100 protein-coding genes and 4 pseudogenes are annotated in these 95157 nt (G+C 42.9%); 32 read left to right on the forward strand and 72 right to left on the reverse strand.

Features of this window, described 5'->3' with window-relative positions:
* The first annotated feature begins 212 nt into the window (after positions 1-212).
* Positions 213-1187, forward strand: a pseudogene (locus Phpb_RS03195) (fimbria/pilus outer membrane usher protein).
* A gap of 100 nt (positions 1188-1287) precedes the next feature.
* Entirely contained in the window at positions 1288-1512 is a 225-nt protein-coding gene (locus tag Phpb_RS26505; RefSeq protein WP_046396715.1) for a hypothetical protein, read from the forward strand.
* 126 nt (positions 1513-1638) lie between these two features.
* On the opposite strand, the gene ampE is transcribed toward Phpb_RS26505, so the two are convergent.
* Together ampE and Phpb_RS27205 are read right to left on the reverse strand one after the other, a co-directional pair.
* Positions 1639-2493, reverse strand: a complete 855-nt coding sequence (ampE, locus tag Phpb_RS03205; protein WP_065389144.1) for a beta-lactamase regulator AmpE — start codon at positions 2491-2493, stop codon at positions 1639-1641.
* Positions 2490-2612, reverse strand: coding sequence for a hypothetical protein (locus tag Phpb_RS27205; RefSeq protein WP_276204236.1), 123 nt, complete (start codon positions 2610-2612; stop codon positions 2490-2492). The genes ampE and Phpb_RS27205 overlap by 4 nt, the downstream gene beginning before the upstream one ends.
* A 372-nt stretch (positions 2613-2984) precedes the next feature.
* Here Phpb_RS27205 and nadC point away from each other — a divergent pair, with 372 nt between their 5' ends.
* The 7 genes from nadC (at position 2985) to yacG (ending at position 8876) form a co-directional block, all read left to right on the forward strand.
* The gene (nadC, locus tag Phpb_RS03210; protein ID WP_065389145.1) at positions 2985-3875 is read left to right on the forward strand and encodes a carboxylating nicotinate-nucleotide diphosphorylase; all 891 of its coding nucleotides are present in this window, start codon (positions 2985-2987) and stop codon (positions 3873-3875) included.
* Between the two features lie 201 nt (positions 3876-4076).
* Entirely contained in the window at positions 4077-4502 is a 426-nt protein-coding gene (gene ppdD, locus Phpb_RS03215; protein ID WP_065389146.1) for a prepilin peptidase-dependent pilin, read from the forward strand.
* A 41-nt stretch (positions 4503-4543) separates the two neighbouring features.
* On the forward strand, positions 4544-5986 hold the full coding sequence (gene gspE, locus Phpb_RS03220) for a type II secretion system protein GspE (RefSeq protein ID WP_082302520.1): 1443 nt from the start codon (positions 4544-4546) through the stop codon (positions 5984-5986).
* Positions 5987-5988: 2 nt separating this feature from the next.
* On the forward strand, positions 5989-7188 hold the full coding sequence (gene hofC, locus Phpb_RS03225) for a protein transport protein HofC (protein WP_065389147.1): 1200 nt from the start codon (positions 5989-5991) through the stop codon (positions 7186-7188).
* Between the two features lie 91 nt (positions 7189-7279).
* On the forward strand, positions 7280-7903 hold the full coding sequence (gene coaE / locus Phpb_RS03230; RefSeq protein ID WP_065389148.1) for a dephospho-CoA kinase: 624 nt from the start codon (positions 7280-7282) through the stop codon (positions 7901-7903).
* Positions 7896-8648 (forward strand): cell division protein ZapD, encoded by a 753-nt coding sequence (gene zapD / locus Phpb_RS03235; protein ID WP_065389149.1) that lies wholly within the window; start codon positions 7896-7898, stop codon positions 8646-8648. Before coaE ends, zapD begins: the two co-directional genes overlap by 8 nt.
* 30 nt (positions 8649-8678) lie before the next feature.
* The gene (gene yacG, locus Phpb_RS03240) at positions 8679-8876 is read left to right on the forward strand and encodes a DNA gyrase inhibitor YacG (protein ID WP_036777504.1); all 198 of its coding nucleotides are present in this window, start codon (positions 8679-8681) and stop codon (positions 8874-8876) included.
* Positions 8877-8913: 37 nt separating this feature from the next.
* Here yacG and mutT read toward each other — a convergent pair whose 3' ends face one another.
* From mutT to secM, 3 genes are all read right to left on the reverse strand, one after another.
* Positions 8914-9306, reverse strand: coding sequence for an 8-oxo-dGTP diphosphatase MutT (mutT, locus tag Phpb_RS03245; RefSeq protein ID WP_065389150.1), 393 nt, complete (start codon positions 9304-9306; stop codon positions 8914-8916).
* A gap of 122 nt (positions 9307-9428) precedes the next feature.
* The gene (gene secA / locus Phpb_RS03250) at positions 9429-12140 is read right to left on the reverse strand and encodes a preprotein translocase subunit SecA (protein ID WP_065389151.1); all 2712 of its coding nucleotides are present in this window, start codon (positions 12138-12140) and stop codon (positions 9429-9431) included.
* A gap of 85 nt (positions 12141-12225) precedes the next feature.
* Positions 12226-12750: a secA translation cis-regulator SecM gene (secM, locus tag Phpb_RS03255; protein WP_065389152.1), complete on the reverse strand. Its 525-nt coding sequence runs from the start codon at positions 12748-12750 to the stop codon at positions 12226-12228.
* Positions 12751-12782: 32 nt separating this feature from the next.
* Here secM and Phpb_RS03260 point away from each other — a divergent pair, with 32 nt between their 5' ends.
* The gene (locus Phpb_RS03260) at positions 12783-13301 is read left to right on the forward strand and encodes a DUF721 domain-containing protein (RefSeq protein ID WP_065389153.1); all 519 of its coding nucleotides are present in this window, start codon (positions 12783-12785) and stop codon (positions 13299-13301) included.
* 95 nt (positions 13302-13396) lie between these two features.
* Here the strand turns inward: Phpb_RS03260 and lpxC are convergent, their stop codons facing one another.
* The 21 genes from lpxC to Phpb_RS03365 form a co-directional block, all read right to left on the reverse strand.
* On the reverse strand, positions 13397-14314 hold the full coding sequence (gene lpxC / locus Phpb_RS03265) for a UDP-3-O-acyl-N-acetylglucosamine deacetylase (RefSeq protein WP_046395695.1): 918 nt from the start codon (positions 14312-14314) through the stop codon (positions 13397-13399).
* Positions 14315-14412: 98 nt separating this feature from the next.
* Positions 14413-15573, reverse strand: coding sequence for a cell division protein FtsZ (ftsZ, locus tag Phpb_RS03270; protein WP_036777497.1), 1161 nt, complete (start codon positions 15571-15573; stop codon positions 14413-14415).
* 63 nt (positions 15574-15636) lie between these two features.
* On the reverse strand, positions 15637-16893 hold the full coding sequence (gene ftsA, locus Phpb_RS03275; RefSeq protein WP_036777496.1) for a cell division protein FtsA: 1257 nt from the start codon (positions 16891-16893) through the stop codon (positions 15637-15639).
* A 41-nt stretch (positions 16894-16934) separates the two neighbouring features.
* On the reverse strand, positions 16935-17741 hold the full coding sequence (gene ftsQ, locus Phpb_RS03280) for a cell division protein FtsQ (RefSeq protein WP_065389154.1): 807 nt from the start codon (positions 17739-17741) through the stop codon (positions 16935-16937).
* A 1-nt stretch (position 17742) separates the two neighbouring features.
* Positions 17743-18663, reverse strand: a complete 921-nt coding sequence (locus Phpb_RS03285) for a D-alanine--D-alanine ligase (protein WP_065389155.1) — start codon at positions 18661-18663, stop codon at positions 17743-17745.
* A complete protein-coding gene (gene murC / locus Phpb_RS03290; RefSeq protein WP_065389357.1) occupies positions 18656-20131 on the reverse strand; it encodes a UDP-N-acetylmuramate--L-alanine ligase in 1476 nt (491 codons plus the stop codon). Before murC ends, Phpb_RS03285 begins: the two co-directional genes overlap by 8 nt.
* Positions 20132-20186: 55 nt before the next feature.
* Positions 20187-21254 (reverse strand): undecaprenyldiphospho-muramoylpentapeptide beta-N-acetylglucosaminyltransferase, encoded by a 1068-nt coding sequence (gene murG / locus Phpb_RS03295; RefSeq protein ID WP_065389156.1) that lies wholly within the window; start codon positions 21252-21254, stop codon positions 20187-20189.
* On the reverse strand, positions 21251-22444 hold the full coding sequence (ftsW, locus tag Phpb_RS03300) for a cell division protein FtsW (protein ID WP_046395699.1): 1194 nt from the start codon (positions 22442-22444) through the stop codon (positions 21251-21253). Before ftsW ends, murG begins: the two co-directional genes overlap by 4 nt.
* A complete protein-coding gene (gene murD / locus Phpb_RS03305; protein WP_065389157.1) occupies positions 22444-23754 on the reverse strand; it encodes a UDP-N-acetylmuramoyl-L-alanine--D-glutamate ligase in 1311 nt (436 codons plus the stop codon). Before murD ends, ftsW begins: the two co-directional genes overlap by 1 nt.
* Before the next feature lie 2 nt (positions 23755-23756).
* Entirely contained in the window at positions 23757-24839 is a 1083-nt protein-coding gene (gene mraY, locus Phpb_RS03310; protein ID WP_046395701.1) for a phospho-N-acetylmuramoyl-pentapeptide-transferase, read from the reverse strand.
* On the reverse strand, positions 24833-26212 hold the full coding sequence (gene murF / locus Phpb_RS03315; protein ID WP_065389158.1) for a UDP-N-acetylmuramoyl-tripeptide--D-alanyl-D-alanine ligase: 1380 nt from the start codon (positions 26210-26212) through the stop codon (positions 24833-24835). Before murF ends, mraY begins: the two co-directional genes overlap by 7 nt.
* Positions 26209-27696, reverse strand: coding sequence for a UDP-N-acetylmuramoyl-L-alanyl-D-glutamate--2,6-diaminopimelate ligase (murE, locus tag Phpb_RS03320; RefSeq protein ID WP_065389159.1), 1488 nt, complete (start codon positions 27694-27696; stop codon positions 26209-26211). Before murE ends, murF begins: the two co-directional genes overlap by 4 nt.
* Positions 27683-29449 carry a peptidoglycan glycosyltransferase FtsI gene (locus Phpb_RS03325; protein WP_065389160.1) on the reverse strand — a complete coding sequence of 589 codons (1767 nt, stop codon included), beginning with the start codon at positions 29447-29449 and terminating at the stop codon, positions 27683-27685. The genes murE and Phpb_RS03325 overlap by 14 nt, the downstream gene beginning before the upstream one ends.
* A 27-nt stretch (positions 29450-29476) precedes the next feature.
* Positions 29477-29797: a cell division protein FtsL gene (gene ftsL / locus Phpb_RS03330; RefSeq protein WP_075489376.1), complete on the reverse strand. Its 321-nt coding sequence runs from the start codon at positions 29795-29797 to the stop codon at positions 29477-29479.
* The gene (gene rsmH / locus Phpb_RS03335) at positions 29794-30738 is read right to left on the reverse strand and encodes a 16S rRNA (cytosine(1402)-N(4))-methyltransferase RsmH (RefSeq protein WP_065389162.1); all 945 of its coding nucleotides are present in this window, start codon (positions 30736-30738) and stop codon (positions 29794-29796) included. The genes ftsL and rsmH overlap by 4 nt, the downstream gene beginning before the upstream one ends.
* A gap of 2 nt (positions 30739-30740) precedes the next feature.
* Complete coding sequence (mraZ, locus tag Phpb_RS03340) at positions 30741-31199, reverse strand: division/cell wall cluster transcriptional repressor MraZ (protein ID WP_065389163.1); 459 nt, start codon at positions 31197-31199, stop codon at positions 30741-30743.
* 633 nt (positions 31200-31832) lie between these two features.
* The gene (gene cra, locus Phpb_RS03345; protein WP_065389164.1) at positions 31833-32840 is read right to left on the reverse strand and encodes a catabolite repressor/activator; all 1008 of its coding nucleotides are present in this window, start codon (positions 32838-32840) and stop codon (positions 31833-31835) included.
* 87 nt (positions 32841-32927) lie between these two features.
* A complete protein-coding gene (ilvN, locus tag Phpb_RS03350) occupies positions 32928-33419 on the reverse strand; it encodes an acetolactate synthase small subunit (protein WP_065389165.1) in 492 nt (163 codons plus the stop codon).
* Between the two features lie 2 nt (positions 33420-33421).
* On the reverse strand, positions 33422-35149 hold the full coding sequence (gene ilvI, locus Phpb_RS03355) for an acetolactate synthase 3 large subunit (RefSeq protein WP_065389166.1): 1728 nt from the start codon (positions 35147-35149) through the stop codon (positions 33422-33424).
* Between the two features lie 1040 nt (positions 35150-36189).
* Positions 36190-36861, reverse strand: a complete 672-nt coding sequence (locus Phpb_RS03360) for a dTMP kinase (RefSeq protein WP_065389167.1) — start codon at positions 36859-36861, stop codon at positions 36190-36192.
* A 300-nt stretch (positions 36862-37161) separates the two neighbouring features.
* Positions 37162-38205 (reverse strand): hypothetical protein, encoded by a 1044-nt coding sequence (locus Phpb_RS03365; RefSeq protein WP_065389168.1) that lies wholly within the window; start codon positions 38203-38205, stop codon positions 37162-37164.
* Positions 38206-38811: 606 nt separating this feature from the next.
* On the opposite strand from Phpb_RS03365, the gene Phpb_RS25840 reads away from it, so the two are divergent.
* Positions 38812-38955 carry a hypothetical protein gene (locus tag Phpb_RS25840; protein ID WP_165603265.1) on the forward strand — a complete coding sequence of 48 codons (144 nt, stop codon included), beginning with the start codon at positions 38812-38814 and terminating at the stop codon, positions 38953-38955.
* A 235-nt stretch (positions 38956-39190) separates the two neighbouring features.
* Here Phpb_RS25840 and Phpb_RS03370 read toward each other — a convergent pair whose 3' ends face one another.
* On the reverse strand, positions 39191-39439 hold the full coding sequence (locus tag Phpb_RS03370; protein WP_011147600.1) for a helix-turn-helix domain-containing protein: 249 nt from the start codon (positions 39437-39439) through the stop codon (positions 39191-39193).
* A gap of 82 nt (positions 39440-39521) precedes the next feature.
* Complete coding sequence (locus Phpb_RS03375; protein ID WP_065389169.1) at positions 39522-39782, reverse strand: helix-turn-helix domain-containing protein; 261 nt, start codon at positions 39780-39782, stop codon at positions 39522-39524.
* Between the two features lie 73 nt (positions 39783-39855).
* On the opposite strand from Phpb_RS03375, the gene Phpb_RS03380 reads away from it, so the two are divergent.
* Positions 39856-40143, forward strand: coding sequence for a helix-turn-helix domain-containing protein (locus tag Phpb_RS03380; protein WP_420848320.1), 288 nt, complete (start codon positions 39856-39858; stop codon positions 40141-40143).
* A 100-nt stretch (positions 40144-40243) separates the two neighbouring features.
* On the opposite strand, the gene Phpb_RS03385 is transcribed toward Phpb_RS03380, so the two are convergent.
* From Phpb_RS03385 to Phpb_RS03525, 30 genes are all read right to left on the reverse strand, one after another.
* Entirely contained in the window at positions 40244-40696 is a 453-nt protein-coding gene (locus Phpb_RS03385; RefSeq protein WP_065389170.1) for a tail fiber assembly protein, read from the reverse strand.
* Positions 40697-41674 (reverse strand): gp53-like domain-containing protein, encoded by a 978-nt coding sequence (locus Phpb_RS26510; RefSeq protein ID WP_240492391.1) that lies wholly within the window; start codon positions 41672-41674, stop codon positions 40697-40699.
* A gap of 1 nt (position 41675) precedes the next feature.
* On the reverse strand, positions 41676-42251 hold the full coding sequence (locus tag Phpb_RS03395) for a phage tail protein I (RefSeq protein WP_065389171.1): 576 nt from the start codon (positions 42249-42251) through the stop codon (positions 41676-41678).
* Positions 42244-43347, reverse strand: a complete 1104-nt coding sequence (locus Phpb_RS03400) for a baseplate assembly protein (RefSeq protein WP_065389172.1) — start codon at positions 43345-43347, stop codon at positions 42244-42246. The genes Phpb_RS03395 and Phpb_RS03400 overlap by 8 nt, the downstream gene beginning before the upstream one ends.
* Complete coding sequence (locus Phpb_RS03405; protein WP_023043985.1) at positions 43338-43691, reverse strand: GPW/gp25 family protein; 354 nt, start codon at positions 43689-43691, stop codon at positions 43338-43340. Before Phpb_RS03405 ends, Phpb_RS03400 begins: the two co-directional genes overlap by 10 nt.
* A gap of 45 nt (positions 43692-43736) precedes the next feature.
* On the reverse strand, positions 43737-44342 hold the full coding sequence (locus Phpb_RS03410; RefSeq protein WP_065389173.1) for a phage baseplate assembly protein V: 606 nt from the start codon (positions 44340-44342) through the stop codon (positions 43737-43739).
* On the reverse strand, positions 44339-45517 hold the full coding sequence (locus Phpb_RS03415) for a phage late control D family protein (RefSeq protein WP_065389174.1): 1179 nt from the start codon (positions 45515-45517) through the stop codon (positions 44339-44341). The genes Phpb_RS03410 and Phpb_RS03415 overlap by 4 nt, the downstream gene beginning before the upstream one ends.
* Positions 45505-45717 (reverse strand): tail protein X, encoded by a 213-nt coding sequence (locus tag Phpb_RS03420; protein WP_088776127.1) that lies wholly within the window; start codon positions 45715-45717, stop codon positions 45505-45507. The genes Phpb_RS03415 and Phpb_RS03420 overlap by 13 nt, the downstream gene beginning before the upstream one ends.
* A 2-nt stretch (positions 45718-45719) precedes the next feature.
* The gene (locus Phpb_RS03425; RefSeq protein WP_065389175.1) at positions 45720-46604 is read right to left on the reverse strand and encodes a phage tail protein; all 885 of its coding nucleotides are present in this window, start codon (positions 46602-46604) and stop codon (positions 45720-45722) included.
* A complete protein-coding gene (locus Phpb_RS03430; RefSeq protein WP_065389176.1) occupies positions 46604-49156 on the reverse strand; it encodes a phage tail tape measure protein in 2553 nt (850 codons plus the stop codon). The genes Phpb_RS03425 and Phpb_RS03430 overlap by 1 nt, the downstream gene beginning before the upstream one ends.
* A 3-nt stretch (positions 49157-49159) precedes the next feature.
* Positions 49160-49279 (reverse strand): GpE family phage tail protein, encoded by a 120-nt coding sequence (locus Phpb_RS27345; protein ID WP_088776128.1) that lies wholly within the window; start codon positions 49277-49279, stop codon positions 49160-49162.
* Positions 49239-49565, reverse strand: a complete 327-nt coding sequence (locus Phpb_RS03435) for a phage tail assembly protein (protein ID WP_011147612.1) — start codon at positions 49563-49565, stop codon at positions 49239-49241. The genes Phpb_RS27345 and Phpb_RS03435 overlap by 41 nt, the downstream gene beginning before the upstream one ends.
* A 257-nt stretch (positions 49566-49822) precedes the next feature.
* On the reverse strand, positions 49823-50347 hold the full coding sequence (locus Phpb_RS03440) for a phage major tail tube protein (RefSeq protein WP_011147613.1): 525 nt from the start codon (positions 50345-50347) through the stop codon (positions 49823-49825).
* A complete protein-coding gene (locus Phpb_RS03445; RefSeq protein ID WP_065389177.1) occupies positions 50347-51774 on the reverse strand; it encodes a phage tail sheath subtilisin-like domain-containing protein in 1428 nt (475 codons plus the stop codon). Before Phpb_RS03445 ends, Phpb_RS03440 begins: the two co-directional genes overlap by 1 nt.
* Positions 51764-51976 carry a hypothetical protein gene (locus tag Phpb_RS03450; RefSeq protein ID WP_065389178.1) on the reverse strand — a complete coding sequence of 71 codons (213 nt, stop codon included), beginning with the start codon at positions 51974-51976 and terminating at the stop codon, positions 51764-51766. The genes Phpb_RS03445 and Phpb_RS03450 overlap by 11 nt, the downstream gene beginning before the upstream one ends.
* Entirely contained in the window at positions 51973-52440 is a 468-nt protein-coding gene (locus Phpb_RS03455) for a Gp37 family protein (protein ID WP_065389179.1), read from the reverse strand. The genes Phpb_RS03450 and Phpb_RS03455 overlap by 4 nt, the downstream gene beginning before the upstream one ends.
* Entirely contained in the window at positions 52440-52877 is a 438-nt protein-coding gene (locus Phpb_RS03460) for a gp436 family protein (protein WP_040152993.1), read from the reverse strand. Before Phpb_RS03460 ends, Phpb_RS03455 begins: the two co-directional genes overlap by 1 nt.
* A gap of 1 nt (position 52878) precedes the next feature.
* Positions 52879-53229, reverse strand: a complete 351-nt coding sequence (locus Phpb_RS03465) for a DUF2190 family protein (RefSeq protein WP_040152995.1) — start codon at positions 53227-53229, stop codon at positions 52879-52881.
* 13 nt (positions 53230-53242) lie between these two features.
* Positions 53243-54178 carry a hypothetical protein gene (locus Phpb_RS03470; RefSeq protein ID WP_065389180.1) on the reverse strand — a complete coding sequence of 312 codons (936 nt, stop codon included), beginning with the start codon at positions 54176-54178 and terminating at the stop codon, positions 53243-53245.
* A 31-nt stretch (positions 54179-54209) separates the two neighbouring features.
* Positions 54210-55304: a peptidase gene (locus Phpb_RS03475; protein WP_065389181.1), complete on the reverse strand. Its 1095-nt coding sequence runs from the start codon at positions 55302-55304 to the stop codon at positions 54210-54212.
* A 204-nt stretch (positions 55305-55508) separates the two neighbouring features.
* Entirely contained in the window at positions 55509-55958 is a 450-nt protein-coding gene (locus tag Phpb_RS03480) for a phage virion morphogenesis protein (protein WP_065389182.1), read from the reverse strand.
* Positions 55951-56781 carry a phage head morphogenesis protein gene (locus tag Phpb_RS03485; protein WP_065389183.1) on the reverse strand — a complete coding sequence of 277 codons (831 nt, stop codon included), beginning with the start codon at positions 56779-56781 and terminating at the stop codon, positions 55951-55953. Before Phpb_RS03485 ends, Phpb_RS03480 begins: the two co-directional genes overlap by 8 nt.
* The gene (locus Phpb_RS03490; protein WP_065389184.1) at positions 56762-58255 is read right to left on the reverse strand and encodes a DUF935 domain-containing protein; all 1494 of its coding nucleotides are present in this window, start codon (positions 58253-58255) and stop codon (positions 56762-56764) included. Before Phpb_RS03490 ends, Phpb_RS03485 begins: the two co-directional genes overlap by 20 nt.
* On the reverse strand, positions 58255-59778 hold the full coding sequence (locus Phpb_RS03495) for a hypothetical protein (RefSeq protein ID WP_065389185.1): 1524 nt from the start codon (positions 59776-59778) through the stop codon (positions 58255-58257). The genes Phpb_RS03490 and Phpb_RS03495 overlap by 1 nt, the downstream gene beginning before the upstream one ends.
* Positions 59775-60320 (reverse strand): DUF3486 family protein, encoded by a 546-nt coding sequence (locus Phpb_RS03500; protein ID WP_040153010.1) that lies wholly within the window; start codon positions 60318-60320, stop codon positions 59775-59777. The genes Phpb_RS03495 and Phpb_RS03500 overlap by 4 nt, the downstream gene beginning before the upstream one ends.
* Complete coding sequence (locus Phpb_RS03505) at positions 60320-60631, reverse strand: hypothetical protein (protein WP_040153013.1); 312 nt, start codon at positions 60629-60631, stop codon at positions 60320-60322. The genes Phpb_RS03500 and Phpb_RS03505 overlap by 1 nt, the downstream gene beginning before the upstream one ends.
* A complete protein-coding gene (locus Phpb_RS03510; RefSeq protein WP_065389186.1) occupies positions 60624-60956 on the reverse strand; it encodes a hypothetical protein in 333 nt (110 codons plus the stop codon). The genes Phpb_RS03505 and Phpb_RS03510 overlap by 8 nt, the downstream gene beginning before the upstream one ends.
* Positions 60953-61576 (reverse strand): hypothetical protein, encoded by a 624-nt coding sequence (locus Phpb_RS03515; RefSeq protein ID WP_082302521.1) that lies wholly within the window; start codon positions 61574-61576, stop codon positions 60953-60955. The genes Phpb_RS03510 and Phpb_RS03515 overlap by 4 nt, the downstream gene beginning before the upstream one ends.
* Positions 61566-62183: a transglycosylase SLT domain-containing protein gene (locus tag Phpb_RS03520; RefSeq protein WP_065389187.1), complete on the reverse strand. Its 618-nt coding sequence runs from the start codon at positions 62181-62183 to the stop codon at positions 61566-61568. The genes Phpb_RS03515 and Phpb_RS03520 overlap by 11 nt, the downstream gene beginning before the upstream one ends.
* A 2-nt stretch (positions 62184-62185) precedes the next feature.
* Entirely contained in the window at positions 62186-62536 is a 351-nt protein-coding gene (locus Phpb_RS03525; RefSeq protein WP_065389188.1) for a putative holin, read from the reverse strand.
* A gap of 250 nt (positions 62537-62786) precedes the next feature.
* Here Phpb_RS03525 and Phpb_RS03530 point away from each other — a divergent pair, with 250 nt between their 5' ends.
* Positions 62787-63557 carry a DNA adenine methylase gene (locus tag Phpb_RS03530; protein WP_065389189.1) on the forward strand — a complete coding sequence of 257 codons (771 nt, stop codon included), beginning with the start codon at positions 62787-62789 and terminating at the stop codon, positions 63555-63557.
* Between the two features lie 47 nt (positions 63558-63604).
* On the opposite strand, the gene Phpb_RS03535 is transcribed toward Phpb_RS03530, so the two are convergent.
* The 4 genes from Phpb_RS03535 to Phpb_RS24335 are packed head-to-tail and all read right to left on the reverse strand — an operon-like array spanning position 63605 to position 65488.
* Complete coding sequence (locus Phpb_RS03535; RefSeq protein ID WP_065389190.1) at positions 63605-64042, reverse strand: hypothetical protein; 438 nt, start codon at positions 64040-64042, stop codon at positions 63605-63607.
* A gap of 17 nt (positions 64043-64059) precedes the next feature.
* Positions 64060-64479: a hypothetical protein gene (locus Phpb_RS03540; protein ID WP_065389191.1), complete on the reverse strand. Its 420-nt coding sequence runs from the start codon at positions 64477-64479 to the stop codon at positions 64060-64062.
* Between the two features lie 39 nt (positions 64480-64518).
* Entirely contained in the window at positions 64519-65055 is a 537-nt protein-coding gene (locus Phpb_RS03545; protein ID WP_065389192.1) for a hypothetical protein, read from the reverse strand.
* Positions 65056-65071: 16 nt separating this feature from the next.
* Complete coding sequence (locus Phpb_RS24335) at positions 65072-65488, reverse strand: helix-turn-helix domain-containing protein (RefSeq protein WP_082111258.1); 417 nt, start codon at positions 65486-65488, stop codon at positions 65072-65074.
* A gap of 90 nt (positions 65489-65578) precedes the next feature.
* Here Phpb_RS24335 and Phpb_RS03555 point away from each other — a divergent pair, with 90 nt between their 5' ends.
* The 8 genes from Phpb_RS03555 to Phpb_RS03590 all read left to right on the forward strand — a co-directional run bounded on the left by Phpb_RS03555 (position 65579) and on the right by Phpb_RS03590 (position 71870).
* Positions 65579-65767 carry a DNA-binding protein gene (locus Phpb_RS03555; protein ID WP_036777229.1) on the forward strand — a complete coding sequence of 63 codons (189 nt, stop codon included), beginning with the start codon at positions 65579-65581 and terminating at the stop codon, positions 65765-65767.
* A gap of 66 nt (positions 65768-65833) precedes the next feature.
* Positions 65834-66142 carry a helix-turn-helix domain-containing protein gene (locus tag Phpb_RS03560; protein ID WP_040153029.1) on the forward strand — a complete coding sequence of 103 codons (309 nt, stop codon included), beginning with the start codon at positions 65834-65836 and terminating at the stop codon, positions 66140-66142.
* Between the two features lie 19 nt (positions 66143-66161).
* Positions 66162-67118, forward strand: a complete 957-nt coding sequence (locus Phpb_RS25850; RefSeq protein WP_036777233.1) for a hypothetical protein — start codon at positions 66162-66164, stop codon at positions 67116-67118.
* A 53-nt stretch (positions 67119-67171) separates the two neighbouring features.
* Positions 67172-68956, forward strand: a complete 1785-nt coding sequence (locus Phpb_RS03570) for a DDE-type integrase/transposase/recombinase (protein ID WP_065389193.1) — start codon at positions 67172-67174, stop codon at positions 68954-68956.
* Between the two features lie 238 nt (positions 68957-69194).
* The gene (locus tag Phpb_RS03575; RefSeq protein ID WP_065389194.1) at positions 69195-70367 is read left to right on the forward strand and encodes an ExeA family protein; all 1173 of its coding nucleotides are present in this window, start codon (positions 69195-69197) and stop codon (positions 70365-70367) included.
* A gap of 424 nt (positions 70368-70791) precedes the next feature.
* Entirely contained in the window at positions 70792-70983 is a 192-nt protein-coding gene (locus Phpb_RS03580; protein WP_040153038.1) for a hypothetical protein, read from the forward strand.
* 97 nt (positions 70984-71080) lie between these two features.
* Positions 71081-71509, forward strand: a complete 429-nt coding sequence (locus Phpb_RS03585) for a gp16 family protein (protein ID WP_065389195.1) — start codon at positions 71081-71083, stop codon at positions 71507-71509.
* Positions 71502-71870: a Mor transcription activator family protein gene (locus tag Phpb_RS03590; RefSeq protein ID WP_065389196.1), complete on the forward strand. Its 369-nt coding sequence runs from the start codon at positions 71502-71504 to the stop codon at positions 71868-71870. The genes Phpb_RS03585 and Phpb_RS03590 overlap by 8 nt, the downstream gene beginning before the upstream one ends.
* Before the next feature lie 774 nt (positions 71871-72644).
* Here Phpb_RS03590 and Phpb_RS03595 read toward each other — a convergent pair.
* From Phpb_RS03595 to leuO, 3 genes are all read right to left on the reverse strand, one after another.
* On the reverse strand, positions 72645-73211 hold the full coding sequence (locus tag Phpb_RS03595; RefSeq protein WP_065389197.1) for an RBBP9/YdeN family alpha/beta hydrolase: 567 nt from the start codon (positions 73209-73211) through the stop codon (positions 72645-72647).
* A gap of 155 nt (positions 73212-73366) precedes the next feature.
* Positions 73367-75166: an AMP-dependent synthetase/ligase gene (locus Phpb_RS03600; RefSeq protein WP_205634732.1), complete on the reverse strand. Its 1800-nt coding sequence runs from the start codon at positions 75164-75166 to the stop codon at positions 73367-73369.
* Between the two features lie 236 nt (positions 75167-75402).
* Positions 75403-76347 (reverse strand): transcriptional regulator LeuO, encoded by a 945-nt coding sequence (gene leuO / locus Phpb_RS03605; RefSeq protein ID WP_065389199.1) that lies wholly within the window; start codon positions 76345-76347, stop codon positions 75403-75405.
* Between the two features lie 957 nt (positions 76348-77304).
* Between leuO and leuA the strand changes: the two genes are divergently transcribed.
* From leuA to Phpb_RS03650, 9 genes are all read left to right on the forward strand, one after another.
* Positions 77305-78867: a 2-isopropylmalate synthase gene (gene leuA / locus Phpb_RS03610; protein ID WP_065389200.1), complete on the forward strand. Its 1563-nt coding sequence runs from the start codon at positions 77305-77307 to the stop codon at positions 78865-78867.
* A gap of 2 nt (positions 78868-78869) precedes the next feature.
* Positions 78870-79961, forward strand: a complete 1092-nt coding sequence (leuB, locus tag Phpb_RS03615) for a 3-isopropylmalate dehydrogenase (protein WP_036810871.1) — start codon at positions 78870-78872, stop codon at positions 79959-79961.
* A gap of 1 nt (position 79962) precedes the next feature.
* Positions 79963-81372, forward strand: a complete 1410-nt coding sequence (gene leuC, locus Phpb_RS03620) for a 3-isopropylmalate dehydratase large subunit (RefSeq protein WP_065389201.1) — start codon at positions 79963-79965, stop codon at positions 81370-81372.
* 8 nt (positions 81373-81380) lie between these two features.
* Positions 81381-81986 carry a 3-isopropylmalate dehydratase small subunit gene (gene leuD / locus Phpb_RS03625; protein ID WP_109396537.1) on the forward strand — a complete coding sequence of 202 codons (606 nt, stop codon included), beginning with the start codon at positions 81381-81383 and terminating at the stop codon, positions 81984-81986.
* Between the two features lie 448 nt (positions 81987-82434).
* A complete protein-coding gene (sgrR, locus tag Phpb_RS03630) occupies positions 82435-84096 on the forward strand; it encodes an HTH-type transcriptional regulator SgrR (protein WP_065389203.1) in 1662 nt (553 codons plus the stop codon).
* 585 nt (positions 84097-84681) lie between these two features.
* Positions 84682-85368, forward strand: a complete 687-nt coding sequence (gene mutH, locus Phpb_RS03635) for a DNA mismatch repair endonuclease MutH (protein WP_065389204.1) — start codon at positions 84682-84684, stop codon at positions 85366-85368.
* 92 nt (positions 85369-85460) lie between these two features.
* Positions 85461-86174 (forward strand): TerC family protein, encoded by a 714-nt coding sequence (locus Phpb_RS03640; RefSeq protein ID WP_065389205.1) that lies wholly within the window; start codon positions 85461-85463, stop codon positions 86172-86174.
* Positions 86175-86347: 173 nt separating this feature from the next.
* Positions 86348-86581: a type II toxin-antitoxin system Phd/YefM family antitoxin gene (locus Phpb_RS03645; protein WP_205634728.1), complete on the forward strand. Its 234-nt coding sequence runs from the start codon at positions 86348-86350 to the stop codon at positions 86579-86581.
* Positions 86578-86964: a type II toxin-antitoxin system VapC family toxin gene (locus Phpb_RS03650; RefSeq protein ID WP_065389206.1), complete on the forward strand. Its 387-nt coding sequence runs from the start codon at positions 86578-86580 to the stop codon at positions 86962-86964. The genes Phpb_RS03645 and Phpb_RS03650 overlap by 4 nt, the downstream gene beginning before the upstream one ends.
* 133 nt (positions 86965-87097) lie before the next feature.
* Here the strand turns inward: Phpb_RS03650 and speB are convergent, their stop codons facing one another.
* On the reverse strand, positions 87098-88021 hold the full coding sequence (gene speB, locus Phpb_RS03655) for an agmatinase (protein WP_065389207.1): 924 nt from the start codon (positions 88019-88021) through the stop codon (positions 87098-87100).
* Between the two features lie 169 nt (positions 88022-88190).
* Complete coding sequence (gene speA / locus Phpb_RS03660) at positions 88191-90095, reverse strand: biosynthetic arginine decarboxylase (protein ID WP_065389208.1); 1905 nt, start codon at positions 90093-90095, stop codon at positions 88191-88193.
* Between the two features lie 631 nt (positions 90096-90726).
* On the opposite strand from speA, the gene metK reads away from it, so the two are divergent.
* The gene (gene metK / locus Phpb_RS03665) at positions 90727-91899 is read left to right on the forward strand and encodes a methionine adenosyltransferase (RefSeq protein WP_036810890.1); all 1173 of its coding nucleotides are present in this window, start codon (positions 90727-90729) and stop codon (positions 91897-91899) included.
* A gap of 142 nt (positions 91900-92041) precedes the next feature.
* Positions 92042-92566, forward strand: coding sequence for a SprT family zinc-dependent metalloprotease (locus tag Phpb_RS03670; RefSeq protein ID WP_065389209.1), 525 nt, complete (start codon positions 92042-92044; stop codon positions 92564-92566).
* Between the two features lie 372 nt (positions 92567-92938).
* Here Phpb_RS03670 and Phpb_RS25855 read toward each other — a convergent pair whose 3' ends face one another.
* The 5 genes and pseudogenes from Phpb_RS25855 to Phpb_RS26515 all read right to left on the reverse strand — a co-directional run.
* Positions 92939-93091, reverse strand: a complete 153-nt coding sequence (locus tag Phpb_RS25855) for a hypothetical protein (RefSeq protein ID WP_165603266.1) — start codon at positions 93089-93091, stop codon at positions 92939-92941.
* Positions 93092-93181: 90 nt separating this feature from the next.
* Positions 93182-93319: pseudogene (locus Phpb_RS27485) on the reverse strand (aminotransferase); the annotation flags it as partial.
* Positions 93306-94760, reverse strand: a complete 1455-nt coding sequence (nhaC, locus tag Phpb_RS03675; protein ID WP_065389210.1) for a Na+/H+ antiporter NhaC — start codon at positions 94758-94760, stop codon at positions 93306-93308. The gene nhaC and the pseudogene Phpb_RS27485, both read right to left, overlap by 14 nt.
* An 18-nt stretch (positions 94761-94778) precedes the next feature.
* Positions 94779-95004: pseudogene (locus tag Phpb_RS27490) on the reverse strand (aminotransferase); the annotation flags it as partial.
* Positions 94991-95157 (reverse strand): annotated as a pseudogene (locus Phpb_RS26515) (Na+/H+ antiporter NhaC); the annotation flags it as partial. The pseudogenes Phpb_RS27490 and Phpb_RS26515, both read right to left, overlap by 14 nt.

The raw sequence follows: 95157 nt of genomic DNA on the forward strand, positions 1-95157 counted from the left end.
CAGAGTGACCTTAATATCAACAACATAGGCTTAATTATAAGCAGAGATGAGCTATGGCAACAAAAACTTCATTTCCGCCTGCACTACGGGCGGATAACCAACACTCACCCGGTCAACCGGGCAGTTTCTGGCCCCGTCCGGTATACCTATGTCTGCTGTGTTCACTGACGGCAACGACCCTGCCCGCCTCGGAGCGGGAATACTTTAATCCCATGTTCCTAATGGGCGCTGATGGTGAACACAGTCATGTCGATCTCTCGGCGTATGAAAACGCGAGATATGTCGCACCCGGGCGCTATCTGGTGGATGTCTACATGAACCAGAATAAGGTGGACAGCCGCGAGATTGAATTCAGGCTGGTTAACGGCCATCTCCAGCCGGTATTAACCGTCGCACAACTGGAAGGGTATGGGGTCAATACTCGCGAGTTACCGGCTTTTCAGGGTAAAGTGGATGACAGTCCCATCACCGAGCTGACGAAACAGATCCCGCACGCCCGCGCGACATTGGATTTTGTCCGTTTACGTCTTTATCTCTGCGTCCCTCAGAGCGCCATGCAGCCCCGTTATTCTGGAACGATTGACCCGTCACTGTGGGGTCCTGAGATCCCGGCTTTTTTGATGAACTACACCGTCAATGGCTCGGAAAGGCATTATGACAATCAGGGAAATTGGGAAGGATCACGTTCCCGTAATCTGTTTGCTTCTTTTCGTAATGGGCTGAATCTGGAACTGTGGCGTCTGCGCAGCCCGCAAACCTACAGTTACAATCGTCAGCGCAACGAAGATGCCTCCAGTTTTTCCACGCCGGCACAGACTCAATGGCAGGTCAACAATACCTACCTGCAACGTGACATCCCAGCACTGCGCAGTGAGTTCACCGCCGGTGAAACCTATACCGGTGGCGATATTTTTTACAGTATCCCATTTCGGGGCATGAAACTGGCTTCGGAGGAGACCATGTTACCTGACAGTCAGCGCGGTTTTACCCCGGGGATCACCGGTGCGGCGAACTCCAATGCGCAGGTGACGGTATTCTAGAATGGCAATATCGTGTATCAAACCACCGTAGCACCGGGGCTGTTTCGGTTCACCGACCTCTATACCACCACCACCGGGAGTGCGGGCAACCTGACAGTGATAATCAAAGAAGCAAATAGGGATAAGCTGCACCTGCTCCGGCGATGATGATGTATTTCAAAATTCACGCTTACTCTACCGGATCGATGGAGCATTTGTTCCGGGGAAACCGAATGCCTTAGCCTCTTCAATAGAGGATATCGCCTTCATGTTTACTGATGCAGCCCACAAACCCTTATCACTCAGTACCGGGCACCGAGGTGAAGGGGAGAACGCAAGATACGTCAAACAAGGGAACGATAACTACGCGGCATCGACTCAATTGTCTGTTGTACCAGTTCTGTTGAAAACTGACGGCGCCGGAGGGCTAGCTCGAGCTGTTGCGGTTATTTCAGTATGGTCGGATATTGACTTCATCGAACCCTCTGCTTAGTTGTCGCAATTGTTGCAGCGCCAGTCGGCGCTGCATAAATCGGCTCTAATAGCTACAGGTAAGCCAAACAACTCCATACACGGGATGAATAAAACCCGAACCAATCAGAATCATTAAGCCAACGCATCAAACCAATGCCCCATAAATTGTCAGTAAGGCAACGACAACGATGATAGAGAAAGTCACTTTTTTCGCCAGGATCACCGCAGCAATAGGCGTTTGAATTGAATCAAGATGAGGTTCGCGACTTAATGAAAATTGAGCAAGCTGACAAAGCACCTTATATTGTGAAGTTCTTAAATCACTAAGAGAAGCAAACCACGCCGGTAAAGCCCGCTCGCCATGCCCTAATAAAGCATAAGCAACGCCAGCCAGACGAACAGGAATCCAATCCAACCAATGCAACAAACCATCAACGCCAGATTGCGCTCGCTGAACCGGTGTACCATATTGTGCCAACCATCCCTGATAAGCCCTTAAGAAGCAATATCCCATTAAAGCAACCGGCCCTAATTCACCCGCCACAATCAGCCAAAAAATCGGCGCCAGATAATAGCGAAAATTTATCCATAGCAACGCATTTTGTATCTCTCGCAACATATTCTCTTTGCTGGCATCAGAAGGTAAACCATGAATAATTGCAAAATGCGTAAAATATTCTCTTTGTTGTTCCCTGTTATCTTGATGAACAGTACGAAAATATTCACGATAATCATGCCGTAAGCGCCCCGCTCCGATGCACAGCAAACAGATAAACACCCATAAAACCAGTTCAAAAATGCCGAACATAAAATCATTTAATATTTCAATCAATACCCATGTAATCATCATGACTACTAACGTCATTAAAAGGCTTTTCCATAACGAAAAAGACTTCAAATCGGTAAACAATGGCTCAAGACGGTGCTCTAATTGCCAATGGTCACCCATTTTAAAAACCCGTTCCCACGCCAACACTAACAACAGTATAAAGAGAGTCATTCTTTCCGCTCCTGTAACAATTGCTGGTAATGTGTCCAATCGAAATAAAGTCCCAGATCAATTTTTCTTCCCAGAACAACATCATTATAGTCAGTGATATGCTCTTTTATACCCGTCATCTTTCAAGTTGCCTCTTTGTTGGCCGCACTCACTCACCCCGGTCACATAGTTCTCTATGCTCCCGGGGATTCGCTCCCTTGCCGCCGCGATGCATCTTGAAATCCATAAGGTATATATTCGGGTCTACCCATAAGTCATTGTGTCAGTACAACAAAACTTTTCTAGAGACAATATGATGAATAACCAATAAAACGGTTGCTCACCCTGTGGGCACGAATCGTGTGAAAGAATTTTTCTCACTCAATTCATCATGCAACCACATTTTTTTCCTTCTTAAACCCAGATGATAAAACCAAGATAGTAGTTGTTCACTACACAACAGGGTAGCATGTTAAGATCATTAATATTGTTATCACCTCTGGAGCTTTTTAATGACAAAACAAAATTGCAATACAGATCAGCGTCGTGCTGTTCTTATGGAACAGTTGCAGAACGACATTCCCACCAGTGTAACCCTCGCACTAAAAGAAGATCTGGGCGGAAATACAAATTTCACTTCTGATATTACCGGCCAATTAATTCCCGAAGATAAACAAGCCACCGCAGTCATTATCACTCGGGAAGATGGTATTTTCTGTGGACAACAATGGCTGAATGAAGTCTTTACTCAATTAGGCGACCAAATCTCCATTGAATGGTTAGTTAAAGATAGTGATACAATTACAGCCAACCAAAAACTTTGCATATTACGAGGCCCAGCACAGATATTACTGACCGGTGAACGCACCGCTCTTAACTTTATTCAGACTCTCTCTGGCGTTGCAACAGAAACTAGTCATTACGTTCACTGTCTTACTGGTTTAAAAACCCAATTACTTGATACACGCAAAACGCTACCGGGATTACGCACAGCCCTAAAATATGCCGTACTTTGCGGAGGTGGTAATAATCACCGCCTTGGATTATTCGATGCTTTCCTTATCAAAGAAAACCATATTATTGCCAATGGATCTATTAAACAGGCAGTAGATAAAGCTCGTTATTCTCATCCTGATGTCCCTGTTGAAGTCGAAGTAGAAACGCTAGATGAACTCATTCTGGCACTAAAAGCTAATGTTGATATTATTATGCTAGATAATTTTACTATTCCAATGATGAAAGAAGCCGTCGCAATCACATCAGGTAAAGTCGCTTTAGAAGTATCCGGCAATATCACCCTAGATACTCTGCGCAGCTATGCTGAAACAGGCATCGACTTTATTTCTGTTGGAGCACTTACCAAACATATTAGAGCATTAGATCTCTCCATGCGCTTTCAGTAATTAGCAATAATAATATTGATGGTGGTGTAAATCAGCAATTGGTAGATCGAAAATTTGCGAACACCACCGTAAATATTTTTGCAAACCTTGCAATTCATAAATTCTTTTTCGAGTCAATTCCATAACCTTCATCTATCCTATTTCATTTTTTTCTCTTTCCTTCATTCTCTATATCATAACACCACAACACGGAGAAGAAATATGAAACAACAACAAGGATTTACTTTAATGGAGATCATGGTTGCTATCGCTATCATTTCCATCTTAAGTGCTATTGGCATTCCTAGTTATCAAGGATATATCCAGAAAGCCGCCTTAACAGATATACTACAAAATATTGTACCCTATAAATCAGGTATAGAACTTTGCAGTTTTGAAGCTGAAGATTTCATAGGTTGCAATGCAGGAACAACATCAATTCCAAAAGAGCATAACAGTAGATATATCGAGAGCATTTCAGTTAAAAATGGGGAAGTTACCATTAACGGGGAAAAAAGTCTTAAAAACCTCAGCATTACATTAAAGCCAACACAAAATACACAAATAGGTACAATTAAATGGAATATTAAATGTGAATCGACAAACAATTCATTAAAAAGTCGTTGTCAGGAAATATTTGAATTTTAATTCATTACTCTTATTAATACATATTTACACAGGAAGCAACAATGAACTCACTTTCAATGGCAGAAAACACATTGATGGAAAGAGAAATCCATGATATTTGTCAACGCCACCAATCTGTTGTAATAAAAAAAGATGATAATGCGATAACAATTGCCAGTAACGAATTACCTAATGATGATTTATTATCAGCATTACGATTTATTTCCGGACGTATCGTTAATGTAGAAATTTGGCCACTGGCAAGAATTGAGTCAATATTACATCAAAATATTTCACTCATTCGTGTACCAGAGGAAGAGTCCTCGTTATTACCACTTATCGCTGATACCAATACAGATGAAAATGATGCGCCCGTTATTCAACTTATTAATCAAACTTTATTAACTGCAATTCAACGGCGTGCATCCGATATTCATTTTGAACCATTCCAACAAGGTTACCGTATTCGTATCCGGGTTGATGGCGCATTACACCTTTTGTCTTCGCCATCTCCTCAAATGAATGCAAGCATTGCCGCACGCCTTAAGATAATGGCTAAATTAAACATCGCTGAAAAACGGCTGCCTCAGGATGGACAATTTGATTGGTCTGACACTCGACACAACTATGCTATTCGTATGGCGACCTTGCCAACAATACACGGAGAAAAAGTTGTACTTAGGATATTAAATACAATGCAACAACTATCACTAGATCAATTAGGTATTCCTGAGCAACTATTAAATCAACTTCGACAAAAACTCGCATTACCACAGGGGATGATTTTAGTCACTGGACCGACAGGTAGCGGAAAAACTGTGACTTTATATAGCTGTTTACAATATCTGAATCAGAATAAAAAGAATATTTGCAGTGTAGAAGACCCAGTAGAGATCCCATTGAACGGTATTAACCAGACACAAACTAACAGCAAAATTGATCTCAATTTTGCCAAAGTATTACGGGCACTATTACGCCAAGATCCTGATGTCATTATGGTGGGAGAAATACGTGATAGCGAAACAGCCGAAATTTCAGTAAAAGCGGCGCAAACAGGTCATCTGGTTCTTTCTACATTGCATACTAATTCAACCATAGATACATTATCTCGCCTACAAAATCTGGGTATTTCAGGTTATATGTCTGCTTCTTGTATCAAATTAATTATCGCCCAACGGCTTGTCAGAAAATTATGTCTTCATTGCCGCAAACAACAAACAGAAGAAACTATTATTAATACTGAAAATAATTCTCTATTTATTAAGCAATGGCTGGCCGTTGGTTGTGAGCATTGTTTTTCCGGTTATTACGGTCGAACAGCTATTTATGAGTTTTTAGAAATAACAGATGATATTAAACAGATATTATCAGAACAGAACTCCCAAAATGGGCAAAAAACCATTATAGCTCAAAGAAAAGATACTTTACTTTCATCCGGTATTTTATTAGTAGAACAAGGCATCACTACATTAGAAGAAATTTATCAAGTCACAGGTCAGGAATAATAATGAAAATTAATTATCTTTATAACTGGCAAGCAGTGAACAACAAAGGCGAAATATCAAAAGGAAAATCACTATGTGATAACCGAAAATCTTTATATCAGCAACTTATTCATTCTGGATTACAACCTTATAATATAAAATGTGAAAAAGTGATATTTTATCATCAACAACAAGTTGCTTACCGTCTGAATTTTATTCGTCAATTGGCAACACTATTATCATCAGGAATGCCATTACTAAATTGCCTCAATATTCTTATTCGTGAATGCGATCATCCACTATGGCACTGTGTATTATTAGATATTAGCAAGAAAATTACCCGTGGAGAATCATTTTCCTCCTCATTAAAAGATTATCCATTTCTATTTCCTCCTTTATTTTGTCAACTTATTACCGTTGGCGAATTGACCGGGCAATTAGAAGTCTGCTGTCAATTATTAGTTAAACAACAGGAGCAACAAGATAAATTACAAAAGAAAATAGCAAAGGCATTGCGTTACCCTTTGATTATTATCATTGTTGCCAGCATCATTATTTTATTGATGCTTATTTTTGTCCTACCCGAATTTGAACATATTTACCATTCATTTGACGCACAACTTCCCCTGCTCACTCGTAGTTTATTAATAACTTCCAACTGGCTAATTCAATATAGTGGCTATGGTGTTATTGGAATAATTATACTGATTCTATTTTACCTACAATTACGTCAACGTCATACAATATGGATCACTCGTGAAAAAAATCTGATGTTACGTTTACCCGTTATTGCAAAATTAATTAATTGCCAGCAATTAGGGCAACTTTTCCATATCCTGTTTATGACACAAAAAGCGGGTCTGACACTCACCGCAGGGTTAGACAGTGCTATTGCATCAATAAATCATCCAGTATTTCTGCAAGCAACTAAATTCTTACGAGCTCAAATTAATCAAGGAATACCAATGAGCGAAACACTGAAACAACAATCTTGTTTTCCTGCTCTGTGTCAACAGTTTGTCAGTGTTGGCGAAGAATCTGGCAATCTGGAACTGTTATTAGGAAATCTCGCTAACTGGTACCAACAACAAGCATTGGAAATTTCTGATAATATGACCCAGTTATTAGAACCAATACTTATAGTCATAATAGCAATTATTGTCGGTACACTATTGCTCGCAATGTATTTACCCATTTTTCAGCTAGGTACGATACTCACCTAAAGTAAAAACGATTCCATAGCTTTGTCTCTAGGTCATCTGCCTCCTTTCGGTTACAATCCCGAAATAGTATCAAGTAATATTAAGGGATAGGATGACTTATATTATTGCACTCACAGGTGGGATTGGTAGCGGTAAAACCACTATCGCCAATGCCTTTGCAGCTCTTGGCGTTCCTCTTGTTGATGCAGATATTATTGCCAGAGAAGTCGTTGCCCCTGGAACACCTGCTCTACAAGCCATCACAGAACACTTTGGTCATGACATATTGATACCCGATGGCAGCCTTAACCGAGCACTGTTACGCCAAAGAATATTCACAAATAAACAAGAAAAACAGTGGGTTAATCAACTTCTTCACCCTCTAATCCATCAAGAAACCCAACAGCAATTGAAACAGATAACTGCACCTTATGTTATTTGGGTTGTTCCATTATTAGTCGAAAATAATTTGGAGCATCTGGCAGATCGGATTCTAATCGTTGACGTTTCACCTGAATTACAAATCAGCCGGGTAACCACTCGCGATGGTATTAGCAACCAACAGGTTGAAAATATTTTGGCTGCCCAGGCATCCCGTAGCGAGAGGCTGGCTTATGCCGATGACATTATCTCAAATCATGATAACGTACAGGCAATTACTCCTCGTGTTGCCGAACTACATCAACAATATTTAAGATTAGCTGGATCAGCCAGGCAGGATAATCATGATGAGTGACACAACTTCTACAATCATTTTTGAACACCCACTGAATGAAAAAATGCGGGCATGGTTGAGAATTGAATCTTCTCTGCAACAACTCACCAGTCAACGCCATTTAGACTCACTAGCAAGCAGCCTCGCCTTCTTCCGCACAGTGACTGAGCTACTTGAAGTGCTAGAACGAGGGGAAGTACGTTCTGAATTGCTAAAAGAGTTAGAGCGCCAACAAGCAAAATTAAAACAATGGGCTGAAATACCCGATGTTGATATTAATATCGTCAATAGTTTTAGATTGAAATTGAAAGAGCGAGCTATCGCATTAAGTAAAGCACCACGGCTGGGACAATCCCTGAAAGAAGATAAAATTATCAGTATGGTGCGCCAACGCCTCAGTATTCCAAGTGGTTGTTGTGGTTTTGATCTACCTACTCTGCATCTATGGCTTCATTTACCGCAATCAGAAAGGGATAAAATGGTCGCATTCTGGATTGATAGTTTGCTACCTCTCCAACAAGCCCTAGAAAGTATTTTAGAACTCATCCGCCAATCTGCTATTTTTCGTTCAGAAATCAGTAAAAACGGTTTTCACCAGAATACGGCAGAAGGCGCAGATTTACTGAGATTACGTTTGCCATTAAAACCTTTACTGTTTCCTCAAATTTCCGGTCATAAGACCCGGTTTGCTATCCGTTTTTTACCATTGGATAGTGAAAAAGGCTTCGTACCTGCCCATTTACCATTTGAATTAGCCTGTTGCTAATATTACAAACTAATTATTAGGAAAGTTATTATGTCTGAGTTATTAACGATTGAATGTCCAACATGTGGTAAAACCGTAGTTTGGGGAGAAATAAGCCCATATCGCCCATTTTGCAGTAAGCGCTGTCAATTAATTGACTTAGGCGGGTGGGCAAATGAAGAGAAACGGATACCAAGCCAAAGTGAAAACTCCGATAGCGATGATTGGAGTGAACAACCTGAGCAATAACAAATAGCCGCGTTATTATAATGCGGCTATTAACAACTCAAGCGATCAGTAATGCAACAATACTGCGATTAGCTGGCGGGAATTCATCAGCAATTAAATCTTTCTGTAATACCCACCGAGAAAGTTGCCCTTCTTTACCGAAAGGTTCATTTTCCCATCCATCCACCAAGAAGAAATACAGGGTAATCAACCTATCAGGAAAATCATGTTCAACCGTTTTTACCAGCTCATAATGAGTAACAATAATACCAATCTCTTCCTGTAACTCACGCACTAAAGCCTGTTCAGGTGTTTCCTGGTTCTCAACTTTCCCGCCTGGGAATTCCCAGAAACCACCCATATGGGCATCAGCATGACGCTGAGTAATAAAAATTTCATGTTGCGTATTTCTAATGATCCCAGCGGCTATATGCAGGTGTTTCTTTTCCATATTACTCTTACTTCTTCATCTATTATTCTTTTTGATTGATCAACGACCAATAACCAAATGCTACATCCAACGTTATTCGCTTAAACCTAACAGCAAAAAGGCGGTTTCCCGCCTTTTTATCATTACTGCAAGCGCCCGTGGCAATGTTTATATTTTTTACCCGATCCACAAGGACAAGGATCATTACGGCCTACTTTACGAGCGCCGCTGGCAATCTGTGCTTCTGTTGTAGACATCAATGCGCCTTTTTCAACTTCATGGCTTAATTGCTGTTGCCTTGCCAAACGTTCAGCTTCTGCCCGGCGCTGTTGCTCCAATGCCTCTACTTCTTCCGGCAATCTCACTTGAACTTTGCTCAACGTACTAATCACTTCATATTTCAGCGATTCCAGCATGTTTGCAAACATAGCGAAAGATTCACGTTTATATTCCTGTTTTGGATCTTTCTGAGCATAACCACGTAAATGGATACCCTGACGTAGGTAATCCATTGCTGCCAGATGCTCTTTCCACAACATATCCAGAGTCTGCAACATGATACCCTTTTCGAAGTTACGCATCATTTCAATGCCAACAATCTCTTCTTTACGTTTATAGACTTCAACAGCTTGTTCAAGGATACGCTCACGCAACGTCTCTTCATGTAGTTCAGGCTCTTTATCCAACCACTCTTTGATCGGCAGCTCCAAATCGAAATCAGTCATTAAACGTTGCTGCAAACCTTCCACATCCCACATCTCTTCCAGAGATTGAGGGGGAATATAAGCATCAATGGTTGCTTTAAATACATCTTCACGAATGCTGCTAATGGTTTCACTAACATCGCTCACATCCAGCAAATCGTTACGTTGAGCATAAATAGCACGACGCTGATCGTTAGCAACATCATCGTACTCCAGCAATTGTTTACGTATATCGAAGTTACGGCTCTCCACTTTACGTTGAGCATTGGCAATGGCTTTGGTTACCCACGGATGTTCAATTGCCTCACCGGGTTTCATACCCAGTTTACGCATCATGCCGGTGACACGATCAGAGGCAAAAATACGCATCAGTGAATCTTCCATTGATAAATAGAAACGGGACGATCCCGCATCCCCTTGACGACCGGAACGCCCACGTAACTGATTATCAATACGACGAGATTCATGACGTTCCGTACCAATAATATGCAAACCACCCGCGGCCAGAACAATATCATGACGTTCCTGCCATGCGACTTTAATCTCTTCAATCTGAGCTTCTGTTGCCTCGGTCAATTTAGCAATTTCCGCTTGCCAACTACCACCCAGCACAATATCTGTACCACGCCCAGCCATGTTAGTCGCAATGGTTACCGCACTCGCCTGACCCGCTTGAGCAATAATATCCGCTTCCATTGCGTGAAATTTGGCGTTAAGTACGTTATGCTCAATACCTGCTTTAGTCAGTTCACGAGAAACCAGTTCAGATTTTTCAATAGAAATAGTCCCCACCAATACAGGCTGCCCTTTACCAGTACGTTCGCGGATATCTTCAATGATAGCTTCAATTTTTTCAGCTTCGGTCATATAAACCAGATCCGGCAAATCATTACGGATCATTGGGCGGTTTGTCGGCACCACAATGGTATCGAGCTTATAAATAGAGCTAAACTCAAATGCTTCTGTATCGGCTGTACCGGTCATACCCGCCAGTTTTTCATACAACCGGAAGTAGTTTTGGAAAGTGATAGAAGCTAGGGTTTGGTTCTCATTCTGAATTTCCACACCTTCTTTAGCTTCAACAGCTTGATGCAATCCATCAGACCAGCGACGTCCCTGCATGGTACGGCCAGTATGTTCATCAACAATAATGACTTCACCCTCTTTCACGATATAGTCAACATCGCGGGTAAACAGCGCGTGGGCACGTAACGCAGCCGTAACATGGTGCATTAGCATGATATTGGTTGGTGAATATAGGGATTCACCTTCTTCCATCAATTTGGCTTCCGACAGTAATTGTTCAATCAAAACCAAACCACGTTCCGTCAAGTTAACCTGACGGGACTTTTCGTCGACAGAAAAGTGACCTTCTCCCTGGAAAGTCTCTGAATCATCTTTTTCCTGACGAATCAATTTAGGGATCAACTTATTGACTTTGATATAAAGTTCAGAGCTATCTTCCGCGGGGCCAGAGATAATCAATGGCGTCCGCGCTTCGTCAATCAGAATGGAGTCAACTTCATCCACTAGCGCATAATGTAATTTACGCTGCACACGCTCTTCCGGACTAAACGCCATGTTGTCACGAAGATAATCAAAGCCATATTCGTTGTTAGTACCATAGGTAATATCCGCCGCATATGCCTGGCGTTTAACAGGTGCCGGCATACCTGGCAGGTTAATACCAACGCTCAACCCCAAAAATTCAAACAGTGGGCGGTTATTTTCAGCGTCGCGCTGTGCCAGATAATCATTCACTGTAACTACGTGAACACCACGCCCTGTTAATGCATTCAAATAAGCAGGTAAAGTCGCTGTCAGTGTTTTACCTTCACCAGTACGCATCTCAGCAATACAACGTTCATTCAGAACCATCCCCCCCAATAACTGAACATCGAAATGACGCATAGCAAACACGCGCTTACTCGCTTCACGTACTATTGCAAATGCTTCAGGCAACAAATTTTCCAGCGATTCCCCCTTTTCTAAACGGGTACGAAATTCGGCAGTTTTACCCTTCAATTCATCATCAGACAATTTTTCAAACTCTGGCTCCATGCGGTTGATCACATCAACAACTTTACGCATACGACGCAGTGTACGGTCATTACGACTACCAAAAACCTTTGTTAATAATTTAATCAGCATAGTTAATTACATCTCAGATAAGGCCGTTATCTCGCAGCCAACAAATAGTTATTTATTATTTCGGAATTTGTAAAAAAACGAAGATTCAGAGATAAGCAGTAGGACCTGCACGGATACCTTGGGCTTTAGCAATCCAAAACGTCGGAGTATAAGAAGATTGTGATGCAATATTCAGGAATGGTATATCTGGAACTGGTTCAGGTGGCTTAGGTTTCTGAGTTAATAGTGCATTCAAAGTTTCTAGTACAAGCTGCTGAATACTGGAAGAACTTAACCGGATACTTTGTTTTGTTGTTTCATCGTTCATAGGTTGAGAAACAGAAAAAACAAAAGAAAGCTGCCTGATCACATTGCGTACCGCATGTTGTTGCCAGTAATTAACGCCATTGACAGGCTGATGTTGAACATTCTGCAATGAGAATAGGTTATCAAAAGCTGATAAAGCCTGATTTTGCCAACTCTGGCTAGGGGAGGTATTAGCTTGTGAAATATTATCGGCAACACCCGCTAAAATGGTAGGAACGCCAATACTTGCCGCAACCACCCCTAATAACAGATGTGACCAGAAATAACGTCTGCCAAATTGTCGCCAAAGATTTAGAATACCCATTAATCCTTCATCATACCGGAGCTACTGTTATTATGCGCGATAGCCGCCCACAATCATTAGATGTTCTTTTTGAAGACGTCGCTGCCGTTGAGAAAAACCCGCTTCATGTTATCCAGCAACGTGCCGTCGCTTTGTTAAAACTCAACCGTGCCGTTATCAGCTTGCTTCCCGCACAATTACATCCGTGGTGTCGGGTCGCTAATTATCGCAAACAAATTCTGGTACTGGAAGCAGGAAACGCCAGTTGGATGACCAGATTACGTTACGAACTGCCAACGCTGCTTTCTACACTAAGAAGCGAAATTCTACCATCATTGTCATCTATCGACATCAGGATTAACCCATCACTTATGATTAAGCATGGCAATAGTGCGCAGAGCTTCGCAAAAACGATGAGCGATGGTCACAAAACGTTACCGATGCGTCAGTTAAGTCAAGAGAGTGCGAAAGAATTAATAGTGCTAGCAAACCGCAGCCCAAAAAAGTTGAAGGAAAGATTAGAGCGATTAGCTGCACTGGCCGGAGAGAGTGCCAGCACAGCTAAAAAATAAGCGCTAACGCTGAGTAAAAAACAACAGCGAGAACAAAATCACTGATAACATAACCCACTGATATATCATTGAATTATTCTCAGCACACTAGAGAGTTACGCCATTACAGTTGATGGAGCACGAAAAGCCAATGGCATTTCAGCTTCATCTTCGAAAGTGATCAGTTCCCATGCGCTTTCTTGCGCCAGAACTGCCTGCAATAGTTTATTGTTCAACGCATGACCCGATTTGAACGCAGTAAACGCGCCAATGATGTTATAGCCACACATAAACAGATCACCAATTGCATCCAGCATTTTATGACGGACAAATTCGTCTTCAAAACGCAAGCCATCTTCATTCAGTACACGATAGTCATCAACAACAATCGCACAATCAAAGCTGCCGCCTAAACATAAGCCTTTAGATTGTAAGTATTCAATATCACGCATAAAGCCAAATGTACGTGCACGACTGATTTGACGAACAAACGCTTCTGCCGAGAAATCCAGACAGTAACGTTGAGAGCTTGAATCAATCGCAGGATGATTGAAGTCAATAGTGAAATCCAGACTGAAACCATTATAAGGTGTCATCTCCGCCCACTTATCACCCTCCTCCACACGTACAGTTTCCTTAATACGCAGGAATTTTTTCGCTACGTTCAGCTCTTCAATGCCCGCATCCAGCAGCAGGAAAACAAACGGGCTGGCACTACCATCCATAATAGGAATTTCTGGCGCGTCAACGTCGATAATAATATTATCGATACCTAACCCCGCAAGCGCTGCATTCAGGTGCTCAACCGTTGAGATTCGCACGTCATGCTCATTTACCAGGCAAGTACAGAGCATAGTATCACGCACGGATTTTGCATCTGCCGGGAAATCAACCGGTGGATTCAAGTCAGTGCGGCGATAGATGACCCCGGTATTAGCCGGTGCTGGGCGCATTGTTAGTGTGACTTTTTTACCGGTGTGTAAACCGACGCCAGTCGCCTGAACAATACGTTTAAGTGTCCTTTGTTTGATCATCGTTTTATCTCGCAATGTTATCCATCCTGCCAACCACTATACACTATGGTTGGCGGGGAAGTTTAGCACAAAAAGCGGAGAATCCAATTTTTTAGCTATTAATCGGCCTGTTTACGCAAAAATGCAGGAATATCCAAATAATCGGGCTCCTTGCTAGTTTGTACGCTTTGGTCATTCACCACTTTTGCCGCTGGTTTATTTTCTTCCGACAATGAAGACATACCGCCAGACATGTGCTGATGACGGTGTTCCATTACACTTGACTGAGAAGACTTATTGGTAACCAACGTAATTTCAGGACGTTTATCCATACCAATACCGGTGGCAACCACAGTCACACGCAATTCATCATTCATGTCTGGGTCCAGAGAAGTACCGATCACGACGGTTGCATTATCAGATGCAAATGCACGGATCGTGTTACCCACTGTTTCGAACTCATCCAAACGCAGATCAAAGCCAGCAGTAATGTTAACCAGAACACCACGAGCGCCCGATAAGTCGATATCTTCCAGCAATGGACTGGAAATCGCCATCTCAGCGGCCTCTTCTGCGCGATCTTCACCCTGTGCAATACCGGAACCCATCATGGCGTAGCCCATTTCGGACATCACGGTACGCACGTCAGCAAAGTCAACATTCATCAGCCCTGGACGCGTGATCAATTCAGCGATGCCCTGAACCGCGCCTTTCAAAACGTCATTAGCTGCGCCGAAAGCATCCAGTAGTGAAATGCCACGACCAAGCACTTTCAACAGTTTGTCGTTAGGGATAGTAATCAATGAATCTACATGCTTGGATAATTCAGTGATCCCTTGTTCGGCAAACGCCATGCGTTTCTTACCTTCGAAATTGAAAGGCTTAGTCACCACAGCAACGGTCAGAATTCCAAGCTCTTTTGCAATTTCAGCTACCACAGGCGCTGCGCCAGTACCGGTACCACCACCCATACCGGCAGCGATAAATACCATATCCGCGCCATCAAGCGCGGTGCGCAATGCATCCCGATCTTCCTGAGCAGCAGTGCGACCAACTTCCGGGTTTGCCCCAGCTCCCAAACCTTTAGTAATACCATTACCAATCTGGATAGTCTGGCCGACAGCCGTTTTACGCAATGCCTGAGCATCCGTATTTACTGCAAAGAATTCAACACCTTCGATGCGCTCACGCACCATGTGCTCAACAGCGTTACCGCCGCCACCGCCGACGCCGATGACCTTAATCACCGCGTCATTGGTTAATTCTATTGGTTCAAACATATAGTTTCTCTCCGCTTTGTGCCTTTATATCGAGGCTAAAGAAAATGCAGCCTCTGTATAAAATTAAAACTCTTTTTTCAGCCAGCTACTGACTCTCTTAAACCAGCGACTCACTGAAGCATGTTTTTCAATATCCGCATCACCATTAAGATGAGAGGCTTTCCCGTAATGCAGCAACCCCACCGCTGTTGAATAATAGGGTTGCTGCGCATAGTCCGTCAGACCAGTAATATTAAGAGGTTGACCAATACGCACCTGAGCGTGGAACACACGCTGAGCACATTCAGCCAAGCCATCAATCTGAGCACCACCACCAGTCAAGACAATACCCGCAGCCAAGTGGTGTTTAACCCCCTGCTGGCGTAACTGTTCCTGCAATCGCAAGATTTCATCATTCACTAAGTTCAATAATTCGATGTAACGCGGCTCAATCACCTCAGCCAACGTCTGGCGCTGTAAGCTACGTGGTGGACGTCCCCCGACACTTGGCACTTCCACACTTTCATCTTTGCTGACTAACGAACCTAGCGCACAACCGTGGCGTACCTTTATCGTTTCCGCATCGCTTGGCGGCGTACCAAAGGCATAAGCAATATCACTGGTGACAACGTTGCCGGCATAAGGAATAACTTTGGTATGGCGCAGCGCTCCGCCGGTATACACCGCAATATCCATCGTCCCGCCGCCGATATCTACCACGCAAACGCCCAATTCACGCTCGTCTTCGGTCAAAACAGCATAGCTGGCGGCCAACCCGGAAAAAATAAGCTGGTCGACTTTCAAGCCACAGCGCTCAACGGCTTTTGCAATATTTTTCGCCATGTCATTATGACAGGTAATCAAGTGAACTTTCGCCTGCATACGCACACCGGAAAGTCCCACCGGATTTTTAATGCCTTCCTGATAATCGATGGCATATTCTTGCGGAATAACGTGCAGTATTCGGTATTCATCACGCACACGAACTGATTTGGCAGTATGAACAACATTGTCTACATCTTCCTGAGTGACTTCCTCTTCGGAAATAGGAACCATCCCGATTTCATTCTGACAACTAATATGTTTTCCAGATAACGCCAGATAAACAGAGGAAATTTGACAATCTGCCATCAATTCAGCCTGATCAATAGCCCGCTGTACACATTTAACAACCGACTCCAGATCGTTTACACCGCCTTTATCCATACCGCGGGATGGACAGCTTCCCACCCCGATAATATTAACCATACCATCGGGCAGAATTTCACCAACAAGGGCAGATACCTTTGCTGTGCCAATCTCTAGGCCAACTACTAATTTTCTGTCCGTCGATTTGATCATCGTTGTTCTGCCTGCCTCATATAATTATTGCCAGTAATTGTTTATTGCCCTTTGGCCGGAGCATTAGGATCACCAATAGGTAAAGGCGCCCAACCTACCGCGGCGCCACTGTCATAACGCAAATCCACGTAATCTACCCTTTTCTCTGTGTTCTGCTGTAACAGCGGATAAAGCTCGATAAAACGTTTAATACGGCCTATTGTATCCATTCTTCCCAGCTTTAACTGGACACCATTATCCAGCGTCACTTGCCAGGAACGACGCGCAGTCATTGCCGCCGCTTTTAATTTCAGTTTATTGGCGGCGAGAAGTTTAGCCATAGCCCGGTAACCATCAAGTACTTCTTTTTCATTACCTTGTGGGCCATAAAGCATCGGGAAATACCCTTTAACTTCCCATTCAGCCGGAATACTGAATGCCTGACCTTCGGCATCCAACATCTGTGTTTCATTCCAGCGTGCATAAGGGACATATTCTACCAGATGAATTCTCAGTTCATCAGGCCACTGTTTACGGACAGTGACTTGCCTTATCCACGGCATCCGTTCAATTTGTTGCTGAATGATATTCACATCCTGCGTCATGAAAGTTCCCGGTTGCCCTAATGACAAAATTGCCTGCCGGATATCATCGTTGGTAGTGTAGTGACGCTCACCCGTTACCACCAGTTTTGAAATAGGCAATCTGTTCGCATCTTTCATCCAATTAAGGACAGCCCAACCTCCCCAAATAATGGTCCCAATTACCATCAGGAAGAAGATAAGCCCTGCCAGGTAAGAGCCGTTACTAGGACGAGAACTGCTATTTTCATTATCCCGTCCCCTTACTTTCAGGGCCGCTTGAGACATATCAATCAGCCAACTCCAAAATTTTTGCTACCAATTGTGAAAAACTTAATCCAGCCTGACGCGCAGCCATCGGCACCAAGCTGTGACTGGTCATCCCTGGCGATGTATTCACCTCCAGCAGAAAGAAACCACCATCACTATCCATCATGATATCTACCCGTCCCCAACCACTACATCCTACTGATTGATAAGCTTTAAGCGCCATTTCTACCAATTGCTGCTCTTTTTCATCACTTAAGCCGCTTGGACAAAAATACTGTGTTTCTTCAGACAGATATTTTGCATCATAATCATAAAAAACAGCAGCGGGTTGAATACGAATAGAAGGTAAAGCTGTATCGCCAAGGATAGCTACCGTGTATTCAGGGCCGTACAACCATTTTTCTATCAGTAAATCAACGTCATAACAAAACGCCGCCTCTAATGCGCCACGCAACTCCGAAATCTCATTAACCTTAGTCATACCAACACTGGAACCTTCCAGACTTGGCTTAACAATTAATGGCAGACCTAAATCTGCTACATATTCTTGGAGTTGAAAATCCGTCAATCGTTCAAATTGCTGAGAATTCATTGAAACATATGGCGAAACAGTCAATCCAATCCCTTGCCATAACTGTTTTGTGCGCAATTTGTCCATTGACAATGCAGAGGCCATCACGCCACTACCGGTATAAGGCAATTGCAAAAATTCTAATACACCTTGCAAAGTACCATCTTCCCCACCACGCCCATGAAGCGCGATAAAAACTTTCTCAAATCCGGCCTCTTTAAGTTGAGTCACAGGAAAATCTTTTGTATCAACTGGATGAGCATCAATACCCGCTTCTCTCAAGCCAGCCAACACGGCTTGTCCCGATAACAGCGAAACTTCACGTTCAGCGGAAGTTCCCCCCAACAGTACCGCGACTTTCTCAGCCATTGTGTTTTTCCTCATTCAAAGATGGCTGTAATTTTGTTTCAGCCAAATTACGCGCTATTTTGCCTATATTGCCGGCCCCTTGAACCAGAATTAAATCATTACCATCCAGCACCTGAGCCAACGCAGCGGTCGCCTTTGCCGGATCAGACACCAAAATCGGATCTAACTTACCGCGGCTACGGATAGTACGGCACAACGAACGACTATCCGCCCCCGGAATAACCGCTTCACCAGCGGAGTAAACGTCCAACATCAACAATACATCTACCTGATTCAATACATTGGCAAAGTCATCGTATAAATCACGGGTTCGGGTATAACGATGAGGTTGAAATATCATCACAATACGTTTATCCGGCCAGCCAGCACGGGCTGCTCTAATGGTCGCGTCCACTTCTGTTGGATGATGACCATAATCATCAACCAACATTGCACTGCCATCTTTGCCGTTAACATGTTCCAGAGAAAAATTCCCCAAAAAATCAAAACGGCGTCCGGTTCCCTGAAAACCGACCAACGCAGCCAAAATATCACTGCCAGAAATCCCTTCCTCAGTCGCAACAGCCACTGCCGCCGCGGCATTCAGCGCGTTATGACGACCTGGCGCATTCAATACGACTTTCAGATCCGCCATATCTTGACGACTGACAGTAAAATATCCCTGAGCACCTTTTTGCTCATAATGGGTAATACGAACATCTGCTTCTTCACTAAAACCATACGTCGTGATATAGCGCCCCACACGAGGAATTAACTCTTTGACAACCGGATCATCAACACACATAATCGCACGCCCATAGAACGGTAAGTTGTGCAAAAAGTTAATAAACGTCTGTTTCAGGTTTTCGAAGTCACCATGATAGGTATCCATATGGTCTGCTTCGATATTCGTAATGACCGCCACCATCGGCTGCAAATGCAAGAAAGAGGCATCACTTTCGTCAGCTTCTGCAATTAAATAACGGCTACTGCCAAGACGAGCATGTGTTCCCGCCGCTTTAACTAAACCACCATTAACAAAAGTAGGATCTAAGCCAGCCTGCGCATAGATGCTAGAAATCATCGCTGTTGTGGTTGTTTTACCATGAGTCCCGGCAATCGCAATACCATGACGGTAGCGCATGAGTTCCGCCAACATCTCCGCTCTGCGAATCACCGGAATTCGGGCCTCACGAGCAGCAACAATTTCCGGGTTACCCGCCTGAATTGCGCTTGAAGCCACAACAACACTGGCATCCAGTATATTTTCAGGCCGATGGTTAAAATAAATCTGAACGCCCAACTTAGTCAGTTGTCGAGTTACCGGGTTTGGCGCCAAATCAGATCCACTAATCTGATAACCTTCATTAGCCAACACTTCGGCGATCCCTCCCATGCCAGCACCACCAATGCCAACAAAGTGGATGTGCCTGACTTTTCTCATCTCAGGCACGAAAGCTCTTAATTTCGCCAGTTGTTGTGTATTCACGTTTTCTTCTTCACTATGTATGTTTGCTTCACCGCCCATTTTAAAGCGGTCTAAATCATTTTTTCGCCGCATCGATTAATGCCGCCGATACTCGCTCAGTTGCATCAACAATTGCCGCTGAACGGGCTTTTTCCGCCATTTCCAACAATTGCGGCCGTTGCCACTGAGTTAATAATTCGATTACTGCATCAACCGTAAATTGGGGTTGTTCCAGTATTTTTGCCGCGCCAACCTTTTCTAGAGGTAACGCATTCCAGTATTGCTGACGATCTTTATGCTGAAATGGCACAAAAATCCCAGGTAATCCCGCCGCAGACACTTCACTAACCGTCAATGCGCCAGAGCGACAAATCACCACATCAGCCCAAGCATAAGCTTGTGCCATATCGTCAATAAATTCAGTAACCTTATGTTCGCATTTAACTAAATTGTTGTAGGCATTCTGAACACTTTCTTTAGCCCCTTTGCCTGTCTGATGCCAAAGCGTGATTTTATCACCCATACGGGTAGCAATTTCAGGCATTGTCTGGTTAAGAATTCTCGCCCCTTGACTGCCACCAACAACCAAAATCCGAATCGGACCTTCACGCCCTGTCAAACGTTGTTCAGGTATAGGCAATGCCAACACATCTTCGCGGACAGGGTTGCCAACAACGGGCGCTTTTGGAAATGCGCCGGGAAAGGCTTGTAAAACAGTCGTAGCAATTTTAGCCAGCCACCGGTTTGTCAGCCCGGCAATACCATTCTGTTCATGCAACACAACCGGAACACCGCACATCCACGCAGCAATACCGCCGGGACCAGAAACATATCCCCCCATGCCAAGCACGACATCTGGCTGATAGCAACGTATAATCGCCTTTGCCTGACGGATTGCTTTGAAAATTCGGACCGGGGCAGCTAATAATGCTTTGATCCCTTTACCTCGCAGACCCGAAATTTGGATAAATTCAATGTTAATGCCATGTTTCGGTACTAAATCGGCTTCCATACGATCCGCTGTTCCCAACCAGAGAACGTCCCAGCCCTGGTCTTTTAAATGATGAGCCACAGCCAACCCTGGGAAGACATGTCCTCCGGTTCCACCTGCCATCACCATTAAACGCCGGGTTTTGCCACTCATCGGGGGCTCCTTACAAACGCCTGAGCTTTTGCCAAGCGTGTTTCAAAATCAATTCTTAATAGCAATACGATAGCTGTCGACATAATCAGCAAACTTGAACCACCGTAACTAATCAAAGGCAAAGTCAAACCTTTAGTCGGTAACATACCTGCGGCGGCCCCAACGTTAACCAGAGCCTGAAAACTAAACCAAATACCCACCGAACAAGCCAGAAAACCCGAAAAACGCTGATCCATCTGTAATGCGCGACGGCCTATCGTCATTGCGCGAAAAGCGACGAAGAATATCATTAACAACACCAAAACCACACCTACGTAACCTAATTCTTCTGCCAAAACAGAGAAAATAAAGTCAGTATGCGCTTCCGGCAGGTATTCCAATTTCTGTACTGAATTTCCTAGTCCTTGCCCTAAAAATTCCCCACGACCAAAAGCCATCAAAGATTGCGTTAATTGATAACCTTTGCCGTATGGATCTTCCCAAGGGTCCAGAAAGGAAGTTACACGGCGTATACGATAAGGTTCAGCAATGATTAACAGAACCACCGCGAATACCCCTGAACCAATAATCGCGAGAAACTGCCATAACTTTGCTCCGGCCAGAAATAGCATTGCCAACGTTGTTACAAACAGTACAACCACGGTTCCCAAGTCAGGTTGAGCCAGAAGCAACACCGCTAACACAACCATCACGCCCATTGGCTTACAGAACCCCCAAAAGTTATTCCGCACTTCCTCGACTTTGCGCACCAAATAACTGGCGAGATAGCAAAATAGAGAAAGTTTCGATAACTCAGCAGGTTGAATTCTCAAAGGCCCAATGGCAATCCAACGCGATGCCCCATTTACTGAATTTCCCACTACCAAGACAACCAGCAACAAAATAACGGAAATAAGCAGCATCAGATTGCTATAGCGTTGCCAGAAATCCATCGGGATACGCAGTGTGATCAATGACAACCCGAAAGCCAGCAAGAGATAAATCGCATCACGCTTAGCAAACAGAAACGGATCTTCCGCAAGACGCTGCCCAACCGGCATCGATGCTGATGTCACCATAACAAAGCCGATAATTCCCAATCCGAGTGTCAGCCAAACCAGTGTGCGATCATACAACACCATATTGGCGGCATCAGTTTCACGGCCACCAATAACCCAGTCTTTTAATCTACTGAATCCCGGAATAGACATCAGCCCAACTCCTCTGCCAAACGAGTAAACTCATGACCACGCTGTTCAAAATTACGGAACTGATCAAGGCTTGCACAAGCAGGAGATAACAGCACCATGTCACCCGCCACTAGCCGCGGAACAATATCGCGTATCGCCTGTTCCATAGTTTCAGTTAATGTCGCTATTTCCGGGCGTAGTTGCGCCAGTCGTTTCCCATCCCGACCAAAGCAGTAAAGCCGAATGTTATCTCCACCAAGGAGAGGCTTGAGCGGAGAAAAGTCTGCCGACTTACCATCACCACCTAACAGCAAATAGAGCGAACCCTCAAGGTTCAGACCATCGAGCGCCGCCACCGTACTGCCAACATTGGTCGCCTTAGAATCATTAATCCAACGCACCCCGTTGTTCAAATGAACAAGTTGGAAACGATGGTCTAGTCCCGGATAAACCGTCAATGTCGCCAAACTGGCTTCACGGGGAATACCAACCGCATCAGCTAAAGCCAATGCAACCAATCCATTGACGTAGTTATGTCGTCCAGTCAGCTTAATTTCATTTGTCGCCAACAGTGATTGGTTGTGAACTTTCAAACAGGCATTTTCACTATCAAGCTGGTAGTCGCCACAATCGACACCAAAGCTGACACAACAGCTGTCCATACCCGTTTCAGGCAGTGTCAGAGGATCTTGAGCATTCACAATGCATCTTTTCGCCTGATGATAAATCCTCAATTTAGCCGCTCGGTACTGAGATATCCCCTGAGGATAACGATCCATATGGTCCTCAGTCACATTAAGCACAGCGGCGGCTGTTGCGTTCAGGCTATATGTGGTTTCCAACTGGAAACTGGAGAGCTCTAAGGCATAAAGCTGACAAGATTTCTTCAACAATTCTAATGCAGGCAGGCCAATATTACCGCCAACCCCCACCTGCCAATTAGCCGCTTTCGCCATTTCACCGACAAGACTGGTAACGGTACTTTTACCATTAGAGCCAGTAATGGCGACTATCGGAGCTGTTGCTTCACGGCAAAACAACTCGATATCACCAACAATTTCAATACCTGCATTAGCCGCAGCCTGCAATTCCGCCGTTGCCAAGGCAATGCCCGGGCTTACGACAATCAAATCAGCATCCATCAACCAGTCAGCATTCAGGCTTCCACTGTGACACTCAACACCATCGGGCAGTTTATCCTTGCCGGGTGGCGCCGCACGCGTATCCATCACTCGCGGGATCACACCTCGTGCCATAAAAAAGTCAACACAAGAGAGACCTGTCAGCCCCAACCCGATAATGACGACTTTTTTACCCAAATAATCCGCCATGATTAACGTACCTTCAATGTTGCCAGGCCAATCAGCACTAGCATCAGAGAAATAATCCAAAAACGTACAATAACACGCGGTTCTGGCCAGCCTTTCAACTCATAATGATGGTGAATAGGCGCCATACGGAAAATACGCTGCCCACGCAGTTTAAAAGAACCCACCTGTAAAATAACTGACAAGGTTTCCATCACAAACACACCGCCCATAATCACCAGTAGAAACTCTTGACGTAGCAACACAGCAATCGTCCCCAATGCGCCACCTAATGCCAAAGAACCCACATCACCCATGAAAACTTGCGCCGGATAAGTGTTAAACCACAAGAAACCTAACCCCGCGCCAACAATCGCAGTACAGACGATAACCAACTCGCCAGCATGACTCAGATAAGGGATATGCAGATAGTTAGCAAAATTGACGTTACCTGTCGCCCATGCCACCAAAGCAAAACCCGCCGCGACAAAAACGGTTGGCATAATTGCCAAACCATCTAATCCGTCCGTCAGATTCACTGCGTTACTGGTTCCGACAATCACAAAGTAGGTCAACAGAATGTAAAGCACACCCAGTTGCGGCATCACATCTTTAAAGAATGGCACGACCAATTGCGTTGCAGGAGTATCTTTACCGACGCTGTACATGGCAAACGCCACCCCTAATGCCAGGACGGACTGCCAGAAATACTTCCAGCGGGCAATTAACCCTTTAGTATCTTTGCGCACGACTTTGCGGTAATCATCCACAAAACCAACAATACCGTAACCAATCAACACAATCAGCACGCACCAAACATAGGGGTTATTCAAACGCACCCACAACAGTGTAGAAATCGTAATTGAAAGTAAGATCAGCAAACCGCCCATCGTCGGCGTACCACGTTTGCTAAAGTGAGACTCCGGCCCATCGTTGCGAACAACCTGCCCAATTTGTAATTTTTGCAGGAAGGCGATCATTCGCGGCCCCATCCACAATGCGATAGCTAAAGCAGTCAGCAGGCTGACGATAGCCCTAAACGTCAAGTAAGAAAAGACGTTAAAGCCGGTGTGATATTTGACCAAATATTCGGCCAGCCAAACTAACATGTGAAACTCTCCTGTAATGCGTGGACAACATCTTCCATTGTGGTATTACGCGAACCTTTAACTAACACTGAAATGACTTTGTGTTGCTGTAATAATGGAACCAATGTTGCGATCAATGCGGCTTTATCCGCAAAATGCCGACCACAACCGCTTGCCTCACTAACATGAATACTTAATTTACCCACACTGAACACACTATCGATACCGCAAGAAGCCGCGGTTTCACCAATCTGACGATGGTAATCTTCTGACTGTTCACCCAATGCCCCTATATCGCCGACTACCAGCACTCGGTAACCCGGCATCTGTGATAACACCTGGACCGCAACGGTCATTGAACCAACATTGGCGTTATACGTGTCATCAAGCAGCAATTTTCCTTCTGTCAGATTGATTGGAAACAACCTCCCCGGTACTGCTTTCAGCTCCGACAAACCCAGACGAATATCTCGTAAGGTTGCGCCAACAGAGATTGCCAACGCACTGGCCGCTAACGCATTGGCGACATTGTGTTTCCCAGGCAACGGCAAGTTGATTTCTGTGCTACCAATAGGCGTGTGCAGACAAAAATCCGTAGTCAGTTGTTTAACCTGAATATCCGTAGCGTAAAAATCAGCACCTGATGCTTGTTGCATGGAAAAACGCTGTACGGTTTTGTCGCCAATAACCTGTTGCCAGTGAACCCAATCATTGCTTTCCAGATTGATAATCGCCGTACCTTTTTCTGGCAGGCCGGTAAAAATCTCGCCCTTAGCTTTTGCGATACTCGCGAGAGAACCAAAATCCGCTAAGTGCGCAGCAAACAGGTTATTGACTAATGCCGTTTCTGGCCGAACCATTTCTACGGTATAGGCAATTTCACCGACATGGCTCGCACCTAATTCAACCACAGCAAACTCATGTTGTTCTGTCAATTTGAACAATGTCAGCGGTACGCCGATATCATTATTCAGGTTACCCGCGGTATAGAGCGTGTTGCCACACTGGCGCAAAATCGCCGCGGTCATCTCTTTCACCGATGTTTTACCGGACGAACCGGTCAACGCAACAACACGCGCATTACTCTGTCGGCGAACCCAACCCGCTAATTTACCCATTGCTAAACGAGTATCTTTAACCACGACTTGTGGAAAGTTAACATCCAACACACGGCTGACAAGCAAAGCACCGGCACCGGCTTTTACTGCGTCAGCAAAAAAATCATGAGCATCAAAGCGCTCACCTTTCAAGGCAATAAACAGGCTGCCATTGCCAACCCGACGGCTGTCAGTAGTCACATCACTGATACAAATATTTGCTGCCTGCTGTTCAGTCACCTGATTCAATACGCCATTCGTTACTTGTGCCAGTTGTTGCAAAGTAAGGGAAATCATGCAATCACCCCCAATAACCGAGCGACAGTTAACCGGTCTGAGTAATCCAGACGACGATGGCCGACCAATTGATAATCTTCATGGCCTTTACCCGCTATCAATACAACCTCATCTGCTTTTGCCTGCATAATAGCGTTGGTTACCGCTTCAACACGTCCATGAATCACTATCGCTCTCCCCGGATCAAGAAAACCCGTCAGAATATCAGCAACAATCGCCTGTGGTTCTTCATTGCGCGGATTATCATCAGTCACAATCACACAATCGGCCCACTGTTCCGCAACGCCTCCCATCAATGGGCGTTTACCTTTATCACGATCACCACCACAACCAAAAACACACCAAAGCTTACCTTGACAATGCAAACGTGCCGCCATCAAAGCTTTTTCCAGCGCATCAGGTGTGTGAGCATAATCAACAACGACAACGGGTTTGCCCGGCGCAGTGAATACTTCCATTCGCCCACAGACAGGTTTCAGGCAAGAAGCTGTTTCAAGCAGTTTTTCCAACGGATAATCCAGAGCTAATAGGGTGGAAAGCGCCAACAGCAAGTTGCTGACATTAAATGCCCCCATTAGGGAACTATCAATTGTACCGCCCCCCCAACTAGACTCGAAGGTGATAGAGACCCCTTTATCGTGATACTTTATTTCACGCGCCGCCAACCAACGGCCCTGCCAATTCTCCGGCAGACGGTTTTCCATCGTTACAGCAACCGCTTGTGGTAAACGAGATAACCATTTCAATCCAATCTCATCATCAGCATTAATGATTTGTCGCTTCACATTATGAGTGGAAAAGAGCAGCCATTTAGCCGCTTCGTAGTGTTCCATATCACCGTGATAATCAAGATGGTCACGGCTCAAATTGGTAAACACTGCCGCCTCAAACGGCAACGCAGCCACACGCCCCTGAACCAGTCCATGAGAAGAGACTTCCATTGCCGCAAAAGTCGCCCCTTGCCGAACAAGTTGTTGCAAATCCAGTTGGATATCAACAGCAGAGCCTGTGGTATTTTCACTTGGCGCCACACGCCCCAGTAAACCATTGCCAACAGTTCCCATCACCGCACTGGTTTCACCTAATGCGTGGCTCCACTGCGCAAGTAATTGAGTAGTGGTTGTTTTACCATTGGTTCCGGTTACACCAATCAAGTGCAATTTATCACCAGGGTGACAATAAAACTCACCAGCTAACTGTGACAACTTATTATTCAAATCGTTCACATAAACAACCGGAACACCATGCATAATTTGTACGGTTCCGTTATCAGCCTCGCTCTGGGCTTCTGCAATAACCGCCGCAACCCCTTGTGCGATGGCTTGAGGAATGTAGTGTCGGCCATCTGTCTGGTGCCCTTTAATAGCGACAAACAGATCTCCGGCAGACGATTTACGGCTGTCCAATGTCATTTCGCGTAACTCACGCACTGGGGCGTCAATACCTAACGGCGCGAGTAAATCGCGTAGATTACGATCTGCCACCTGTATCCTCTTTCTTATTAATCACAAATTCGTTTTTATCACCTGCCGCCAAAGCATCTGGCTCCACATTCATGATGCGTAGAGCGCCCCCCATAATGGCGCCAAATACCGGCGCAGAAACCACACCACCGTAATACTTACCTGTCAGTGGATCATTAATGACCACAACCAGTGCGAATCTTGGGTTACTTGCAGGGGCGACACCTGCGGCGTAAGAGATATATCGATTAGCGTATTTGCCATCCGGCCCGACTTTCTTGGCTGTCCCCGTCTTGATTGCGATCCGATAACCTTTTATCGCTGCCCGCACTCCACCACCGCCAGGCAAAGCCACACTTTCCATCATATGAACGACTGTCCGCATGATAGGCTCAGGAAATACTCTTGTGCCTGGCACAGGTGGATCAACTTTGGTAATTGACAGAGGACGATAAATACCCATGCTGCCAATCGTTGCATAGACCCGCGCTAACTGTAATGGTGTTACCATTAGCCCATAACCGTAAGAAAAGGTCGCTCTCTCAAGGTCTGACCACCGTTGTTTTCCTGTTGGATATAAGCCGCTGCTTTCTCCAACCAACCCCAGATTGGTCGCCTTTCCTAACCCAAAACGTGAATAAACATCCACCAACTCTGTCGCAGGCATAGCTAACGCCAGCTTAGAAACACCGACATTACTCGATTTTTGTAAAATACCAGTGATAGATAATTCCGAATGACGGGATACATCTCTAATTTCTTTGCCACTTATTCTAAAAGGTATTGTATTAATAACCGTATTTTCTTTGATGATACCATCATTCAGCGCAGCCATTACCACCATCGGCTTAACCGTGGAACCTGGCTCGAAAATATCGGTAATGGCCCGGTTACGCATCGCTTCTTTTGGTGTATTGACGAGATTATTTGGGTTATAAGACGGACTGTTCGCCATTGCCAGCACTTCTCCGGTATTAACATCTACCAATACCGCTGTGCCGGATTCCGCTTTATTAAAGGCCACCGCATTGGTTAATTCGCGGTAAACCAGCGCCTGTAAGCGTTCATCAATACTCAATACCAGATTGTGTGCCGCCAGACTATCAACAGATGAAATATCTTCGATGACACGACCAAAGCGGTCTTTGCGTACAGTTCGTTCACCCGGTTGACCAGTCAGCCAACGATCAAAACTTTTTTCTATACCTTCAATACCCTGACCATCAACGTTGGTTACGCCAATAATATGTGCTGTCACCTGACCTGACGGGTAATAACGCCGGGATTCCTGACGCAAATAAATCCCCGGCAATTTCAGTTTATGAATGTAATCGCCAACCGATGGATTAACCTGACGCGCTAAATAAACAAACCGGCCTTTCGGATTAGCACTAACTTTGTCGGTAAGTTGCTCAAGAGGTAAATTAATGGCATCAGATAAAGCTTTCCAGCGGGTATCATCCGTAATCCCCCCTTTTTCAAATACCTCTTTCGGATCTGCCCAAACTGCATTGACTGGAACGCTGACAGCCAGAGGCCGCCCCATACGGTCACTGATCATACCGCGAGCGGTAGGGATTGACTGCACGCGCAGGGAACGTAAATCACCTTCTTTAACCAGTTGATCCGGGTTGATGACCTGCAAATAAGTCACCCTCAGCAATAAACCAATTAAAGCCACGGCAATCCCCCCGCACAACAAAGCAAAACGCCAGCTAACAAAACTAGCTTTATCTTCTTGCCGTTTTAATTTCACGGAGCGTGCTGCTTTCATCGCTTACCTTTTAATAATTAAATTAACTCACTGTGAAACAACAATGTTTTCCTGAGCAGGATTAACATGCTGCATATGCATTTTTTCAACAGCTATCCGCTCAACTCGACTATGATCACCTAAGGCATTTTCTTCGAGGATCAGATTGCGCCACTCGATATCTAATGCATCTCGTTCCACGACCAGATGTTCTCTTTCAGCCGTCAATAAGCGGGTTTCATGTGCAATGGTTACAACGACTATGGCCGAAACCAGTACAGCGATTAGAAGAATTAGCGGTATTTTGGCATTCTTGAGTAAATCGTTGCCGATAATACCGGTTAATCCGTGACGTTCACCTGCCATTATTCACTAACTTTTTCAGCAAAACGCAAAACAGAACTGCGAGCCCGTGGATTATCCGCCACTTCTTCCTCTGAAGGTTTCATCTTGCCAATCGATTTCAAGCTACGCCCACCTTGCGCTTTCAGTTGCTCTTCTGTTAATGGCAATCCCGCTGGCACCTGTGGCCCTCGACTATTCTGACGAATAAATCGTTTAACAATACGATCTTCCAGCGAATGGAAACTGATAACTGAAAGTCTCCCCTGTGGCGCAAGCACTTGTAATGCCCCTTCCAGCGCTTGCTCAATTTCTTCCAGCTCACTGTTGATATAAATCCTAATCGCCTGGAAGCTCCTGGTTGCTGGATGCTTATGTTTCTCTTTTACTGGGCTAGCCTGAGCAATCAAATCAGCTAGCGCTTTTGTTCGGGTAATGGGATCTTCCTGATTGCGTGCCACAATTGCCCTAGCAATACGTTTGGCGAAACGCTCTTCACCAAATGTTTTCAATACCCAAGCAATATCATCTGCTGTCGCATGCATCAGCCATTCTGCTGCTGATTGCCCGCGAGTCGGGTCCATCCGCATATCTAGCGGCCCATCACGCATAAAAGAAAAACCGCGTTCTGGATCATCCAACTGAGGCGAAGAAACACCTAAATCCAGTAATACACCATCAATTTTGCCAGTCAGCCCGGCATTTTCTATATAGTGAGCCAATTTAGAAAATGGCCCATGTACAATTGAAAAACGGGGATCTGTGATCGCTTTTGCCACTTCAATCGCTTGCGGATCTCGATCAATTGCAATTAAACGACCTGCCGTTCCCAATTGCGACAAAATCAGACGTGAATGCCCGCCACGGCCAAATGTGCCGTCAATATAGATTCCATTTTCACGAATATTCAGTCCGTTGACTGCTTCATCCAGCAATACGCTGGTATGTTTAAAATGACTATTTGCCATATTTATAGTGATAATTCCTGTAGCCGTACTGATAAAGGTTCCTGTGTGGATTGCTCAGCCGCAATGTCATCCTTAACCTGTTGATACCAAGCCTGCTCATCCCACAGTTCAAATTTGTTGAACTGACCAACCAGCATAACCTCTTTGACTAGCCCTGCATGCTGGCGCAATGTACCGGCTAGCAAAAGACGTCCTGCACTATCCATCTGACATTCACTGGCATGACCTAAAAGCAAACGTTGCACCCGGCGCTCCACCGGATTCATGCTGGATAAGCGAGAAAGTTTTTCTTCAATAATTTCCCATTCAGATAATGTATAGAGCAACAGGCACGGCTGATGAAGGTCGATGGTAAAAACCATTTGCCCTTGCGATTCCTCATTTAGCATAGCCCGGTATCGGGTAGGTACGGTGAGCCGCCCCTTGCTATCAAGATTAATCTGCGTTGCTCCACGAAACATACTCAGGTCGCCCCTGGTGATCAAGAATTACCACTTTATCCCACTAATCCCCACAATAAGGAGTTTACGGATGGGACGAAAACCTTGTCAAGCCAGAGCGGATGCGCTTTAGCTACATTGATGGCAAGATTTTGGCTGTTGGGAGACATAATTATTAAATTTAGCAATATCAATAATAATTAACACCATGATAATTCTGAATAATTTTACCAGCATAAAGAGAGTAAATGTTTACGATAAAATAATAAAAAAATAGTTGTGTGATTAATTTATTTACATAATTTACATTTCATTACTATTTAACCACCGTGCAGCAATGTTTATCATTCTATTTGACGCATTCAACACTCAAACTAACTAGAAACAAAAAGCTATAAGATAAATATTATTAAAATCAATTTAATATATAAAAGACGGTAAAAAAACGGGGGGTAAACAGACAAATCCCAAACTCAAATAAGCTTTATTCCATGCGTTTCTTCCTACTGAATAATTTATGTATGAACGAAATTGATATTTGCTCACGCTGAAACACCCAACGTAAGGATTGCTTGAAAGTTACCTTTACACACCTCTTTTAAGACAAATCCGACAACCAAAACCCCTCATCAGAAAATTAATGAGGGGTTTTTGTCATATTTTTCGGCTCAGGCTTCCTCGACGACATAAGTCGCGATGTATCCGTGTAATACCTGGCCCTGGCTTCTGCTTTTCATCCAGACTTGCTAACACCAGTTCCAATACCCGTTCAGCAATTTCACGATGACGCTGCGCTACTGAGAGCACAGGGCATTCAAGGAAATCCAATAATTCATGATCACCAAAAGTCGCGATAACCAATTGATTTGGTAAACGGCCGCTGTGTTTAAGGGTAACATCCATGACCCCTTGCAACAGGGCAAAAGAGGTAGTGAACAACGCTTGTGGCATTGGATGAGTTTCTAACCATTTGGAGAACGCTTCAGCAGCGGCATCACGCTCATAGCTGTTTGAGTAAAGATACATCACTTTACGAGGATCATCTTTCCATGCCTCACGGAACCCCTGTTCACGCAGAAAACTGACTGATAATTCAGGTAATGCGCCGAGATAAAGCACAGATTCAGCCGGAAATTGACGAAATTCTTGCGCCAACATCTTTGCATCTTCAAAATCATCACCCACTACGCTGATAAAGTGTTCATTTTCAAGTGCCCGATCGAGAGCGATAATAGGCAAAGAACGATTTGCCCAACGTTGATAAAAAGGATGCTCCGGCGGTAATGCGGTAGAAACAATAATTGCATCTACCTGACGTTGCAACAGGTGTTCAACACAGCGCATTTCATTATCAGGTTGGTCTTCCGAGCATGCTATTAATAACTGATAGCCACGTTGACGAGCCTGACGTTCCAAATAATTAGCAATACGGGTATAGCTGGTATTTTCTAAATCTGGAATAACCAAACCAATAGAACGGGTACGCCCTGCACGGAGACCGGCTGCCACAGCATTAGGATGGTAATTATGCTCTCTAACCACTGCCATCACTTTTTCTACCGTTTTATCACTGACACGGTATTGCTTGGCTTTACCATTAATTACATAACTGGCCGTTGTGCGTGAAACACCTGCAAGGCGGGCAATTTCATCCAGTTTCACATTAACTCCTTAATAACCCCCAAAAAGGCCCTACTTTATCGCAGAGCCTGATAAATGTATGCATATTGCCCCGCAGTTTGCGATTTTTCATCGCATAATTTTATCCCCGCGAGATACGCCGACAATACCTGAACGAGCAACTTCAACGATTTCTGCAACATCTCGAACAGCATCAAGAAATGCATCCAACTTATCGCTGGTTCCTACCAATTGCACAGTATATAAGGTCGAAGTCACATCAACGATCTGACCACGGAAGATATCCGTACTGCGTTTGATCTCTTCACGTCCATATCCGCTGGCCTGTAATTTGACTAACATGATCTCACGCTCTACGTGAGAACCCGATGCCAACTCACTGACTCTTAACACATCCACCAACTTGTGCAACTGTTTTTCAATCTGTTCAAGTACCCTTGCATCGCCCTTAGTCTGAATTGTCATCCGCGATAATGTCGGATCATCAGTTGGGGCGACAGTTAAACTTTCAATGTTGTAGCCACGTTGGGAAAACAGACCAATAACCCGGGACAAAGCCCCTGATTCGTTTTCAAGTAATACAGATAAAATCCGGCGCATAATCAGGTTCTCTCCGTTTTGCTTAACCACATCTCATCCATTGCTCCTCCACGGATCTGCATAGGATATACATGTTCAGTTTCATCCACTGTTACATCAACAAATACCAGTCGCTGATTTTCAGTCACCTCTCTAAGAGCCTCCGCTAATTTACTTTCCAATTCATCATAACGTTGAATAGAAATGCCAACATGACCATAAGCCTCAGCCAATTTGACAAAATCAGGTAAGGATTCCATATAGGACTGAGAATGACGACCAGCATAAATCATGTCTTGCCACTGTCTTATCATGCCCAAGAAACGGTTATTCAAATTTAGAACCAGTATCGGCAACCCATATTGCAACGCGGTAGACAGCTCCTGAATATTCATCTGAATACTACCATCCCCCGTAACACAGACTACCGTCGCTTCCGGTTTCACCAGTTTAACGCCCAAAGCCGCCGGTAAACCAAATCCCATCGTTCCCAAACCACCGGAACTGATCCAACGCCTTGGTTTATCAAATGGGTAATGCAATGCAACAAACATCTGATGCTGTCCAACATCGGAAGTGACATAAGCTTCCCCCTTCGTCAGACGATAGAGAACTTCAATAGCAGCTTGTGGTTTAATTTTTTCACCACTGCGATCAAAATTGAGACATTTACGGCTACGCCATTGCTGAATAGATAACCACCAATCTTTTAGCGCATCGGGATCTTGCGTGTCTTCTACTGTCTCCAGCAACGCCAGCATTTGCCCAAGCACCTGTTTAGCATCACCAACAATAGGTACATCTGCGGAAACCGTTTTCGAAATTGATGTCGGATCAATATCAATATGTAATACCGTTGCTTCTGGGCAATATTTTTCCAGATTATTGGTAGTGCGATCATCAAAACGCACACCGACAGCAAAAATGACATCTGAACTATGGATTGCTTTGTTAGCTTCGAACGTACCATGCATACCGAGCATACCCAGGCTTTGCGGATGAGTTGCAGGGAAACTGCCCAATCCCATCATGGAGCTAATAACAGGGATATTGAATTTTTCTGCCAATACTAGTAATTCTGCTGAACAATCTGCGTTAATCGCCCCGCCGCCCACATAAATGACAGGTCTTTTCGCATTCAATAGTTTTCTCAATGCCCGCTTAATCTGCCCTTTATGTCCTTGAATCGTCGGATTATAAGAGCGCATACTGATCTGCTCAGGATAAATATAGGGTAATTTTACTGCCGGATTTACCGTGTCTTTCGGTAAATCAATTACTACAGGTCCCGGACGACCACTGGAGGCTAGATAGAAGGCTTTTTTCAGTACTTTTGGAATATCCTCTGCTTTTTTCACTAAAAAACTATGTTTTACGATCGGGCGGGATATCCCTACCATGTCACATTCCTGAAATGCATCATTACCAATCAGGGAACTAGCGACTTGACCGGATAATACAACCATCGGAATTGAATCCATATAAGCTGTGGCAATACCGGTAATGGCATTGGTTGCTCCAGGACCGGAGGTAATCAATACCACACCCACCTTCCCGGTAGAACGAGCATAACCATCAGCCATATGAACCGCGCCCTGCTCATGACGTACCAGAATATGCTCAATGCCCCCAACCGTATGCAGGGCATCATAAATATCCAGTACGGCCCCTCCCGGATAACCGAATATATGCTCAACGCCCTGATCAATTAATGATCGGACGACCATTTCAGCTCCTGATAACATCTCCATAGGTTCTCCTCCAGGCTCTGTTTGCAAGTTAATAAATCGGAAGTGACTTCCACTTTTATTTTAGTAAGACGAATAGCTTCTCAGCGGGATATTCATGCTGAGTTAATTAACATAACGCTAGAAACGGGTGTTAGCAATGTAAGTACAAGGAAGAATAGCCACTTTCTGACAATTCAATATCTCTCTTGCAAGCGTTATCTTACTATCAATAAGCCAAAAGTAAGTAGAATATGAGTAGCTATACCTGAAAAGAACGACAACATATAGGTATTATCCGGTATATATACGATAAAAAACTAAAAAGCAGCTTTCAAAATCGTTTAAGTCGCCGAAGTATGAAGCTGATAAAGGGAATGCCGACAAACGCCTCAGATAATTTGACCGTCATTTCCTCGTTTTTGGATAACCATTGCAAATAATTGATTAGGGTAAAATCCACTTACCTCATTTTAATTATAAAATACGATAGAAACCATTATTTTTCCTGGAAGACTAATTCCACACATTCAATACTTACCTAGATATATAAATATTCATTTTCATCATTAAACAACCTAATATAATAATCAGCCAAATGATAATTTAAAATAGAAATAATCTTAATAACCTATAAAAAGCATATCGCAATATTAAAATAAAAATATGTTTTATTGAGCAATAGATAATAATAAAACATAAAAATAACGAGATCGACACTTTATATATTTTAAACAAAACCTGAAAATAACTAAATTTTTTCAAATTGGTTAGTTGATATATTTTTAATATTAAAAAATTATAAGGTTATAAAAATAAACCAAGGATATTTTTAATAAAAGAATAAAGAATAAAGAATAAAGAATAAAGAATAAAGAATAAAGAATAAAGAATAAAGAATAAAGAATAAAGAATAAAGAATAAAGAATAGCGTGAATGATATTATCATCTCCAAATACAAGGTAAAAGAATTTCCTGAGGAAGCTAATATTAATTTTATAAATTCTTTATCCATTATTTTCCTCCAGATAAAATAACCTTAGTAAATATAGGTATTGCAGTAATTACATTTTTTTAAGTATTTCCATTTGAATAATATCCACTATTAATTTAATTACTGCATCTTTAGTTAGTGTATCAGTATCAATAATTTTCCAAGTGTCATCATAAAACGTCTGGTATTGATTAAGAACATGTTTTTGATATTCTATAAAATCATACTTTTCATTTATCTCTAATTTTCCAGACTCACTAGGTTTTAATATTCTTTTCCTTTTTTCAGCAATATTTGGAGGAACATCAAGATATATAACCATGTCTGGTTTTGTGTTTATAGATAGAACTGATTTACTTAATTCTGCTAATTCCGTGGATTTAAGTAAGAATCTTGCTAAATATTTATAATACCAACTATCACATATAATAATTTTACCTTGCAATAAACAAGGTTGAATAATTAAACTATCTAAAACAGAAAACCATGATGCTATCAATAGAATCCAATGCCGGTCACCAAGTTCACCCAATGGAGCTGAAATGTCATAATCCCAAAGGATATCTCGTATTTTTCCCATATGATACATACTATATCCAGATGGTAGTAAAGGATAATTTTTATCTAAAAAAACAATATTATTATAATCTAGAGATAAAATATCATAAATCTCGCGTGAAATTGTTGATTTACCTGCACCATCATTTCCTTCAAAAGCTATAAATAACCCGCGTTTAATCATTTCTTTTTTCCCCGTAGTACGCTTCAGTATCAAGTGAATTTCTACCACTACCGATAATAAATAATTTGTTTTTAGCTATCGCAAAAATCTTATCCCACAAGTAATGATCTTGGTAAATGTTTTCTATGTTTAATGCGGGGCAAGTTTCCTAGAATGTTTTCTTTATTTCTTTTGACTCACGTAGTTCAGTACCATATAAGGCTAACTCTGGCTCTAAGCCATATCCATTTACTAAATTACCTATATAATAAGTAAGTTTATTTATATTTAAATAATCAACTAATTCATTCCAAATATGTATTATTTTGTTAATGCCCCTAGCCTTTCGAATTCCGATATATAAAAACTAGCATTTTTATTAGTTACTCCAAGTTTTTCCAACTCTGAAACAACTTCAAACTCTGTTTTTTCATTATCTATTACTAACCAAACCTTATATGCATCTGAATTGATTTCACATAATGCTTTTTTTGCGAAAAGTATTAATTTCCCATCTTTACACAAGACTCTATACCATAAATTTTTTATTATTGGTTTATTATTTTCATCTGATAATGAAATGTCGGATGTATTAGCTATTCTTTTTTTTGTAAAAGATACACTGTAGCTAAAAATATCTTTTCCTTGACAATAGTCTAAAGTTAATTGCCACATTTTTGCAACTGAATTTATGTAATCAATTGTTGCAATATCATTGATTACATTAAATTTTGAACAAATCATCAAGTATATAGATGTTATTGGATGGTCTTTTCCAAACACCTTCATTGCATTTTGATAGCGCCACTTTATTAAAGTGGATGTGTTTTCACTCGAAGCCAGGATATAATCCATTGCTGAATTAACTGTTCGTTCAAAGTTGAATGCTGCTGATATTAGTTCATTATTTAAAATATTTCCAATCCCATCGGAAAAACACTTTTCTCCAAAGTTTTTTGCTCTGGTCTTAAGTATTTCACATAATTTAGTTTTATTTATTCCTCCTTTTAATGTGTCAAAATTATTTGATTTTACAATCGATTCCCCTGTTAATATCCTATGAGATAAATGTAATTTATACCAATCGGAGTTTAAGCTTCCATTGTTGATTATCTTCATAATTTCTTTTATCTCTTTTAAAGAGATTATCGTCACTTCTAACATTCCGATATCGGATGGTATAAATATCTCTTCGCATTCTTTTTCTAGTTCTTCTTCCAATATAACATAGACATCATAATCAGATTTTGGCGTTGAAAACCCTTCAATGACTGAGCCTGACAAGTAGCAAGTATACAGATCAGTATCATTAAATTTTTTATTTATTATTTCTGTTATTTTCCTTTTTACGTTAATTATGTCCATGCTTTACCCTATTTACCTTTTATCTTATAAATGAAAGAACAAATAAAGGAATAAAGGTTATGATATACCTTTATTCCTTTTTCTATTAATTAGGTGACGAACTCATTAAACCATTATCATAATTTAATGTTTCATCATCAGTTAGCGGTCTAAATGCTTGTGCTGTTATCACATTCACTTTATTCCCCTCCGGGTGACGCCGCGCGCGATAAATTTCGCTTATCCGCTCGATAAATAAAGCGACAATTGCGTTTCATCTATTGAAAACTTTTTACACAACTAGCGTCGTAAATATGACTGTAATTTATTCAATTTACCCATTTTTCCTTTAAATCTGTAGCACGGTAACCAATTCCGAACAGTTAGGCGGTATATTCTGCACTCATTAAAATGGGGTTAACACCCCTATCATAATGCACAGTACAGAAACCAAATGAAAATGATTGGAATGCATTCAGCTATGATTTTAGCTGAACTTGAACCTATCTCTGATGTAAAGCTATTTTAGCCTTATAAACCTCTATCTTGAGACTAAGAAGTTATTAAGAAGCGCTCGGCAAATTCACCTAACTGAACGAGAAGCATGAACGTATAGATAGGAAAAACGTGAAGTCATTTTCGGAATTCAGCATTAACATTAAAGTTAGTAATACGCAACGCGTAAAAATCGTTGGTCAAACTAAGGGAGCCGAAGCTCCGAAAATTGGGGAAATCGCTATAGCTGAAAAGGCCGACGTCATGACCTCATAAACCAACCCCCTCTCCAACCTGGAGCGGAACCGGTTTAGTTACATCTATCTGCGCAAAAGGAGCGCAGATAGTCCCAATTGTAGTGTTAGCCAAGTGAAACGTGTATAGACACTGCACAACACGAAGTATAAAAAACAACTTCAGGGATAAACCCTAATTGTTCTACCACATAGTTAACTATGTGAATCCCTCTTTAGCTACGCTATCTGATGAAACTAGCATAGATAGAAAGTTATCAGCATATCGAGGAATATTTTCTTGGGATTCTTTTTATGAGAACACTTGGCTCTAATGATAACAAATGTGCTATATGAACAAATTCCACAACATCCAATCTTCTTTCACCATTCTCAACTTTCGCAATAAACGATTGAGGGCGATCTAGCGCTTGAGCTAAATTCTCCTGCGTGACCCCCTTTGCTATACGAGCCTCACGGAGTGCTTTGATAACTATTTGATATTCATCAGAGTAAATTGAAACCATATATTTAATCCTACTAAGCATTTAGGATTAAATATCAATCGATTGTTGATTTATACCAAAATGGGATTTTTTATTTTATAAGCTACGATCGTTTTAACTTTCTAGGTTGTTTTTTGAACAACATTTTTTCTAAAATTAGCACATGATCGACAGATAGCAAGTGTGCTATATGCACAAATTCAACCACATCCAACCTTCTTTCACCATTTTCAATTTTAGCAATAAATGATTGAGGTCGATCTAAGGCTTGAGCCAATCTTTTTTGAGTAATACCTTTTTCTATCCTAGCCTTACGAAGAGCGTTTATAACCATTTGATATTCATATGAATAAATCGATGCCATTTCTTTAACCTTGATTAATATCCCAAAATCGAATATCAATCATTTACTTAAATATCCCAAAATAGGATAATTCATGCGTTTGTTATATGGAGATATAAAGGAAATGAATAAAAAAGATTGGCATACCGCCGACATTATCGCTGCCTTACGTAAGCTCGGCACTACCTTAGCAGCAGTATCACGTAAGGAGGGACTTAGCTCATCTACATTAGCTAATGCTCTATCACGACCTTGGCCTAAAGGAGAGTGGATTATTGCGAACAATCTCGGAGTACATCCCTCAGAAATTTGGCCAAGCCGATATTTTGACGAGAATGGACAACCTATTGAACGAGTTATCCGAAATAATTCTTCCAGGTGACTAATTCTCAACTAAATGGTCTAAGCTCGGTATAATATCGAACTTAGACCATGTTAGCTGCTTAGACTGTCTAACTATTGGGGCCAGTTTATTGCAGCCCTTATTCTATTACTCTGGGTTTTTCGGGCCAATTAATATCTGGCACTAAGTTAACATCAATGCGGCTCAGTAATACCCTATATTTCTTCAAATCTGCTAACAGAGATTTTTCCTCATCACTCGCCATCCCCAAATCTACAGCATCTTGTAACGGAGCTATCTGTTTACTTACAGTGAACATAAGTTGCTGTTTCTTATGTTCTGCTTGTTGCTGCTGTTCCTGCCTAAGCTTTATCACACCGCTTTCTGATATTATCCACTTTTCACCATCGTATTTATGATAAACGGACGGAGCGCGTTCAGTAAGCACTGGATAACCCTCTTTATTACTGACAATTGACAAACCGTGTGACTGCCCTGTAAGTAATTCATTGTGTTTTTCTGCGGTTATTTCAACACATTCTTCATGAGCTTCACTATAAAAAGCGCTTTCTTTTCTGGAGAAATAAACCATTTATACCCCCCAAAATAATATATGAACAACTTTGCTTGGATTCTCATTGTTGTTGGGAGTGCCAGCTTGATATTCAAACGTCGATAATGTTGCATTACGTACTAATGTGTGACCTGTTGATGTATTGATACTCGACATGCTTGCGACATAGCCAATAAACTGACATTTAAAAGAAATTGGATAATTGACTTTTACCCATGACTGTTGGCTTGATGCAACTTTAACCCATTGAATAATTATTCCCGTATCCCCGCATTGCCACCAGCCATTTTCAGATTTTATAGCTGCGTTTTGCAATGCGAGCGTACCGCTTCGCTCAGGTATTAATATATTATAACGTCGCTGATTGCTCGGATCGTTAGAATAAATATGTAACAATTTTCCTTCCGAACCATTAATTCCTACCATATACCCATCTTTCGATTTGAAACGTAGCTCAGGAAAAGGAGTTTTACTATCAATTAATAAACTACCAACGGTTGCAGTTTTATCGCTAGAAATACGCAAGAAAGTGTTATCGCTCTCAGATTTAGCATAACTTCCCACATCCCCGGCATTCAATGAAATATCAGATGACAACGCTTTCCCATTCACTTTACGAATGGATGGTACTCGGCTATTAGCGTTGTTATTTGCTGCTATAGCACTTTGATTCGCCGTATCCGTCAGTGATTGCACAAATGCTGTTGTTGCAATCTGAGTATTATTAGCGTTTTTAGCAGGTGTGGGGGCGATTGGCGTTCCTGTGAAAATGGGACTGGCTTTCGGTGCATACTGAGTATGCGGATTTTGCACCTCAGAATGTTCCCTCAACTCATTCCCATTTTGTTCTAGTTTTTGTTTAAGATAACTTGTGCGGTTGACCAACTGTTTAGCCTGCCGATTAGAAATACCATCAGGCCCGCCTAACACGGGATCTGAGGTTTCTATTTGATACACTCCCTCTGACCACTGTGGGGTTTCCGGCAAATTAGCCATTTTAACTGCTCCCATAATTGTAACTACCGTCATAACTGACAGTATTGTTGTAACGAATTGATACAGACTGATATTCCAAGCTGGTAAGGTGGCAGCGTGCAGGCGCAAACGCTGCCAGTGTAGTGCGCAATAGCGAGGCTTGATCATTGGTAATAGGTTGCTGAAGTATGATGCGATAATCTGCCCAAGATGTTGAATCTCCGTGAACATAATTACCGTTATGGCTGGCATGACCGTCATAATTGATTTGACCAGTGCCTTCAATTAAATCAATCTCACCAAACCCAAAACGACGGATAATTTCACGAATTGACCACGGTGTGCCTTTATACCGATGCAATTCTATAGCCGACTTGATTAACGTGCGGCGAGCATTGTCTGATTCGACAAGCTCCCAGCCATCGTTAAATAGGGAGAATTGATTTGCCAGCCAATGCAGCGCGCTGCTATCGACAGTATCAATGAGATAAACCATTAATTGGGTTAAATCGATATCATCAAAACGGGAGGCCAACTGACCTAATGCACGCATACTGATATCAGCTTCTAGTGGAGGTGGTAGATGTAACTTAACCATCAGCGACTCCAGTGACTACAACAGTGATACCGATACAATTCGCCCATTCATTTTCACCTACAACCTGAAACGTAGGAGACTCCAGTACGACTTGATAGACGCCAGAAACAGACAGTGTTGAGATGATTTGGCTGGGAACAATATCTTTTCCTAACGTTGTTGCTCGTTCAGCTACCCATGTTTGTATGGCTTGTTCTGCTGCCGGTTGAATACCAAGCGTATTAACGCCACTGTACAAGGTCAGTTTCGCCTTGATGGTATAATCAACCTTCACAGGAGGTTTTGCATGTACAATGTCAGTCAACGGGCGGATTTTTTCATCAGAACAAAAACTTTTCACCAGCGTTAAAATGCTTTCATCTGGCAACCCTGTTGCCAATAGTGGAAACAGTTCAACAACACCCGGAATGGGAGACCTGACTGCAACATCAACAATATTGGGGTGAGCACGCATGGCATGAAATCGATAAGCCTGACGACTGCCCGCATTAGTAAACGATTCAGGGGCCATCTTGATTCGTACACGTAGCCTCTCGTCACTTTCTTCTGCCGAACCACCACTACTCACTATTGTGTTGATCACTTGCAGGTCAATGTCGTCGATTTCATCCAACAATGTACTGATTTGTGCTGGTTGCCAGCTATTCCCTGATAATCCAGCATCTGTACAAGTAGCTGTGACATTAACGAAACGTGTGCCTGCTTTCAGAACAGCATCTGTATTAGTAGCAAAAATAATACTGTCCGATGCATTAACACGAGTTCCAACTGGAATGAGTACATCTTGCTCTAATGCTTCATCAACCCTAAATTGCAGTGTTGTATGTGCAGGCTGGGCGGGTAGCCGATATACTCCGACCAATTCCCCTAAGTAGTCCAAAATGGGCGCACGGGCAAACTCGACCAGATTTTGCTTGGCGGCTTCCTGAACTTGCATTCGGGTCAGTGCTTCACGATATGCAAATAAATTGATCAGCAGGCGTTCTGCCTGTGCTGGGTACAAAGTCTTACCTACATCAGCCTCATACTTTGCGATCATTTCGGTTGTGATTTTCTCTACATCACGCTCGATAAAATCAGGTTCTGTCAGCGCCATAGCAACTCCGTAGATTGTGTAATGCCATCAACTGCTGTCCAATTCACACGCAGAGTCAGGTGCTCTGCCTCAACATTCGGTTTCACCGATAACAACTGGCAACGAGGTTCCCAACGTGTAATAGCATCAACAGATTCCCTGACAACGTGGGGAATAGCGCGGTCTATTGGGTAATCCATATAAAGGTGCAAGTTACTGCCGAATTCTGGTCGATGTGGATCACTGCCACGTGGTGTACGTAGAATAATGAATATTGCTTGGGCGATATCATCCAGCCCACAGGCAATTTTGCCTGAGTTCTGGAGAGCGGGTTGCCAAAAAACAGAGTGTGAGTTCGTATTCATGGGGACAGTATCGCCCTCGGCAGGAATATCTAATATTAAAGACGTTTAAAGAACCCCATGAGAATGATGATTCGAGCTACCACCTTCATCCATGATGCTGCCCGTTGCATGGATGTTGCCATTCACGCTGACATTGCCCTGAATGGTCGCAGCAACTCCATTACCACCAGAACCCGACAGTCCATTTTGGTAAGTTAATTGGCCTTTCACTAACATATTTCCGGTTACGATTGTTTCCGGCGCATCAATGGTTGCCTGCTGTGTCTGAATAACAACATTGGCTCCCACCGCGATCTTAATGTGCTGAATGCCGCCATTAATAGTCAGGGTGTGTGAGGTTCGATCATAGTAAAAAGCTGCATCATCTGCATAAGTCATACCACGGACGTCTTTATTGTTAGCTGACGGTTTATCAACACTGGAATAGATAGCACCTAAAATAACACCATCTTCACCATTGGCATCCAATAATACTTCGACTTGTTCCCCAACATCGGGCAACCAATAGTCTTTGTTATTCTGGGTATTGCGCTGCAACACATTCAGCCAATTAGTACGCATATTATCGCATTCAGGCAATCGCACGCGGGCACGAACAGTAGCAGGATCTATGGCGCTAATCGTACCAACTTGACGAGTTACACTGCTCATTTGGATTCCTCCTCGATGATCGTGTCGGAAGAACCATCGGGCTTATATACAACCAATTTCTGAGTCTTATCTTTTTTATCTTTCTTGGATTTGCTTGATGTAACAGGGCCTCGAGCAACTTCAAGTTCAGTTATATATCCGCTGTTGCGATCAAAAGAGTGGTGAGCTGAAGTAATTAACCATTGTCCAGATAACTTGCCAAATTCAATCAACTCAATTTTATTTCCGGCGGTTAACTGAGGGGCTCCCATCAATGAAAGTGAGCCATTCTGCTGATACTCATTATGTGAATCCAGTGCTGACGTGGCCTTTATTTCAGCGCTATCCTTGTTAGCAGCCCGGCTGTTTACTTTTAAGGTATCTGCGCTGGTTTCTTTACCGCTACTTTTGCCTCTTGAATTAGACTGACTACTTGTACTGGTCGTGCCATCAGCTTCATAGACAATCAACTTTTTATCATCAGCCTTTTGGTGCTTCACTTTGGCTTTTTTATAGACTTTATTAATCGTGTCCCGCAGTGAAAATCGGGCAACATCGCGAGGGTGTAATTTTTTTATCGGTTCTTGGCTGCGCAAAGTAGCTAAGCGAGAGAAAATTAGCTGTTCACTGACAACCTTAACGGCATAACCATATTCACTAGCCAGCCGCTTCAGGAACGCCACATCGGTTTCAGAATATTGTGTCACCCTGTCAATCTTGATGATTTCGATACTGCCGATCAGCTTTAACCGATGTTTCTTGGCGATACGACTAGCAATAGCGGCCAGTGTTGTATTCTCAAATCCACGGTTAGACTTGGTACGCAATGCCGTATTGATAGACGTTGCTACACCTCGAACAGATACAATAGAAGGAGGGATGCTGACTTCAATTTCATCAATGTAGAATGAGCCACAATTCAGTAGCCGTTCGCTGAAATAGCCCAACTTCAATGTCAACGTATCACCTTTGCCCGGATACCATTTATCTAGCCAGCGACCATCAGTATCATCCAATTCTACCTCTATTTCATCAGATTCGCTTTTGATGTTGTCGGTATAGCTGACACGAGTGACATAAGGAGTGATGTCACTTGTGATATCTTTTTGCAAATATCGTAACGTGAATGTCGGTCTTAAAACCTCTGAGACACCCGTTATAGATGGTGTTTGCTTAGGATAAATTATCTCAGCCACGGTGGTGTATCCTCTTCAGTTACTACATTGTCAGCGTCAATGATAGGTATCAACAATACGATCCCAGATGGCAATACAGGTGTAACTGCAACGTGCGGATTGGCAGCAATTATGCGAGCATAACCTAAAGAGTCACCATAATAATGGTGAGCCAATAAATCCCATCTATCTCCCTCTTTCGTTATGTGTTCAAGAAACATGATCAAAGTGTCCTTGTGGTAATTTGCGCGGCCATCTTACTGAGCGCGGGTGATATTGATGTAAATGTTGAACTTGCCGATTCAAGTTGAGCTGATACAGAATCTAATGCAGCAGAGATATTACTGTTATCTGCACGGCTTAATGACGATTGAGCATTGTTAACAAATGTTACTGCTTGCCCCGTTGCTCTGGTCAATTGAATTGCATCTGGCAATGAGTCACCGAGTGATTGAAAAGCCGGATAGCTTTTCCCTAATGGACCAGCAGTATTGTTGAGTCCGGTAAGAAGACCTGGTACGCGGGTTAACGCTACGGCCGGGTTGTCTTTCATCTTCTGTGCAATACGTACCGCACTGATAGTCGTTTGCAGTGCTGATTGTGCTTGTTTGGCATAATTCACTCCATCCCTGACTTTTTTAGCCATACCTGATGGTTTCGGTATTGCATTAGACAACGCCTTTGTATTCGGGACATGAGATTTAATGGCAGGCGGTTTCAGTGGTTTTTTAGGATCACCGATATATTCACGTAATGTCACTGAGGCATTGAGGGCAAATATATTACCTACTGAATCCGTTTGCTCACTGGAGGCTGTCACATCAGTAATAACAAACCAGCCACGGTAATCACCATTTCCGAATATTAGCGCGAGTGCTTGATGTTTCCGCATTGCTTCACGCAGCCGATTCAATTCAATATCCGGCGCACAATAATGTTGATGAAAGACCAAGCTAATTTGAATTTCATCCAGTTTCTCACCTACGAATTGCAAGCCGGGCTTACCCTGAATTCGGGCATGTTCAGCATAATCAACACCAAACGTTACATCAAAACCATCCCAATATGTGATTAGCTCAAATTCAATATCACCTAATACAGCAAACATTATCCGTACCTCCGACGTTCTCTCTGAATAACAATACGCTCCAGCAGTTTTTCTAATTCACGCATACTCAGGTTTAAGGCTTGACTAATATCGGGTATAGCCGTTTGTTGTTTATCACCAATGTATATTTGCGGGGCGAAAGAGATAGAAAAACCATTATTGCTGTTGCCAGCATCTTTATAACCTGTTCGTTTAATTGGATTGCCCGACATCACCTCAGGAGGTGAGATTTGTGGGACATCAGGGGTCATTCCCTCAGTCAGACGCTGAGAGGCACGAGCAGCCAACGGCGTAGTACGATCAATACCAACAACCGTACCTTGCACAATATTATCGCCAAATCCCATAAATACCCGACTGGGAGATTGAATACCTAATGCTTCTTTAAACCAGCTAGAAACTTTGCCACCAAAGTTTTTAATGGTGTCCTTAGCCGTGGTCAGCATATTAGAAATACCATTAACCAACCCATTAACGATATTTTTACCAAAGTCAGTAAAATTATCGGGCATATCCATGCCAAACCATTTCATAACGTCAGCGAATGTTTTATAGAACAATCCCAATGGCGACCAATTTAAAATTAATTTACTGACCTCAAATATTCCGCCATCAAACGCATTAGTAATGTCATTCCATCGAGCTGTAAACCAACCTTTGACGTTAGACCAAATATTTTTGATTCCCTGCCATCCCATTTGGAAAGCGAATTTTACTAAGACCCAAAGCCGTTTAAAGAAATTACTGATGGGCTTCCAATAGCGATAGATAAGATAAGCGGCCACTGCAATACTAGTGATGATCAATCCGATAGGATTCATTAATAGTGTGCGTCCAATCCACAAAATAGCTCTGCCAGCTAACATCAAGCCCTTATAGAGAGCACTACCGAGGATTCTACCCAACCAGAGAGCTGCTCCGGCTATTTTTCCCAAGATGTTTGCAACGACACCAAATCTGCCGCCACTGCCGATAGCCATTCGAAACAGTAACCACCGTGTGCGCATTAACATTGCGCCTTTCCAGATATCAGTTATAGGGGAAAGCAAAAGATTAAGACCTAATCTGACACCGATTGAAGCTGCTTTGAATGCCAAGAACCCGCCGACCAACGTGACAACATTGCTGATGAGTTCAGGATTAGCGGCCAGCCATTTTCCGGTCTTGTCCATCAATGGAATAAAGGTTTCGGCTAACTGTATTAATGCTGGACGCAGCGACTGACCAATGCTAATAGCCGAATCATTAAACTCAATTTGAGTACGCCGCCACTGTGCTTCTAAGGTATCGTTCTGTTTATCAAAATCGGTATCAACAGATTTTTGTGCCGAATCAGTCCCCATGCCTGTTTTGATACGCTGATAATCTCCCCAACGTTGCCGCATGGCCAAGAGATGGTTGACTGTCTGTACGTCGGTGAAAATAGAGGATAGCCCGAAGGATTCCATGAGCATACGCTGTGCATCTTCATCACCTCTGGCTCCCGCTTTTTTCCACTCTTTCATGAGATCAGCGCCTTTACTCTTGATAAAGCGGTCTGCGATCATGATTGAGGCTTCATATTGTGAGTACCCCGAAGAAACATATCTGCTCATTGAGGTTTGATAATCGACGTCAGCTTCAGCGTATCTTTTGGCAATATCACCACGTCCCATTGAAGCTAGCCAGTTCCTCATATTGGTAGCTGCTTCACCTTCCGTTCCTGCGCCTTCACGGCCAACTTCCAAGCTGGCTATAATCTGTGAAACTGCCTCCTGACCATATATTCCCTTACCAGCAAATTGCTGCGCCATTTCTGGAAAGTATTGGGCGAGATCTTTTAATTCAAAACGACCCGATTTAGCACCGAAAACGGCTCGGTTAAAGGCTTCCTTGAGCGCTTGATCGCCTTCAATTTTCAGGGACTCAAAGGACAGAGCCATTTTGGCTAAGTCATTAATATTAGCTTTGGATGCCGTGGCGATGTGGCCCAATAATCTACTCATATCGGTCGATTTCATGGGAGATTTTCCGGCGGCAACCAATGTACCAATACCTTCCAGCAGAGTTTCTTGTAATTGGTTTGTTTGCTTGGCGTTCTGGCGCAAGATGATTCCGATTTTTTGCTCTTCTTTCGGAGACAAATTGCCCGTGACAGCTATATCCCTTAATCCTGATTCAAAAGAGGCATACTTTGTTACGGACTGAACAACGGGAGAGGATATCGTGCGAGTTAATGCATAGGTTTCGGCTCCCTGTGCATATAGCGCCATACGATTCGCTTTGGCTGCATCACTCATACTAGCCGCAGACTGTAAGCGCTGTTGCTGGCGGTTCAACTGTTCCAGTGTTCGACTGATGCGTTGTAGATCCGCATTCAAACGCTGGGCACTACGGGAACCAAGTTGACCGTAACGTTCAACAACACGGTTCAGTGCCTGCTGTCGGTTCTCCAGTTGGCGAGTCGTTTCTCCCAGTGTTCCTAGAGTACGGCGTGTACCAGACATGGCAGAACTGAATGCACTACTAATGGCCCCACCAATAATGACACCAATGGAAAATTCTGTTGACACGAATTAACCGCCTCCATTCTCGCGTTTGATTTGAGTGTTGGCCTCATTCAACCAACATTCAAATTCATCCAGCGCCAGATTATCAATCTCGCTCGGCTGGAACCGGAACCATCGTGCCAACATCGCCGATGCTTGCCACACTGTTTTTATTTCCCTGATCCAATCCGATAACTTGCTGAAATCGTTTCTGTAATGCCAGATAATCAGCGACATCCATCTGTTCGATATCTTCTGGTAACAATCCTGTCGAACGTGCTATCAAAATATCATCCCAGTCAGTAGGATTTTCGCTGGCTCGCCGGGCAGCCTTGATATCTTTAACTTTCAAACGTGATAACTGAAGCTCTTCAATGCGAACGCCAGCAGCCGTGGTATAGGGAAATTGAAGATGGTAAGTCGTGGTTGACATGATGATACTCCTCTGTAAGTTTCATTCAGTATCATCCATGTATGGAAACGGAAATATTAAAGGGGATTAAAGAAGAAAGGGGCTGATGCCCCTGTCATTAGTGAGTGCGAAAGCCTCTACAGTTACGGAAAAAGTCTATCAGATATTCTTTCCCTTTCGCTGCACCGATATCGGAAAACCAACCTTCCGGAGGAATCCACTTATCAATCAAGTCGGCAAGCTTTCTGGCTTTGGAGCGAGTGCAGTCATTATTTAGTTTAACCTCCAATATTGATGCGATAATCGGTCAGTTGATCAATGCCGCCAACACGGAAGATATTGGCCAGATAATCCAGTTCTAACAGTTCCTCCCCATCCAATACTTGCTTAATATAGGTACTGGTAAAGCTACTGGAAAAATCAGCATTTTCATGTTGTTTAAATGTGCCCAGCGGATTCTTCTTAAATAAAATGGTCAGATATGTCACCAATGGCACTTCATCAATGCGCCCCTGTGAACTGAATTTCTGGACGCTGGAACGGCACTGTAATGCCAGAGATTTATAGGGATTGGCTGCGGATAACATAGCGTCACGGTAGAAACTGTTCCACTTGATCTCGCCTTCCAGCTTATCGAAGCCTGCTGGTAGCTCCACCTTACCGACCATCCCCAGCGCCTTATGTTCCTGCATGGTCATGGAAACGTCTGGCAGTTTCACTTCTTCAGCACGTCCCAACAGGTTATTGCCGTCAATATAAATATTGGCGTTGGTGATGCGGTTAATCTCTATTTTTCCGGCCATTAATTATTTCCCTTTAAATTCAGCAAATATTCAGAGGTAATTTCGGTCTCAAATGTCAGCCGTTCCAGTGGTGGTGGCGGTGTGTACTTATAACTGAGTAACAGATGACCTGATGCCAGCTCCGTTTCTTCGTTATGGGTCGGATCAAACCAGCATTTGAATCCCAACAAAGCTCCATCAGCAATCAATTTACGACCATAGGCATTCACAGATTCTGTCAGGGCATCTATCAGCGCTGGCGTGATCGGCATATCGATATATTGCTGACTGAAGTAACGCAGGGATTCATTAATCACGTCGCCCGTTCTGCGCACGTTCTCGAAGTTACGCATGTGTGTCACAGTTGGCCATGCGGCGGTACGGTTGCCCCATAAGCGCAAACCAGAGCCATAATTATTGAACACTGTAGTAATCCCTTGTTCATTGAGCTGGTTCACTTCACTTTGTGGATCGTCAATTATGGCGGATAGCTGGCGCTCAATACCTGTGATCCCTATAATTTCTTGATTGGAGGATGACCACCAAAAACCTTTGTCTGCATCAATCTTGGCACGCAGCCCTGCTGCACGAGATGACAAGGGTTCCAAGCGCTCGCTATTGCTTTCCGCATCATAGACTTTGACGTGTGGGTAACACAGCCGGACACGATCAGAACTGGTATTAAAATTGATTGTGCCAGACGGGCCGCGGCCACTGATAGCCTGAACAAAAGTGGTGCCTATCGGGGCATCAATATAGGTCATGGCACCCAATTTAGTTGCAAGGGCAATCAGTTCTGTTGTCACACTTAGCTGGGTACAGTAGACAGGAGCCAGCAAAATCTTGGCAAAGAACCCATACAGGTTATAAGTATCATTCAGTAACTTCATACCTGTACGGTTACCCGCTGCACTGATGCTGCCAATAATGTCAGCAGGCGTCACTAATGTAGGATCGGCAAAGTCATAGCTGGCAATCACGGTTGCACCCGCAGCAATGTTTTTACCGATATTCTTGAGGCTGCCTGTTTGAGCATCCAGAGAATAATCTTGCCCTTCTATATAAGAAGTACTGTCAGAGGTGGCTTTTAGTAAGACATTACTGACCACGGGATTAGCCAGTTTCGCCGTTCCTGTGGTTTTATCAAAACTAATGTTTTCACTGGCAACATTAGCTTTATGCACCTCAGGATCAAGAACGTTAATGACCAGCACAGTTCCCGCACCATGATCATAAATAGCATCCAGTGCTTGTGGGATGGTAAAACCATTCATTTGAACACCAAATTGAGCGGCATCTTTTTCTGACAGGCAAAGTGTCACTGCATTTACTGGCCCTATCGGTGCAGTACCAATTAAGCCGATCACGGCGGATTTCACTGTCTTGACAGGACGTGAGCCTTTTTCGACTTCGATAGTTTCGACGCCATGCAAATAATTAGCGGCCATCAGTGACCTCCTCAGACTTTTCTTTTTTCTTCAGGATATTTTTTTGCTGTTCTGACAGTGGATGAAGATATCGCAGCGCGATCAATGTCTTCACATAATCATGCTGCTGCGGTAAATCAACAGTTTTTCCTGACCAGAGCAAGACTTCAGTGCCATCAGCTAAAGTGACGCCGCTTGCTGGGCCTGTATAGAGGTATTTCATTGTTCAGTTCCCTCATAATTGATTTGGGCTAACGGCGAACCATTCGGTAACTCACAGTCTTCGATAAATACACTTTCAGTCGCAAAATCCAGCGTGTATTGCCACAAACCAGCTATCTCACCGAGAAATGTATCCCGTACCAGCCAACATTTTCGTTGGCAGTTCGGTGGTTGGAATCCGCCGAGAACCCGGCGTACATCATCTAATGTGGCAACGGCACCGTGACGTCCATTAAGCTGACGAAAAACTATGGTGGCATTGAGCATGATAGTTTGTGTCTGCAATACCGCCCCAACATCTTCAGGCTTGTCGAAGCGAGAACCGGGATAGCTGATTAAAATGGCTCCCACCGGATGGTTCAGCCTGAATTCAGTTGGTCTTTCAGGGAAATACTCCACCTGTAAGCTAGGTAGTTTTTCTCTTAGCCTCATGATAATGGCATCAATGATCGGCGAAACATCCATCAGTATTTCTCCAACATTCCTTTACTCCCCCCAAAGGTGGGACGACGCGCCCGAACACGAAACTCCCCCGGTTCAGGGGTATCTTTTCCTGTGGAAAGCAGGCCCAGTGTCAGTTTGGCATCTCGGATGTCAGCCAGTTGGCGCAAAACAATTTTGTAATCATCTATCACGGCTTCAGGAATAGAACCCTCTGGACGGCGGGCATACAGCCGATAGCGTGTTAACGTAATGGCGGCATCACGTAATACCGTGGGAACTTCCGCCAGAGGCAGGATATAACGTCCACGTAAATGGGCATCGATAAGTTCATCGGCATAGCGAATGACATTGTTAACCACAGTCTCATTGATTGTCTGGGCATTAGGCTCTTCGTTGGACAGCCATATCAATGATTGCGTTGGTATCTGCTCTTGCAAGTCTTTCAATGAGCAATACATGTCATATGCCACGTAAGATGCGAATGATATTACCTGCCGCTGTGGCATCATCCAGCGCAAACCCGACAGATGTGCCGGCAGCATTTTCAGCCGAACTCAGTGGTACTGCACAGGCATCCTTATCCGACTGTACGACTTGCCCACGGGTTATTGGCCCACCAGCTTCAACAGCAATAATGCCCAAGACATTAACTGGAACGACATCACCAGCCTTCGCATCCACCTCTGCTATACCAAGTGCAACGGCTCCAGCCTGACACGGTGCATTATCAGTACTAACTAAACGATGCTGGATGATGTTTGCACTGGCGATAATTGTTGTCGTCAATACGGATTGTTGTGTTACTGCCATGATGATGTCTCCCTTACTTCACAATATTGGTAATCAGATAGCCGGCATCACCGCCAACAACCGCAACTTTATAAATATCGGTATAACGACAGTAATTGACCTTACCGCCCACACCTTCATATTTATCCGCTACAGGCATCCCTTTGCGGCGAAATGTATAGCCAAAGGAGGGTTCATATTCATCAGCGCTTTCTGTTCCTGCCTGCGGAGGTGATACGTAATGCAACATCAAATTATCAGCCCAGATATCAACGGGATTTTCTTTAATACTTGGGGTAGAAACAGGTTCACCAACGACAACGTTTTGGATTTGGAAAAGGTCTTTGAGTATTTCTATTGTGATACGTTTACGTTCGTTGGCTCCAATAGCTGCCTGAATTTCAGGATGAAATTTTAACAGTGACATCACGCTAGCCCCCATTGTCATGAGGTTTGGACGTACACCAATGGTAGTACGAACAGCATCAATTCCAGCCTCAATGACTTTGATTGGGTTACCTTTGCCGCCTACCCATCGAGTATCGTTTTTCAGGTTTATCACCGACTTACTGAGATAAACTTCAGGGTCTTGTGCCAATCGAGCGGCATACAGTTCACGCTTGAGATTCACGCCATTGGTGGAACGACGGATTGCCTTTGCTTCTTCATTAAATAAAGATTCCGATTTCTCACGATAATCAACAGGTGCAGCTAGATCATGTTCGTTGAGCACGATATCTAACGAAGAGCCTTTCTCACGGATCAAAACGTTACTGTTGGCACCAACGGCACGCGTGGTGTCATATTCCACAAAAGCACTTTTGCCAAATGTCGGCACACTAGCACCTTCTTTCTCCATTTCGACAATGGGAAAAATATGTTCACCAATAAACACCGCATTTTTATAGCCACGCGCCACGCTGGTTAGCACAGGGTCAATAATACGTTTGCCTTTCAAATAATCAGACACTTATCTCTCCTCAATAGTTACGGTCACAGTGTTACAGGCAGCGGGTAACAGCTACGTCGTAACTGATACCTTCTTTCTTCGCCAGAGCGATGGCTTTTTGATGCAACGCCAGACGTTCAGGATCTGCATCAGAAAACTCAGCAATATCTGATGATGTGTTTTGGTCAACCCGGTCTTTTGTTGCATGTTCACCAAAATCAATAATAGGCTGGGTAGAACTCAGCAGATCTTTAAACGCAGTAGCCAATGGTTTTTTCACATAATCTTCAGCAAACTCGACAGGGGAATCTCCTTGGGTTATAGCGTCCAGCAAGGCGACCACGACAGATTGAGCAGCTGGCGCCAATCTGCCGTCTGCGATCAGCTTTTCGGCAAATGCCATGTTTCCAGCATGTTGCTCAGTTTGTTTGCGCTTTGCGTCGGCAACATCACGGGCAACAAGCTGTTCTTTCAGGCGAGTGTTTTCATCTTTGAGCGCCTTTTTTTCTTCATTTGTCACGATGTTTTCCTCATGTTGATGTGTGTTATTGGGTTCATGAAAGGCAGGAGCAGGCTGAGTCGTGCTATAAGCTTCTTCACGTAATGAATCCACCTGCCAAGAAGGAAGCGCTTTGTCTGCTTCGTCCATACCGAATTTACTAATCAAAAATTCTCGCAAACGCCCCCAAAGTGAGGCGTTGGTGATATCACTCCAATCAGAGAACTCGACGACACCATATTCTTGTTCACTAAATTCAACCTGTTTCAATCCTTTAATGGCGGGCGGCTTCGCCCCCAAAAAACCGACATGACGCAAATAGAGCACGCCGGGTTTAGGGTTGTTTGGGGAATCAGGTAAATAGAAAGAAGCAGAAATTTTTTTATAGCGGCCTGCATCGACCAGTTCGGCGAACTGAACATCAACCTGTTGAGGCTCTGCAATCAAGTCATCACCAGAAGACGTCAGCGATTTAACCCAACCATAGGCAGGTAAATTGTCTTTTGGATGCCCAATCACAATCGGTGCTTCATGCAACGATGAGTCATAAGCCTTTGCACAAGCTTGCAAATCTGCGGGGCTGAACGGCAATTGTTTGCCATTCATATCGGTATGTGTACCGGATTTGAAAATGTGAAGTGACTTCATTTTACTGCCTCTATTACGTTAATAGAGACAGTTTCACTACAATCAGAAAAAACGACTTTTAATCTGCTTTAGAAAAGGATTGGGGAAGGAAATAGAAAAGTGGAGAACTGCATGCAATTAGATACCGAAAATTTGAGTCTGTAAACGCTTTATAAAGTTTTTTGCGGATGAGAATGATAAATCACCCGCATAGGGAAGCACAGTTTAACGATGCGCCGCTGATTCAAGATGTCGTTGAATGGTACTTAATACGGCTCTTACTGCTTCTGGTGATAATTCGCCTTGTTCTGTTACGGGCAGATAAGGCCGGGCTGGTAGCAATAAAGATTGATTGCGGCCAGCTTTACCTCCCAATTGATGAATACGCCCGTAGACTAAGTTTGTACCGACAACTGCCGTGTGGGAATCATATCGGGTACTGACTGAACGCATCAAACGAGCAGTTTTTTGCAGTGTCTGACCACCACGTTCCTTTGCAGCCACAGAGGGTATCCATGCAGGGCGTCCTTCAGCTTCAAAGTTAAAAGCGGTTTCTGCTGACAATGTTCCAGCAATTTTACGCATGGCAAGTGTCAGATCATTAGTAGCCAATTCTAATGCCCGCAGTCCACGTCTTAGGTCTCCATCATTAATAGTGACAGTGATATTACTCATTCTGTCCTCTCAGTTCGCGGCGGGCCAGTCCAGATAGCTCCCCCTGATACCTGGCCAAATCGGGACGATATGCTGCCCCCGGCGAATATGACCAACCTACATCAGTCGCCACTTTTGTTATGCCGGTGTTGAATGTAACAACGGGCTGCATCTCACCTGTTTTTTGTGAAACCAATTTCAACTCCCAGCCCATTGCTTTACCTGAATGCATAACTTTTATCCCTCTGGCACGAACATCATCATGACTGAGGGCAATTACACCGCAACGGCAACGCCAGCCATTAGGAGGGTAGAAGGCTTGCCAAAATGGGTCGTCAGAGCGAAATACCAAACCATGTAATGCGAGATGGCTCTTGCGTGTATGGTTATCGTTGATCCCTGTATACATCCAGTACGGTCTGTCATCAATATTTTCCATTTGTTCGGCCCAACGGCCCGCACTGTACAGCACCGACATGTTGGTACGAAAGATAGTATCAAGGCGCCACGGGCTACCTTGCTGAACAGTGACACGTTCCCCTGTGACGAGGTCATCGGTTTCTTTCGTTCCCCACCATCCCTTACGTCTTAATGTTGGCTCCAGCTCTTGGCGAAACCAACGATCAGTCTTGCCTTCATCCAGTGCCTGTTGTAGCGCTTGGCGAATATCTTCCAGAATGTCCAGACGCGTGACTTTCGCCACCGTGAATGCACGGGAATGAGTCTCTTGCCAAAGTTCTTCCCAATCCCACGTTATTTTGTAGCCCTTAGATTGCAGATAACCAATGGCTCGCTTGGGAGGTAATGTCATGCAATACGCCAGTTCAGGCGTGGTTATGCTCATGTAAGCGCCCCCAAATGTTAGACACAAACAAAACCCGTGCTAGCCGCTCTTGCAAACCCTCTGCGTCCATTTGTGGATAAAGCTCGGCTAACTGTCCTATAAGATCGCTGGGATTAACACCGTTTTGAACACGATGAAACAAAGGAACCAGCAGAGATTCCAACGATTCATTCAATGATCCTTCATTCATCAAAATATCCAGCGCTTCATCTAAGGTGTCCTGTGCTGCTAAATCTGCGTTAACAGCTTCAGAGAACGCCAGTGGGAGTGGTGGCATAGGCGTGGTTGACAAGGTTGTTTCATCAACATCCCCATCCTGCAATTGATATTCGCGTTTCCAGTATTGCGGAGTAAATCTGACACCAGCCTGACTCAACTTAACGTCACGATTAGCCTGTGTTTCATCAACCGATTGCTGTTCCCAAAGACGATAGACTGGACATTCAACGTTACCGAAGTTCAGTTCTACGACCCAGCGTATAGCCTGATTAATGGCGCTGGTGATAACGTCAACATCAGCATCACGAATATCATCCGTTACCTCCAATCCCGCTTGTGCAGAGGCTTTATTGCTGTTTGCTTCGGTCGTTTGGTTTTGTCCCAGTAACGCAATGGAGATCTCACTGCGAGCAACGGTAATTAAATTCTGGTAAATATCACTGCTGTCTGATTTACCTGCTGCTTCTTTAATCTCAACGGAGGAATCATCAGGAATGGCGGCAACTGCATCATCAATCATCGCTTCCATCGAATCCAATAACAGATCGATTTCACTTTGTGGCGTACCTCGTGGATGCTTTCCAATCACCCACGGTGAACCATACTTCTCAGCAAAGCGCACCCAAAACTTCATGCCGCCTTTCTTAAAGGTGACGGGCCAGAAGCACATGGATAAATCTGGAAATCCATAAGGGTTGTCATAAGTAGCATCTTGACGTGGTGTTACAAATTTATAGAGAGGAACCCGTTCTCCTTCAACGCTTGCATCACGGGCACGAAAACGCAGTTGGTTATCACGGTCATAGTGGAACCAGTCAGGCGGTTTGCTAACAATATCCGTCACTGACCATGATTGATTCTGGTTCCACATCAATTCACAAGGCTGATAGCCGTATAGAACAGCGTCATGCATTTCGCCAATGATACGTGACATATCCAAGTCCGCGAGCATGTCGCGGATAAAGTTAAAGACTTGCACAGGGGCATTGCTGCGTTCTACACCACGCTCCAGTGCTTTCACTCCGGCCTTGCGGCGGCGAATACATCCACCAACTAAAGGATCAGTACGTAATTCACGATAGATACGAATATCTCGCCTTTGGGCTTTGAGAATAGGATCAGGGTTAGGTAGATATGTCCCCAGACCGTAGAAGTCAATGGAACGGCTACGTGATGCAATTTGCTCAGTGAACAACTGCTTTGATTCGGAAAAGTTAATAAATTCTGTTGGTGAAACCCAGATACCACGTGCCATTAGTATCCCTCCAGCATACGTGCAGACTGACGGCGTCGGCGGGAACTTGCCTTCACCGGACCTTTGTTAATTTCACGGCTGGCGAAGTATGCTAGGGCAAGGGCTATTGCTGCATCACCGTGGCGCTTGCCGCCGTCCGCTTTTGCTTTTGAGCGCTGATCAGGTACACGGGGAACACCGTTAATGACCTGTACTGCTCTCAGGTCATCCAAAATGTCTTCATCCTTTGGCAGTGCCTCCAGATTGCCGTCTTCCAGCGCAGCCTTCACCGGGGGCATATTGTCACGGTACCAACCTTCTGTGGGCATGACTTGCTGCACACGGCTGGCACCATATTTTTGCATGGCATATTCGGCCAGATAAGCACCGTTACCACGGGCATCAAAGGCTGCACCCAGCAGATTAGGAAGTCCATCCATTAGATACCAAGTGATTTGTTCCTGTTGTTTAAATGGCACGTTGCGCAGCTCCAGCACGAACGGCACTCTACGTACCAGATTTTTTTGTTGCAGCAATGGATAATCCACGGACAAATCTCCACTGCGGCCAAAATCGCGTCCCAGAAACGAACGAGCATCAGAAGGCAATGCATCTAGCAACGGTTTCAGGTTGGCTTTTAGCCACTCTTCGGTATCTGTGCGGCGTATTTCATCGGATTTAAGCTCATATCCTTTCGGACAAGTCAGTCGCAGCAGTGGCGTATCGGGAGACATCCGAGATTCAATCAGAGCGCGGGACAACCATGCTCCACCACCATTAGCAGGAATACAGTCCAATTCTTCTGATGCTCCAGCTCCGTAGAACTTGTACACCGACATCATCCACTGTTGTTCAGCCTCTTGTGACCATTCACGTCCGGTACGTAAGCAGACACGGTGGAATAGTCCTTCAACCACAGCTTCCTTAAAGGTAATACGGTGGATAACGCCGTCTCTGTGTCCTGCCCGAATATCGTTCAGCAACTCATTAAACAAGTTGCTATCCCCGTTATGGGTGGAGATCACTCGCACTTTACCGCCCCAGATAAGCATGGCTAGCGCCGCTTTCAGTAATTCATCGAGCTGTTCGTGGAAAGCAGCTTCATCAATGACAATGATCCCCTGACGGCCACGCAAATTAGACGGACGGCTAGAAAGCGCCACTACACGGAATCCAGAATCTGGAAATTTGATAGTGAAAGTTTTGATGTGCTTATCATCTTCGTCTTCTTCCCAGAACCCTTCTTCAATTTCACTGGCCGCATAGTTGAAAGCACGAGCCCACATTGCACAGGCTTGAATATATTCAATGGTCATATCTTGGTTATAGGCGATGTAATACACATTCATACCACCCGCAGCGGCAGAAGATGCGGCGATGAGTACATTATCTGACGCTTCAGCCCAAGTAATTCCCGTTCGACGACTCTTCTCATTGACTTTAAGAGGAGACGAGTCGGCCACCCATCGTTGCTGGTATGGCAATAAGACAACAGGTGCTGCTATTGAGGAAGTATCTGGTAGAACAGGTGCAAGCTGACTCATGTAGCAATTCCCAATATTTCCCGACGTAATGCAGCAACTGCTTCGGCAGATAATCCACCTTTGCGTGCAATTTTCTCTGCATTACTTGCGGCAGCTTCAGTCCGTGCCCGGACTTCAGATTGGAATTTTTTCAGATTCACGCTAGCGCGAGAGAGTGTAGCTACATTTTTTGCCACCGTTGAAAGCAGTGTGACACGCTCTTTTGGCGCAATTTCTCCGTCTTCAGCTTCCTGAAGTTGAATAATACTTTCAAAAAGTTCAGTCTGAATTAAAGCAATCACTGCCTCAGAACGTGCATCTTGATCATCCACTGCACCTTCTGTGAGCATCCGTGCTGCTTCTGTTGCCGCCCGTATTGCACCGTATCGCTTTTCTATTTTTTGTCCATAGCGGTGAATAGCGGACTTACTGATTACATAACCTTGATCACGTAGCAAGGTTTCAAGTTCCTGGTATCCACTAAACCCTGATTCAGTCAACGCCCGTTCCAACCAACGCCGAACGTCTTCTGGGAGTTTATCGATTGTGCTTCGACGCGCCATTATTCACTCCAGTACTTTTCAGGACGAGCAATACCAAGGCCGCATTCGATCGTATATTCAACAACATCAACACCAATACGAGTTAAGTCAGCAAACCAACTACCCGATGGCTGTTTATTGAGGTCAATTAATTTACGGTCTGCCAGATAATCCAACTCCTTCCGTAATTCCAATGCAGTGACGTCAGGATAAATCGCGCGAGATATATCCAATAACAGAGTTTCACTGGCGGTATATGGGCGGGTTTTATTCAGTGCGACCAACAGACTCCAGCGCAATGATTCACGACGAACACGAGCAACATCAATCATTTTTACCTCCGGCAATTCGGTGCTGCTGCACCACCTCTAATTTGCTGTAAAGAGCATCCAGCTTGGCTTCAATTACTGTCTGACCACGAATGTAATCTTCACGGCGCACGTAATTCAGCGGCAAGTCAGCCTTAAACTGCATAAACTCACGTTCGAGTTGAGACCAATTGTCTACGGAATTCTTAAGCGCCTGTTCTAATGAGGTATGTCTTTCCTCCTGCCGCTCTTCGGCCTTGCTGAATAACCACTTTGCGATACCAAAAATGAAACCGAGGAAAGAGAGCAGAAAACCTACGGCAGCCCAAAATTCAATCTGTAATGTCATTGTTGTAATCCTTCGATGTAATCCAGCAAGCCATTGACCTGCGCTTTCAATGCAAGACACTGTTCTCCGTTGTCAATGATATTGGCGAGGATATCTCGTTGCGTGATACCGGATGGCTGTAGTTGGGCATCAGAGCTTTCATTTCCACGGAACGTTTCATCAGCGCCGGAGGTAACGGAGGCAGAGCGAGTTTGTTCACTGGACAGGCCGAGGGCAGCGTTGTATTGCTGCATGAAGCCACGAGTAAACACACAATTAACAGGATGAAACTGTTGTTTTTCATCCATCCAACTCTGGGTAACATGGTCAATTTTCCTCTTCAGTTGTTGGTTTTGAGTGCGGAGTTGTTCAATATCGTTGAGATAATTGGATTCTGCCTGATGCGCTGAGTTGACCTGCATTTGGTAACGTTGCTGCAAGGCATTGAGTGCTGACAGTTCCCGCTCTGTCCGTTGCTTTTCCAGCTGAAGAAATTTAGTTTTCTGCTGTGCTAATGCGGTGTTTCCTGTCTCCGTTGCTTTCTGAAAGCCTATGGTATGGCCTCTCCAGTAGGCCAAAGCGAACATGCCAATTAGCGACAAAATCAATACAACAGGTTTAGCCCATAATTTAATTGGCACAGCTGGTACCTCCCCAAGCCAAATAACGAGGCGCGAGTTCCAGTAATATGCGTTTGGAATAATGTCGATTTTCTTTCCATGCTGACGCTTTACGCCCAGCATTCTGAGATTCAACATGACCGAACCAGACCCACGGATTGAGACCAACTGCCTCGGTTTTCTTCTTATCCCGTAGTAACCAGCCTAAGCCTCCATTATAGGAAGACAGCACCATCGCCATTCTTTGGCACTTATCGGCAGCTTTAATGCGTTGCCATAGCCAATGGTCATAGTGAACCATTGCCCGTATAGACCAGACTGGGTTGAAGGGATCTTTATTGGATAATTCAGGAATGCGTTGACTAATCCAATCCACTGTTGCGGGCATAAACTGGGCCATACCCTGAGCACCAATAGGCGAAATAGCTCGTGATTTCCAGTCACTCTCCTGATGCAACTGAGCGGCAAAATCAGCTACAGGCGCATTCAATCCCCAGATCACACGAGAAGCACGTATCAGGTCATTGCGGTATTGCCGCGAACGGTGTGGCAGTTCGTCAGCCAATGCTGGGCTGACCATACCGCTATACCACAACAGCACAATTCCGATAATCTGCCGCCAATTCATAATCACAACCCTGTAGCTACGCTCAGACAGGTGGCGGCAACAATCAGTGCACGGCGTATCAGAGCGGCTGCAAACACCATATGGTAGCCAGGCTGAACGGGGTATTTTCCTTCTTTCATGAGTATTTCATCATATTTCAGATACTGACCGGGCCTTGCTTTCGGGAATAAACTGCGGTCAAGCCAGTACCCCAAGACAACAGACAGAGCAATAAGCGACAATTTGTAGATCACAACAGGGACTTGTTGAGGGGAAACTAAACCGATAGTGATCAGCAATAGAACAGCTGTTAACAACCAGCCACCGAGGCGTAATTTTTTGATAAGTGATACAAACGATTTGAAAGTTTTCACTGAACTGTCTCCGTAGTCGTTGATGGAAACAGTTTTGCCAATTTATCGGGAAAAGGATTTTAAAGGGCGTTAAGAGCGCATCAGAAAAGTAAAAGACAGGATAAGAGCGACCTGCCTAACACTCGAATACTGGGTAGGCTATCAACTCACAGGTATGTACTGTGAGTCAACCGAGGCTCTTTCAGTTATTGATTATTGATGACCGGGAAAGCCGAACTCATTTTCAACTAATGGAAAAGGCTTACGGATAATGAAAGAACAATCTTTACCTATCGTTCCGTGGATTGGTGGTAAACGCCGATTAGCAAAACATATTTTACCGTTATTTCCTGAGCATACCTGTTATGTCGAACCGTTCTGTGGTGCTGCCGCGCTGTATTTCCTAAAAGTACCGAGCAAATGTGAAGTGATTAATGATATTAATGGTGAGTTGGTGAATCTTTATCGCGTGATAAAGCATCACTTAGAAGAGTTTGTCCGGCAATTTAAATGGGCATTGGTCAGCCGCCAAATATATAAATGGTTGCAGATTACCCCCGAAGAAACGCTAACCGATATTCAGAGAGCAGCACGTTTCTACTATCTCCAAAAGCAGGCGTTTAGCGGCAAGGTTGCTGAACATACTTTCGGTACTTCCACCACCAGCCCACCGCGATTTAATTTACTCAGAATAGAAGAAGAGCTATCAATGGCCCACCTGCGACTGGCAAGAACGATCATTGAAAATATGAGCTGGGCACAATGCGTCCAACGGTACGACAGGCCACATACGCTGTTTTATTGTGATCCGCCATATTGGGGTACAGAGGGATATGGCATAGATTTCGGACTTGAGAACTATGATCTATTAGCAGAACTAGCACATACCATCCGAGGGGGCATGGTAATTTCGGTGAACGATATTCCAGAAATGCGTAAAGCATTCAAAGGATTGAAAATGCAAGTAGTCAATATCGGTTACAACTTGAAAGTTACGGGTAAAGCTAAACAGAGTAAAGAGCTGATTATTTGTAATTTCTAATAACCGAGAATGGCAAGGCAATATATTTGCTTTGCCATTTTTTACTTTTAACCTAAGCCAATAGAACGGGATACAAACTGTAAACCTATTCCGAGAGTTTGGCTAATTAAAGACCTTAATGCTTCTTTACTTTCAGTCTTCAGTGTTTCCTTAATACGATCACCTAATGGGGTTTCTAAGCTGTCAGGGATTACTTTGAGAACTTCTAAACCTTCAGCAGTTAATACGGCTCTATGACAACCTTCAGAGTTCATAGTCCCTGCCAAATAACCATTCTTTATGAGCCAATCCACTGTATCCAGAAAAAATCTATGATCTTCTACTGTAGTACAAAGTTCGTCAGAGTATGTTCCATCAGAATATTGAAGGGGTTCACCGATTATATTTATAGATAAAAGATCTATCTTTAAAGGAAATGACTCATATAGTTTCCCAAATATAATACCTACAATTTCATTAAACTTTTCTATGTTTGTAGTAGACATAAATATCCTATTTGTTTCTAAAGTTTCAATTTCAATGTTCCACCAGGTACATTCTGTTGATCTAAACAAACAGATTGGCAAGCTGATTTAGATATGGATAAAATTGTTTCGTTACCCCCTATATCAAGAAAGCAATTATTTCCATTAGCCATATAATCATTGAGAAGTTTGGCATTTTCATCAATATGAAATTTGATGGTTGTGCGTGAAGGATAACTGTTTTCGTAAACTGTGATGTCAGTAAATTGATCAGCATATTTATCCAATCCTGGGCACATTTTCCTAATAGTTGGCAATAATTGATTGATAGTGGGATCATCTGTTGCTATTGAGAACACAGGGGCTGGAGATTTTTCAGGCTCAATCTGAACGCTATTTTCTGTCTCATCACCACACCCCGCCAAAAGAAATATTGTGGGAATTAATAAGTTACGCACAGTCCATACCCTTATATGAAATAGAAAATAACTATATTTTTAAGAATTTCTACGTCGTAAGATTACATCTATGGTATCAAGAACATTCTGATTTTCATATATTATCCTATTTTCTATCTTCCTGTGCTTGTCCATTTTTTTTCCACAAAGCATTACCAGCACGGCCCAAGAAATAAAGATTATCAATGTCCTATCATTAAGTACCAATACATTAGTAAGTCCTCCACCAGAAAATATCATATAAGCGTTCCATAGGGCAAACATGAATGCTATAAGCATGAGGCTAAGTAACAGCAGGCAAGGTGTATTGATGTAATAACGCCATTTAGCATCTTTATTTTTTATAAGTAATTCTCGTTTTATAGCAAGTAATTCCCGACTATCCCTTTCATGAAGCTCACGTGGGCGAGATGGCATGGGGTTAATATTGACGACTGAACCTACATGAATAGAGCCATGATTATTGCCACCAACGCTGATGGTTATCTGTCGTTCCTGCCCATCTTGGGGAAGTTGTTTAAGGCTATTAAAAACTTGTCCTGCTAATGTTTGTAATTCTTCATCTCTTCTGTCCATGCAAATCCTTTATTTTTTAATGATTAACAACCAGTTTTAATACTCTGTCAATTCTACTGTCATCGACAACCGACTCTTTAATTAAAAAGTTATATATTTTTGATGATTGCAGGACGAGTTCATCGGGCGTCCAGCGGCGATTAGCCTGTTGTGCCATCGAATCTAGTTTATGAACAATTTTTCCCAGTAATTCTGCATCTATCTCACTGTTTTTGTAAGCGGTAGAGGCTGACTGTTGAACTTGCCCTGTTATTAGGTACAACACATCAAGACCCGCTTTTGCCCAAAGGCTTATAGCATCAGCCCCTGGTGCAGATTCGTCTTTTTCCCACCTTATCTGTGATTTTCTTGATGCGCCAACCATCTCCGCGAAATCGGACTGACTAAACCCCAATCGCTCACGCTCTTTTTTTAATCTCTCACCAAGAGACATTTTTGTCACCAAAACCCTTTACAAGTCCCATTAATGGGACAATAATGTCATGTATTGTACAAACATCATTGCATTACCGGAGGCCATAGCATGACACCCGAGAAAATTAAAAGCCGCTTTCATCAACACGGCATCACTATTACCCAATGGGCACAGGAGAACGGGTATTCCCGCGAAGCTGTATACCGAGTTCTTAATGGACAATCCAAAGCTAATTACGGAAAGGCCCATGAAATAGCTGTAAAGCTAGGTCTGAAAACGCCAAGTTTAGGCATTTAAATTTAGCCTAACTATTTTATCACTTTATGTAACAGATTATCACATATTGAAAAGGGAGAGTGTGACATGCGCAAAATTAACGTTTCCAGTTCTGGTACGCGCATATTACGGGTTCTTAAGGCTCTACGTGGTCATTCCTTGTCTGGGCTGAGTAATGGTGAATTAGCGGAATTACTGGGGGAATCTCCCGCAAATATTAATCGTGCACTAAATACATTAATAGAAGAAGGGCTGGCGCAAAAACTGAGTAGCGGCAGATATGCACCAGGTATGCAATTACTGCAAATAGCACAATCGTTTTCTAATGAAATGGCTAACACTCAAGCCAGAATTACAGAAATGAATCAGCGCGTTCTAGCGGGTAGCAGAAATTAATTAACAGGGGATTTATATAATGGCACGCTCAAAAAATACAACATCAGTAAAACTGGCCGAAGATGTTCAACTTGCCGACGATCTACAGGTCAATCTCAACGCTATGACAACACACCGTCTGCAAATCATGGAACAGTTTGGTGATGGTTTGCCGTATGAACGTGATCGCATCGTCCATGAAACCCGTTTCTACATGGCTCAGAGTGCTGAAGCGATGTTAGAAGCTGGGAAGCGTCTCATTATTCTTAAAGAGAATGAACCTCATGGCGAATTTGTTAACATCGTTAAGGATCAACTCGGTCTGGAACCCCGTATTGCCCAAAAAATGGCACAAGCTGCACTCAAATTTCTTTCACCTGGATTAGAAACAAAAGCGAAAACGTTTTCGCTTTTGGGACGTTCCAAACTGTATGAATTGATGCTTGAAGACGATGATGAACTGTCTGAATTGGCTGAAGGTGGCACTGTAGCTGGTCTGACATTAGATGATATTGATCGCATGTCTGTCCGCGAACTACGTAAAGCCCTGCGTGATACACGTGCTGATCTGGATATTTCACGCCAGACGGTACAAGAAAAAAAGGAACTTGTTAGTAGTTTGATTGAGGAGAAATCTGAAATCCAGCACAAACTTCAGCGCCGAATCAATCATGAAAAACCGGAAGAAGAAGGTGCAGCTTTGACACAAGAGGTTAATTCATTGTCTTTTGCTATTGATGCCGCTATCACCAATCTTTTCAATGGATTTGAAACGCTTAATGACCATACCACACGCACCGATATTAGTCATGTTGGGTTTATGGCAGGCGTACTCGATGACCTTGAAGTCAAAATTCGTAACCTACGTAATCACTTTAATCTGCCTGAGTACAGAGAACACAGCATTGTTCCTGATTGGGCTAAAGAAGGTGCGGAAGCAGAAGAGGAAAGATTCGAACGACCAGAATGGATGGATAAGGAAGAGGCACATGAATAAATCTGAATTGAAAAAAATGCTTGAAAAGAAATTGAAGAAATAAGGGCAATAACATGAATACCACAATGACCGAACGATTAGTTTCTATTGCACAGGCAGCACATAAAGCCGGACATGGCAGTAAAGAAGCAATATATCGGGCGGCTTGTGAAGAGCTTTGTATGTCACGTTCAACATTGATTAAAAAACTTGGTGAAATTTCTGGCAAAAAGCCACGCAAGAAACGTTCTGATGCAGGTAATAGCGCGCTGACACGTGAAGAAGCAACTTTGATCTCAGGGGTATTGATGGAGGCCACTCGTAATACAGGGAAACGGTTATATAGCCTCGAACAGGCCGTTAATGATCTGCGTTCAAATGGCCTGATTAATGCAGGCCATATTGATACCGAAACAGGTGAATTTTCTCCGTTATCCATTGACGCTATTAGTCGTGCATTGCGCCAGTACAAACTTCATCCTGAACAGTTGAAAATGCCTGCGCCCAGCCTACAATTGGCTAGCCTGCATCCCAATCATGTCTGGGAATTAGACGCCTCAATTTGTGTGTTGTATTACCTAAAAAACCCTAATAAAAACAATGGGATTGACAGTGGATTACGCATGATGCCTGTGGCTGAATTTAATAAAAATAAGCCGAAAAATCTGGCTCGTATCATTAATGATCGCGTCTGGTCGTTTGAATTAACAGATCACACAAGTGGCTGGATATATGTTGAATACTTATTTGGCGGTGAAACCAGTCAGAATTTTACTTCTGTGTTGATTAACGCAATGCAAGATCGTGGTGACGCAGATGTATTACACGGTGTACCCCAAATTTTATTTACTGACCCCGGTTCTGCTTTGACAGCACCTACACTACGTAACTTGTGTAAAGCCCTAGGCATTCAAATGATACAACACAAGGCCCGTAACGCCCGTGCTACGGGGTCTGTTGAAAAAGCACGTGACATCATCGAACGCAATTTCGAATCTGGTTTACGCTTTCGACAGGTTGATGATATTGATGAACTTAACCGCCTGGCACGGCTATGGCGTATGAAGTTTAATCGCAGTGCAATACATAGCCGACATGGACAAACCCGTACAGATTGCTGGCTAAAAATCACAGCAGAACAGTTAGTAAAAGCACCTGCCATTAACATTTGTCGTGAATTGGCAATTAGCACCCCAGAAAGCCGTAAAGTACAGGCAACCTTGCGAGTATCTTTCAGGGGACGTGAGTATAACGTCAGTACTGTTCCTAGCGTGAGTGTTGGTGATTCTATCATGATCACCCGCAATCCGTGGCGTGACGAAGAGGCACAGGTAATCATTACTGGTGAAGATGGCTTTGAGGCTTTCCATCTTGTTAATGAAGTCACTAAAGATGAGTACGGCTTTGCCATCGGCGCACCTGTAATTGGTAGTGAATTCCAAGCCATTCCTCAAACAATTGCACAACGTAATTTAGCCGAAGTTGAACAGAAAATCATGGGGACAAACAACACGGCTGAAACTGAAATAGCACGTAAATTGAAAACACTTCCCCTCAATGGTCGGTTTGATCCATATTTGGATATTGAACGTAATGATGCACCAACGTATATGCCAAAACGTGGACAAGCCTCTACGGTACATAGTCCACGAATTGAACAGCTTATGAACCCCGTTGATGTTGTCAAAATTTTACGTGAACGGTTTCAATTACATGGTAAGACATGGCGTGGTGAATTTTATCAGCAAATAGTTAAACGCTTTCCTAATGGTGTTCCAACAGATCAAATTGATGAGTTGGTTGATGAATTCATGGGGCAATCAACAACTGTTGTACGTAATATTGTTAACGGTAATTAGTTTTTCATGCTGTATATTAAGGAAAAGCAAAATGGCAATTAAAGTTCATGATCCGCTACTTTCATTGACAATTCAAAATACAACTGAGGTTTATTTATAAAAGTGATCCAATTTGTTTTCGTGAAACTCATTATAACGTAGGAAGTATATAGGATATTTTTCCAGGGAGTGATGTTGCTATCTCTTATTATCAATGGCATATGCAGAAATAAAGATAGCCGCTTAACGGGGGATTATTATGCTGGTGTTTAAACAGCAGTTACAGGCACATCAGTTAACGCAAAGTGCAGCAGCAAGTGCGGCAGGAATTTCAGCGGCGGCGTTGGCTCAAATTGTTAACCACAATATATGGCCACGACAGAACGCAGGTGCAATTCGTCAGCGTATTACTGATTTCTTGGCAAAAAGAGGTATTGATACCGCAAAAAGTTTTGAGGTGGTACAAACAACCAATCAATCAGATATCTATACCGATAATAAAAATACAACCCTCATTTCTGAGGAGGAAATCATGTTACTAAAAAAACAAGTGTTATTTCCAGCTACGAAAAAGCACTTTGGTTTATTTCGTGATCCATTTGAAGATAGTGCAATTCAAAGTGCTGAAGATGTTTTTGTGACTCCAGATAGCCGTTATGTGCGGGAAGCCATGTATCAAACAGCCCGCTATGGTGGTTTTCTGGCAGTATCAGGGGAATCGGGTTCAGGTAAAACGACACTGCGTCGTGACCTTATTGACCGTATTAACAGGGAAAATACCCCCGTTATTGTTATTGAACCCTACGTATTAGCAATGGAAGACAATGATGTAAAAGGTAAGACCTTGAAAGCATCAAACATTGCTGAAGCTATTGTGAATACCTTAGCGCCATTGGAAAACTTGAAACGATCGCCTGAAGCACGCTTCCGCCAGTTGCACAAGATATTGAAAGACAGTTCACGGGCTGGCTACCAACATGTGTTAATAATAGAAGAAGCACACTCGTTGCCTTTACCAACATTAAAACACCTTAAACGATTCTTTGAACTGGAAGATGGATTTAAAAAACTGTTATCGATCATTTTGATTGGTCAGCCTGAACTGGAATTGAAGCTATCTGAACGTAATCAAGAGGTTCGTGAAGTAGTGCAACGTTGTGAAGTTGTTAATTTGTTTCCTCTTAATGATTATCTGGAAACATTTTTGGATTTTAAATTTGGTCGCGTAGGCATGAAGACTAATAAGATTTTAGATAATAGCGCTATTGGTGCTATCCGTGACCGTTTATGTCTTAGTCGGCATAGCAGTAAAGAAACTGTTAGTTTATTATATCCATTAGCTATCGGAAACTTGATTATTGCAGCTATGAACATGGCTGCAATTAATGAGATACCTATGGTTGATGCCAATATCATTCGCAGTGTTAGCTGAAGATATCATTATAAGAAAAAGTTCTATTTAACAATTAATATTAACAATAGGCGGATTCGAATAATTTCTGGTTTTATTGGTTTCAAATTGGTTGCAACAAGGATGGAACATACTATAACCAAAGAAATGGAGGTCTTGTAAATATTAAGTTCGGCATTTCATTGTCGATCTACTTGAAAAAAAAGGTTTCTTTGTTGAGGAAAAGAAGAAAACATATTGGTATTAATAAACACATTTATTAAGTAACAGGTAATTAAACATGGCAAAAAGAAAAATTATGTTTAAAGCTGCAGCGGCTTCCTACACCCCATAATTCTGTAAATAAAGCTGTTGTAAAAGATATTAATGAAATATCAATTAATTCAGGTAAAGAAAATTTTTCAATTATCCTATTTGAACAGAAAATTAAGTAAGGAACATACTTATGAAAATAACATGTAATCACTGCAAACAACCTGTTGAAAAAATGAACTTAAAACAAGCCAAGGTTATTCAGACCCCTGAATTTGGTGAGTGGGTTGTTGATTTAATCTTGGTTTGCCCACATTGCAGTCAGCAATACGGTGTATCTGTGTCAACATGGGATTTACAGCCATTGGAGACCACACATGGATAAAACGCCTTATACCGAAAAGCCAAGTTCAGTAGTATCAAGTTAATACTGGTTATTCTGGTTTACTTAATTCAAGAGTACATAGCAGAGGATGAATAAGATGGCAAAACAGAAACTTATTCAGCTTATTCATATTGCACGTAGTGATCTAAAACTAGACGAGGATACGTATCGCCAGATGTTACTTTCAAAAACCGGAAAAACCTCTACGCGGGAGATGGATATCCCGCAGTTAACTCGCGTTTTGGAAGCTATGAAAAAGCGCGGTTTTAAGATTAAATCCTTTAGGAAATCCAAAACATCACATCCATTAGATAGTCATCCCCAATCAAAAAAGATACGTGCATTGTGGCTGGAAATGGCATCTATAGGTATTGTTCGTAATGGTTCTGAACAAGCCTTAGCTCACTGGATTAAATGTGAAACGAATATTGATGGTTTACAGTGGTTAGATTCAGACCAAGCCAGCAGCATTATTGAAAAACTGAAGAAGTGGCAGAACCGCGTCACGAGGAAAAAGTATGAATGATGTGAATAACTTTCGTAGCAAAGGTCCTGAGTTGCTGGTCGAACTGGCACAGCATACAGCCTGCACGGTCAGTGAAATAATCCATGTTGAGCCTGCGTTAGCCGATCAAATTGGTGAAGCTGTTGCGAACCATATGATGCAGGTTTGGGGCGGTCAGAATGTCTATTTTCCTATGGGCATGGTTTGGAAAGTCAGCCTCCGTGATCGTGAGATTTTCAACGAATTTAACGGTAAAAATCATCATGATCTGGCTCGTAAGTTTGGTGTTTCTATTCAATGGATTTACAGCGTAGTGAAACGTATTCGAAAGGAGGAACTAGATCGCCTGCAAGGTAAGTTATTCGATAACGAGTCTGAATAGGCAGGTCAAACTGATTGAGCTTAGTAAAATCAGGTGGCAGACTAAGCATGATTCTCGTTCGGTCTGCCTTTCAAATACTGAAAAGGATTTACAATTGAATCTCCATAACTTCCCACTTAGTCCAAGTTTTTCCCATAATTATCTTTCAATTTCCTGTCAAATATCTTACTTATGATCATCCGGGATGTTTGTTTTGACAAATTACACTGGATTAAAATTTAATTCAGTTTTGTAATATTAACGGTTTTTATTATTTCAGCTATATAATAGTTAATTATTTGTGGGTATCATCACAACTAAAAATGTAACTCATTGAAAAAATTGTACATTTTTTGTTACTTTTTGTGATGAAAATTGTACCGAGCTTGGTATGCTTTTCAATAGGTTAATTTGACATAATTATTTGAATTTGTTGTTATTATTCTTTCAGTCATGCATTAAATGCGGTGATCATCATATAAAATTCCGTCATTTATTAAAAAATTTTTGATGGCCAAAGTTGACGTGAAGTGCCCATTTTGTCAGCAGACCTCACCCTTCATCAAACGATAGAGAACCTCGATAGCAGCTTATAGTTTAATTTTTTCACCACTGCGATTAAAAATGCAGAATATATATTCTCGCACTAACCATTCCACTTCATTTATTTAAATTAAATTTTAATTCCCACTATCCTGCATTTATTTATCATTAGTCATAATCCATATCAATTAAAATAGCCAAGTTATGAATATAAATAAACTTGGCATATCTACAAAACAACAAAATATTTATTTACAACATTGAGTTGTCTTTTAATACCTTTTCTAGCTTAGGAAAAACAGTAAAACCGTCACGATCTAAAAAATGCCCGCTATCAGGGAAACCATATAATTCAGCCCGGAGCTGCTGACTTAAATTTAATGTAAACTGTGGAGATACAATCTCATCATTAAGCGATAATATTACTATTCGTTGGTTTATTCTGTGTATAAGGGGATGGAAATCCAAGTTTTCCTCAGTAAATATACTTAATTCGGGTAAAGTCGGTAATTTTTCATAAAATCCTGCAATTAATACAATCCCGCCAATATTTACATTATCAGGTAAAGATGAAATATAACGGAGTGTGGCAATACAACCCAAGCTATGCCCAATAAAAAGTGTTTTTTCATTAGGGTTAGGTACACTCTCCTGCAACTTTTCTTGCCATAAATAAGGTGAAGGAGCGTGAGATTCAGGCATTTCCGGCACTATTACCCGGACATTTGACCTTTCATATTGACTTTTAAGCCAAGGAAACCAATGATGATCAGGAGTCGCCATAAGGCCATGAACAATAACTATATTATCAAAATTCATCAATTCACCTAATTATACAAAGTATATTTTATTTACCACACAAACTTCATAATTATTTTATCCACATAATTCCCCAAAATAAGATAATTATACCCGTTATCTTTCAAGTCGCCTCTTTGTTAGCTACACTCACTCTTTGTATAAGATTCAGAAAATTAATCTCGATACATGGATTCAATTTCGTTATGGTAACGCTGCATAATAATTTTCCTTCGCAATTTTAGCGTTGGCGTTAATTCCCCTGTTTCCATTGAAAATGGATTTGGCAGTAATGTGAAACGCTTTACCTGATCGAAGTGAGCGAGGTTTTTCTGCATCTCTTTCAAGCGTTGTTCAAACATATTGATAATTTGACTATGACGCAGCAATTCAATTCGATCATGATATTTGAGGTTAATTGATCTTGCATACTCTTCCAATGCTTCATAACAAGGCACGATAAGAGCCGATACAAATTTACGAGCATCAGCAATAACAGCAACATGTTCAATAAAACGATCTTGCCCCAAAACGCTTTCTATCATTTGAGGAGCAATATATTTACCATTCGATGTTTTCATCAAATCTTTCAGACGTTCAGTAATGAACAAATGACCATTTTCATCCAATTTACCGGCGTCACCGGTACGCAACCAACCGTCTTGAGTAAATGCTTTGATGGTTTCTTGCTGATTATTGAAATAGCCCTTCATCACAATTGGGCCACGTACTTGTATCTCATCTTCTTCACCAATACGGACGTCGATGCCAGGTAATGGTTTGCCAATAGAGCCAAGCACATAATCTTGTTCTTCCCAACAGGAAACTGTGGCGCAAGTCTCTGTCATACCATAGCCATATTTGATATTTATCCCAACAGCGAGAAAGAACAGAATAATCGTTTCGTCCAATCGTGCTCCGGCAGCAGGTAAAAACCGAACTTTGCCCCCCAACACATTTCGTAATTTGCTCAACACCAGTTTATCAGCCAGCCGATGCATTGCTGTTGACCAAGGGCAGCTTTTTTTATCTTGCAATTTACGTAAAAACTGCCGCTCACCACATTTAATCGCCCAATTAAAGAGTTTTTTTCGATGCCAGGGTGCCTGAGAAACCTTTTCGAAAATCGCACTGTAAATTTTTTCATAAAATCTCGGCACTGCGCACATCACTGTCGGGCGAATATCGGCCATAGCTTGACGAATAAAGTTAGTGTCGGTCAGATAAACATTTTGTGCCCCTACATGCATGACATAAAAACTCCATGCGCGTTCGAAGACATGGGATAACGGCAGAAAACTCAAAGAAACGTCCTGATCAGTTAACGCCAGGACATGATCATGTGAATACAACTGATAGGCTAAATTACGGTAATCAAGCATGACGCCTTTAGGCTCGCCAGTTGTACCGGACGTATAAATAAGCGTAAAAAGATCATCCAGATCATGATTATTAATACGGGTTTCCAACTCCAACTGATGTTGTAATTTATCATCAGCCATGAAATCAGATAAATGTTGAGCTAATGAACAATCCCGCAAATCGACTGATTCATCTAAGACAATAATGTGACTCAACTGGGGACAACGTTCTGTCAAAGTAATAGCAACATCATACTGCGGCTGCCCACCGACAAACAGAATATGCACACTAGCATCATTCAGAATGAAACTCGCTTGTTCTTGACTACTAGTCGCATACAGAGGAACAGTAACCGCCCGAAGTTGTAATACAGCAATATCTGTCAATGACCACGCCATGCTGTTATGTGCAAAGAGACCAATTTTTTCTTGCACATCAACACCAATCTCCAACAACGCCCGGCTAATAGCATTGGTCTTTTTGCCAATATCATTCCAATTTAGTTCGAGTTGTTCAGCCGGAGACCATTGGCGAAAAGCAATTTTCTCTGGGTGTTGTTTGATTTGTTGTTGCAATCGGTTTATCAAGTGATAAGGATGTAAATTTTTAGTTATCACAATTTTTTTCCTGTTCGAAAAACTTTTTTCTTATCGGAGAAAAAACAGTAATTTTATTCTCTGATAATGCCTTTTCGCATCACTTATTCGCTTTTCAGCTTACAGGTGTTAGCTATTTCCTCGCAGTCTACCGATTCCTGAACAACAGGAAAAGCCTATTTATCAAAAGTTGAAAAATTTGTGATAAAATAAAAAAACTCACCACCCTTATGCAGTAGTGAGTTTCAAATTAATTATCTGTTACTAAGTTGGCTCAACAACGACTTCATCCACTGATGCCCTTTATCTTTCGTTGTAGATTCGTGCCAAATCAAATAACACGGACGACTTACTTGCTCCCACGGTAATGAAACCGCCCTTATTGCTAATTGTTCGCTATAGTGCTCAACCAACCATTTTGGCGCAATTGCAACCAAATAGGTTTGAGAGACAATATGCAACACACTATTCAAGTCGGTACCCTGATAAACAACCGAACGCAGACGTTCACCTCCATCATAATAGGGAACGCTGAATGAACATATATTATCCAATGATACAACTGCATGATGTTCCTCATACAATTGCTGCTCACTAATACTATTTTCAATTCTTGGATGATGATTAGAAACAGCCAAAACCAACTCATCATTGAATAACGGGTAATGATGAAAATCCATGCGTTCTAGCTGCGTATAGCTAATGACAAACTCAGTTTCCTGGTATCTGAGCTGATGCTCAATATTATCATGTAAATATGATCTAATCGTCACACCCAGATTAGGTGTATTTTGTTTTACCTGTTCAACTATTTTCGCAGCCAGCCTAATATCCAAAGGGCTACAAATTGAAAGACTAAAAACCCTATCACTATTATCAGGTTCAAAACCAACCCCAGGTAACTCATTATATACCAGTTGTAATGCCTGACGGACTGGACCAAATAATTGATGGGCCCTTGCCGTCGGTTGTATTCCACGCCCATAACGTACAAATAATTCGTCATTGAACATTAGCTTCAAACGAGAAACCGCATTACTGACCGCCGGTTGTGACATTCCTAATATCTGTGCCGCACGTGTCACATTCTGCATTTGCATAACTGCATCAAAAACAGTCAGCAGATTGAGATCCACATTACGCAAATGAATTTCATTTGGATCTTTTTTGGTTGCAGTTACTGAGGTGTATTCAGCCATTGTTTAACTCCACTAAACTCATGCAGATGATCCCGGCTAATAACAAAACATCGGAAATACCTTCATTTATTACTCAGATATTACGATGACTATAACTATTAACGAGATCAATTGTCTTAATCATTTCGATAACAAATAATTAAGACTCGTCCTTGTACAAATCTGAATACGCATAGCTAACCAGCGCATCCCCCTATTAGTGTTAAAAATAAATAATTTCAATTAGTAGACAATGTAATGCTCATTATTCATTCACAAAAAAGTACAATTATGTTAACAATTTATTCACCCTGCGTTTCTGTAATATGATGATAAATCAAAGAATGACACAATTCATAATAAAATTACTGACTTATTATTATTAAACAATTTTATCAGAGTTATTATGTTATAGAATTATTTTTTCAAAGATATATAACATAACTTCCTATTTGTATCTATTTTTCCAATGACAAATGATGTTTTTCAGAAAAATACAAATCCACTTCCAGCTCACCAAACGAAAAATACTTAATTTTAATTAATCAGTATAATGCACTATTTTTATATAAATCTTAGCTAATCACGAAAGTCAAACCCAAACAAAAAAGGATAAAATAAATTCTTTTTAAATATAAACAGATCAACACTTCAATTTACCGCCATAAGAAAAGTAAAACCAAGAATCATATGCCTAAATGAATTCTTGACATCACTTTTAAGATAACGTATCAATAAAAGCATACGAATCACGAACACTCATTAATACTACTGAAAGGTTGGATCGATATGATTCACTCAATTTGTCTATTAAACCTACTACTTATCGTATCTGATATGCGCGGTATGCTGGTGGACAGAAAACAGAGTTGATTCAAAACAGAGTTGGTCCAAACCAGACATTCACAAGAACCCGCGCCATGCGCGGGTTTTTTTTACCTGCTGGGCGCAAAAAATAACCACGAGAGGAACGTACATATGAACCAGCAAGTTATTATCTTCGACACCACATTACGTGATGGAGAACAAGCATTACAAGCCAGCTTATGTGTGAACGAAAAACTCCAAATTGCCTTGGCTCTGGAAAGAATGGGTGTTGATATCATGGAAGTCGGTTTTCCAGTTTCCTCTCCTGGTGATTTTGAATCTGTCCAAACGATCGCTAAACAGATAAAAAACAGCCGTGTTTGTGCCTTGGCGCGTTGTGTAGAAAAAGATATCGATGTGGCCGCAGAAGCATTAAAAGTTGCGGAAGCCTTTCGAATCCACGTGTTCCTGGCCACTTCCAATTTACATATTGAATCCAAGCTGAAAAAAACATTCGAAAATGTTATGGAAATGGCAGCCCAATCAATCAAACGAGCGCGTCGTTACACTGATGATGTCGAATTCTCCTGTGAAGATGCGGGCCGTACACCTATTGATAATCTGTGTCGGATCGTTGAAAACGCTATCAAAGCCGGCGCAACAACTATCAATATCCCAGATACTGTCGGTTACACCGTGCCATATCAATTTGGCGGCATCATTACCAATTTGATCGAACGCGTTCCTAATATCGATAAAGCGATATTATCCGTCCATTGTCACGATGATTTGGGGATGTCTGTCGCCAACTCGATCACAGCAGTACAATCCGGCGCCCGTCAGATAGAAGGGACGATAAATGGTCTGGGTGAACGTGCCGGCAACTGCTCACTGGAAGAAGTCATTATGGCGATTAAAGTCCGTCAGCAAACGTTAGGCGTTTATACCAATATCAACCATCAAGAAATTTACCGCACCAGTCAGTTGGTCAGCCAATTATGCAATATGCCGATCCCTGCGAATAAAGCAGTCGTCGGTAGCAATGCATTTTCACACTCATCCGGGATTCATCAGGACGGGGTACTGAAAAATCGTGAAACTTACGAAATTATGACGCCAGAGTCCATCGGCCTGAAAGAAATTCAATTGAACCTGACTTCTCGTTCCGGCCGCGCCGCAGTAAAACACCGTATGGAAGAGATGGGATATCAGGATACAGATTACGATCTGGATAGCTTATACGAAGCCTTTTTACGTCTGGCAGATAAAAAAGGTCAGGTATTTGACTATGATTTGGAAGCCTTAGCTTTCATGAACCTGCAACAGCAAGGACCCGAATTTTTCCATCTTGATCACTTTAATATCCAATCTGGCTCCAACGTGATGGCAACAGCCGCTGTACGTTTAGTGTGTGGCAAAGAGCTAAAATCAGAAGCTGCCACCGGTAATGGCCCGGTAGATGCGGTATATCAGGCAATTAGCCGAATAACTGAATACCCAATTGAACTGGTTTCTTATCAGTTATCAGGTAAAGGCCACGGGAAAAATGCACTGGGCCAGGTAAATATCGTTGTCGAATGCTTTGGACGTCGCTTCCACGGCATGGGATTGGAAACCGATATTGTTGAATCTTCTGCCAAAGCAATGGTTCATGCTCTGAACTGCGTTTGGCGTACAGAGCAAGTTAAGAAAGAGAAACAACGTATACAGCAAAATACAAAGGAAATGGTGTAAACATGTCGAACAATTATCATATTGCAGTTTTACCCGGTGATGGTATTGGCCCCGAAGTTATGGCACAAGCCTATAAGATATTGGATGCAATCCGTAAGCGTTTCAATATCCGCATCACCACCAGCGAATATGATGTGGGGGGGATTGCTATCGATCGCCACGGCTGTCCACTACCGGCAAAAACCATAGCAGGTTGTGAACAGGCTGATGCCATATTGTTCGGCTCCGTGGGAGGGCCTAAATGGGAACATTTACCACCAGCAGAGCAACCTGAGCGTGGCGCACTGTTGCCATTACGCAAACATTTCAAATTGTTCAGTAATTTACGCCCTGCCCGCCTATATGCCGGATTAGAGGTATTTTGTCCTTTACGCAGTGATATTGCCGCCAAAGGCTTTGATATTTTATGTGTCCGTGAATTAACCGGCGGTATCTATTTTGGTCAACCCAAAGGACGTGAAGGCCAAGGTAAATATGAACGAGCATTTGATACTGAGATTTATCACCGTTTTGAAATCGAGCGCATTGCCCGTATCGCCTTCGAATCCGCCCGCAAACGTAGTAATAAAGTTACATCTATTGATAAAGCAAATGTGTTGCAGAGTTCCGTATTGTGGCGAGAAGTTGTTACTGAGATTGCAAAAGAGTATCCAGATGTAGAAATCAATCACATGTATATTGATAACGCCACCATGCAGTTAATTAAAGATCCATCTCAGTTTGATGTGATGCTGTGCTCTAATATTTTCGGCGATATCTTATCTGATGAATGCGCTATGATTACCGGTTCAATGGGCATGTTACCTTCCGCCAGCCTGAATGAAAAAGGTTTCGGCCTGTATGAACCCGCAGGCGGTTCCGCACCAGATATTGCCGGCAAAGGTATTGCTAACCCGATAGCCCAAATCCTGTCTGCCGCCTTACTATTGCGTTACAGCTTAGGTCGCAATGACGCCGCAAATGCGATTGAACAGGCGGTTAACTACGCGCTGGAACAGGGCTATCGCACAACAGATTTAGCCGGAAACGGTAAAGCAATTAGTACTGATGAAATGGGCAGCGCTATCGCCCGTTATATAGCCGAGGGTATTTAACATGGCTAAAACTTTATACCAAAAATTATATGACGCCCATATTGTCCGGGAAGTACCGAATGAAACCCCGTTACTCTATATTGATCGTCATCTGGTTCATGAAGTGACCTCGCCGCAAGCTTTCGATGGTTTGCGCACCAAAGGCCGCCCAGTGCACCAGCCAGGTAAAACGTTCGCAACAATGGATCATAACGTATCCACGCAAACAAAAGATATTAACGCCTGTGGCGACATGGCTCGCATTCAAATGCAGGAGTTGATGAAAAACTGCGCCGAATTCGGTATTACATTATATGATCTCAACCACCCTTATCAGGGGATTGTTCATGTCATCGGACCTGAACAGGGTATAACCTTGCCGGGCATGACGATTGTTTGTGGTGATTCCCATACCGCAACGCATGGGGCATTCGGCTCATTAGCTTTCGGCATTGGCACTTCTGAAGTTGAACATGTACTCGCCACCCAAACCCTGAAACAAGCCCGCGCTAAAACGATGAAAATCGAAGTGATGGGTGGTGTCGGTAATGCTATCACCGCCAAAGATATCGTTCTGGCGATCATCGGCAAAACAGGTAGTGCGGGCGGTACCGGGTATGTGGTGGAATTCTGTGGTAAGGCGATTGAAGCACTTAGCATGGAAGGCCGTATGACTTTATGTAACATGGCAATTGAAATGGGAGCTAAAGCTGGTTTGGTCGCACCGGATGAAACAACTTTCGCTTATATGAAAGGCCGCCAGTTCTCACCAAAAGGGGAACTGTGGGAACAAGCTGTTGATTACTGGAAAACATTGAAATCCGATCCTGATGCGCAATATGACACCATTATTACGATTAATGCAGAAGAGATCTCTCCGCAGGTTACATGGGGAACAAATCCTGGACAAGTGATCGCCATTGATCAAGCCATTCCAGCGCCAGAATCTTTTAGTGATCCTGTCGAACGGGCATCTGCTGAAAAAGCACTGGCTTATATGGATTTGAAACCCGGTATTAAGCTAACAGATGTGAAGATCGATAAAGTCTTTATCGGCTCTTGCACCAACTCCCGGATTGAAGATTTACGGGCTGCCGCAGCCATCGCACAAGGCCATAAAGTTGCACCTGGCGTTCAAGCAATCGTTGTTCCCGGATCAGGCCCTGTTCAAGCACAAGCAGAAGCAGAAGGTTTGGATAAAATTTTCATAGCGGCTGGTTTTGAATGGCGCTTACCCGGATGTTCCATGTGTCTGGCAATGAATAATGACCGCCTGCAACCCGGTGAACGCTGCGCTTCTACCAGTAACCGCAACTTTGAAGGGCGCCAGGGACGTGGTGGACGCACCCATTTAGTTAGTCCAGCGATGGCAGCAGCAGCAGCGATTAATGGTCATTTTATCGATATACGCCATCCAGCACAGAAGTCATAAAGGAGAGAATGATGGAAAAGTTTATTCAACATACCGGTTTAGTTGCTCCTTTAGATGCGGCAAACGTCGATACTGACGCCATTATTCCCAAACAATTCTTGCAGAAAGTCACGCGCACAGGATTTGGTCAACATCTGTTTCATGACTGGCGTTTTGTTGATGATGCAGGACAAAAACCCAACCCTGAATTCGTATTAAATCAGCCTTGTTATCAGGGCGCCAGTATCCTTCTGGCTCGTGAAAACTTTGGTTGCGGTTCCTCCCGCGAACATGCGCCTTGGGCACTAACGGATTATGGTTTTAAAGTAGTTATCGCCCCAAGTTTTGCGGATATTTTCTACAGTAACGCTTTCAACAACCAGTTATTGCCAGTAAAACTGAACGATAAAGATGTCAATGAGCTATTTGATTTGGTTCAACAAAACAAAGCTTGTCGTTTTACTGTCGATCTAGAACAACAGAAAGTTCACTCTGGTAATAAAAGCTATGCTTTTGAAATCGATAGTTTCCGGCGTCACTGTATGATGAATGGTCTGGACAGCATCGGCTTGACATTACAACATCTGGACGCCATAACAGCCTACGAGCAGGAACAACCGGTTTTTCTGCGTTAATTTTTCCTTTATTAATTCATCCCGTAGTTTTCTACTACGGGATTTTTCTATCGGTGTCAAAAGCAAGAACAATCCCACCACGTCTATACTCATGCAGGCAATCACTTTTCAGCTGCATACAATGCCTTAACTAATATTTAATCATCCAATATCACATTTAAAAGAAATTAATAGATAAAATAGCGATAGTGGCTGGACAAATCGCCACCAATGCCAGATTATTACTCGTTTTAAGCTAACATGTAAAAAAGAAGCGAGGAATACATAATGTACAATAAGAAAAAAAGCCAGTAAGTTTTCTTACTGGCTGGCAAATCACCATTACTCAAGAAAATTGGGGGAGAAGCCAGATTTCGTCTGGCCTATTGAGCTACTTTCAATATGGATAATTATCGTCTCAATATAAGGAAATAAAAATTGATGAATAATACTCTGGAGTTCCTCTTTTATGCCCAGTTCACGCTTACAACAACAATTCATTCGATTATGGCAACACCATCAAGGAAAAGAGGCTGAAACAACATTACAAGAGCTGGCAAATGTACTGCATTGTTCAAAACGTCATATCCGTTCACTGCTCAACAATATGCAGAAAGCTGGCTGGTTACAGTGGCAGGCAGAGTCCGGTCGAGGGAAACGTTCTCAACTGAATTTCTTACGTGATGGCTGGGAATTCCAGCAACAACGAGCTGAAGAGTTGCTTGAGCAACAGAATGTTGAGAAGCTGGTCCAACTGGTTGGTGATAAAGATACAGTCCGTCATATGGTACTCTCCCAGATTGAACGTCGTTTCCGTCAGGGAAAAAACTTACTGCGAATACTCTATTATCGCCCCTTTCCTAATCTTCTACCCGGTTCACCGTTACGCCGTTCTGAAATTCATCTGGTCAGGCAGATATTTAATAGCTTAACCCGCATAAATGAGGAAAATGGGGAACCAGAAGCTGACTTAGCTCATCATTGGCAACAATTATCCTCAAATCATTGGCGATTTTATCTACGGCCGGCCATCCATTTTCACCACGGCAGAGAATTACAGATGGCGGATGTCATTGCTTCGCTACAAAGATTACGCAACCTGCCTCTTTTTTCTCATATTGAAAAAGTCACCACGCCCACACCCTATGTGATTGATATTTTTCTTTCAGAACCCGATCTCTGGCTCCCTTTATTAATCGGCAGCCCACATGCCATGATCTTGCCTCAAGAGTGGCAGAAGTTACCGAACTTCTCTCGTATGCCCGTGGGAACCGGCCCTTACCAGGTCATAAAAAACAGCGCTCAGAAACTACAAATTCGTGCCTTTGATAATTACTTTGGTTTTCGGGCGCTGATTGATCAGGTGAATATATGGTTTCTACCAGAATTAGCCGAGAAACTGGTTTGTACAACTCTGCATCTGGAAAGTGACAGCACGGGTAATAACTCGTTAGATAGCAGGATAGAAGAGGGCTGTTATTTTCTACTACATGACCACCGTTCAACTAAGTGTAAGAGAGAAGAGGTTCGCCAATGGCTATGCAGCCTGCTAACACCGATAAATCTACTAGCGCACTGTGACCCCTTTTATCAACGCCATTGGTCACCTGCTTATGGTTTATTACTACGCTGGCATCACAGTAAGCTGATATCCGAATTGAACAAACCAGAGGATATTACTCATCTGACCGTCACGCTTTGCCATCAACATCACGAATACCACACAATCAGCCAGATCCTGCAAGCCATACTGGCCAAGTGCGGCGTCGAATTAAAAATCAACATCGTGGATTATGACACATGGTTCAATGGCAACACCGAAAGTGACCTCTGGCTTGCTACCGCCAATTTTTATAACCCTCTGGAGTTTTCGCTGTTCGCTACGCTGTACGAGATGCCATTATTGAAAAAGTGCCTTGGTAATGATTTCAGTAAAGAAGTATCACAATGGCGACAACAAGAGTTATCGCTTGAAGAGTGGTGTGAAAAAATAGTTGATGAACATTGGCTGCATCCACTGTTCCACCACTGGCTTGAGTTACAGGGGCAGAGAAGTATGCGGGGAGTTAAAATGAACACCTTTGGTTGGTTTGATTTCAAATCTGCCTGGTTCAACCCATCTGAAGGGTAATTCACAGAAAAGGCCAGAGTTATGAACATACACAGGTGTACAAACTCGCTTTTATTCACTTTTTCTGTGGATATCTATGTGAAAAAGGCAGGGGTAATTCAGGTATAGCTTTATATTATGAATTATCAATTTATAAACAAAAAATGAAATAGTATTTATTTTTCATTGAAATAGCAGCTATTTACCTCGCTATTTCTCGCGTCAATCACGGTTATAATGAACAACGTTAGTTGATGAGGACAAAAAACAACCAAACATCATGTTATCCACAGGTTATGCTTTTTAGTTAAGCAAAAAACCGCGGTTTTTGTAGAAAAAAGTGTTAGTCAAACCTGTAAATCAAACCAGTGATCTCATTTTTGTCTACTTATCCCATAAAACTGTGGATAACATGGTGTAAGATCCTGTTCATTATTACCGGCAATAGGTGAACAAGAACAGCAGCACATTTTACAATATTTGAAACAGCAATAAAAAATGTTTGTATATCATGCTATTATCACTTTTTAGCTATTGCGTGAAACCTCAGATTTATTATTCACATAAACTAAGGCTGTTTTTTGACCTAAAAAACGGATATCCCAAATGAACACTCTTTTTTCCCCTCCACCACCACCAGACAACGAGCAACAATTGCTTGAATGCGCCCACCTTCTGGCTGGCTTATCAATGGGAGAACTCGCGGCAAAAGCCAATTTGCCTATCCCGCCCAATCTGAAACGAGATAAAGGCTGGGTGGGCATGTTGCTAGAATATTACCTCGGTGCGAGTGCCGGCAGTAAGCCAGAGCAAGATTTCGAACATATCGGTATTGAGCTTAAAACCATCCCCGTGGACAGAAAAGGTTATCCACTGGAGACAACATTTGTCTGCGTCGCGCCATTAACGGGGAACAGTGGTATTACCTGGGAAAGTTGTCATGTCAGACGCAAATTATCGCGGGTGCTGTGGATACCCGTTGAAGGAGAACGGGAAATTTCTTTAGCCAAACGCCGGGTTGGTTCCCCTTTATTATGGAGCCCCAATCAACAAGAGGAAGAGTTACTGCGTCGTGACTGGGAAGAATTGATGGATTTCATCGTGCTTGGCAAAGTAGAGAGCGTTACCGCCCGTCATGGCGAAGTATTACAGTTACGTCCAAAAGCGGCTAACAGCAAAGCATTAACCGAAGCAATCGGAGTACACGGCCAGCCTATTATGACTCTGCCTCGCGGGTTCTATCTGAGGAAAAATTTCACTGCTCCTCTACTGGCCCGTCATTTTCTGATTTAACGTTGAGCTCTGACTGATTTTTACATTGGCATACTTACCTTACATCTAATCGCGCGTATAATTAGATTTTTACCTTAAGGTTTTAATAAGCAATGTTAGAATGGATTGCTGATCCCCAAGCTTGGATGGCACTTGCCACCCTGACAATTCTAGAAATCGTTTTAGGAATTGATAATATTATCTTTTTGTCACTTGTTGTGGCAAAACTCCCTAGCCATCAACAAAATAAAGCACGTAAGATCGGACTAATGGGAGCAATGCTAATGCGCCTGGCGCTGTTAGCATCTATTGCCTGGGTTATTCGACTGACCTACCCGATATTGACAGTTTTTGAGCATGATGTTTCCGCCCGTGATTTAATCCTATTCTTCGGTGGTCTGTTCCTGATCTGGAAAGCCAGCAAAGAAATCCACGAAGCTATCGAAGGTGACAATGAAGGAGAGCTAAAACGTCCTGTTCACTCTTTCTTGGGAGCCATCATCCAGATTATGTTGCTGGATATTATTTTCAGCCTGGATTCAGTCATTACCGCTGTTGGTCTGTCCGATCATCTATTCATTATGATGGCAGCCGTTATCATAGCCGTCGGTGTTATGATGCTCGCCGCTCGTCCTATCGGCGAATTCGTTGATCGTCACCCCTCAGTCAAAATGCTGGCGCTGTCATTCCTAATCCTTGTGGGCTTTACCCTTATTCTGGAAAGCGTACAAGTGCATATACCTAAAGGTTATATCTATTTCGCTATGTTCTTCTCAATGGCGGTAGAAACACTGAATCTCATGCGTGGGAAAAAGAAAAGACATTAGAAATAGCGCTACAATAACGCAAAAAAATATCATTCTTTGATTTAAAAAGTATGCTACTAGCAGATGCCCAGTTCAACATTGCGGCATCTCAATTCTATGCAGCAAAAAATTGCCGGTTATTTCGGCATTTTTTGTTATACTTAGCTAATCTAGCCAAGTATGAGGGCTTTATTATGACTATCCAAGCAAATATGCATGAAGCTAAAAGTAACTTAAGCCAACTAGCTGACAAAGCTGTCAGTGGTGAAGTTATCATCATAGCCAAAGCTGGCAAGCCTTATGTCCAGATTGTACCAATAACCCAACAAAATAGAGTTCCTGGAGGATTCGAAGATCTTATTACCATAGGAGAAGATTTTTTTGATGCAGATCGGGAAATTCAGTCCATGTTTGAAGGTGACAAGTGAAACGTTTGTTGCTTGATACACATGTTTTTATCTGGTGGCTCACCAATAATTCAAAACTGGGGCCAATTACTCGGAATATTTTGTCCAGAGGGGCAAACATTGTTTATGTTAGCGCGGTTACGCCTTGGGAAATATCTATTAAACGCTCCATCGGTAAACTGGACTTCAGAGCCGACTTTGAAATTGCTATGGAGAAGAATAACTTCTTTCCACTACCTATATCCCATTCCCATGCTGAGTACGCAGGGGACTTACCACGCTATCATAGTGATCCTTTTGATAGGATGCTAATTGTTCAATCTCAGATGGAAGGACTGACACTGATTTCAGCCGATAGTATTTTCTCTCAATATGATATTCGGTTAATTGATGCTCGCATGTAAAAATGACAAAGAGCATTCAGAAAAGCATATAAAGGTTACATCAATCAAAATAGCCGAATTTCAAGGGGATAGCTCCACAACTCAGTACGAGCTTATCTCACTATCCCCCAAGTATATTAAGGCTATGCGCTATTTAGCGCTTCTTAGATGCCTGTAAATAGAGCATCTCCAGTGCAATAGTCGCACCTGCCAGAGCCGTAATTTCAGATTGATCATACGCTGGAGCGACTTCCACCACATCCATACCGACAATATTTAGCGGTTGCAAACCACGCAGTAATTTCAGTGCTCGATCGGTTGTCAAACCACCAATGACGGGTGTCCCCGTACCCGGCGCAAAAGCCGGATCAAGACAATCGATATCGAAAGTCAGGTAAACCGGCATATCGCCAACCGTCTCTTTTATCTGAGCAAGCAAATCATCCACACTACGATCATTAACCTGATCAGCATCCAGCACCGTAAAACCATTGTCCCGTCCATGTTCAGTACGAATACCAATTTGTACTGAACGATGCGGGTCGATCAACCCTTCATTTGGCGCATGATAGAACATGGTACCGTGATCAAACTGGCTACCGTTTGGATAGGTATCAGCATGAGCATCAAAATGAACCAGAGCCATTTTGCCGAAATGTTTGGCGTGAGCGCGTAGCAAAGGCAAAGTAATAAAGTGATCGCCACCAAAAGAGAGCATACGCTTACCGGAAGCCAGCACTTTTTCAGCATGAGCCTGCAACTTATCACTCATCTCCTGAGCATCGCCGAAGTTAAAGACTAAATCACCACAATCCACAACGTTAAGACAATTGCGTAATTTAAAATCCCACGGCCAACGGCGGCTTTCCCATGCCAAATTCGTCGAAACCTGACGAATAGCCGCAGGCCCGTGGCGGCTACCTGCACGACCTGATGTTGCCATATCAAATGGCACCCCGGTAATTACCCACTCTGCATCGCTAGAATATGGCTGGAAATTCAACGGAAAGCGCAGGAAACCGAAGGCATTAGAAACCAAAGAATCATCTTGTTGGTTGCCCAAGGTACTTATTGTCATGAGATATATCCTCAAAAGTTTCCTGACAGAACAAAGTTATTTAATACCAGAATACCCATGCCATGACGAAATGGGGTATTTCTGAGACAACCCCATTTTTCTGCATTCTGTATCTGGTTTATATAAATAACGTTATCTGTATACAGGAGGCTTAATTAACACCAGAAGATTATTCATCTTCCAGATATGTGTAGCCGTAAAGACCACTTTCAAATTCCAGTAAAAATTGCTCTTGCAAACCTGTATCCAAATCCGTGCCTTTTACTTGATCACGGAAACGGGCCATCAGTACGTTAGGGTCCAGTTTCACATATTGCAGCATATCAGCGACTGAATCCCCCTCTTCACTTTGGTTATAGGTCACTTCGCCATTATCAAATACATAAACATCAATAGCCGCTGTATCGCCAAACAGGTTATGCATATTACCAAGAATTTCCTGATACGCTCCCACCATAAAGAAACCAATCATTGGCGGACAATCAGGATCATAAGCGGGCATCGGCATTGTCGCCGCTACACCATCACCATCCACATAATGATCAATAATACCATCGGAGTCACAGGTGATATCTAACAACACCGCACGGCGATCCAACGGCTTATCCAGCCCCTCAATGGGTAAAACAGGAAACAACTGGTCGATACCCCATGCATCAGGCATAGACTGGAACAGTGAGAAATTCACATAGAATTTGTCTGCCATACGCTCTTGCAGCTCATCAATAATCGGCCGGTGAGCACGGTTGCTTGGATCAAGATCTTGCTGAATACGGCGACAGATATTTAGATATAACTCTTCCGCCCATGCTCGTTCCGTCAAATCCAGCATGCCATGAGCATATTGTGTATGAACATCATGCAGATCGAGCTGCCCATCATGCAACGATTCACGTAAAGAGCGTCTATTTCCTTCCGAGTGCATCTCCTGCCACGTTTCCCACAAACTAGCGAGCGGACGGGAAGCATCCTCCGCTGGTGGCGTCGTCTGCGTAAATTCATTACGCTCAACCCCGATAACATTGGATACCAAGACAGTATGATGAGCAGTCAGGGCACGACCGGATTCTGTGATAACTGTCGGATGGGGCAAACCATGCTCATCACAAGCATCACCAATACCCCAAATGACATTGTTGGCATATTCATTCAACCCATAGTTCACAGAACAATCAGATTGAGAACGGGTCCCTTCATAATCGACACCTAATCCACCACCAACATCAAAACATTGAATATTTACCCCGAGTTTATGTAATTCGACATAAAAACGCGCTGATTCACGGACGCCTGTTGCAATATCACGGATATTCGCCAACTGCGAGCCAAGGTGAAAATGCAACAATTGCAGACTATCAAGTCGATCCACTGCGCGTAAAGTCTCAACCAATTGCAATACCTGAGTCGCCGCCAGCCCAAACTTCGATTTTTCACCGCCGCTGGCCTGCCATTTGCCTGACCCCTGAGATGCCAAACGTGCACGGACTCCCAAGCGAGGGATCACATTCAATCGTTCAGCCTCCTCCAATACTTGGGCAATCTCAGACATTTTTTCGATCACCAAATAAACCTTGTGACCTAACTTTTCACCTATTAGCGCCAGACGAATATATTCACGATCTTTATATCCATTACACACGATAACGGTACGAGTCATACCCGCATGCGCTAGCACCGCCATTAGCTCTGCTTTGGAGCCAGCCTCAAGCCCTAAAGGTTCGCCGGAACTGGCCAGTGATTCAATAACGCGGCGTTGTTGGTTAACTTTAATGGGATAAACTAAAAAGTAATCGCCTTTATAACCATATGACTCCCTAGCACGTTTAAATGCAGCGTTGATTGAACGCAAACGATGTTGCAGGATTTGAGGGAAACAAAATAGCGCCGGCAAGCGCAAATTCTTCTGCTCCTGCTGAACTCTTTTCACCAATTCCGCAAGATCAATCTTTGCCCCCGGCAAATCAGGATTTGGACACACACTAACATTGCCAAGATCATTGACGTAGTAGTAACTCCCTCCCCAATATGCAATATTGTAAGTCTGTTGCATTTTACGAGCGATATTATCATTCATGGCAGTCTCCTTAAGGGAGTTAGAGTTTTTCACCTTCGCCTGTAATTAATAAATAAACCCAAACACTATACTCTCGCGTGTTGAGAAATATCAGGGAAAAGCATGCTCTCAAGTTGTAAATAAGCGTTTAGTTACTACTAAACAATGACAAAATTACCGAGTGACAATACGCCTGTCCGACATATCCGGCCTGTTTGCAGACAACAGATAACATCGAACTAAAGACATATTGAAAAGAAAGGAAAAAGACGCGGATACATCCGACGACAAGTGTGGCTGTTGGCCATTTGCAATCAGCAGATAATGGTTCATTACCCCATTCACCCCCACACATGACTCATATCTAAGGAGCCATTTCTCGATTGAGAAACAGAAGCTGTTTAGCTTTCTGCGAGTCTGTAGCACAAATCATTCAACTACGGCCGCTGTTTATACTCGCAATTACATAAAATTGCAAAATGAAATTGACAGAAACTGACATATAAACCAAGAAATTATTATTCACCCGATGAAAATTACTCACTGAACTAAAAAAATCTAGCACATGGATAAGAATTACCCTAAAATAGCCATCTAGATGTTAATCCATCCATTTCCAAACTGAAATTATACTTTAAGGTAACGTTATATAATGACCACATACCTTTTCACTTCCGAATCTGTTTCCGAAGGGCATCCTGATAAAATTGCAGACCAAATATCTGATGCCGTTCTTGATGCTATCCTGGAACAAGATCCAAAAGCACGAGTTGCCTGCGAAACCTATGTTAAAACCGGCATGGTCATGGTTGGTGGTGAAATTACCACCAGCGCTTGGGTTGATATTGAAGAAATTACGCGACAAACAGTTCGAGAGATTGGTTATGTTAATTCTGAAATGGGTTTTGATGCGAACTCATGTGCAGTATTAAGCGCCATTGGTAAACAGTCACCGGATATTAACCAAGGTGTTGACCGTGAAGATCCCCTGCAACAAGGTGCTGGCGACCAAGGTCTAATGTTTGGTTATGCAACCAACGAAACTGACGTACTCATGCCCGCGCCTATCACCTATGCACACCGCCTGGTTCAACGTCAAGCCGAAGTTCGAAAAAATGGTGTACTGCCTTGGTTACGTCCCGATGCTAAAAGCCAAGTCACGTTCCAATACAATAACGACAAAATTGTCGGCGTTGACGCGGTTGTACTTTCCACACAGCATGCTGAAAATATTAGCCAGAAAGATCTGCAAGAAGCTGTCATGGAAGAGATCATCAAGCCGGTTCTGCCTGCTGAATGGTTAAATCCAACAACCAAATATTTCATTAACCCAACCGGTCGTTTTGTCATTGGCGGCCCAATGGGTGACTGCGGTCTAACTGGCCGTAAAATTATCGTAGATACTTACGGTGGCATGGCGCGTCATGGTGGTGGAGCATTCTCTGGTAAAGATCCATCCAAAGTTGACCGTTCAGCGGCTTATGCAGCACGCTATGTAGCAAAAAATATTGTTGCCGCTGGTCTGGCTGATCGTTGTGAAATTCAAGTTTCTTACGCTATCGGCGTTGCAGAACCCACGTCCATCATGGTGGAAACATTCGGTACTGAAAAAGTTTCAACAGCAACTCTGACTCTACTGGTACGTGAATTCTTTGATCTACGTCCTTATGGTTTAATTCAGATGCTGGATCTATTACACCCAATCTATCGTGATACTGCCGCTTATGGTCATTTTGGTCGTCCACAGTTCCCGTGGGAAGCTACTGATAAAGCAGAAGCATTGCGTGATGCTGCGGGTTTGAAGCTATCAGCGATGAATATGTAAAAATATAAAAGCCCGGTTTGGATAACTAAGCCAGGCTTTTTTAACATTAGCTGACGACCGAAGAAACCCTAAAAATATTACTATCGGTTGTTCAAGGATTTCTAATAAAATCCACTAATCCTTACCTATTTATTTTCAATACATGAAATCAGCTAGCATTCCAATTCCCTTACAACAAGCCGTTATCAATGCTTTGCGGCAAAAACTGCTACAGGCAAATTCATATCTCAACCGTGATTTCCCTGAACCTACAATAAATTATCGCCAGCGAGGAACTACCGCAGGCAGCGCCTATATAGAAAATTGGGAAATCCGCCTTAATCCAGTGTTATTGATTGAAAACCAACAAGCTTTTATTGATGAAGTTGTGCCTCACGAATTAGCTCATCTATTGGTTTATCGCTACTTTGGGAAAGTGCCGCCACATGGGAAACAGTGGCGTTGGATGATGGAAGCAGTACTGAACGTTCCAGCTAACCGTACACACAAATTTAAAATCGATTCAGTACGTAGTCAAACTTTTACTTATTACTGTAGTTGCCAGCAACATGAACTCACGCTAAGACGCCATAATAAAATTCTGCGAGGAGAAAGTCATTATATCTGTCAAAAATGCGGAGAAAAGCTTATTGTTAAATCAATAGATTCTCTCAACCCTAATTTATAAAGATTTATAACAATAATATATGAACCAACATCCCAAATTCTCTTGACCATAACACGGTTACCCTTTTTCTCCGCACGCTTACGAATCAAGTAGAAATTAAATAGTCTGAGCTCAGTAAAATACATGACTCAGACCTTGATGAACTCATGATTTAAATTATCTAATTTTGGGGAATATAATGCACTGCATCGCCAATGTCCTAAGGGTGAACAACTCATTGCCACCGTTTTAAATTGTGATCCTTGCAAAATATAGCCAAGCAGATATTCTAAATGAATTAAAATAAACTTCTCGAAAAAAGTTAATGAGAAGATACTAAATACCTGAAACTTTTCTGCTGTCTTGAGGAAAGCTGCCGGTATGATAATAGGATTAAAGCAGGGCTATTGCTGCTATTCCTGCTGATATCAGTAATAGGGATTCGATGCGTAAATTCAGTTGACCATATCCAATAATTAACAGTAAGAGCATTACTGCAATTGGCAGTATAGCGAGTCCCAGATTAAGTTTTTTCTTATCATCCATATAAAACAATCACGGTATAAGGTCAATTTATGATGTCTTGAAAACCAGTCTATTGCTGACTGGTAGTAGTGATTGCAGGACTTCTTTTTGGCATTGAAAATCGAAATCAGACACCCACATTGGCAGCAGGTCAGTCTTATTTAAGTGCAAGTGACGATTTAAAAAATCCCACTTAACAGAGCTTGTATTGTAACGATCGATTATCCGGTTGAAATCAGGCAATTTCACTTTGAATTTCCTTTTTATTTAAGGAGTTTTCCGGAGTGATTTTTGCGATACCGAAACCAGTAAAGCCATAAATGAGAGCAAAGAAGACGGCAGCATAGCACTGGATAGCCCAAGGTAGCAGTTCAAGCGTACTGACACCCAATGTAGTCGCCATGTAAATACCGGCAGCAGTCCAAGGGATCAACGGCTCTATGACGGTACAGCCGTCTTCTATTGTTCGTGACAGATTTTTATTATCCAGTCCCATGCGACGATAAGCCCCTTTAAACAGCTCCGCCGGGATGAGGAGAGCCAACTTTCCGTTGCAGGTTGCGCCCGTTACCAGAATAGTTGTTACCAAGGTTGCAGCGATAAGTTGCCCGGTTGTGTGAACAACTTGTAGAAGCCAGTTAATGATGATGGTCAAAGCGCCAGTGAGTGCTAAAGCACCGGCGAACGCAAATGCACAGAACGCAAGCAGGATAGTACTCATCATTGATGACATACCACCCCGATTGAGCAGACAGGAGACATCGCTAACGACTCCAGTGATGTCATGTCCCTGATCAGAGAACATAGAAAGATTGAAACCATCTATCAACACATTAAGGCCCTGTTTAAGGGTGAGCCCTTGGAAACCTATGCCAAGTACAATAGCCAATGCACAGGCCGCAAGCATGACGGGTATCACCGGACGTTTTGTTATTGCTCCCCACAAAACCAGTATCGGTGGCAAAATCAACCATAAATTGAAGTGATACAGGCTTTCAAGAGATTGCACGATTTCTGAGACTTTTTCAGGTGTTGCCACGTTACCGGTTAAGCTTGTGTGACCAGCAATGAAATAAACAATAGCGGCCAAAACAAAACCGGGAATAGTGGTATACATCAAATGTTGAACATGACTGTAAAGATCAGTATCGGCAACGATGGCGGCAAAATTAGTTGAGTCAGATAACGGTGAAATTTTATCGCCGAAATATGCGCCTGAAACAACCGCTCCGGCTGCCGCAGCCAAAGATACATCAAGACCAGCGGCGACTCCCATCAGAGCGACACCAACTGTTCCCGCTGATCCCCATGACGTACCAGTACAAACCGAGATAACACTCGTAATAAAGAAAGCGGCAATCAGTATGTATTGAGGGCTAATCAGTTTTAACCCCCAATACATCATGTAAGGTATAGTTCCGCTGAACATCCAGGTCCCAATTAACCCGCCGACGCAAATCAGTATCATCATCACCGGCATCGCTTTAGCTAGCTTTGCCACAATAGCATCGATAATGTCATTCCAGCGATAGCCTTGCCAATACGCTAGGATAGCTGCTATTCCTGCTGATATCAGTAATAGGGATTCAATGCGTAAATTCAGTTGACCATATCCAATAATCAACAATAAGAGCATTGCTGCAATTGGCAGTATAGCGAGTCCCAGATTAAGTTTTTTCTTATCATCCATATAAAAACTCCAATTTAAGAACCAATCACGGTATAAGGTCAATTTATGACGTCTTGAAAACCAGTCTATTGCTGCCTGGTAGTAGTGATTGCAGGACTTCTTTTGGGTATTGAAAATCGAAATCAGACACCCACATTGGAAGCAGATCAGCCTTATTTAAATGCAAGTGACGATTTAAAAAATCCCACTTAACAGAGCTCGTATTGTAACGTTCGATTATCTGGTTGAAATCAGGCAATTTCACTTTGGATTTCCTTTTTATTTGAGGAGTTTTCCGGCGTGATTTTTGCGATACCGAAACCAGTAAAACCATAAATGAGAGCAAAGAAGACGGCAGCATAGCACTGGATAGCCCAAGGTAGCAGTTCAAGCGTACTGACACCCAATGTAGTCGCCA

The sequence above is a fragment of the Photorhabdus namnaonensis genome, from assembly GCF_001684335.1.
Taxonomy (GTDB): domain Bacteria; phylum Pseudomonadota; class Gammaproteobacteria; order Enterobacterales; family Enterobacteriaceae; genus Photorhabdus; species Photorhabdus namnaonensis.

Excerpts from the sequence above, each read along its gene's own strand:
- Phpb_RS26505 (WP_046396715.1), top strand. The coding sequence starts at position 1,288 with ATGTTTACTGATGCAGCCCACAAACCCTTATCACTCAGTACCGGGCAC.
- ampE (WP_065389144.1), bottom strand. The coding sequence starts at position 2,493 with ATGACTCTCTTTATACTGTTGTTAGTGTTGGCGTGGGAACGGGTTTTT.
- Phpb_RS27205 (WP_276204236.1), bottom strand. The coding sequence starts at position 2,612 with ATGACGGGTATAAAAGAGCATATCACTGACTATAATGATGTTGTTCTG.
- nadC (WP_065389145.1), top strand. The coding sequence starts at position 2,985 with ATGACAAAACAAAATTGCAATACAGATCAGCGTCGTGCTGTTCTTATG.
- ppdD (WP_065389146.1), top strand. The coding sequence starts at position 4,077 with ATGAAACAACAACAAGGATTTACTTTAATGGAGATCATGGTTGCTATC.
- gspE (WP_082302520.1), top strand. The coding sequence starts at position 4,544 with ATGAACTCACTTTCAATGGCAGAAAACACATTGATGGAAAGAGAAATC.
- hofC (WP_065389147.1), top strand. The coding sequence starts at position 5,989 with ATGAAAATTAATTATCTTTATAACTGGCAAGCAGTGAACAACAAAGGC.
- coaE (WP_065389148.1), top strand. The coding sequence starts at position 7,280 with ATGACTTATATTATTGCACTCACAGGTGGGATTGGTAGCGGTAAAACC.
- zapD (WP_065389149.1), top strand. The coding sequence starts at position 7,896 with ATGAGTGACACAACTTCTACAATCATTTTTGAACACCCACTGAATGAA.
- yacG (WP_036777504.1), top strand. The coding sequence starts at position 8,679 with ATGTCTGAGTTATTAACGATTGAATGTCCAACATGTGGTAAAACCGTA.
- mutT (WP_065389150.1), bottom strand. The coding sequence starts at position 9,306 with ATGGAAAAGAAACACCTGCATATAGCCGCTGGGATCATTAGAAATACG.
- secA (WP_065389151.1), bottom strand. The coding sequence starts at position 12,140 with ATGCTGATTAAATTATTAACAAAGGTTTTTGGTAGTCGTAATGACCGT.
- secM (WP_065389152.1), bottom strand. The coding sequence starts at position 12,750 with ATGGGTATTCTAAATCTTTGGCGACAATTTGGCAGACGTTATTTCTGG.
- Phpb_RS03260 (WP_065389153.1), top strand. The coding sequence starts at position 12,783 with ATGCGCGATAGCCGCCCACAATCATTAGATGTTCTTTTTGAAGACGTC.
- lpxC (WP_046395695.1), bottom strand. The coding sequence starts at position 14,314 with ATGATCAAACAAAGGACACTTAAACGTATTGTTCAGGCGACTGGCGTC.
- ftsZ (WP_036777497.1), bottom strand. The coding sequence starts at position 15,573 with ATGTTTGAACCAATAGAATTAACCAATGACGCGGTGATTAAGGTCATC.
- ftsA (WP_036777496.1), bottom strand. The coding sequence starts at position 16,893 with ATGATCAAATCGACGGACAGAAAATTAGTAGTTGGCCTAGAGATTGGC.
- ftsQ (WP_065389154.1), bottom strand. The coding sequence starts at position 17,741 with ATGTCTCAAGCGGCCCTGAAAGTAAGGGGACGGGATAATGAAAATAGC.
- Phpb_RS03285 (WP_065389155.1), bottom strand. The coding sequence starts at position 18,663 with ATGGCTGAGAAAGTCGCGGTACTGTTGGGGGGAACTTCCGCTGAACGT.
- murG (WP_065389156.1), bottom strand. The coding sequence starts at position 21,254 with ATGAGTGGCAAAACCCGGCGTTTAATGGTGATGGCAGGTGGAACCGGA.
- ftsW (WP_046395699.1), bottom strand. The coding sequence starts at position 22,444 with ATGTCTATTCCGGGATTCAGTAGATTAAAAGACTGGGTTATTGGTGGC.
- murD (WP_065389157.1), bottom strand. The coding sequence starts at position 23,754 with ATGGCGGATTATTTGGGTAAAAAAGTCGTCATTATCGGGTTGGGGCTG.
- mraY (WP_046395701.1), bottom strand. The coding sequence starts at position 24,839 with ATGTTAGTTTGGCTGGCCGAATATTTGGTCAAATATCACACCGGCTTT.
- murF (WP_065389158.1), bottom strand. The coding sequence starts at position 26,212 with ATGATTTCCCTTACTTTGCAACAACTGGCACAAGTAACGAATGGCGTA.
- Phpb_RS03325 (WP_065389160.1), bottom strand. The coding sequence starts at position 29,449 with ATGAAAGCAGCACGCTCCGTGAAATTAAAACGGCAAGAAGATAAAGCT.
- rsmH (WP_065389162.1), bottom strand. The coding sequence starts at position 30,738 with ATGGCAAATAGTCATTTTAAACATACCAGCGTATTGCTGGATGAAGCA.
- mraZ (WP_065389163.1), bottom strand. The coding sequence starts at position 31,199 with ATGTTTCGTGGAGCAACGCAGATTAATCTTGATAGCAAGGGGCGGCTC.
- ilvN (WP_065389165.1), bottom strand. The coding sequence starts at position 33,419 with ATGCGCCGGATTTTATCTGTATTACTTGAAAACGAATCAGGGGCTTTG.
- ilvI (WP_065389166.1), bottom strand. The coding sequence starts at position 35,149 with ATGGAGATGTTATCAGGAGCTGAAATGGTCGTCCGATCATTAATTGAT.
- Phpb_RS03360 (WP_065389167.1), bottom strand. The coding sequence starts at position 36,861 with ATGATTAAACGCGGGTTATTTATAGCTTTTGAAGGAAATGATGGTGCA.
- Phpb_RS03365 (WP_065389168.1), bottom strand. The coding sequence starts at position 38,205 with ATGGACATAATTAACGTAAAAAGGAAAATAACAGAAATAATAAATAAA.
- Phpb_RS03370 (WP_011147600.1), bottom strand. The coding sequence starts at position 39,439 with ATGGTTTCAATTTACTCTGATGAATATCAAATAGTTATCAAAGCACTC.
- Phpb_RS03375 (WP_065389169.1), bottom strand. The coding sequence starts at position 39,782 with ATGGCATCGATTTATTCATATGAATATCAAATGGTTATAAACGCTCTT.
- Phpb_RS03380 (WP_420848320.1), top strand. The coding sequence starts at position 39,856 with ATGCGTTTGTTATATGGAGATATAAAGGAAATGAATAAAAAAGATTGG.
- Phpb_RS03385 (WP_065389170.1), bottom strand. The coding sequence starts at position 40,696 with ATGGTTTATTTCTCCAGAAAAGAAAGCGCTTTTTATAGTGAAGCTCAT.
- Phpb_RS26510 (WP_240492391.1), bottom strand. The coding sequence starts at position 41,674 with ATGGCTAATTTGCCGGAAACCCCACAGTGGTCAGAGGGAGTGTATCAA.
- Phpb_RS03395 (WP_065389171.1), bottom strand. The coding sequence starts at position 42,251 with ATGGTTAAGTTACATCTACCACCTCCACTAGAAGCTGATATCAGTATG.
- Phpb_RS03400 (WP_065389172.1), bottom strand. The coding sequence starts at position 43,347 with ATGGCGCTGACAGAACCTGATTTTATCGAGCGTGATGTAGAGAAAATC.
- Phpb_RS03405 (WP_023043985.1), bottom strand. The coding sequence starts at position 43,691 with ATGAATACGAACTCACACTCTGTTTTTTGGCAACCCGCTCTCCAGAAC.
- Phpb_RS03410 (WP_065389173.1), bottom strand. The coding sequence starts at position 44,342 with ATGAGCAGTGTAACTCGTCAAGTTGGTACGATTAGCGCCATAGATCCT.
- Phpb_RS03420 (WP_088776127.1), bottom strand. The coding sequence starts at position 45,717 with ATGTTTCTTGAACACATAACGAAAGAGGGAGATAGATGGGATTTATTG.
- Phpb_RS03425 (WP_065389175.1), bottom strand. The coding sequence starts at position 46,604 with ATGTTTGCTGTATTAGGTGATATTGAATTTGAGCTAATCACATATTGG.
- Phpb_RS27345 (WP_088776128.1), bottom strand. The coding sequence starts at position 49,279 with ATGTTGGCACGATGGTTCCGGTTCCAGCCGAGCGAGATTGATAATCTG.
- Phpb_RS03435 (WP_011147612.1), bottom strand. The coding sequence starts at position 49,565 with ATGTCAACCACGACTTACCATCTTCAATTTCCCTATACCACGGCTGCT.
- Phpb_RS03440 (WP_011147613.1), bottom strand. The coding sequence starts at position 50,347 with ATGGCCGGAAAAATAGAGATTAACCGCATCACCAACGCCAATATTTAT.
- Phpb_RS03445 (WP_065389177.1), bottom strand. The coding sequence starts at position 51,774 with ATGGCCGCTAATTATTTGCATGGCGTCGAAACTATCGAAGTCGAAAAA.
- Phpb_RS03450 (WP_065389178.1), bottom strand. The coding sequence starts at position 51,976 with ATGAAATACCTCTATACAGGCCCAGCAAGCGGCGTCACTTTAGCTGAT.
- Phpb_RS03455 (WP_065389179.1), bottom strand. The coding sequence starts at position 52,440 with ATGGATGTTTCGCCGATCATTGATGCCATTATCATGAGGCTAAGAGAA.
- Phpb_RS03460 (WP_040152993.1), bottom strand. The coding sequence starts at position 52,877 with ATGTATTGCTCATTGAAAGACTTGCAAGAGCAGATACCAACGCAATCA.
- Phpb_RS03465 (WP_040152995.1), bottom strand. The coding sequence starts at position 53,229 with ATGGCAGTAACACAACAATCCGTATTGACGACAACAATTATCGCCAGT.
- Phpb_RS03475 (WP_065389181.1), bottom strand. The coding sequence starts at position 55,304 with ATGAAGTCACTTCACATTTTCAAATCCGGTACACATACCGATATGAAT.
- Phpb_RS03480 (WP_065389182.1), bottom strand. The coding sequence starts at position 55,958 with ATGAGTAATATCACTGTCACTATTAATGATGGAGACCTAAGACGTGGA.
- Phpb_RS03485 (WP_065389183.1), bottom strand. The coding sequence starts at position 56,781 with ATGAGCATAACCACGCCTGAACTGGCGTATTGCATGACATTACCTCCC.
- Phpb_RS03490 (WP_065389184.1), bottom strand. The coding sequence starts at position 58,255 with ATGGCACGTGGTATCTGGGTTTCACCAACAGAATTTATTAACTTTTCC.
- Phpb_RS03495 (WP_065389185.1), bottom strand. The coding sequence starts at position 59,778 with ATGAGTCAGCTTGCACCTGTTCTACCAGATACTTCCTCAATAGCAGCA.
- Phpb_RS03500 (WP_040153010.1), bottom strand. The coding sequence starts at position 60,320 with ATGGCGCGTCGAAGCACAATCGATAAACTCCCAGAAGACGTTCGGCGT.
- Phpb_RS03505 (WP_040153013.1), bottom strand. The coding sequence starts at position 60,631 with ATGATTGATGTTGCTCGTGTTCGTCGTGAATCATTGCGCTGGAGTCTG.
- Phpb_RS03510 (WP_065389186.1), bottom strand. The coding sequence starts at position 60,956 with ATGACATTACAGATTGAATTTTGGGCTGCCGTAGGTTTTCTGCTCTCT.
- Phpb_RS03520 (WP_065389187.1), bottom strand. The coding sequence starts at position 62,183 with ATGAATTGGCGGCAGATTATCGGAATTGTGCTGTTGTGGTATAGCGGT.
- Phpb_RS03530 (WP_065389189.1), top strand. The coding sequence starts at position 62,787 with ATGAAAGAACAATCTTTACCTATCGTTCCGTGGATTGGTGGTAAACGC.
- Phpb_RS03535 (WP_065389190.1), bottom strand. The coding sequence starts at position 64,042 with ATGTCTACTACAAACATAGAAAAGTTTAATGAAATTGTAGGTATTATA.
- Phpb_RS03545 (WP_065389192.1), bottom strand. The coding sequence starts at position 65,055 with ATGGACAGAAGAGATGAAGAATTACAAACATTAGCAGGACAAGTTTTT.
- Phpb_RS24335 (WP_082111258.1), bottom strand. The coding sequence starts at position 65,488 with ATGTCTCTTGGTGAGAGATTAAAAAAAGAGCGTGAGCGATTGGGGTTT.
- Phpb_RS03555 (WP_036777229.1), top strand. The coding sequence starts at position 65,579 with ATGACACCCGAGAAAATTAAAAGCCGCTTTCATCAACACGGCATCACT.
- Phpb_RS03560 (WP_040153029.1), top strand. The coding sequence starts at position 65,834 with ATGCGCAAAATTAACGTTTCCAGTTCTGGTACGCGCATATTACGGGTT.
- Phpb_RS25850 (WP_036777233.1), top strand. The coding sequence starts at position 66,162 with ATGGCACGCTCAAAAAATACAACATCAGTAAAACTGGCCGAAGATGTT.
- Phpb_RS03570 (WP_065389193.1), top strand. The coding sequence starts at position 67,172 with ATGAATACCACAATGACCGAACGATTAGTTTCTATTGCACAGGCAGCA.
- Phpb_RS03575 (WP_065389194.1), top strand. The coding sequence starts at position 69,195 with ATGCTGGTGTTTAAACAGCAGTTACAGGCACATCAGTTAACGCAAAGT.
- Phpb_RS03580 (WP_040153038.1), top strand. The coding sequence starts at position 70,792 with ATGAAAATAACATGTAATCACTGCAAACAACCTGTTGAAAAAATGAAC.
- Phpb_RS03585 (WP_065389195.1), top strand. The coding sequence starts at position 71,081 with ATGGCAAAACAGAAACTTATTCAGCTTATTCATATTGCACGTAGTGAT.
- Phpb_RS03590 (WP_065389196.1), top strand. The coding sequence starts at position 71,502 with ATGAATGATGTGAATAACTTTCGTAGCAAAGGTCCTGAGTTGCTGGTC.
- Phpb_RS03595 (WP_065389197.1), bottom strand. The coding sequence starts at position 73,211 with ATGAATTTTGATAATATAGTTATTGTTCATGGCCTTATGGCGACTCCT.
- leuO (WP_065389199.1), bottom strand. The coding sequence starts at position 76,347 with ATGGCTGAATACACCTCAGTAACTGCAACCAAAAAAGATCCAAATGAA.
- leuA (WP_065389200.1), top strand. The coding sequence starts at position 77,305 with ATGAACCAGCAAGTTATTATCTTCGACACCACATTACGTGATGGAGAA.
- leuB (WP_036810871.1), top strand. The coding sequence starts at position 78,870 with ATGTCGAACAATTATCATATTGCAGTTTTACCCGGTGATGGTATTGGC.
- leuC (WP_065389201.1), top strand. The coding sequence starts at position 79,963 with ATGGCTAAAACTTTATACCAAAAATTATATGACGCCCATATTGTCCGG.
- leuD (WP_109396537.1), top strand. The coding sequence starts at position 81,381 with ATGATGGAAAAGTTTATTCAACATACCGGTTTAGTTGCTCCTTTAGAT.
- sgrR (WP_065389203.1), top strand. The coding sequence starts at position 82,435 with ATGCCCAGTTCACGCTTACAACAACAATTCATTCGATTATGGCAACAC.
- mutH (WP_065389204.1), top strand. The coding sequence starts at position 84,682 with ATGAACACTCTTTTTTCCCCTCCACCACCACCAGACAACGAGCAACAA.
- Phpb_RS03640 (WP_065389205.1), top strand. The coding sequence starts at position 85,461 with ATGTTAGAATGGATTGCTGATCCCCAAGCTTGGATGGCACTTGCCACC.
- Phpb_RS03645 (WP_205634728.1), top strand. The coding sequence starts at position 86,348 with ATGACTATCCAAGCAAATATGCATGAAGCTAAAAGTAACTTAAGCCAA.
- speB (WP_065389207.1), bottom strand. The coding sequence starts at position 88,021 with ATGACAATAAGTACCTTGGGCAACCAACAAGATGATTCTTTGGTTTCT.
- speA (WP_065389208.1), bottom strand. The coding sequence starts at position 90,095 with ATGAATGATAATATCGCTCGTAAAATGCAACAGACTTACAATATTGCA.
- metK (WP_036810890.1), top strand. The coding sequence starts at position 90,727 with ATGACCACATACCTTTTCACTTCCGAATCTGTTTCCGAAGGGCATCCT.
- Phpb_RS03670 (WP_065389209.1), top strand. The coding sequence starts at position 92,042 with ATGAAATCAGCTAGCATTCCAATTCCCTTACAACAAGCCGTTATCAAT.
- Phpb_RS25855 (WP_165603266.1), bottom strand. The coding sequence starts at position 93,091 with ATGGATGATAAGAAAAAACTTAATCTGGGACTCGCTATACTGCCAATT.
- nhaC (WP_065389210.1), bottom strand. The coding sequence starts at position 94,760 with ATGGATGATAAGAAAAAACTTAATCTGGGACTCGCTATACTGCCAATT.